We start from the raw sequence: 110,906 nt of genomic DNA on the forward strand, positions 1-110,906 counted from the left end.
CAGGCGAGCTCGGACCACACGGTCAGCGCCGTCAGCGAGCTCACCGTGATCGAGACGGCCGCGACCGATTTCATCGAAGCGATCAACGACCGGCCGGCGATCTTCAATGCGCTGGTCTGGGGCGCGGTGGTCGAGGAATCGATCCTGCGCGAGCACATCATCCAGATCGGCCGTCAGCCCGCGCTCAGCCGCATCGCCTTCCTGATCCTCGAACTCTACCGCCGCCAGCGCATGGTCGGCGTCGCGGAGGAGGGGCGGCTGGATTTCCCCGTGGGTCACGGCACGCTCGCCGACGCGGTCGGCCTGTCGCGCGTGCACGTGTCCCGCTCCTTGCGTGCGCTCAGGGATCGCGGCTGCGTGGCGGCCGACGATCGGCACCTTCGAATCCTTGATCTGGAGGCGTTGGAGGCCATCGCCGAGTACGACGACCGCTATCTGCACATCCAGCCGATCCCGGCGCGCGAGGGCCGGCTGTTTCCCGCTCCCGGACCCGGCCCGCTATCGAACGAGCAGTAGGATCGCGACGCCTGCGAGCACGCCGGCCGTGATCAGGTCCGCCCATCGCTTGACGCCCTTCGCCGCGAGCCAGTGCCGGGCGCGGTGGGCCAGGCCCACATGCACGCTCGCGGTGATCGCGTACATCGCCAGCATGATCGCGATCATCGCCGCATAGTTCGCCGCCGTGACCGCGCTGAGATCAAAGAAGGCCGGCAGCAGCGACAGATAGAATACGATGGGCTTGGGATTGGTCAGCGGCATGGCGACGCCCGCCGCATAGGTCGCTGCAAGCCCGCGCCTCGACAGGCGCGCGCGCTCCGCAACCACGCCAGCGCCCGGCCCTGGATGGCGGAAGCTCTGAAACGCGCCCCATGCGAACCAGAAAAGGATCGCCCCGCCGGCGAGCTTCACCACCCAGAACCAAGCGACGTAGTCCTGCGCGGCGTCGGCGGCTGCGGCGAGGCCGAACACCGCGACCGTCAGCCAGAAAATGTCACCGGTGATGATCCCCGCCCCGTAGACGAAGCCGTGCACCGGCCCCGCGTCGAGCGTACGCGCGACCATGGCCACGTTGCCGGGGCCGGGCGTGAAGAACAGGACGAAGATGGCGCCGGCGAAGGCGGCGAGCGAGGCGAGGGTCATGGGCTGCGACTTAGCCTGGCAGCTCGGCGCGGGGAAGCGGCGCAGTCAGGGCGGCGTTCGGGCGGCCTCAGTCTTCGCGCAGGCGCTCGTAGCCCACGCGCGGGCGGCCGTCCGGGCCGGGGCTTTCGCCGGTTTCGGTGAAGCCGGTCTTTTCCAGCACCCGGCGCGAGGCGGTCAGATGCGGCTCGGTCCAGGCGGTGACGCGCTTGACGTTCGCGTGGGAGAACGCCCAGTCCAGAAGCCCGCTCACCGCCTCTGTGGCGAGGCCCTGCTCGCGGAAGCTCGCCGCCATGGCGTAGCCGATCTCGATCGCGCCGGTCTCGTCGGGCGGGCCGAAAAACCCGCCCGTGCCCACCGCCCGGTCGAGCCCGCCCGGCGTCCAGCCCATCAGAAACACCCAGCCGCGCCAGCCGCGCTCATCGGGGTTCTTCTGGAGGATGTCCAGCTTCTCGGCGAGCCTGGGCGCGTCTTCGGGCACGGGCGGCCAGACCGCCTCGCTCTGCGCGCCGACAGCGTCGAAAAAGGCGTCGCGGTCCGCGATCTGAAGCCGGGCCAGCTCGGCGTCGATCGCGACGAGCCGCAGCCGTCCGGTGCGGACTTCCAACCGGTCGTCACTCACGCGCTCGTCCATGCCGTCCTCCTCGGCGCCCGTGCGCCGGTTAGCAGACATTTATGACGATTAACACGCGGACGGAACGATTTAGAACGATGTTCGGCGCCTCACATCTGCATCGTCCAGCCCTCCACGCCCATGGCGGCCTGGCGGATCGCCTCGCTGAGGGTGGGGTGGGCGTGGCAGGTGCGCGCGACGTCTTCGGACGAGGCGGAGAACTCCATGGCCAGCGCCAGCTCGGCGATCATCTCGCCGGCGTGCGGGGCCACCAGGTGCGCGCCCAGGATCTCGTCGGTCTTCGCATCGGCGAGGATTTTCGCAAACCCGTCGGTCTGGTGGTTCGTGCGCCCGCGCGAATTGGCCATGTAGGGGAATTTGCCGACCTTGTATTCGCGGCCGGCCTCTTTCAGCTGTTCTTCAGTGGCGCCGACCGAGGCGATCTCGGGGAAGGTGTAGACCACGTTCGGAATGGCGTCGTAGTTCACATGGCCATGCTTGCCGGCGATGCGTTCCGCGCAGGCCGCGCCCTCGTCCTCGGCCTTGTGGGCGAGCATGGCGCCGGTGGTGGCGTCGCCGATCACCCAGACCCCGTCCGCGCTAGTCTTCCAGTGATCGTTGGGGATGAAGCCGCGCTTGTCGGTCTCGATCCCGACGGTCTCCAGGCCCAGCCCCTCGGTGTAGGGCCGCCGGCCGATGCAGACGAGCACCACGTCGGCGTCCAGCGTCTCTTCCTCGCCGCCCGCGGCGGCTTCGGTCGTGACCTTGAGCTTGGATTTGAGCTTCTCGACGCCGGTCACCTTGCGGCCGAGCTTGAAGCTCATGCCCTGTTTTTCAAACAGCTTCTTGGCGGTCTTGGAGACCTCGCCGTCCATGGTGGGCAGCACCCGGTCGAGGTATTCGACCACGGTGACCTCCGAACCCAGACGGCGCCAGACCGAACCCAGCTCCAGCCCGATCACGCCCGCGCCGATCAGCACGAGCTTTTTCGGGACCTCTTTCAGCGCGATGGCGTGGTCGGAGGTGACGACGCGCTCGCCGTCGATCTCCACGCCCGGCAGCGGGGTGACTTCAGAGCCGGTGGCGATGACGATGTTTTTGGTCTTGAGCTCGGTGGTTTTCCCGTCAGAGCCTTCGACCGTCACCGCGCCCTCGCCAGTGATGCGCCCGAAGCCTTCGAAGACTTCGACCTTGTTCTTCTTCATCAGCCCGGCGACGCCGCGGGTCAGGCCTTTCACCGCGTCGTCCTTCTGCGCCATCATGGTGGGCAGGTCGAGTTCGAGCCCCTTCACCTTGATGCCCATCGAAGCGAAGTTCTTCTCCGCTTCCTCGTAAAGCTCGGACGCGTGCAGCAGCGCCTTTGAGGGGATGCAGCCCACGTTCAGGCAGGTGCCGCCCAGCGTGCCGCGCTTTTCGATGATCGCGGTCTTCAGGCCCAGCTGGCCCGCGCGGATCGCGCAGTTATATCCGCCGGGGCCCGCCCCGATGATCACGACGTCGAATTGGTCCGCCATTTCCGCTCACCGTTCAGAAGAAAGCCGGGCGCAGGACGCGCCCCGAGGAGGTTTGGCGCGCACCCTAAACCGGGCCGCGCTACGGTCAATGCGGCGAAGGCGGCGTCGGGCGCCTTACCGTCCTAATCCGCCTCGGCCAGCATGGCGGCGAAGCGGGCGAGCGCCCGGGCCTCGCCTTCGGGGTCGTAAGCCATGCGCGGGTCGAAGCGGTGGGTGTCGCTGTCGAAGGCGTGGGTGAGGCCCGGTTCTTCGACGATGTCGATCCGGCTGCCTTCCGCGCTGCGGCGCTCGGCCAGCTTGCGGCAGTCGCCCGGCGGGGCGATCACGTCCCGGCCTGCGAGCAGCATCGTCACCGGGAAGGGATCGCCGATCGGGTCGCGGTCGGCGGCGATGATGCCGCCGCAATAGGGGTAGAGGAGGAAGGCGGACTGAACGCCCGCAAACTCGCGCTCGGAACCAGGCTTCGCCGCTTCAGCCATCGCGTCGAGGATCGTCCAGCCGCCATGGCTCCAGCCGATCAGGACGACTTCGGTCTCATCTAGCCGGTCGTTGGCCGCGACGAGATCGAGCGCGGCGAACACGTCCGCGGCGCGCTCCTGACCGCGCAGGGACAGCCCCGTGCAGACAAAACTCAGCGCCCCGGCCCGGCCGATGCCGCGCGCGGCGTGGCTGTCCACGATCACCGCCGCCCAGCCGTTCTCGAGCGCGGTCTCCGCGTAGGTGTCCTGCACCGCCTGCACGCCGCCGCAGCCCGAGATCATCACCGCGGCGGGAACCGGGCCGTCCGCGCCCTCGGGCAGGCGGATCTCGGTATGCGCGGGTATGTCCTGCGCGCTGGCGCAGGCGGACAGGGCCGTCGCGGCCAGGGCGGCGAGGGCTGTGCGCATCAGTGCCTGAAATGGCGCATGCCGGTGAAGATCATGGCGATACCCGCCTCGTTCGCCGCCTCGATCACCTCGGTGTCGCGCACCGAGCCGCCGGGCTGGATGACGCAGCGCGCGCCCGCCGCGATGGCTTCCTTCAGCCCGTCGGCGAAGGGGAAGAAGGCGTCGGACGCCAGCGCCGCGCCCTTGGTGCGCGGAGCGTCCCAGCCGTTTTCCTGCGCGGCGTCCTCGGCCTTGCGGGCGGCCAGGCGCACCGCCTCGACCCGGCTGGTCTGGCCCATGCCGACCCCGGCGGTCGAGCCGCCCTTGGCGAAGACGATGGCGTTCGATTTCACATGCTTGACGATGCGCCAGGCGAAGAGGAGGTCGGCCATCTCGTCCTCGTCGGGCTGACGCTCGGTGACGACCTTGAGGTCCTGGCTGCGGACGTGGCCGGCGTCGCGCTCCTGCACAAGAAGCCCGCCGGAGACCGATTTCACAGTCCAGCCCGGCTGGCGGGGATCGGGCAGGCCGCCGGTCAGCAGCACGCGCACGTTCTTCTTCGCCGACAGTATGTCGAGCGCGGCCTGATCGGCCTCGGGCGCGACCACCACTTCTGTGAAGATCTTCGTGATCTGGTCGGCGGTCTCCGCGTCGATCTTGCGGTTGAACGCGGCGATGCCGCCGAACGCGCTCACCGGATCGCCGGAGAAGGCGCGCTCATAGGCCGTGGCGAGGTCGGCCGCGACCGCCGCGCCGCACGGATTGGCGTGCTTGATGATGGCGCAGGCCGCGCTCTCCTCGGAGTCGAACTCGCTGACCAGTTCGAACGCCGCGTCGGCGTCGGCGATATTGTTGAAGCTCAGCTCCTTGCCCTGCACCTGACGGGCCGAGGCGACGCCGGGGCGCGCTTCGGTGGTCTGATAGAGCGCGGCGTCCTGATGGGGGTTCTCGCCGTATCTCAGCTTCTGAAGGCGCGGGCCGCCCACGGCGAACCAGCTGCGCGCGGGCTTTTCCACTTCAGGGTCCAGCCGGGCGGCGATCGCCGCGTCATAGGCCGCGGTGCGCGCGAACGCCTTGGCGGCGAGATGGCGGCGGGTCTCCAGCGTGGTGCAGCCCTCATGGGCGTCGATGTTTTCCAGCACCTTGTCGAGATCGCGCATGTCGCAGCACACCGCCACGAAGCGGTGGTTCTTCGCCGCGGCGCGGATCATCGCCGGCCCGCCCACGTCGATCTTCTCGATGCAGGCCTCGATCCCCGCGCCCGAGCGCGAGGTCTCCTCGAACGGGTAGAGATTGACCATCAGCACGTCGATCTCGGGAATGCCGTGCTCGGCCATGGAGGCCAGATCGTCCTCGCGGTCGCGCCGGGCCAGCAGCCCGCCATGCACGCGCGGATGCAGCGTCTTCACCCGTCCGTCCATCATCTCGGGAAAGCCGGTGACTTCTGAGACGTCTTTCGCTTCCAGCCCGGCATCGCGCAGGGCCTGCAGCGTGCCGCCGGTGGACAGAAGCTCGACGCCGGCCGCGGCCAGCTTGCGGGCGCGTTCGGCCAGGCCCTGCTTGTCGGACACCGAAATCAGGGCGCGGCGGACCGGCGCGAGGTGAAGGTCTTCCATGAAACTGCAGGCCTTGGCTGAATAATCGAGGGGAGGCGCGCGCTTAGCACGGCCGCTGTGTCGGATGAAGCGCGCGGGCGCCGGACCGGTTCAGATTATCCCGCAGCGCCGACCCGGCCAAGCCGCTGGAAGGCCCAGCGCACGCGGTTGGGCGGTCGCTCGCCGCCGCCGAAGGGCTCGGCCTCGCCGACGATCACCAGCTGGGTGGAGCGCTTGGGCGGCGCGCCGGCGGCCAGATAGACGCTGCGTTCGAGCCTGACCGGCCCGCCGTCGGTCCTGAACCGCCAGCCGTCGCCGTTGGCCAGCACGAGAAGCGCGCTCATCGAATCGCGCGACAGCGAGGCGCGCACGTCAGGATGCAGGTGAAAGCGGATGGCGTAGCGCAGCCGCTTTTCAGGATCGTCCGGCGCGCCGTCCTCGACCGGGCGGAACAGCCCGTCCTCGCCCCTGAGATCGCCGCCGTCGACGGCCAGGAACAGCCGCCGCCTCAGGCTCAGCCCGTAAGGCTTGCGATAGCCGTCATGGCTGGCCTCCAGCCAGACGCCGAGATCTTCCTCGTTGCGGCGGACCTTCACCGGGTCGGGGCCGTGCGCCACGCGCGGGCCCAGAAGATCGCGCCGCCAGCCCGCGCCGATAAGGCGCGAGGCGCTGGTTTCTTCAAGCGTCAGCGCCGAGTGCGCCGCAGTCGCGCGGACCGCTTCGCGCCAGGGCGAGGGCTGATCGGCCGACCAGCCGCAATTGACCACGACCCGGCCGCCGGGCGCTGCGAATTCAAAGGCGAGCGCGCTGGCGTGATAATCCGCTGCGTGCATGCCGGGCGGCGGGCCGGCCGCGTCCAGAATCACGATCGCGCCGCCGGCCTCGGCCCGGTGATAGCCCGAGTGCGGCGCGACGTTGAAGCCGGCCTTGGCCTTCTTGGCGACGCCGAGATGGTCGAGCGCGGCTTCGACCGCGCGGATCGGGCCTTCCCCGCCGCCGTGAAAGCCTGCGAGCGCGCCGCCGGGCAGACGGGCGAAGCGCACGAAGCCGGCGATCCGGTCCATGGCGCGGCGCACGCTCTGGGGCAGTTCCAGACCCGCCGAAGCGGCGGTCCGGTCGAGCTCGGTCAGCGCGACGAGGATCTCTGCGGCGGCTTCGGGGTTGCGGCTGACATGGCCGCCGTCGGGCAGGATCTGCGCGTCCAGGGCCGCCGCGAGCTGCGCGCCCGCCTTCACCGCCGTGCGCGGGGGCAGCCCCAGGCACAGCACCGCCAGCGCCAGGCTGATCGCAGCGTCCAGCCGCGTGCGGTCGGGTTCGACCACGGGCAGGGCGCGCGCGAGCCGGCGCGACTGCCGGGCCAGGGCGCGCAGGCGCACCGGGCCGTCCTCGCCGGAAAACAGCGCCTCTCCGGCCAGCAGCCAGGCGCGGACCCGGCCTTCGAGCACGCGCGGCTCCCAGGAAAACCAGTTCCAGCCGCCGAACCGGTCGATCCAGTCGTCGACCAGCGCGCGGGCGCGCTCGGTCGCTTCGGGGTCGTCCAGCGCCAGAAGATCGGCGAGCCAGCCGAACCGGTGCAGCGTCTCGGCGAAGCGGCGCGAAGGGGCGGGCCGGTCCCAGACGCTTTCGCCGGGCTCGACCTGAAGGCTCTCTCCGCACAGTGCGAAGCGTCCGGCCAGGATCGCCGCGCCGCGCGCCTTGTCGCCCTTGATCAGAGGTTCGGGTGTGGCGGCCAGCGCGTCGGGGGCAGGGCCCGACAGGGCGGGCATGCGATAGACCGCCAGCGCGTTTGCGATGTCCGAGCTTTCACGGCGGATCCGCCGGGCCGCAGCCGCGGCCAGGTCCGCCGCCGTCACGTGCCGCCCCGCCGCCACCGGTCAGCCTCCTCGCAAGGAAGCGATATTGGCGGCGTAGGCGTCCGGCCCGCCCTTGAAGACCGCCGAGCCCGCGACCAGCGCGTCCGCGCCCGCCTCGCGGCAGGCTTTGGCGGTTTCGGGGTTCACCCCGCCGTCGACCTCGATCTTCGTGGCGAGGCCGCGGGAATCGATCATCTGGCGCAGCGCCTCGATCTTGCGAAGCTGGCCGGTGATGAAGCTCTGCCCGCCGAAGCCGGGATTGACGCTCATGATCAGCACCAGATCGAGCTCGTCGAGCACATGGTCGATGCTTTCAAGCCCGGTGCCGGGATTGAGCGCCGCGCCGGCCTTCGCCCCGTTCGCCTTGATGGTCTGGACTGTGCGGTGAAAATGCGGTCCCGCCTCGGGATGGGCGGTGATCAGATCGGCGCCAGCCTGGGCGAAATCGGCGATATAGGCGTCGACCGGGCTGATCATCAGGTGCACGTCGAAGGGCTTTTTCGACCAGGGCCGGATCGCTTTGACGACGTTCGGGCCGATGGTCAGGTTCGGCACGAAATGGCCGTCCATCACGTCGACATGGATCCAGTCCGCCCCCGCCTCGTCGACGGCTTTCACCTCCTCGCCCAGCCGCGCGAAGTCCGCAGACAGAATCGAAGGCGAGATGATCACCGGATCAGGCATGTCCAATCGGATACCAGCGGGTCCGGACCGGGGCAAGGACGCGCTGCGGCGTCAGGTGAACGCAAGGTTCATCACCGGGCCGGCTTGACGATCCGGGCGATGAAGAAGCCGTCGAGCCCGCCTTTGTCGGCCCACATGTCAGGACGGGTGCGCACTGCGCCCTCGGCGGTGATCGCCTCTTCCAGCTCCGGCATTTCTTCGGGGCGGACCGGGTCGAGCCGGGCCTCGGGGGTGCGTTTCAGGAAGGCGGCGATCTGGTCCTCGCCTTCTTCGGGTTCGAGCGAGCAGACGCAGTAGACGAGCCGCCCGCCGGTTTTCAGCATGGCGTAGGCCGCGTCCAGAAGCCTGGACTGGATGGGCCCCAGCGAGGCCACGTCGCCGGGCTGCTTGGCGTAGACCGCATCGGGGCGGCGGCGCAGCGTGCCCGTCGCCGTGCACGGCGCGTCCAGCAGCACCGCGTCCAGCGGCGCTTCGGGCGTCCACTCGGCTGCGTCGGCGGCGGCGATCTGGGCGCTCAGGCCCGCCCGCGCGAGATTGTCTTCCAGCCGTTTCAGGCGCTTGGGCGAGGCGTCGACCGCGATGGTCTGCGCGCCGCTCGCAGCGATCTGCATCGTCTTGCCGCCCGGCGCAGCGCAGAGATCGGCGATGGTTTCTCCGCGCCTGGGCGCGAGCAGGCGCGCGGGCAGGGCGGCGGCGGCGTCCTGCACCCACCAGTCCCCGGTGGCGTAGCCGGGCAGGTCCTCGACCGCGCCGATGGTCTGCCGCCTCACCGTGCCGCCGGGCAGCACCGCCCCGCCGATCGCGTCGGCGAGCTGGTTCGCATCCACGCCGGGCTTCAGCGTCAGATCGAGCGGGGGCGGGCCGGAGCGGGCCGCCGTCATCGCCCGCGCCGTGTCCTCGCCCCAGGCGTCGACCCAGCGTTCGGCCCACCATTGCGGCAGATCATCCAGCGGATCTGAGCCCTTGAACGCGCCCCGGCCCTTCTCGCCGACCCGGCGCAGCACCGCGTTCGCCAGGTTCTTGAACCTTCGGCTCTCCGGCGAGGCGTCCATCACCGAGACCCAGGCGTCGACCGCGGCGTGCGGCGGCGTATCGAGGATCAGCCGCTCGGCCGCGCCCAGAAGCAGGATCAGCCGGGCGCTGAACGCCTTTTCCGGAAGCGGCTTGTCTAAAAGCACGTCCAGGGCCGCCTGCAGCGCGCCCGCACGCCGGATCGCCGCGGTGGTCACGGCGCGGGCGAAGGCGCGGTCGCGGGCGTCGAGGCGCTTGAAGGAGGGCCGCCCCGAAAGCGCGGCCTCCAGCGTCTGGCCCTTGCCGACCACGCCGGCGAGCGCGGCCAGCGCGACCTGGCGGGCGGGATGAAGCGAGCGGTTGGCGTGAGGCCGGGTGTGTTCGGGCTTTGCAGACATGGTCGCCGCGTTAGCACGGCCCCGCCTGCCCGCGCCAGCGCTCAGAGCTTCGCCGCGGGAAGCGTCGCGGTGTCCACCAGCCCGTCGAGCGGGGCGGATTCGGCCTCTTCCTTGGGCCGCAACAAATAGAATTCCGCTGCGTACCAGCCGGACTCCTCAAGCGCGGTGGCGTCCCGGCCGATCTCGGCGAGCCGGCCGAGCGCGCCGTCGCGCTCCTTCGGGCCGGTGAAGCGGCGCTGCGGGAAGACCCGGCCTTCGAGCTTCTCGGCCACATAGCCGCGCGAGGTCATCGCCCGGGCGATCGGCGTGATGTCGAACTGGCGCAGACAGAAGCTCGCGATCCAGGGCCGCGCCTGCGCGGCGTCGGCCAGGGTCTGGAAGGTCTTCTCTGTCACATAGCCGATCGCGCCTGTGGAGATGACGAGGTCTGCGCCCCCGAGCCCGCTCCAGCCCTGCGGCAGCGGCTCGCCGGCTTCGAGATTGGTGCTGAGCCCGCAATCGAGCAGACCCGTGCGCACCGCGTAGTCGATCGCCGGAGCGGCGCTGTCGAGACCCGTGAAGACGAGATCGTTGATCACCGGCCGGCTCGCAAACCAGTTCCGGTCGCGCTCGAGGACCTCGTCCGAACTCAGCCCCTCGGCGGCGAAGGCGGCGTAGCGCGCTTCGAGCTCGCTGAGACTGAGCCCGTATTTTTGCAGCGCCGCATTGATGCCGTACGAGCATCCAACGTCGATCACACGCAGCCGGTGGGCGCCGCGCTGCTTGCGGTAGGCCTTGTAAATCGAGCTGAAGACCTGATACGCCGATTCCGGGATCACATAGCCGTGACGGCGCAATGTATTGAAGTATTTACGCGGGTCTGGCGCGCTATAAATCGCGTTAAAGTCAGACTTCCCGGTCTTGTCTAGAGTCTCGGGCGCGCTTCCGTCCGGCATGACACTTTCCTGACAATCGGCTGAGTTGACCTTCGGGTCCTAGCAGCCCCGATGCGGCGCCGCAAGGACTGATTAAGCATTTGCGAATACCGCACATTTTCCGGAGCGCTTGACGCAATTCGACCGTTTCTAAACTCCAGGACGCCGGCGAGGTTCCGCCGCGGTAACAAAAAAACCCCGCGGCTTACACCGCGGGGTTTTCCGTCCGGTCTGACGGCGGCGTCAGTCTTCGGCGATGTCCGGCACGGCGACGGCGTGGAAGCCCGCGTCCACGTGCAGCACTTCACCGGTGCACGACTTGCCCAGATCGCTGAGCAGGTAAAGCGCCGCGCCGGCGACGCCTTCCATCGTGGTGTCCTCTTTCAGCATCGACCAGTCCTTGCCGGTCTTCATCAGCGTGCGGCCGCCGGAAATGCCGGCCATGGCCAGGGTGCGCATCGGACCAGCCGAGATCGCGTTCACCCGGATCCCGGCCGGGCCGAGATCGCGCGCGACATAGCGGGTGGAGGCTTCCAGCGCGGCCTTGGCCACGCCCATCACGTTATAGTTCGGCACGACCCGCTCTGCGCCGAGATAGGTCATGCACACGATCGACCCGCCGCCCTCTTCACGGCTGGGCATCAGTTCGCTGGCCCGGCGCGAGGCGTCCACGAAGGAGAACGCGGAGATGTCCATCGCCCGCTTGAAGCCTTCGCGCGTCGTGTTGTGGGTGAAGCTGCCCTGCAGCTCTTCCTTGCCGGCGAACGCGATGGCGTGGACCAGGAAGTCGAGCTTGCCCCACTTGTCCTTGATGGTCTCAAAGCAGGCGTCCATCGAGGCGTCGTCGCTGACGTCGGCGGTCACCATGAAAGGCTCGCCGGGAAGGCTCTCCACCAGCGGACGGACCCGCTTCTCCAGCGCCTCGTCCTGATAGGAGAAGGCCAGCTCGGCGCCCTGGGCGGCCAGCTGCCGGGCGATGCCCCAGGCGATGGAGTTCTTGTTCGCGACGCCCATGACGAGGCCGCGCTTGCCCTTCATCAGTTCGCCGGCCGGAAACTCAGTGTCGGACAATGCCGCCTCCCTTCGATCACGATGGCGCCGCTTTTCGCGCCGATAACCCGTTACGCCCGCAATAGCCCACAGGCCGGGCCCCGTCGAGGCGCCCGGGCGCGCGCTGCGAACAGGTCTCAACTGCGGCGTCTGGTCGCCGCCCGGCGCGCATCCGACCGTGGCATGGTCGCGTTTACCTTTGAGGAAGGGGGACGCAGGAAACATCGCCCCCAACCACCGAGCGTTCGAGGACATCCATGAAATCTGCTCCGCTTCCGCGGTCCCTCGCGATCCCCAAAAGCTGGAAGAATCTCGACTGGTCGAGCGTGTTCGCCGCCATCATCTACCCCGCCCTGGGGGTGCTGGGCCTGATCGTCGCGTTCACGCTGGGCCTGGCGCTGGAAAGCCTGCAGCTTCACTGGTGGTACGCGCCGCTCGCTCTTGCGGTTGGCGCGGTCACGCTGGTGATCTGCAATATGGGCATCGGGGTGCTGCACCGGGTCTGGCACCACAAGGCCGGCGAGCTGCGCGGGCCAGCCCAGGTCATCACTGCGGTGAACTGCATCATCGCCATGCAGGGCAAGCTGAAGGACTGGGTGAACTACCACTCCCAGCACCATCGCCTGTCCGACAAGCCCGGCGACCCGCACAATCCCGGCGAGGGCAAGCTGTGGGCCTGGATGGGCTGGCTGTTATGGCGCGACCGCAACGACATGCAGCGCCCGCTGGCGATGTGGCTGCGCGACAATCCGGCGGTGCGCGCGATCGACGCCCATCACGGCAAGCTCGCCTTCCTGGTCCATCTGGTTATCCCGGCGGCGATTTACGCCGTGGTCGCCGCGACCGGCGGATCGATCCTCCTGACCTTCATCCTGCACGCGGCCGCAGTGACGGCGCGCGGGGTGCAGTTTCACGCCACCATCCTGGGCGTGAACGTGTTCGGCCATCTCAAGACCCCCGCCTGGGCGGACTATCTGCTGGCCGTGCTCACCGGCGGCGAGGCCTTCCACGACCACCATCACGACGAACCGGCCAGCGCCCTGCACCTGCCGCGCAAGGGGCTGCTGAACCGTCTGGTGGACTATAACGGCACCACGCTCCTGATCTTCGAGAAGCTGCGCTGGGCGCGCGATCTGAAGATCGCCGAGCGCTTCGCCACGCCGCAGCTCGCCGCCCCGCGTTAGGCTCGCGTTCACTGCCACGCTTAAAGGCGCGTCAACATACCGGCCCGCATGGTGACCCTTGCGCATTTCAGGGGTTCGCCATGCGGCGCCGCACGCTTTCAGTTCTCTTCGTCTGCACCGGAAACATCTGCCGCTCGCCCATGGCGGAGGCGGCCGCGCGCGCCATTGCGGCGGGCAAGGGCCGCGACATCCTTTTCGACAGCGCCGGCACCGGCGACTGGCACGCCGGGGAGAAGCCCGATCCGCGCGCGGTCGCGGCCGGCGCGCGCCGCGGCTATAACCTTTCGGGCATCACCGCGCGGGCGGTGACCGACGCGGACTTCACCGGCTACGACCACGTCGTCGCGCTCGATCAGAGCCATGTGAAATGGCTGATCGCGCGCCGGGCCGCGCTGCGCCTGCCCGAACGGCCGGTCTCGCGGTTGATGGACTGGTCGGTGGGGCTGGCGGGCCGGGACGTGCCCGATCCCTATTACGGCGCGCCGGAGGATTTCGAAATCGCGCTCGACCTCATCGAGAAGGGCTGCGAGGGCCTGGTCTCGCGGATATAGACCCGCGCGCCGGCCGTCCTGACGATCAGGTAGGACGGCTCGCGCCCCACCCCGCCGGTCAGCGATCCTGAAAAGAAGCCCGGCTCGAGCTCGACCGTACGGGCCTCGCGCGCCTGGCGGTCGCGGGCGTCACGCTCGCGCACCGGCTCGGCCGGTTCGGCGGCCGGCGTCGCGATCAGCAAAAGGGCGGTCAGAACGCTCACGCGTGCCAGAATAGCACGCTTTCGACGCGAAGCGAGCCGGGGCGGCGCGCAGTGCCGGCTCGGGTGGGGACGCGTCAGGGTCTGCGGATTTCGGCGCTCTACGATCCTCACCCAACCGCGGCCTGCGGTCGAACCCTCTCCATCAAGGGAAGGCGTTACTGCAGCGACTTCCCGAACCGCCGTCCGCCTAAAAATCGTAGGTGATGCCCTTCTTCTCCCAGTCGCCGTAGCGCGTGGGTTCGGGGCCTTTCGGGCCTCCGTGCTCTGTTTCGCGGGCGGCCTTTTCCGCTTCGGCCTTGCGGCGGCGCTCTTCGGCTTCTGCGAGGGCGCGTTTCGCCGCCTCGCTCAGCGGGCGGGGGCTGCCGCTTTCAGGGGTTTCCGGGCCGTCGCTCATCGCTTGCAGCTCCTCGGTCGCGCACCCAGATAACTAGGCGGGCCGCAGCGTGCGGCCAAGTGTTGAACCAGGGACTCGCGCACATGACCGGCAACGGCCTTCGCACCTTCATGCTTCTGGCGGCGCTGACCGCGCTGTTCATGGGGATCGGCTATCTGATCGGCGGGCCCGGCGGCGCCGGGCTGGCCTTCCTCGTGGCGGCGGCGATGAACGTTTTCGCCTACTGGAATTCCGACAAGATGGTGCTGCGCATGCACGGCGCGCGGGAGATCCTGCCCGACGAGCGCGATCCCAGGCTCTACCAGTTCGCGCGCGACACCGCCGACATGGCGCAGAACGCCGGCATGCCCGCGCCGCGCATCTATGTCATCGACAACCCCCAGCCCAACGCCTTCGCCACGGGCCGCAGCCCGAGCCACGCCGCGGTGGCGGCCACGACCGGCCTGCTCGCCCAGCTCAACCGGCAGGAGGTGATGGGGGTGATGGCCCACGAGCTCGCTCATGTGCGCTCGCGCGACACGCTGACCATGACGGTGACCGCGACCTTCGCCGGCGCGATCGGGTTTCTGGCGAACTTCGCGCTGTTCTTCGGCGCGCGGGAGCGGGGCGGGCTTCTGGCGGGCCTTCTGATCGCGATCTTCGCGCCGATGGCGGCCGCGCTCGTGCAGATGGCGATCTCGCGCTCGCGCGAGTACGAGGCCGACCGGATCGGGGCCGAGATCTGCGGCAATCCGCAATGGCTCGCCAGCGCGCTCGAGAAGATCGAACGCGGCGCGCGCCGGACGCTCAATGAAAGCGCCGAGCGCAATCCCGCCAGCGCGCACATGTTCATCATCAATCCGCTCAACGGCCAGCGCGGCGATAATTTCTTCTCCACCCATCCGAACACCGCGAACCGCATCGCCAAGCTGCGCGAGATGGCGGGGAACGCGCCCACCCCGCCCGCCGGCCCCTGGGGCCATCAGGGCCCGTGGGGCGGCGGCGTATCGGGAGAAGGCCCGGGCCGCGATTTCGGCGGACCCTGGGGGTGAGCTTCCGCTCAATCCCCTGGATACCCGGCGTTAACCGTCCGCCGATTACGAATAAGCTTGAACGTATTCGGTGAACGCGGGACCACCTATGGGCGGGGCGTTTCGATTGCTGGCGATGGTGACGCTCGTGGCGGGTCTGCCCGCCGCGGGCGCTGTCGCGACTGCGCCTGAGACCGGCCAGGCCGCCGTTCTTTTCAACCCCGCCCTCACCGATGCAGAGCTCGCCGCCGCAGCGGCGAGCAGCGGCGCGGCCATCGTGCGCTTCGGCGCATTGCCCGGCAGCCTCGTGGTGGATTTGCCTGACGCGCGCGCGAAAGAGCGTCTGCGCGCGGCGGGCGCATGGATGATCGCCGACCCGGTCGTGCTGGGCGGCTGTTCGGCTTCTCAAGATGGAGATCTCGGTCGATGAGCAGGCTTCAGGCTGTCAGGCGCGACGCGCAACGCATTCTCCTCGTCGGACTCGGTCTTTCGGTCCCGGTTTATCTCGCCGCCTCGCTGCTCGCCGCGCCAGGAACCGCGCTCGTAGGCACGGTTATTGTCGCGCTCGCCGCAGGCCTCGTCTTCTTCAGCTGGCGCGCCGCTCCGGACGCGGCCTCGACCCGCATGATCACAGGCGCGGCGATGATGGCGCTGCCTGCCGCGCTCACCTTCATGATGAGCGGCAAGGCCTGGCAGATCGACATGCACATGACCTTCTTCGCCGCGCTCGCGGCGGTGACGATCCTTTGCGACTGGCGGGCGCTTCTGGCCGCAGCCGGCGCCGCGGCGGTGCACCATCTCGTCCTGAATTTCGCCCTTCCCGCAGCCGTCTTTCCTGGCGGCGGGGATTTCTTCCGGGTGGTGTTCCACGCGGTCGTGGTGGTCGCCCAGACCGGGCTTCTTCTCTGGCTCGCGAGCGCGATCACCAAGGCGCTCGAAACCGCCGACAACGCGTTGGCCGAAGCCGATGAAAGCCGCAGGACAAGCGAAACCCTCGCCGAACAGGACCGGCGCAAGGAAGCGGACATGCGCCGGGCGCGCGCCGATATCGCCGCGCTCGCCGGCGCGTTCGAGAAGACGGTCGGGGAAGTGCTGTCCGAGCTTGAACGCGCCGCGGCCGAGCAGACAGATCTCGCCGGCCGGCTGAAGACCGATGCGGGCGGCACGCGCGAGCGCGCCGCAGCCGTGGCGAAAAACGCCGACGGTACGCGGGCCTGCGTCGAGGCGGTGGCCTCGGCGGCGGCCGAACTCGCCGCGTCGATCGAGGAAGTCTCACGCACGCTGGGCGCGGCGGACGAGGCCACGGGCCGGGCCGCCGACGAGGCGGGCAGGGCGGGCCAGTCCGTTCAGGCGCTCAACACCGCCGCGCGCGAGATCGAGACGATCGCCGACCTCGTCACCTCGATCGCCGAGCAGACGAACCTGCTGGCGCTCAACGCCACCATCGAGGCGGCGCGCGCCGGAGAGGCGGGCAAGGGGTTCGCGGTCGTGGCCAGCGAGGTGAAGGACCTCGCCGACCAGACCGGCCGGGCGACCAGCGACATCCGCACGCGCATCGACGCGATGCGCCGGGCCGCCGAAGAGGCCGCCCAGGGGCTGGGCCGCATCGGCGGCGTAATCAAGGAAGCGCGCGGGGCCTCGGCCGATGCGCGCGGCGCCTTCGGCCAGCAGGCCAGCGCGACAGACGAGATCGCGCGGCTCGCCTCTGAAGCCGCCCAGTCCACCGGGCAGATGGGCGAGCAGGCCGGCGAAGTCGACGGCGCGGCCGCGCGCACCGACGCGGCGGCCGAGCGGTTCGAAAGCTCCGCCCAGGGGCTCGCCGCGGCGGCGAGCCGGCTGTCCGCCGAGCTCGCAAAATTCCGCAGCGATCTCGACAAGGCGGCGTAAGGGGCGGGCTGAAAGCGGCCCCGCGTCAGTTCTGCGGGCCGGAGAGATTCATGTGCGATTTGCGCGGGGTCTCGCCGGCCTTCTCGACCAGCAGGTTCTGAACCCGCTTTTCGATCTCGTCGGCGGGCTCGTTGACCACGTCCTTGGGCTCTTCGATCAGAAGCCGCTTTTCAAGCCGGTCCGAATAGCGCTCGCGTGCTTCGCCGAGCGTCTTGTCCGCCGCGATGAGCACGAGCCGGTCGAAGCTCTGGCGCTCGGCTTCCTGGTTGAGCCGGTCGAGCAGACGGTCGGTGAAGCGGATCTTCTCAAGCTCGTGCCGGTCGGTCTGCTGAACGCCGGACCGGCCGTGAGCGGCCTGGGCGTCCACGCCCTTGCCCTTCGAGCCTGAGCCGGCGTCCTGGAAGCGGCCGGGACGGTCGGTGGTCTGCTCGCGGTCGGGCGGGTTGTCGTTGTCGAACCGGTTGAGCAGTTCCAGATTCACCGCGTCGTCGAAACCCTTGTTTTCAAAGACGAGCGCTTTGCCGCCGTCGAACACGGCGACCCAGGTGATCTGTTCTGTCTCGGGGCGCATGAGCTGCCTCCTCATCGGTGGGTGAACCATCGAGGAAACAACGCGCTCCGGCCGCGCCGCGTTGCGCGGCGCAGCCGTCAGTTCGCCGCGTTCAGCCGGTCAGCTCGCCGGCGCAGGCGGCGGCGCGAAGGTAGCGAGGCATGCGTCCGCCAGCGTCCACTGCCCGCCCTGGTTCACGAAGCGGCAGGCGGCGTGATCGACCGCGGCCATGCCCAGCTCCGCGCCGGGCAGGGCGTCGTTCTGCAGCCGCTCGAACCGGCCCGAGGGGAAGACATAGGCCAGCCGTTCGGTGTCGCTCTGGGGCGCGTCATAGACACACAGCGGGGGCTGCATCAGCACGGTGCGCACCGAGCGGTCGCCCATGCGCTGGCCGAACACCTGCGCGGCGACGGCCGGATCGAGATCGGCGATGCGCCGGGACAGCGCAGGATCGGTCGTCATCTGCGCCACCCGCGCCTCGTCATGGGCGACGATGGCGCCGAAGGCGGCGCGCTCGGCGGCGCTGGCGTCCCGGCAGGCGATCGGGGTTTCGGTGGTGGCGCAGGCGGCTGCGGCGAGACCGGCGAGGCCGGCGGCGAGATAACGGACGGACATGAGGCGCACTCTCCGTTGCGGGGCGAGGATCGGAAAGACGATGCCCCAGAGCCGTGACGGGGTGAAGACGGGGGCTGCGGTTTTGCTTAACCGCATCCTCCGCTCATCTGATCGATCCAGGCCGCGACCAGCGCCACACCCTCTTCATGGGCGACCGCGCGGCCGAGCTCGGGCATCATGATGTCGGCGCGGTCGCTGGCCATGCGGTGCGCGAAGATCGAGGCGTCCGCATCGCCCGGAACGATGCCGTAGAGCCGGTTGCCGGTGCCGCGCCCCGCTGCGATCGGCGGCTTGCACAGCCCGAAATTCGGACCTGCCGGCTCCCAGGGTTCGAGATAGAGCCCCGAAGTGTCCGCCTGTCCGGTGCGCGAATGGCAATGCGCGCAGTTGATGTCGATATAGCTGCGCGCCGCCGCCTCGAGTTCGAGATCGCTGATCGGCACGCCCGACGCCCAGGCCGCAGACGCCGGCGCGGAGCCCGGCTCGGGTGCGCCGCTCAGAAGCCCCGCCGCCGTCCAGCGGTCGAGCTGGTTCTCCACCCCGTCCGCATAGGCGAAATCGCCGTTCAGATGGCGCGCCTTCGGCCCGATCGGCCGCACGCCGCGCCCGTCGGTGGTGTCGGTGACGTGGCAATTGGCGCACTGATTGACGTTGGGCACCATGTAGTCGAGCCGCTGCGCGCCGGCCTCGCCGACCAGCACCAGATCAACGAAGGCGCCGGGGCGGGAAAGCCGGGCTTCGCTCTGGTCCTCGTCCCAGACGTAAGGCAGCGCCTCCCAGCCCGCCTCGCGGCGGACCAGAACCCGGGTCTCGATCAGCCGGACCTCGTCCATGTCGAGCGCCCGGCCGTCGAAATGAGCCATGGAGACGCCGTCACGGCTCACGCGCTCGAACCCGCCGCCTGCGCGCGGATAGTAGAAGGTCTTGGTGATGACCGTGCCGACGGGAAACTCGAACGCCTCGCGCGGATCATAGGCGGCCGGGCCTGCGCCTTCGGGCGTCCAGACCGTGCGCAGCTTCAGCGCGTAGTCCGAAAACAGCGCGGTGTTGAGATCATACGGCGTGACGTCCTCGCCCAGCACCAGCGATCCGCCGCCTGCGGCCAGCTGGCCCCAGTCCGACAATAGATCGGGCAGGCCGGCCTCGATATAGCGCGGCGCGGGCGGTTCGGGCGGCGGGCCGGAGGCGTCCGGGGCGGCGCTCTGCGGCGCTTCGGCCGCGCAGGCGGCGGCGAGCGCGGCGAGCGCCGAGGCGAGGAGGGCTTTGAGCGCCGGTCTCACAGGTCGAGCACCACCGGGTCGCGCGGGGTGAGCGTGCAGTCGAAGGCGGCTGCGTCCACAGTGGGCTCGGCGTCGCCGTCGGGATCGCGCACATACAGCACTTCGGCGTCGTTCACGCAGATGCGGCGGTCCTCCGGCCAGCCGGCCTCGGCGTAATCGGGCGCGACATAGCCGTCCCAGATCACCGCGGGCAGGCGGCCGGTCGGGCCGAACAGCGCGATGCGCGCGGCCTGCAGCATCATCTCGTCGGGATTGCCGCCGCCGCCCTCATAGGCGTTGTCGTACACCCAGATCGCCTCGGGATACTCCCCGAAGCCTTCAGGGGCGAGCTGGCGGGAGAAGTCCGCCGAGCGATAGCTCGAGATGATGACGTGAGCGGTGCGGTTGTCGCGCAGCCGGTTGTTGAAGATCTGCACGTCGTCGTTGGAGTTGATCAGGATTCCTGTGCCGGCAGGAACGCTGGCGACCGGCGTGCCCGCATGGCCGAAATTGGCGGTGTTGTTCTCGAACACGTCGTTGTCGAACACCCGCGTGCCCGCGCCGGGGCGCGGCAGATGGGGCATGTTGAAGACCAGTATCCCGCCGGTGTTGTTGGTCGCCACGTTGCCGTAGACGTCCGCGTCGTTGGAGTTCTCGATCTCGATGCCCGCGACGTTGAACTCCGCGCGGTTGTTCCTGACGATGATGGTCTCGGACTGGCCCACATAGATGCCGGCGTCCGACGCGCCGATCGCCACGGAATCCTCGATCAGCACGTTCTTCGACTGCACGGGATAGAGCCCGTAGGCGCCGTTCTCGGTAGAGGGCCCGTTCGTCCACTCCACCCGAACGCCGCGGATCACGATGTTCTCGCCGTCGGTGATCTTCAGCGCGTCGCCGAGCGTGTCCTCGATGGCGAGGTTTTCAATCGTGAAATCGTCCGCGCCGGAGACCAGGAGCCCTTCCGCGCCCTGGCGCTGCTCGGCGAAGCTCAGGATCGTACGGTCCATGCCCTGACCGCGAATGGTGACCCCGTCCACAGTCAGCGACAGGCCGCGCTCGATGAGGAAGTTTCCTTCCGGGATCTCGATGACGTCGCCGGGCTGGGCGTCCAGCAGGGCGTTCATCAGCTCGGCCTGGTAGTCCCGGTCGAACCCGCTGACGTCGCGGCCCGGCTCCTCGGCCGCACATGCGGCGAGCGCGAGCGCGGCCAGCGCCGGAACCATGAGCGTTCCGATCCTCATCGGCGTCTCCTCCCTGACTGGCGGGCGCTTGGGCGCCTCTTTCCATGCCGGGGAGGTTAAACGAACAGCGTTCGCTGGGAAAGCGCCTCAGTCCGCGCCCAGGCTCAGCAGAAGGTAGAACACCGCCGGGACCGCGAGCATGGCGGGGATCACCAGCACCGCGAAGCCGAACAGCGCCACCATCAGCACCGTCAGGAGCAGCAAGTTCAGCGCGAACAGCGGCCCGCCGCGATGGGGGTCGCGGCGCACCTCGTCGAGCATCCAGCCCAGGACCGGCGTGGCCATGACCAGCCGGCCGATCAGACCGGCGCTGCGCCGCGCGAGGCCTGCGGGGTGGACCAAAAGCGCGTCGATCGAGCGCTCGCGCCGGGCGCCAGCCATGATCAGCGCCATGACCAGGCCCGCACCGGCCACCGCCGAGGCGGCGGCCAGGCCTTCACCGGCCTGGCTGACCAGCACGAAGGCGGCGATCGACAGAACCACGGTCAGCGGCGCCATGGCGCGCTGCACCGCGCGGGCGGGCCGCCAGACGGGCAGCGCCTCGCCGGCGTGACCGGCCATGGAGTTCGCCACATAGGCCAGCCCCGCGATGTAGTGAAACACCACCAGCGGGATCGACACCGCGACCAGGCCGAACGCGGTCGGGCTGTCGAAGAAGCCCGGCTTGGGCCCGGGAAACGCGGCATAGAGCCCGGCCCACAGAACGAACGGCAGCAGCATGAAGCCGCCCACGGCGTAGGGTATGAAGCGCATGGGAATTCCTCACCGGGAAACTCAGGTATGCGCCTGATCTAGGCGCCCGGTGCGGCGGCGCAATACGCCCATGCTGCGGCGCAATAGCGCCCTTAAGAAGTGGGGTTATAAACCCTCACCCCAGCGCCGCTTTCCGCCCTTCGACAAGGTCGTCGACCACGCCGGGATCGGCCAGGGTGGAGGTGTCGCCGAGCTTGTCGTACTCGCCCTCGGCGATCTTTCTGAGGATGCGGCGCATGATCTTGCCCGAGCGGGTCTTGGGCAGGGCGGGCGTGAACTGGATCACGTCGGGGCTGGCGACCGGGCCGATCTCCTTGCGGACATGGTCTTTCAGCGCCTTCTCGGTGTCTGCGGTCGGCTCGATCCCCTCGATCAGGGTGACATAGCAATAGATGCCCTGGCCTTTGACGTCGTGGGGATAGCCCACCACCGCGCTTTCCGCGACGAGGTCGTGAAGCACCAGGGCGCTCTCGATCTCCGCCGTGCCCAGACGATGGCCGGAGACGTTGAGCACGTCGTCCACCCGGCCGGTGATCCACCAGTATCCGTCCGCGTCGCGCCGCGCGCCGTCGCCGGTGAAATACGTGCCGGGATAGGCGGAGAAATAGGTCTCGAAAAAGCGCCGGTGGTCGCCGTAAACCGTGCGCATCTGCCCCGGCCAGCTGCCCTCCAGCACCAGATTGCCTTCCGCCGCGCCCTCGTCGGGCAGGCGGTTTCCTTCCGCGTCCATGAGGGCCGGGCGGACGCCGAACATCGGAAAGCTCGCCGCGCCGGGTTTGAGCGCATGTGCGCCGGGTAGCGGCGTGATCAGATGCCCGCCGGTCTCGGTCTGCCACCAGGTGTCCACGATCGGGCAGCGCCCCTCGCCGACGCATTCGTGATACCAGCGCCAGGCCTCGGGATTGATCGGCTCGCCAACGCTGCCCAGAAGGCGCAGGGACGACCGGTCGTGCTTCTTCACCGGCTCGTCGCCGACGCGCATCAGCGACCGGATCGCGGTGGGCGCGGTGTAGATCACGGTGACGCGATGCTTGGCGACGATGCGCCAGGCGCGGTCGGCCCCCGGCCAGGTCGGCACGCCCTCGAACATCACGCTCGTCGCGCCGTTCGCCAGCGGGCCGTAGACGATATAGCTGTGCCCGGTCACCCAGCCGACGTCGGCGGTGCACCAGAACACGTCGTCCTCGCGATGGTCGAAGGTGTATTCATGGGTCATCGAGGCCCAGACCAGATACCCGCCGGTGGTGTGCAGCACCCCTTTGGGCTTACCGGTGGACCCCGAGGTGTAGAGGATGAAGAGCGGGTCTTCGGCCTTCATCGGCTCGGGCTCGCACTTTGAATCGACCTCCAGGCCCAGCTCGTGATGCCAGTGGTCGCGCCCCTCGACCCAGCCCACCGGCGCGCCGGTATGGCGCACGCACAGCACCGCCTTCACCCCGCCGCAGATGTCGATCGCCCTGTCGACGTTTTCCTTCAGCGGCACGCCCTTCCCGCCGCGCACGCCCTGATCGGCGGTGACGACGAATTCGGACTTGCAGTCCTCGATCCGGCCGGCCAGCGCCTCGGGGGAGAACCCGCCGAACACGACCGAGTGCACCGCCCCGATCCTGGCGCACGCCAGCATGGCGTAGGCGGCCTCGGGGATCATCGGCATGTACAGGGTGACCCGGTCGCCCTTGCCGACCCCGATCCTCTTCAGCTCGTTGGCGAAGCGGCAGACATGGTTGTGCAGCTGCGCATACGTGATCGCGTGATGGTAGGCGGGATTGTCGCCCTCCCAGATCAGCGCGACCTTGTTGGCGCGCTTGGGAAGATGCCGGTCCACACATTCGTAGCAGGCGTTCAGAACCCCGTCCTCGAACCAGCGGATATGAAGGTCGTCCTCGGCGAAGCTCACGTCGGAGATCGTCTCTGGCCGGGTGAACCAGTCCAGCCGCTTCACCTCGTCGCGCCAGAACGCCTCGGGCTCCTCGATCGAGCGGCGATACATCAGCGCATAGCGCTCGGGCCCGATGGCCGCGTCGGCGAAGCTGTCAGGAACCGGATAAAGATCCTCGGCCATGGCGCGTCTCCTCCCTGAAGGGCGTGTCTTCTCTCGTTGCGCCGAGCATCGCGCGGGGATGGGGGCGGGGGCAAGGCGGGGCGTGTGAACTCCCGCTTGCGCTTCGGCGCGCTCCGGTGTCCTCTCCGCGATCATTGTTTTCCGGGGAGCGCCCATGCTGCTGCACACCGCGTCCTGGCCCGAGGTCGAGGCCTATCTCAAGCGTTCGAAGGGGATCGTGATCCCGGTGGGCTCGACCGAGCAGCACGGCCCGAACGGGCTGGTGGGCACCGACGCGATCTGCCCCGAGGTGATCGCGCGCGAGGCCGGCGAAGAGGCCGGCTTTCTGGTCGGCCCGACCTTCAATGTCGGCGTGGCCCAGCACCATCTGGGCTTTCCCGGATCGATGACGCTGCGGCCCTCGACCATGATCGCGGCGATGAACGACTGGATGGATTCCCTGGTCCGCCACGGCTTCAAGCGCATCTACTGGCTCAACGGCCATGGCGGCAACATCGCCACCATCCAGGCCGCGTTCGCTGAAAGCTACGCCGCCTGGTCGATGGACGGGGAGGCCTGCCCCTACCGGCTCGCCTCGAAAAACTGGTGGGAGCTCGACGGCGTCGGCGCGCTGTGCAAATCGCTTTTTCCGGTGGGGGAGGGCAGCCACGCCACCGCCAGCGAGGTGTCGGTCACCTATTACGCCCATCCCGAGGCGGTCAAAACCGTCGAGATGAGCCCCAGGATCGCTCCTGAAGGCCGGTTCGCGGACGCGGCGGATTACCGGACCCGCTTCCCCGACGGCCGGATCGGTTCGGACCCGTCACAGGCCACGCCGGAGAAAGGCGCGGAGATCGTCAGGGCCGCCAAGGCCGCGCTGATCAGCGACGTGGCGGCCTTCTTCGAAGGCTGAGCGGAGCGGCCGCAGCGCCGGCTTTCGTGAAGCTTTTTTTGCGAATTCGCCGACCCTCTTTTCGCCGGCGGCCGGTGCGGGTATGAGGCCTCAATGGCCGTACGGCCCGCCTGGCGACGAGGGAGTTCGTGATGACCGTTCTGCGCTTCTCCACCCTGACCGCGTTCGCGCTTCTGCTCGCCGCCTGCGGCGAGACCGAAGGGCCGGACGCCTCGCCCTACGCCGCCGGCGAAACGGACGCCGAGCAGGTCAACACCGAGCCTGCGGCCGAGACCGTCGAGGACGGCGAGACCGGCGAGGCCGAAGCGCCCGCCGAAGACGGCGATCAGCTCTCCGAACTCGATCGGATCGCCCGCGAGGCCTGCGAAGTCGGCGATCAGGGCTTCGCCGAAAACCTGCCTGAAAACGCGGTCTTCGCTGCGCGCGGGCCGGATGCGCGGGTGCATGTCGGCTGGGTCCGGGACGGATCCCCCCGCGAGCTGATCTTCTACACCCCCGGGCTCGAGGACGCCGACCGTCAGGCGCTCGACATGGCCGTAGCCGACGTCCAGCGCCGTAATCTCGTGCCCGGCTTTGACCGCAGCGCGCTGACCGGCGTGCACCGCGGTCAGGACGGCCGGTTCTGCGTGGTCCAGAGCGAAGCCGAAGTCGTCGATCCGCTGGTTGAGATCGCAAGCCGGCTCGAGGCCGCCGCTCAGGCGCCTGCTGAATAGATCAGGCGGCGATCACCGCGCCGTCCTTCACCTCGATCGCGACGGGTTTGAGCCCGGCCTTGCCGGCCGGGCCGCCCACGCACGCGCCGGTCCCGATCTCGAAGCTCGCGCCGTGAAACGGGCAGACGACGAATTTGTCTTCGCTGACCAGCGTCTTGCCCGAGGGCAGGCAGAGCGGCCGGCCCTGATGGGGGCAGACATTCACATAGGCGCGCACCGTCTCGCCCGATCGCAGGATCAGGATCGGCAGCTTTTCGTAATCGGCCGGCGCGCCGCCAGGGTTCGGGACGGCGTCGAGCTGTTTGAGGACGGTGCCCGGCGCCGGGGTCGTCTCTGGCGCGCTCATCACAGCCCCTCCGGGGTTTTCAGCGTCCATTTGAACGGCATCCAGAACACGTCGGCGAACAGCTCCGCCTTGGCGTAAGGATCGCCGGACAGGATCTCGCGCAGGGCGGCTTCGTCCTCGGCCTCGACGATCAGAAGCGAGCCGGCGGGGTTTCCTTCCCGGTCCAGAAGCGGCCCGCCCATCTTCACCGGCGAGCCTTCCGCGCCCGCCCAATCCAGATGCGCCTGACGGTTCTCCATGCGCACGGGCAGGGCTCCGGCGCGATCGGTGCAGGTGACGGCGAAGAGCATGGGCGGGTCCTGTCAATCGGTCTCGGATTTGAAGGGGCGGGCGAGCAGGGCTTCGATGGCCGCGTCCACGCGCATCTCACCGGCCAGCACGGCGGCGACGGCTTCGCAGATCGGCATGTCCACGCCGTGCTTTTTCGCCAGGTCGACGACGGCGGGCGCTGTGGCGACGCCTTCGGTCACCGCCTTGCGCGCGCCCAGAATGTCGCTCAGCGCCTCGCCGCGCCCCAGCGCCAGCCCGCAGCTCATGTTTCGTGATTGCGGCGAGGAGCAGGTGAGGACCAGATCCCCCAGACCGCACAACCCGGCCAGCGTCTCGCGCCGTCCGCCCAGCGCTTCGCCCAGCCGGCTCATCTCGGCGAAGCCGCGTGCGATCAGGGCGGCATGGGCCGACCGGCCGAGCTCCCGGCCTTCCACGATGCCGGCGGCGATGGCGAGCACGTTCTTGACCGCGCCGCCCGCTTCGGCGCCGACCAGATCGTCGGTCCAGTACGGCCGGAAGCCCGGAGAGCCGATCGCCGCCATCAGGTCTTCGCCCAGCGCCTTGTCCGCGCAGGCGAGCGTAACGGCGGTGGGCAGGCCCTTGGCGACGTCGATCGCAAAGCTCGGCCCCGACAAGACGGCGGCGCGCGCTTGGGGCAGTTCTTCGGCCAGCACGTCGGTCATCAGGGCCAGCGTGGACTGCTCGAACCCCTTCGCGCAGAGCACGATGGGCAAGGTGTCACGCGCATGGGGTCTGAGCGCCTTCAGCGTCGCGCGCACATGCTGGGCCGGGGTGACCAGAAGCACCGCCTCGGCCTCGCCGGCTTGGGCGATGTCGGTGGTGGCGCGCACCCGGTCATGCAGCCGGACGCCGGGCAGGAAGACGGTGTTTTCCCGTGCGCCGTTCACGGCCTCGGCGACCTCGGCCTCGCGCGCCCACAGCGTGACGGCCCGGCCCGCGGCTGCGGCGGTCTGCGCAAGCGCCGTGCCCCAGGCGCCGGCGCCGATGACGGCGATGGACTGCATCGGCGTGTCCTTCCTTCTCAGGCCTTCGGCCCTTTGCGTCCCGCCCCGCTCGCCGGGCTGGCGGCGGCCGCTTCGGGATCGAGCGGCCAGCGCGCGCGGGCGGGCGCGTCCAGCCCGTCGGTCAGCCCCAGCGCCAGACGCTCCGCGCCGGCGAGCGCGATCATGGCGGCGTTATCGGTGCAGTATTTCAGCGGCGGCGCAACCAGATCGAAGCCGCGCTCCTCAGCCGCCGCTTTCAGGCGCGCGCGCACCTCCCCGTTCGCCGCCACCCCGCCCGCGACGACGATGCGGCGGGTCCGCCCCAGGCGCTCGGCGGCCTGATCCATCGCCCGGCCCGCCCGCTCGGCCAGATGGCGCGCAATGGCGGCCTGAACGGCGGCGGCGAGATCGTTGCGGTCGGCCTCGCCGGGCGCCTCGAGGCTCTCCCAGGCCCGCCGCGCGGCGGTCTTGAGGCCCGCAAAGGAAAAGTCGCAGGATTTATCCCGCGCCAGCATGCGCGGCAGCTCGAACCGGTCCGGATCGGCCGCCGATTTCGCCGCCCGCTCCACCGCCGGACCGCCGGGAAAGCCCAGCCCCATGATCTTGGCGGTCTTGTCGAAGGCTTCGCCCGCCGCGTCGTCGATCGTCGAGCCGAGCCGCTCGACCCGGCCCACGCCTTCGACCAGAGCCAGCTGGGTGTGACCTCCGCTCACCAGAAGCAGCAGATAGGGAAACTCGATCTGTTCGGTCAGGCGCGGCGACAGCGCGTGGCCTTCAAGGTGATTGACCGCGATCAGCGGCACGCCCGCGCCCAGCGCGATCCCCTTGGCGGTCATCAGCGCGGCCATCACCCCGCCGATCAGCCCCGGCCCGGCCGTCGCGGCGACCGCGTCGAGCTCCCCGGGCGACAGCCCGGCTTCGGCCAGCGTCTCGGCGGCCAGCGCGTCGATCCGCTCGGCGTGTGCGCGCGCGGCGATCTCGGGCACCACCCCGCCATAGGGGGCGTGCGCGGCGGTCTGTCCGGCGACGCGCTCGGACAGGATCGTCACCGACCCGTCTGGCGCCCGGCGCAGGATCGCCGCGGCGGTGTCGTCGCAGCTCGATTCAAGGCCGAGCACGACCAGCGCGCGGGCCTGCGGCGACGCGGCGGCTTGATGCGGGTCGGAGACATGGGGTAACGCCATGAACTTCCGTTAGCGCCCGCCCGGCGCGGTTACAACAGCGCGGTGAAGCGCGCCGAGCGAGGCCTTGATGACGAAACCCCTTCCGATCGCCACCAGAACCTCGCCTCTGGCGACGACCCAGACCAAGGACGTGCAGGCCAGGCTGGCGGCTGCGACGGGGCGGACGGCGGAAACGGATTTCCCGATTCTCGGCATGCAGACGACGGGTGACCGGATCACCGACCGGGCGCTTCTGGCCGCCGGCGGCAAGGGGCTTTTCACCAAGGAACTGGACGCGGCGCTTTTGTCGGGCGAAGCGCGCTTCGCCGTGCACTCCATGAAGGACGTGCCCACGAAGCTGCCTGAGGGGCTTGAAATCGCGGCGATTCTCGAACGCGAGGATCCGCGCGACGTGCTCATCACAAGCGGCGAGATCTACCGCGTCGACGATCTGCCGGAAGGCGCGGTGCTGGGCACCGCCTCGATCCGCCGTCAGGCCCAGGCGCTCAGGCGCCGGCCCGATCTCAGGATCGTTCTCCTGCGCGGAAACGTGGATACGAGGCTTGAAAAGATCCGCTCCGGCGAGATTGACGCGACCTTCCTCGCCCGCGCCGGTTTGCGGCGCCTGGGGCGCGCCGAAGCCGAGCGCGAACCGGTCAGCGACACCGAAATGATCCCCGCCCCGGCCCAGGGCTGCGTCGGCGTTGCGATTCGTTCGGACGACGACGAGGCCCGCGAGATCGCCGCGCTGATCAACCACGCCGAAAGCCATGTCCGGGCGCGGGCCGAACGCGGGTTCCTGGCGGCGCTGGACGGCTCCTGCCGCACGCCCATCGCGGCCCATGCCGCCTTCGGCGCGGACGGGAAAGTGCATCTGCGCGGCGAGGCGCTATCGACCGACGGCACAGCCTGCTGGGCGGATTCCGTCATTGCGGACATAGGCATGGACCCGCACGCCGCCGAAGATGTCGGCCGCACGCTCGGCGCTGCGGTGAAGAAAGCCGGCGGCGCCGATCTCGCCGCGATCGTCGAGCAGACCGGGTGAAAACGGTCCTGGTGACCCGCGCCCGCCCCGGCGCGGGCCGCACCATCGCCGCGCTCGAAAAAGCCGGCTACGCCGCGCTGGACGCGGCCACCGCCGAGGTGAAATTCCTCGACGCCTCCCCCGATCTCTCCAGCGCTGCGGCGCTGGCGCTGACCAGCCCCAACGGCGCGGCTGCGGCGTCCGCGCTGAAGCTCGGCGGTCATCTTCCGGTCTATGCAGTGGGCGACGCGACGGCGGAGGCCGCTCGAAAGGCCGGATTCGCGTCGGTCGCAAGCGCGGACGGCGACGGCGCGGCGCTGGCCCGGCTCATCGCGGCGAACCCGCCCGGCGGTCCGGTCGCCCATCTTCACGGGGTGCGCACGGGCTTTGACCTCGTCGCCGCGCTGGAGGGGGCGGGCGTGGCGGCGTTCGGCGCGGCGGTCTACGACACGGTTCAGACGCCGGCCTATGGCGATGAAATCATCAGCGCTCTGCCCGAAGCCTTAGTCCTGATCCACTCGCCCGCCGGGGCGGAGCGCTTCGCCGAAAAAATCGCCGGCAGGATCGATCCGGGAGCTCTGAGAGCCGCAGCGATTTCAGACGCCGCTGCTTCGCCTTTGCGGGCTGCGGGAACGCGCCGCATCGCGGTTGCGAGGGAACCGAACGAGCCTGCGCTCTTTGACGCGCTGGCGGCGCTGTTCGGCCCGGCGCCGTGACAGGCGCGCCGGTGGCCTATCGGCGCGACGCATCCTAGACTTCGCCGCGGCAATTCATGGACCGGCCCAGCATGAGCGAGAACACCGAGTCAAAGCCCGACGCCGAACCGGTCGACGCCGAGTTCGAACCCGCCCCGTCCGGCGAGGAGGCGCCGGCGTCAGACGACACGTCCAGAGCCGGCGGCGGCTCTGGCGGCGGCGCGCTGCGCGCCATCGGCCTGGTGATCGCGTCCGCTGCGATCGGCGGCCTGGTGGGCTACGCCGCCTCGCGCTACCTGCCCGGCGAACCGCTGCCCGGACCGTCCGTGCAGGGGCTGGAGGACCGCATCGCCGCGCTCGAATCCGATCAGGGCGAAGGCGCGGACATGAGCGCCCTCACCGGCCGGATCGATGCGCTGGAAGATCAGCTCGCCGCCCGCGCGGACCTTCCGGCGCGCGTGGACACGCTCGCCGCAGACCTCGCCGGCTTGCGAGAGCAGATCGCGGGGTTCGAATCCGCGCCCTCCGGCGAGGGGCAGGCGGATATCGGCGCGATCGCCGCGCTCGAAGACCGGCTCGCCCAGGCGTTCGGTCAGATCGAAGACCGGCTTACCGCGCTTGAGGAAGACGTCCAGACCGCCCGCAGCGAGGCGGAGACGGCGCGTTCCGCGGTCAGCAGCGTTCAGGCCGCCCTGGCCGACGCGCCCGCCGGCGAAGGCGGCGCCGATCCCGCCCGGCTGGCCGCGCTCGCGGGCACGGTCAACGATCTGCAAGGCCGCGTCGACGCGCTCGCCGAGGCGGTCTCCGCGCTCGAAGGCCTGCCTGCGCGCGTGCAGGCGCTGAGCGATCAGCCCGGCGCCGCGCCTGATCTCGATCCGCTCCGCGCCCGCATCGCCACGCTCGAAGAGCGCGTCGCGGCGCTCTTCGCGGCTTATGAGAGCCAGCCGCCGCGCCCGGCCCGGCCTGCGCCGCAGGGCGAACCGGCCGATCTCGCCAGCCGCGCGCTCGCCTTCGCCGCGCTCAGCGAGGCGGCTTCCGGGACCGAGCCCTTCGCCGTCGAGGTCGAGGCGATGCGCCGGGTCTGGCCGAACGCGCCGGGGCTCGACGCGCTGTCGCGTCACGCCCGTCAGGGCGCGCCGACGCTGGATCGGCTCGAAGAAAGCTTCCCCGCCCGGCCTCTGCGCGAGGCGACGGGCGAGACGCGCACCTTCTTCGGCGTGCTCAGCGTGGACAGGCAGGGCGAGGACGGCCCGGCCGCGCGCATCGCCGCGGCGCTAGACGCGGGCGATCTGTCCGCCGCCGCCGACATCGTTTCCGGCCTCGACGGCGATGCTGCGGACGCGGTCGCCGACTGGGCGGACGGCCTCACGGCCCGGCTCGCGGTGAAACAGGCGCTGGACGCGCAATCGGCCGCGCTCGCCGGTGAAGGAGGTTCTCGATGATCAGGCTCGTCCTCACCGTCGTCCTGTGCGTGATCACCGCCGCGATCGCGGTGTTCCTGACGCTCAATCCGGGCCTGGTCCGGATCGAGTTTCTCGGCGTCGTCGCCGAAGCCCCGTTCGCGCTGGCCGCGGGCGTTCTGATCGTCGCGACCTTCGTGCTGGTCTTCGCCTGGTGGCTGTTGGCCAAGGTCTGGGGCGCGCCCGACGCGTTTCGCAAGTTTCGCAAGAACCGCCGCCGCGAGCAGGGCTTCGACGCGCTCGAACGCGCGCTCATCGCTTCGGCTGCAGGGCAGGGCGCTCTGGCCGTGCGGCAGGCGAGCCGGGCCGAGGCGCTGCTCGATCGGCCTGCGCTGTCGCGGCTGCTCGCCGCCCGCGCCGCCGAAGCGGCCGGCGATCTTGAAAGCGCGGAGACCCATTACGAAGCGATGCTGGAGGACGGCAAGACGCGGCTGGTCGCACGCCGGGGCCTCACCGCGATCGCCGAGGCGCGCGGGGACGGCAAGCTCGCCATCACCCACGCCTCGGAAGCCTTCGAGCAGGCCGGCGGGGCGCGCTGGGCGTATGAATCGCTGATCGGCGCGCAGATCGCCGAAGCCCGCTGGGCGAACGCGGAAACCACGCTCACCGAAGGCGAGCGGCGCGGTCATGTCGATCGCGGCGTGGCGGCGCGGATACGCGCCGTGCTGCTGACCGCCGAAGCGCGGCGGCTGGAGGAGTCCGATCCTGAAACCGCTGCCAAGCTCGCCGACCGCGCGTCTGACGCCTCGCCTGCGTTCGCGCCCGCCGCCGAGCTCGCCGGCCGGCTGCTCGCCCGCCAGCGGCGACATCGCCGCGCGGCGGACATTCTGGAAGAAGCCTGGAAGCGCAATCCGCACCCGGCGCTCGCCCGCGCCTACGCCGATCTCAGGAAATCCGATACGAAGACCAAGCGCGCCGAGCGTTTGCGCCATCTCGCTTCGCTCAATCCCGATCATCGGGAGTCCCGCGTGCTTCTGGCCGAAACCGCGATCGAGCAGGAAAACCGCGACGCGGCGCGCGCGGCGCTGGCGCCGCTTCTGGCCCAGCCGCCGGTGTCCGCGCGCGTGTGCGTGCTCGCCGCCCGGCTCGACCAGCTCGAAGGCGAGGAGGCCGGCGCGCGGCGCTGGATGGCCCGCGCCGCGCATGCGCCGGGCGAGGCGGACTGGTCGGACATCGACGAGGCGGGTCAGGCCTTCAACTACACAGACGCGGACTGGCGGCGCATGGTCGAGGCCTGGGGCCGTGATCAGCGCCTGATCCACCCCCGGCACGAGCGTTTCGAAAGCCCGGCGGCCGCAGCGCCGGAAAGCGCTCTGCTGGAAGGGCCGCGGGCCGCGTCCGCCAGCCCCGCCGCCGCAGCGCCCCAGCCGTCATCGCAGACGAAAGCGCAGAGCGGGGGCGACAAGCCGGGGCCGAGCTTCTATGAACCCGGGCACGCGCCCGACGATCCGGGCGTGCCCGAGGATGACGACGACACGCGCCGCTAGAGCCCATGACCGATTTCAAACCGCGCCTTCTGATCGGCGTCACCGGCGGATCGGCGTCGGGCAAGACCGAGATCGCCCGCGCCGCAGCGCGTGCGGCCGCGCCGCTGAGCGCGCTGGTGCTGGCCGAGGACGATTACTACGGCGACCACGGCGCGAAGCCTGATTTCGACGCCTCGGCCTTCAATTTCGACCACCCCGCCTCTCGCGATCATCCGCGGCTGGCCCGCGATCTGGCGGCGCTGAAGGCGGGCGAGCCGGTCGACGCGCCGATCTATGATTTCACGATCCATCGCCGGCGCGCGGACACGCGCCGGATCGAGCCCGCCGACATTCTGGTGGTCGAGGGCATCCATCTGTTCTGCAGCGCGGACGTGCGCGCGCTGTTCGACATCAAGGTGTTCGTGGACGCGCCCGACGACATCCGCCTGGCGCGCCGCATCCTGCGCGACGTGAACGAGCGCGGACGCACCGCGCATTCGGTCGTCAGCCAGTATCTCAGGACCGTGCGGCCCATGCATCACGAATGGACCGCGCCGGGCCGCGAGCACGCCGATCTGGTGATCCGCAACGACGCGGCGGCGGCGCGGCCGGCCGACCATCTGTCGGCCTTCTTCACCGCGCTCGCCGAGCCGCTGGCCGGCCGCATCAAGGCCTTCAAGGCCTCGCGCGCGGCCTGACGGGTCAGCCCTTGCGGCTGGAGCCCTTGTTGCGAAGGCCGCGGTCCTCGTCGGGATTGCGCCGCTCGCCGGGCCGGTTCAGCTCGTTATCGGTCTTGGGAACGGTCTGCTCCTCGCTCTTGTGAACGCGGGTTTTCGAGCCTTCACGCTCGAACTGCTGCTCGATCTCGTCTTTCGAGCCGATATCGCGCGCGATCTCGCCGCCCGACCGTCCGGTCGTGGACTGATCGCCCGCAGGCACGTCGCCGCGCACCTCAGGGCTTTTCAGCTGCTCCTCGCGCGTGGTCGGCGCGGTGGCTTCGGCCGGGTCGGTCTCGCCGTAATTGGGATCGGGCTTCGGGTTCGGCTTGGGGCCGGACATGGGCGCCTCCGTTCGCGTTGCTGGTCAGACAGACAACGCGGGGGAGGGGCGGGGGTGTTCCGGGCAGGCGGGGCTTAGAATTTTGGTTTGCAACCAATTCTATCTTGCCACATGCCGATGCTTAGAACATTATGGGAACATAAAGCTGCGTGCTAGCGTTCGAGTATGTCAGTTGATTCGCTTGTCCCTCGCGACGTTCGCACCCGTTTTGATGTCCGCGAGTGGCGGAACGGATTGGCTGTGCTGCACACAGCCCACGCCGACTGTTGGCGGGAGATCATGACTGTGCTGCGCGAGTTTGAATTGACAGCAACAGACATTCTCAAGCCGGGCGGCGCGAAATCGCCGATCGCGCACCGGCTGGATGATCGGCTGTACGATCTTGGTTGGGCGGAAAAAACCTATTCGACTGCGATTATCGTCGATGATCAGCGGTTTGAGGCGCCGTCTCATAAGGTGGACTGCGTGAAAGGCCGAGTCGCTCTTGAGGTGGAGTGGAACAACAAAGACCCGTTCTTTGATCGCGATCTGAACAACTTTCGCCAGTTATTCGAGCTTCGCGCGATTGATGTCGGGGTGATCGTCACGAGAGCCACCGAACTCCAGGACATTTTCAAGGAACTTGGCCGCGGATCGAGCTTCGGTTCCTCCACGACTCATCTGAGCAAATTGCTTCCTCGTATCGAGGGCGGCGCAGGGGGCGGGTGCCCGCTGGTCGTGTTCGCCATCACCAAGGAGTGCTACGTCGATGACCGATAGCCCGCTTCTTCGTGAAGCTTCCGCGAGCCTCCTTGAGACTGCAGGGGACACGCGCTTCGGGACCATCCTGGCCGACCCGCCTTGGCGCTTCACCAACCGAACCGGCAAAATGGCGCCCGAACACCGTCGTTTGTCACGTTACGGCACCATGGACCTCGACGAAATTTGCGAACTCCCTGTTGCGGACATCGCAGCGGAGCCGGCGCACCTTTATCTCTGGGTCCCCAACGCATTGCTGCCTGAAGGCCTTCGGGTGATGAGCGCGTGGGGCTTCGAATACAAGTCGAACCTCGTCTGGCACAAAATCCGAAAGGACGGCGGGTCGGACGGACGTGGTGTCGGATTTTATTTCCGAAACGTGACCGAACTCATTCTCTTCGGCGTCAGAGGGAAGAAAGCACGGACGCTCGACGCCGGACGCAGACAGGTGAATTACCTCGCGACAAGGAAACGCGAACATTCGCGTAAGCCTGACGAGCAGTATGAGCTGATCGAGTCGTGCTCTTGGGGACCGAGGCTGGAAATGTTCTCCCGTGGTGTCCGGGACGGTTGGACGGTTTGGGGGGATCAGGCGGACGAGTCATATCGTCCGACTTGGGCCACTTACGCCCACAGCTCGGCAATCGCCGCAGAGTAACCGCCTACCCCTCGCGCTCCAGCCGCCGCTTTTCGCTCGCGCGCATCTTCACGCTTTCGCTTTTGAGCTGGCCGCAGGCGGCGAAGATGTCTCGGCCTCGGGGCGTGCGGATCGGGCTGGCGTAGCCGGCGCGGTTCACGATCTCGGCGAACTTCTCAATCGTCTCCCAGTCCGAGCACTCATACGGGCTGCCCGGCCAGGGGTTGAACGGGATGAGATTGATCTTCGCCGGCACGCCCTTGAGCAGGTTCACCAGCGCGCGCGCCTCGGCGGGGCTGTCGTTCACGCCTTTCAGCATGACGTATTCGAACGTCACCCGCTTGGCGTTGGACAGGTCGGGATAGGCGCGGATCGCGTCCATCAGCTCTGCAATCGGGTATTTCTTGTTCAGCGGCACCAGCTCGTCGCGGAGCGGATCGTTGGTGGCGTGAAGGCTGATCGCCAGCATGGCGCGGGTGCGCTCACCCAGCTCGGTCATTTTCGGCACGACGCCGGAGGTCGACACCGTGATGCGCCGCCGGCCGATCGCGATGCCGTCGCCGTCGGAGATCACGTCGATCGCGTCGCTGACATGGTCGAGATTATAGAGCGGCTCGCCCATGCCCATGAAGACGATGTTGGTGATCTTCCGGTCCTCGTTCGAGGTCGGCCATTCGCCCAGATCGTCGCGCGCGATCATCACCTGCTGGGCGATCTCCGCCCCAGTGAGATTGCGCACCAGCTTCTGCGTGCCGGTATGGCAGAAGGTGCAGTTGAGCGTGCAGCCCACCTGAGACGAGACGCACAGCGCGCCGGACTTGCCCACGTCGGGGATGAACACGGTCTCCGCTTCCACGCCCGGCGCGAAGCGGATGAGGTATTTGCGCGTGCCGTCGACGCTGACCAGCCGCTCGACCACTTCGGCGCGGGCCAGGGTGAACTTTTCCTCCAGCACCTTGCGCAGGTCCTTGGAGACGTTGGTCATCTCGTCAAACGACGTGACGCCGTAGTGATAGATCCAGCGCCAGAGCTGGTCGGCGCGCATCTTCGCCTTCTTCTCGTCCACGCCCGCATGCGCGATCAGCGCCTCGCGGATCTGCGCGCGGGTCATCCCGGCCAGCGGGATCGGACCGGCCGTGGCGGGCCGGTTTGCGAAGTCGAGATTGAGAGCGTGCGCGGTCATGGCGCGCTCATATAGTCCAATTGCGGCGAGATCGCGAGCCTCGGGTCACACGCGCGCTGACGCCTCGCGTCTCTCTGAGATCGACGAGCGCAGCGATCGATCGCTTGCGCTCCCCCCCCCCACCCCGGCCCTCCCCCGAGGGGGAGGGAGGGGCGCTATAGCGGCGCTCAAAGGTTTGGGCTTCCTGGCGCCATTCCACAAAAGCGCCGGTCCGGACCGCAACGCCCCTCCCTCCCCTTGAGGGGAGGGCTGGGGTGGGGTGAGCTCCTCGTGGGAGGGGCCGGCGCGATGGCGAATGCGCAAGCCTGGGCGCCGCGCCCCCTGCGCGCTCCGGCTTGAGCGCAACGCGCGAGCGGTTAGGCTCGCCGAGGTTCATTCATCACCGGTTTCCTCGCCCATGAAACTCACCCTGCATCCCCTCTCCGACAAGCCGATCCCCGTTCGTCCTGCCGAGAGCCGGCGGGGCTGGATGGACGACACGCCGGAAAGCTTCGCCTATCGCTGCCTGCCGCTGGCGGCGGCCAATCAGCACGGCTGGGAGGTGTTCACGCCCACCGGCGTCACGGCGCGCTGGAACGGCGGGGCGCGGGTGGAGGATGTCCAGGTCGCGCTCGACGACCCGATGGCGATGCACCGGCCGGGCTCGGCCATGGCGAATTTCGGCTCGGGCATCCTGACCTTCGAGATGGGCTTCCTGATGCGCACCCCGCCGGGCTGGAATCTCTGGGTCTCCGGGCCGGTGAACGGGGTCAAGGACGGGATCGTGGGCCTGAACGGCGTGATCGAGACCGACTGGAGCCCTTACTCCTTCACCATGAACTGGCGCTTCACCCGGCCCGGCGAGGTGCGCTTCGAGCCCGGCGAGGCGATCGCGCATTTCTTCCCGGTGCGCCGGGACCTGTTCGAGCGGGTCACCCCGGAAATCCGCTCGCTCTACGAAGACCCCAAGGCGCTCAAGCAGATGGAGGTCTGGCGCGAGAGCCGGTCGGACTTCGCTGGCCGCCTGAAGACCGGCGACAAGGCGGCGGCTGAAGAAAAATGGCAGAAGGGCTATTATCGCGGTCTCTATCCGGACGGGTCGAAAGGCCCGGCCGACCACAAGATCAAGATCCGCGTTCCTGAGTTCGCGCCGGGCAAACCCAAGCCGAAGAAGACCAGACGATGATCCGACGCCTCGTTCTATTTGCGCTCTGCGGCCTCGCCGCAACGGTCCTGTCCGCCTGCGGAATGTTCGGCGATTGCGAGAACGAGATCCTGGACACCGTCGCAGCGCCGGGAGAGGCGCATGAGGTGCGCGTGTGGCGGAGGAATTGCGGCGCGACCTCGGCCTATTCCTTCCATTTCGAACTCGCCGAGACCGGCGCCGAACCCGGCCCGGTCGCCCATCGCGAGCGGGTCTTCCTGATCGGCAAGGGCGCGCGGGAGGATTACGCGATCGCCTGGGTGCGGCCCCGCGCCCTGACGGTCGGGATCTCCGCGCCTGAGGACTTCGTCTACAACGCCGAGACCGAGATCAGCATCGGCGAGACGGTGTTCCAGATCTCCTACAGACGCCCCTGATTTGACAGACCGCGCCCGGACCCCGAGCCTTTGACGGTCGATCAAGGGGGGACTCCGCCATGCGGATCGTGTTCGCCGTCCTGGCCGCCGCGCTCGCGGCGGGCTGCGCCGGGTCAGGGATCAAGCGCGAGATCGGCCTGGTCGAGCCGCTGACCGCCCGTCAGTGCCCCGCCGAGGCCGCCGTGGCCTGGGACGCCTACGGATATTACGATTTCGAGGCGATCACCGCGGGCTTCGCCGAGGACGCCGCGGCGTGGGGCTGGACTGAAACCGCTCAGCCGCTCTCGGGCGACGACGTGATCGTGAACTTCCATATCGGCCCGAACATCCACGTGAACCGGACCGACTGGGTGCGCGCCGAACGGCGCGGCGGCGCGTGGACGGTGCGCACGTCCTCGCGCGCGGGCTCGTCCTACATCCCGCGTCCTCCGCCGCCCGGCGACACACCTGCGGACCATCCCGCGCTGCAGTGCCGGGCGCCCAGCGCGATCGCGGAAGGCGCGATCAGCGACCGGCTGGCCGGCGCCGTCGACGCGTTTCTCGCCGACGGGTGCCGCAGCCAGATCCCCATCCTGTCGCCTGCGCCGATATTCCTGAAGGATGCGAACGGGATCGGCTGCGAGGACGGCGCGTCGGCCTATCTGCAGATCGAAACCGCGGACGGGGTGGAGCGCTACATTCAGCGCTGCGCCATCCCCGGCTCGACCCTGGCCGATCTGGTCGCTGCGCTCACGGACGGCCGGCGTATCGAGGACGCGCGCCCGATCGGAAAGGGCGTCTTCGCGACCATTACGGTCGAGGAATTCTGGGAGCATGGGGGCGCCGCCCGGGCCTGCGAGGCGAGGGCCGAGGCCATGTTTCCCGATCTCGATTTCGACGATCCGTGGGCGTGGTGATCGGCGATCAGGCGCCCTCTGCCATCTTTACGCGCACGCTTGTGCGGGTGGACCGGCCCGCCGCGTCGACGACCGTGAGCGTGTAGAAGCCCGGACCTTGCGGCGCGAAGACCGGCGCGCCGCTGGCGTTCGTGCCGGCCGGTTTTCCGTCGACATACCAGCTCAGCGCGCCGTCCCCGCGCGCGCTCAGCACGAAGGGGCGGCCGGGCGCTTCGGCCCAGAGCTCGACGTTTTCGGGCGGGAAGAGAATGTCGGGCGGCGCGCCCTCGCGGGCGAAATCGGCCAAAGGCGCGGGCGCCGCGCTCGGCGCTTCGCTCGCCGGCCGGCGCAGCGCTGAGGGGTCGTGCCGCGCGACGATGTCGGCGAGGTCGAACAGGGCGGGCAGCGCCTCGCTGCGCCCGGTCGCGCCGGGGCGCGGCGCGCCGTCGGGCCGGCCGGTCCAGATCACCAGCGCATACCCGCCCGCGAGCCCCGCCGCCCAGGCGTCACGAAAACCGTAGGAGGTGCCGGTCTTGTAGGCGACCGCCGGCGCGCCGGTGGTCAGATGCGCCGGCATGCGGCCCGGCGGGGCGGGCGAGCCGTAAAGGATCTGCACGATCTCCGCGGCGCTTTCCGCACTGACGATCCGGGCGGGCGCGGCGGATCTGTTGGCTTGCGCTTCGGCCTCGGTGAAGGCGAGCGGCAGGGCCCGGCCGGAATCGCCCAGCCCCGCATAGAGCACGGCGAGGTCCTGCGCGCTCAGGCCCAGACCGCCCAGGGCAACCGCGAGCCCGGCTGCGCCGTCGAGCCGGCCGGGAATGTCCGGCGATGCGCCGGCGAAGCTCAGCGCCGAGGCGAAGCGGTTCGCGCCCACCCGGTCGAGCACGCGCACCGCCGGCACGTTCAGCGAGTGCTGCAGGGCGTCCGCGATCGTCACCTCGCCGCGATAGCCGCGGTCGAAATTCTCCGGCTGGTAGGTGGCGAAGCGGGCCGGCAGATCGTCGATCCGCGTGCCCGGCGCGGCCACCCCGTCGTCGAAGGCGAGCGCGTAGACGAAGGGTTTCAGCGTCGAGCCCGGCGAACGCCGCGCCTCGGTCAGATCGAGCCAGCCGCCCGCAAGATCGCGCCCCGCCGAGCCGACCGCGGCGCGCACCGCGCGGGTGTCGATCTCCACCACCAGTGCGCTCGCCTGGACGCCCGGACCTCCTGCTTCGGCCAGACGGCGGACCAGCGTCTCCACTTCGCGCTGCAGCGACAGATCGAGGGTCGAGCGCACCACGCCGGCGCCTGACGCCCGGTCGCGCACCGTCTCTGCGGCGTGCCAGGCCTCGGCGGGAAAGGCGTTGCGGCCCCGGGGCAGGGCTTCGTCGGCGGCGTCGGTCGCGCGTTCGGCGGAAATCCAGCCCGCCTCGGCCAGCCGGTCCAGGATCTGCGCGCGTGCGAGGCGTGCGCTTTCGGGGCGCAGATCGGGGCGGCGCACCTCCGGGCTCTGGGGCAGGGCGATCAGAAGCGCGATCTGGTCCGGGGTGAGGTCTTCAGGCTCACGGCCGAACCAGGCCCAGCTCGCCGCGCGCACGCCCTGAAGGTTGCCGCCATAGGGGGCGAGAGTGAGGTAAAGCTCCAGGATCTCGCGCTTGGAGAGCCGGGCTTCGAGCTGCAGGGCGCGGACGGACTCCACGATCTTCGAGCCGAGATTGCGAGGCCTCGGCTCGAGCAGGCGCGCGGTCTGCATGGTGATGGTCGAGGCGCCCGAAACGATCCTTCCCCGGCTCGCCGCCTGCCAGCCCGCCCGGATCACCGCGAACGGGTCGACGCCGGGATGACGGTTGAAGCGCGCGTCCTCGATGGTCAGAAGCGCGTCGATAAAGTCCGGATCGATGCGGTCGAGATCGGCGGCCAGCCGCCAGCGTCCGTCCTCGACGGGAAAGGCGCGCAAGGCGACCCCGCTCCGGTCCTCGGCCACCACCGACACCATGCGCCCCCGCTCGATCGGCGGCGGAAACAGCCGGTCGAGCCCGGCGATCAGGACCAGCGCGGCGAGCAGGCACGCGCCGTAGATCGCGGCGGGGCGGCGCAGGACCGTCACGGCGTTTTCCTCGCGGGAACGCGCGCTCTTCCCTCCCCTTGACGGGGAGGGTGTCCGCGAAGCGGACGGGTGGGGTGAGCGCCGGCGTGCCGTGTTTTGCAGGCCTCGCGCCGCACCCCCACCCGGCCCGGACCTGCGGTCCGGTCCACCCTCCCCGCAAGGGAGAGGGACGGTGTTGCCCCGGCTTGCGCGATCACCGCTCGATCCGGACGCGGCCGGCGCCGGTGCGGGCGTTGACCTGCGGGGCGTACATGTCCTCGGCGACCGCACCAGGCAGGGCGAACTCGCCCGGCGTCACCGCGCGGACCAGATAGGCGAGCCTGACCGGGTCGCCGTCCTCGCGCCGGCGCGCCTCGACCGCAGCGACGAAGCGGTCGTCGCGGGCTTCGGCGATCTGGGCGAAATCGAGCTGGCCCAGGAAGGCGTAGGCGCCCTGAGGTCCGGCGTCTGCGGGCTGAAGCACCGCCTCGATCTCCCAGCCGGCGGGCAGAAGATCGGCGATGACATAGCTCCGCATCGCCCGGCGTTCGGGCCGCAGGGTGAGCGCCACCACGAGCCGGTCGCCTTGAGCCAGCGTGGAATTGATCGACCGACCCGCCGTGTCGGTGACCTGCTTTTCAAGCCTGAGATCATTGCTCGCAGGCGCGGGCGGGCCGTCCGGCGCGCCGCGGCTGAAAACGCTCAGGAAGACCGGCTGCTGACCGGTGTTGGTGAAGGCGCCGGCGGCGTCGAGCGTGTCGGCGTCATACCGCACCGAGGCGGGGTTCGCCGCATCGCCGGAATAGCTCACCGGCAGGGTGTCGGCGTCTCCGGCCAGAGCGGCGGCGGCCATGACGAGCCAGGCTTTCTCCTGAGTGGTCAGCATGGACGGTTCGGGCTGATCGCGGCCGATCCGGCTGGCGAGGAACTCGACGACGTCGGTGCGCCCGGCCTCTGCGGCCAGCGCCAGCACGGCGGCGAAATCCCTAAGCGGCGTCTGGTACCAGTCGCCGTCATTGCGGTAGCCGAGCGCCTCGACCGCCGCTTCGAACGCGCTGACCGAGCGCGCCTCGTCGCCGACCGCAGCCAGCGCCGCGCCGATCTGGGCGCGGGCGAGCGGGCTTGCGATGGCCGACAGGCGCTCGTCATGCATGTAGCGCAGGCGCGAGCGGTCGGCCTGTCCGGCGCGGGCGAGCACGTAGAGGGCGTAGGCCGCGCTGCGGTCGATGATCGCCTCGCGGGTGTCGCTGGTCCAGCGCGGGTTGGGGTTCGGATCTTCATAGCCCGAACGCCAGATCTCGCCCTGGCTGACCGGCTGGAGCGCGGCCAGCGCGCGGTCCAGCGCCGCGGGCGGCACGGGGTGACCCGCCGCTGCGGCCCGCGCGACGAAGTCTGTCGTATAGGCGCCCAGCCAGGCCGAGGCGTCGCCGTCGCCCATGCGCCACATCCCGAACGCGCCGTCCGCGCCCTGCCGGCTCAGCACGGTTTCGAGCGTACGGCGCACTTCGAGGTTCGCATCCTCCGGCCCGTCGGTTCCAGCGAGCGCGCTCAGCCGGCCGGCGTAGACCAGCGGCATCGCCATGCTCGTGACCTGCTCGGTGCAGGCGTAGGGGTAGAGCCTGAGCGAGGCGTAGAGCGCGGCCGCGTCGATCGGGGTGGCGGAGGCGCTGACCTGCACCGAACCTGAGCCCGGCGTGAAGCCGTCCAGAAGCTGCGGCGCGGGCGAATAGCTTTCACCGGGCCCTAGGATGATCTGCTGCGAGCGGGTTTCGGGCAGCCAGGGCGAGCGGATCTGGATCGGATACGCGCTGGACGCGGCGAACCCGTCCGGCCCGGTGACCGACAGGGCCAGCCGGCCGATCCCTTCGCTGTCGCCGGCGATCGTCACCGGCGTGTCGACACGCTCGCCGCGCGGCAGCTGTCCTTCGGTCTCACCGTTCCGCACGGCGACGGCGCCCTCGGCGTCGATCGCCGCGGCGTAGACGCCCTCAGGCCCGTCCACGTTATCGAGCGTCAGCGTCGCCTCGGCCGTGTCGCCGGGCGCGAGGAAGCGCGGCAGGATCAGCTCGGCGGCTACGGGATCGCGTACCGTCATGGGCTGGCTCGCCGCGCCCAGACCCGAGCGCGACCAAGCGACGGCCATCAGCCTGAGTTCGCCGTTGAAGTCGGGCAGGTCGAGCCTGATCACGCCCTCGCCGTTGCGGCCGAGCGAAACCGGGCCTTCGAACAGGGCGATGGTCTCGGTCGGCACCACCGACAGGCCCGCCCCGCCGATCTGGTCGCCGCCAGAGCGCATCTGCGCCGCCGCGCCCTGATTGGGATCGAGCACGCGGCCGTAATCGTCCAGAAGATCGACGCCCAGCCGCTCCTTGCCGAAGATGAAATCGACCGGATCGGGGCTCTGGTGACGGGTCAGCAGCAGAACGCCCTCGTCCACGGCCGCCAGCGTCATGAAGACCGGTTCGTCCGGCCCGCCTGCGGCGCGCACGGGGATCTCGACAATGGTGTTGGGTTCGGCGAGCTGGGGCGCGCCGAGTTCGATCTCGAAGGTGCGCGCGTCGATGTCGACCGGGACGTAAGCCACCCCGACCGCGCGGCGCGGCAGAGGCTGGTCGACCGGATCGCGCGGGGTGTGCACGGTCACCATGACATAGGCGCCCTGGCCCCAGGCGGCGGTGACGGGCAGGCGCACTTCCGCGCCTTCCTCGCCCAGCTCCATCTGGCGCAGGCTGATGACCCGGTCGGTGGCCACCACGATGTCGGCGCGGCCGGCATAGGGCGCGCGCACGGTGACGACGGCTTCGCCGCCGACCGCGACCGGGGCTTCGGGACCGGCCACGCGGACCTGATCGGGCGCGGCCTCGCCGTCCTCGGTGCGGCCGCCCCAGCCGACCCAGAAGCTGCGGCTGGCGAGCTCCTGGCCGTTCGCGGAGACGGTGATCTCGTAATCGCCCCAGTCGAGCGGCGGGGTCTCGATGGTCGCCGCGCCCTGACCGCTGAGGCGCACCGCGCCGTCGCTGATCGGCACGACCGTCTCGGTGCGCCGCCAGCGCCATTCGCCGCCGCTGGTGCGGTACCAGTCGTAATCCACGTCGTTGCGCACCAGACGCCATTGAGCGTCAGCCGCGCGCGGCGCGCCGGCCGCGTCCAGCGCGACGAGAGAAAAGGCGGCGCTGGCGTTGCGCTCGGCCCGGCCGGAGAACTCAGGCTTCAGGCCCAGATAGAGGTCGCGCGGCCGGTAGGGGATGCGTACGTCGTCGGACACGGCCCGTCCGCCGGGCTCCTGCACGCGGATCACCGCGCGCACGCGCAAGGGGCGGGTGGCGTCCGCCCCGCGCCGGCCGATCTCGACGGGGATCGAGGCTTCGCCCGCCCCGTCCGCGGTCGTGCGGGGCAGGTCGAACATCTCCTCGCCGAAGGGCTCGTCATGAAGCCCGAAGCTGTATTCGCCATAGCCCTCGAACGGGCTTGGGTCGGTCTGCACCCGCGCCGTGCCCTCGATGGGCAGGCCGGCGCCCGGCGCGCCGTACAGGAAGCGCACGTCCGCCTCGATCGGGCGGGTCTCACCGGCGCGCATCGGGGTTTCGTCGTCGGCGGTCAGATCCAGCGCCACGCGCTGGGGCACGAAGTCTTCCACCTGGAAGCTTTGCTGGCCGACCGTACCCACGCCGTCCAGCGCAGCGGCCAGACGCCAGACGCCGCGTGCGGCGGCGGCGGGCAGGTCGAAATCGAACTGGATCCCGCCCGCGTCCGGCGCGCGCTCGAACCGGCGCACGGCGTATTCAAGGCCGTTGGGCTGATAGAGCGTCAGCGAACCCGCGCGGTCGGCGACCGCCTCGCCGGCGGGGCCGCGATAGAGCGCGGTGGCGCGTATGGTCTCGCCGGGCCGGTAGATGCCGCGGTCGAGATAGACATAGGCGTCCGCCACGCCAGAGGGCGCGCGGCCCGAAACCGGCGCGTCGGAGAGATCCACGGGCGCGCGCTGCAGATCGAGCACCGCGAAATCGCCAGACGGTCCGTAGGCGGTCAGAAGCCGCGGCCGGTCGCCGTCCTGACCGTTCACCAGCGCGGCGGGGAAGCTCGCACGCCCGTCAGCGCCGGTGACGCGGGTGGCGAGGATCTCGTTTGAAACCGCGATCAGCTGCACCTCGACGCCGGCCAGCGTGCGCGCGGTGTCGAGCGAGCGCACGATCGTCTCGAGCCCGGTCTCCCCGCGATAGGTGGTGAAGGCTAGATCGGTGACGATCAGCCAGCGTGCCGCCCGCGCGCCGGGCTCGCGATCCTCGCGCTCCAGCGCGGCGGCGTCGTAAAGCTCGACATAATAGGCGCCCGGCTCGAGCACGCCGATGGTTTCGGCGACGGGGATGACGGTGGTCTGCGGCGCGTTCGCGGGGCCGGCCGTGTCCACCCGGCCGCGATAGATCTCCACGCCCAGCTCGCCGGGCTCTTCGCGGCTGGAGGTCCAGCTCCACTCGCCTTCTGCCGCGGTGAACCCGTCGGTCAGCTCACGGAAGGCCAGCGCCCGGTCGTTCAGCCTGCGCACGGTGACCTCGACCGCGTCGACGTTCACCGTCTCGATCGCCAGGCCGTCGCTTTCGATCCGCGGCAGGATGATCCCGGAGCCGGAAAAGCCCACATAGGCCGGCCGGTCGTCGAAGCTCAGAACCGTCTCGACATCGCTTTCGAGCGCGCGCCCGTCCGCGCTGGGCAGGCCCTCGCGCAGGGTGATCGTCCGGGTCTGGCCGAAATTGAGCCCGCCCACGCAGAGCCGCGAGCCCTGAACGCCCAGCGAGACCGGTTCGTCCACGGCCACATAGGCCGAATAATCCGTGTCCGGATCGAGCGCGGCGGAGAAGGTCAGGCACAGCTCCGGCGCGGTGCTGTCCTCGTTGATCGCATAGCGCAGATAGGCGAAATCCTGATCGGCCTCCGGCGCGGCGCGCGGCGCGTCGGCGGGCCGTGACTGAAGCGCCGGGCCCTCCCGCGTTTCAGCCTCGGGCGCGGGACCTTCCCCGCACGCGCCGAGCCAGAGCGCCATCGCGCCCGCGATCACAAGTCCGGTCTTTAGGATACGCATAGCCTGCCTCCGTCGTCCCCGGCCCGATCATGAACGGAAATCCGGCGAAGGGAAGGCGTCGTGGCGATTCCATGCTTGCGCGGGGTGTAAGTTTACCCTCTAATTGTGGCGTTGGAACGCTCATGGGACCCCTCGCCATGTTTGGACGTTCGACCGATACGATTCTGCTCGATACGCTCATGGATTCCGCGATCGGCGTCAGCCTGATCGACCGTGACCATCGCGTCGTGCGCACCAATGCGGCGATGGATGAAGTCAACGGCTTTGCGTGCGGCCCGAACGGGTTTGATCCGGCGCGTGAGATGCCGGACGTGTTCGCTGTCTGCCATGAGCATGTCGAGGCGGTGCTCCAGGTCGGCGAGCCCGTGCTCTGCGCGGAGATCACTCGATCTGCGCCGGACGGCGGCGAGGAAACCTGGGTCTGCGACTTTCTGCCCGTGATGAAAGGCGATCAGGTCGAACACGTCATGGCGCTGGTCCGCCGCGGCCGCGCTGCGCGCCGCAAGTTCGACACCGGCGCGATCGACCCCGGCGTCATCCGCCGCGGCGACAGACTGGACGAAGCGCGGACGGCGACGCCTTAATCCAGCGCCTTCACCACCTGTTCGGTCATCTTCTTGGCGTCGCCGAGCAGCATCATCGTGTTGTCGCGGAAGAAGAGCGGGTTCTCGATGCCGGCGTAGCCCGAGCCCAGCGAGCGCTTGATGAAGAAGACGGTCTTGGCCTTCCACACCTGCAGCACCGGCATGCCGTAGATCGGGCTGGACGGATCGTCCTCGGCGGCGGGGTTGGTCACGTCGTTGGCGCCGATTACGAAGGCGACGTCAGCGGTGGAGAATTCGCTGTTGATGTCCTCGAGCTCGAACACCTCGTCATAGGGGACGTTGGCTTCGGCCAGCAGCACGTTCATGTGCCCGGGCATGCGGCCGGCGACGGGGTGGATGGCGTAGCTCACGTCCACGCCTTCCTCCTTCAGCATGTCGGCCATTTCCTTGAGCGCATGCTGGGCCTGGGCGACGGCCATGCCGTAGCCGGGCACGATGATGACCTTGCCGGCGTTCTTCATGATGAAGGCCGCGTCGTCCGCCGAGCCCTGCTTGACCGTGCGGTCGATGTCCGCAGCGCCCGAGGCGGCGGAGCTTTCCGCGCCGAACCCGCCCAGGATCACCGAGATGAAGGAGCGGTTCATCCCCTTGCACATGATGTAGCTGAGGATCGCGCCCGAGCTGCCCACCAGCGCGCCGGTGATCAGAAGCGCGGTGTTCTCCAGCGTGAAGCCCAGAGCGGCGGCGGCCCAGCCCGAATACGAGTTCAGCATGGAGACCACGACCGGCATGTCCGCCCCGCCGATCGGGATGATCAGCAGCACGCCCAGGATCAGCGCGACGATGGTGATGATCCAGAACGCGGTCTTGTTGTCCCCGCCCGAGGCGGTCAGGAAGGCGATGAACACGAAGATCGTCACGCCGAGCGCGAGATTGAGCCAGTGCTGGCCCTTGAACACGATCGGCGCGCCGCTCATCAGCCCCTGAAGCTTCATGAAGGCGATGACCGAGCCCGAGAACGTGATCGCGCCGATGGCAACGCCCAGCGCCAGTTCGACAAGGCTCAGCGCCTTCAGCCCGCCCAGCGGCGCGGCGATGCCGAACGCCTCAGGTTCGTAAAGCGCTGCAGCGGCGACCAGCACCGCGCAGAGACCCACCAGCGAGTGGAAGGCGGCGACGAGCTGGGGCATCGCGGTCATGGCGATGCGCTTGGCGATGATCGCGCCGATCCCGCCCCCGATCGCGACCGCGCCGGCGATCAGAAGCAGGCCCGCCCCGTCCAGCTCGACCACCAGAAGCGTCGTCAGGACGGCGAGGGCCATCCCGGCCATGCCGAAATAATTGCCCTGGCGCGCGGTTTCAGGGCTGGAAAGCCCGCGCAGCGCCATGATGAACAGGATCCCGGAACCGAGATAGAGAAGGGCGGCGATATCGGCGGACATGGGCGTTCGGCCTCGCGCGTGAAATTATCGGGCGGACGGCGGGGTTTCCGCCACCGGTTCGGGACAGCCGGGCGCCGGCGGCTCGCCGGGCTCTGGCGGCGTGCATAGCGGATCGGGCTCGATCTCGGGGCGGATCATGCGGGAATCGGCCGCGCACTCGGCGAAGCCGACCGCCGCGACCGCGCCTGCGGTCAGGATCGGCGGAACCAGGCGGATCAAGATTTCGCCTCCCCGGCGGGTTTCGCCGGTTTTTCCTTCTTCTTGTACATCGCCAGCATGCGCTGGGTGACCATGAAGCCGCCGAAGATGTTCACGCTGGCCAGAAGCACGGCCATCGCGCCCAAGCCTTTGCCGAACAGCGCCCCGTCGGTGCCTGCAGACGCGCCCGCGGCGATCAGCGCGCCGACGATGATCACCGAGGAGACCGCGTTGGTCACGCTCATCAGCGGGGTGTGGAGGGCCGGGGTGACCGACCAGACCACGTAATAGCCCACGAAGACCGCGAGCACGAAAATGGCCACGCGGAAGATGAACGGATCGACGGTCGAAACTGCGTCCATGTCGGGCTCCTTTACGCCTCGCCGGTCAGCGAGGGATGGACCACGGCGCCGTCCTTGGTCAGCGCCATGCCCTTGATGATGTCGTCGTCCCAGTGCGGGGCGAGCGCGCCGTCCTCGCCCTTGATGAGCGGGAAGAGATTGACGAGGTTTTTCGCCAGAAGCTGGCTGGAATCCGCCGGCAGACGGCCCGGCAGGTTGGTGAAGCCGGCCACCGTCACGCCCTTGTGGACGACGACCTTGTCGGGCTCTGTCAGCTCGCAATTGCCGCCGTTGGCTGCGGCGATGTCGATGATCACGCTGCCCGGCTTCATCGCCTCGACCATGGTCTTGTCGATCAGGCGCGGGGCGGGGCGGCCGGGGATCAGGGCGGTGGTGATCACCACGTCCTGCTTTGCGATATGGCTGGCGACGAGCTCGGCCTGCTTTTTCTTGTACTCGTCGCTCATTTCCTTGGCGTAGCCGCCCGCGGTCTCGGCGGCCTTGAACTCCTCGTCCTCGACCGCGACGAATTTCGCGCCCAGGCTCGCCACCTGTTCCTTCGCGGCGGGGCGCACGTCGGTCGCGCTGACCACCGCACCGAGGCGCCGCGCCGTGGCGATCGCCTGAAGGCCCGCCACCCCTGCGCCCATCACGAAGGCCTTGGCCGCCGCGATGGTGCCCGCGGCGGTCATCATCATCGGGAAGGCCCGGCCGTAAAGCTCGGCGGCCTCGATGACGGCGCGATAGCCTGCAAGGTTGGACTGGCTAGACAGCGCGTCCATGGACTGCGCCCGTGTGATGCGGGGGGTGAACTCCATCGCCAGCGCGTTGACCTTGGCGTCCGCGCAGACCTTGGCGAAGTCCTTGTCGCCGTGGGGTTCGAGAAGACCGATGACGACCGCGCCGTCCTTGAGCTTTTCCAAAGTGGCGGCGTCAGGTCGGCGCACGCAGAACAGCGCGTCCGCGCCCTTCAGCGTCGCGGCTTTCGTGCCGACCGCGGCTCCGGCGCTTTCATAGTCGGCGTCGGAAAAGCTCGCCTTGGCGCCGGCGCCTTTTTCGACAGCGACCTCAGCGCCGGCCTTGATCAGCGCACGGACGCTGTCGGGGGTGGCCGCGACGCGGGCTTCGCCCTGGCGCGTTTCGGCGAGTACGGCGACTTTCATGAACCCCGGCCCTCGAACACGGTTAATCCTTCGGCCGCGAGCATGGCCGAATCGGTCGCATTCGGAAAGGGGGGTAAAAGGACGGGCTTAAATCAGCCCGCGAACGCGCTCACGATTACGCCCGAGATCAGGGTGATCACGGTCAGAACGCCCAGCGTGGTCCAGTACAGCGTGCCGCGCTTGGTGAAGAAGCCGGCGACCGCGCCGACCACCAGCGAGATGAACAGCGAGACCAGCCAGTCGCCGGAATTGGCGAAGACCAGGGTGAGATAGATCACCACCACGCCGGTCACGAGCGCGGCGTAGGTCGACACGTTCATCACGCCGTCGAACGTGCGCTTGTGCTCTGAAACGTCCATCTGACCGCGGATGTAATCGTCAGCCATGTCGCCCTCTGTTCGGTGGTCTCTTCTGCCCGGGGCCGCGATCTATCACGCAGCTTTCCCCCGGCCAAGGCTTTTAGGCGGCGCTAGCGCGCCCAGCCCTCGATCAGCGCGTCCAGCGCCGCGACGGTGGCCAGCGGATCGTCCAGCACCAGGTGATGGCGGGTCTGCGGCACGGTGACGAAGGGCGAAGCTGTGAAGACCGATTTCATGTAGTCCCAGGTCTCCGCGCCCATGAGCGAGGACTGCGCCCCGCGCACGAAGGCGAGGGGGCGTCTGAGGTCTTTTGCGGCCTTCTCCGGATCGCGCCGCTCATAGGAGAGCTTGGCCCAGATGCCGGGATCGAACCACCAGGTCCAGCCGCCCTCGGCGGCCTTAAGGCTGCCGCGCGCCACATGGTCGACGAGCCAGAGATTGTCGCAGGGCTGTTCGGGCAGCAGCCGGAAGCGCGACAGGGCGGTGGCCAGATCGGGATAGATCTTGCCGCCGCGCTTGGGCGGGGCGCCCTCGCGCTGCTTTTCCGGTTTGCGGATCGGGCTGTCCAGGATGATCGCCGCCTTCAGCCGCTCGCCCGGCGCGGTGGTCGCCGCCTTCAGCGTGACGAACCCGCCGAAGCTGTGGCCGGCCATGATCGGGGCTCCCGCCATAAACCCGCCTGCGTCCTCTGCGGCGGCCATGACCGCTGCGGCGTGGTCGTCCAGCGTATACTGATCGGCCCAGCGCGACTGGCCCATGCCGGGCAGGTCCGGCGCGATCACCCGGCGGCCCTGCCGCGCCAGGAAGGGACCCAGCGCGTCCCACCAGCCCTTGTGCGCGGTGCCGCCATGCACCAGCACCAGCGCCGGCGCGCCGCGCTCGCCCCAGGCCTTCCAGACGATCTCGCCGCCGCCCTGGGACGCCGCGCCCTCCTCGACGGGATCGTCCAGCGCCTCGGCGAACCAGGCGGGCGGATCGAGCGGCGCGCCGCCGAATTCGGCGAGCGGCGGGGCGGGGCGGTCGGAACTGGCCATGAGGGACACCGATCAGAAAAAATTAATCGCGCTTCTGGTTAGAAGCGGAGGGGACAGGCGTCAAACCGGCGGCTCACCGCCTTGATTCGCTTACGCTAACCCTCTCTTTACCCTAACGATTTCTGACCAGCCTCTACACGCCGTTTTTACCGGCGCTGTCCCATAACGGGCCGCGTGGATGAAACGGGACGGCCGCTTCGGTCACGGGGAACACCCCGGGCCGCAGCAGAAAGAGCCGGACCCGGTAGCGACCGAAAAGGCGTGGGTGAGATGGCGAAGACCGTACTGATCGTCGACGACGATCCGACCCAGCGCCGCCTGCTTCAGGCGGTTCTGGAAAAGCAGGGGCATCATACGCAGACCGCCGAGGACGGCGAGGCCGGCCTGGCCGCGGTCAAGCGCGGCGGCGTGGACGTCGTCATGCTCGACATGGTGATGCCCGGCATGGACGGCATCGAGACGCTTGAGGCGATCAAGGCGCGCGAGCCCGATCTGCCGGTCATCGTGCTGACCGCGCATGGCGGCATCGAGACCGTGGTCAAGGCCATGCGCGCGGGCGCGGTGGACTTCTTCGTCAAGCCCGCCAGCCCCGAGCGCATCGCGGTGTCGATCCGCAACGCGCTGAAGGTGAAAGACCTCTCGGGCGAGGTGACGCGCCTTAAAAAGACCAAGTCCGGCCAGCTCGGCTTCTCCGACATGATCGCCGGCGCGCCGGCCATGCGTCAGGTCGTCCGGCTGGGCGAGCGGGCGGCGAAATCCAACATTCCGATCCTGATCCAGGGCGAAAGCGGGGTGGGCAAGGAACTCGTCGCGCGGTCGATCGCTGCGGCGTCCGATCGCGCGGGCCGGCCCTTCGTGGCCGTGAACTGCGGCGCGATCCCGGAAAACCTGGTCGAGAGCACGCTGTTCGGTCACGAGAAGGGCGCGTTCACCGGCGCGGTCGCCAAGCATCTGGGCAAGTTCCAGGAAGCCGACGGCGGCACGCTCTTCCTCGACGAGATCGGCGAACTGCCGCTCGAGATGCAGGTCAAGCTGCTGCGCGCCCTGCAGGAAGGCGAAGTCGATCCCGTGGGCGGCAAGAAGCCGGTCAAGGTCGACGTGCGCATCGTCTCGGCCACCAACCGCGATCTCGCCGAGCAGGTGAAGTCCGGCCAGTTCCGCGAGGATCTGTTCTACCGGCTCAACGTCTTCCCGATCGAGGTGCCGTCCCTGAAGGAGCGCCGCGAGGACATTCCCGCGCTGGTGCGCCACTTCATCGCGCGCTTCAACGCCCAGGAAGGCAAGGCGGTCATCGACGCCTCGGGCGAGACCATGTCGCTTCTCGAAGGCCATGACTGGAAGGGCAATGTCCGCCAGCTCGAAAACGCGGTCTTCCGCGCGGTCGTGCTGTGCGACGGCGACTATCTGACGCCCGAGGACTTCCCGCAAATCTCCGGGCTCGCCCCGACCTTGCGCGAGGAAGCCGCGCCCGCCGCGCCCTCGCCCGACGCCGCGCCGCCGGCCGAACCCGCCGGGTTCGAAACGGTCGCGAGCGAGGCCGGCGAGGAGGACTTCCCCGTCGACATTCTCGACGCCGGGGGGCATCTGCGCTCGCTAGAGAGCATCGAACGCGACCTCATCGCCTTCGCCATCGAGACCTATTCAGGCCGCATGGCCGAGGTCGCCCGGCGCCTCGGCGTGGGCCGCTCGACGCTCTACCGCAAAGTCCGCGAATACGAGCTCGACGTGGACAATTTCCGCGAAGCGGGCTGATCGCCACCCCTCGCTTCCCGTGCGGACCCCGGACTTGATCCGGGGGAGACACGGGATCTGCCGCATGCGCTCAGCCAGGTGGCTGAGTGTTTCCGGTGGATCCCGGCTCGGCGCGCTGACGGGCTTGGCCGGGAAGCGAGGGGTGGGAATCGAGGAGCGGGCGTCTCCAATTCGTCATCCCCGCAAAAGCGGGGGTGAGCGCTGGTCCGCGTAGCGGATCAAAGGGTCTGGGAGACCCTTTGAAAGCAGCGAACGGGTCGGCAGACCCAGTCCGGCTTACCCGCTGCTCTGCGATCACCTGGGTTCCCGCTTTCCCCGCCTTCGCGAGGACATGCCGCAGGAATGACGAGGTGGGGCTGGTTTCCAAAACCCGAGGCGTCGGTGCGTGCGCGCCCGATCCTGCGCAAGGTCCCGGCTCTTCCCCCGGATCAGGTCCGGGGGTTCGGCCGGGAATTCAGGGAAGGTGGGCGCGCGTTATCCCCGGCCTTGTCCGCCTCTTTCCTGGCGCGCCTATACTTATTCGCCTCTCACCCGGTTAAGGCGGCGGTCGCGACGCGTCACGGTCGGGGTGAGGGCGGTGTCCGGCGGGGCGGCCGCTTCAGCCTGGGGAAATCCCCGGGCTGGATGCGAGGCGGCGGTCTTTCCGGGGTGACCGAGGTCGAAATCCCGGCGAAGCGCGCCCAAACCCCGCAATGGCCCACCCCGGCGTGACCGGGGCCGGCTGAGCGGGGCGAAGCAAGCCGTACCCGCCGGGCTATACAGCAACCGTAAGGTATCGGCCCGTACTCACAGCACCGGGCGCGGGCGTTTCGTCCGGCTCTTGAACCTTCGCAATTGCGTTCGGCCGAACGGCCGCCCGCGCCGACCGTCTTCTCTCATCGCCTCGCGCAAGCTTTGCGGCGAGGGTTTCGGCGCAGGGGGCGTCTCAATTGCGCGCCGGCGTCCAGACCATCTCGAAACGCTCATAGACCACGTCGAGATCGTCGGAATACGTGAACCCTTCGCGCTCGGCCTCGCGGCGGTAGAAGGCGCGGTGGTCGGCCAGCCAGCGTTCGCGGGTGGCCTCGTACTCGCCTTCCTCGTAGGCGAACTCTTCGGTCACGGCGTGAACCGGCGCGATCTCCACCGACCGCGTGCGGATCACGCAGGCCGGCGCGCCCGAGCCGTCCAGGATCAGCGTCAGATCGCCGGGTCTCGGCCCGGTCGCATCGTCATACCAGCGCGCAAGGCTCGGCGTGGCGCGTTTGCGGCCAGCCAGCACGAAGCCCAGAAGCTCGTCCTGCAGCGCCGGGGAATCGCCGAAGGCGTCGACAAAGCGCGGGCAATCGGCCGTCTCGCCGGTCTCCGCCTGGAAGCGGGCCTAGAAGGCGGACTGTTCAGCGGTGAGGGCGGGCGCGACCTGCAGCACGCTCACGGCTCCTTGCCCCCGTCGATAATGCGCAGCTTCGGCGCGCCGCCTTCTTTGGGCCCGTCTTCGGCCCGGTCGCCGTCGACGATCTGAAGGCCGCGGCGGATCTTGCCGCTTTCTTCAAGCTCGCCCAGCGGATCGGTGGGTTCGGGCGTGTCTTCGGCGGGCAGATCGGCGTTGATGTCGCGGGTGTTCGCGCGCGGGGGCGGACCCTTGCGCTTGAAGCCCGAGCCCTTGGACTTGAACGAGGAGGCGCGGGAGAAGCCTTGCGGGGCCTTGCCCTTCGCCTTCTTCTCGATCTCCTTGAGCTTGGCGATCTGCAGCCGGGACAGCGCTTCGCCGTCATCGCCCAGCGTGGGGTCGGCGAAGGCCGACCCATAGGTGGACAGGCGCTGCTCGACCGAGGTCATGAACTCGGTCTCCCAGTCGGAAAGCTCGACGCGCGCGGCCTCGGCGGCGTCGGGATCGTCGGACTCGGCCCTGGCGATGGCGCGTTCGACCGCGGCCTTGGCCCGGCGGATGCGGGACATGGCCTTGCGGGTGGCTTTGTCGTCGACCTCGCGCGCCATCGCTCGGGGCGGCTTACTCGCCGACCGCGCCGAGATAGAGCTCGAGCAGGGCTTCCTGCTCCTCGCGCTCATGGCGGTCCTGCTTGCGGATGGAGATCACCTTGCGCAGCACCTTGGTGTCGTAGCCGAAGGATTTGGCCTCCGCGTAGACCTCCTTGATGTCCGCGGCGAGGCCCGCCTTTTCCTCTTCGAGGCGTTCGATGCGGGCGACGAACTGCTTGAGCTGTTCGCGGGCGGCCGCGCCGATGGCGTCGGATTCGTCTTTCTCGGGCGTCGCGGCGGCGGCGAAATCGGCCATGGAGGGGTCCTCTGTCCGGGGATTGGATGTCGGCCCCGATTATGCGGTCCGCGCGGTCCGGGGCAAGCGGGCGCGGCCGCGCCGGCGGGCGGTTTTTCACATGCCGGAGCTGCGTGCGATCACGTCGGCGACGGCCTCGGCGACCGCATCGCCGTGCCGGTAGTGCAGGTTATGACCCGCGCCCTCGATCAGCCTGAGCTCGCCTCGGGGCAAGGTCTCCGCGACAGGCCTGGCGTGACGGTCGGCGTAGACCACCGTGTCTTCGGGGCCGGCCAGCAGGATCACCGGCTGGTCGATCTCGCCGTAGCGGTCTTCCTGCTCTTCAAGGCTCTCGTTCACCCGCGCCATGTCGGCGGCGTTGTGCCGCCAGGGGCCGGGCCTGAGGATCAGCGGCAGATGGCTGCGCTCGATATAGTTTTCCGGCACGGGCTCGGGCTCGAACGCGCTTTCCGCGCCGTCCTGCAGGCGCTCGGGCCCGATCGCGGGCACAACGGCGCGGGTCATGATCGTGCCGATCACCGGCCAGGTGGAAAGCTCGTTATAGAAGGCCGGATCGCCCACGTTCGCCCGGACCGCAGGCGCGAGCAGCACCGCGCCCTGCGTCCGGTTCGGATGATCCATCATCAGGCGCAAGGTGATCGCTGCGCCCCAGCTGTGGCCCACCACCGTCGCGCGCTCGATCCCGATCTCAGTCAGGAAGGCGGCGATGAGATCGGCCTCGCGCTCGGGCGTCCAGTCCCCGCCGCCTTCGGGCCGTTCGCTCCAGCCGAGGCCCGGACGGTCGAGCCAGATCACGCGATAATCGGCGAGATCGTCGGCGAGCGCAGCCTGCGGGTCGTTGAGATTGGACGAGGCGCCGTGCAGAACCAGCACTTCGGGCGCGCCTTCGGGGCCGGTGATCTTGTGATGGAGCCGCACGCCCTGCACCGTGACGAAATCGCCCTCCGGCGGGAAGCGCTCGGCGATCTCCTCGACAGTTTCGCGGCCCGTGGCGCAGGCGCCGAGCAGCAGCAGAACCGGCGCGAGCAGCGCGATCAGGACGATCCAGCCCATTCTGCGGGTCACAACGCGCGGCCCGCGAGCTCGCGTTCGAGCCGGGCCGCGGCGGGCCGGGCGACCGGGTGGAAGGGATGGCGGGCGAGCGCTTCCTCATAGGCCTCGAGCGCAGCCTGCCGCGCGCTGGCGTTCTCGAGCGCCCGGCCCAGCAGCGCCCAGGCGTCGAACCGGTCGGGATCGAGGCTGACCGCCGTGTTCAGCGCTTCCAGCGCGAACTCCCAGTCGGCCTGGGCGGCGGCGAGCTCCGCGCTCTGCACCCAGCCTTCGGCGTAATCGGGTTCGAGCAGCCGCAGGTGCGCATAGGCGCGCGAGGCGGTGGCGCGGTCGCCGGCCTCGATCGCGGTCTCGGCGCGCTGCAGCAGAAGATCGGCCGTCGGACCGGCCTGCTGACGCCAGAGCGAGCGGACCTCGCTGGCGATCGCGTCGGCGCGCGCCTCGCTGGGCGCAGCGGCGAGATCTTCCAGCCGGAGGGCGAGCCGCGCTTGCGGGCTCACATAGTCGGTCGCGCCGGGCTCACTCCCCGCCCCGAGGGGCGGATCGAGCACGATCGGCGGCGTCGCGGCCAGAAGAAGCGCGGTGAGGATCATGAAGGGCAGGATAGGGCGCGGCCGTTAATGAGCAAGCGCGGCGTCTGCACGCCCCGCCTCAGACCGGCAGGCCGACGCCGCGCAGGACGGCGCGGGTCGTCTCCGCATCCTTGAACACCACGCCCAGAAAGCCTTCCCGGCGCGCCGCCTCGATGTTCTCCGCCCGGTCGTCCACGAAGACCGTCTCGCCCGGCGCTGTCGAGATGCGCTCGGCCGTGATCTGATAGATGCGCGGATCGGGCTTGATGAGCTTTTCGCGGCCCGAGACGACGGCGGTCTGAAACCGGGCGATCGCGGGGTAGGTGGCCTGGATGTGCGGCCATTTCTCTGCGGGCAGGTTGGTCAGCGCGAATTGCGGTACGCCGGCGCTTTCGAGGTCCTCGACCAGCGCCTCCATCCCGTCCACCCAGCCGTCGAACATGTCCGGCCAGCGCTCGTCCCAGGCGCGGATCAGATCGGCCTTGTCGGGATGGGCGGCGATCAGCGGTTTGCGGTTTTCCGCCATCGGCACGCCGGCGTCATGGCGGGAATGCCACGCCATAGTACAAACGCCGCCGAGGAAAGCCTCGACGGCGTCGTCGTCCGGTAGAAGCTCGCGATAGACGCGAGCCGGGTTCCAGTCCACCAGCGTGTGGCCGAGATCCCAGAGGACCGCGCGGGCCTGCGACGCCAAGGCTGGATTAGCCGGCGCGGGCCTTGAAGCGCGGGTCTTTCTTGTTGATCACGTAGACCCGGCCGCGGCGGCGCACGACCTGGCAGTCGCGGTGACGGTTCTTGAGAGACCGGATGGAGCTGCGCACTTTCATCGTCGTCGCCCTGCGATTTAAAAAGCCCCGTGCCGCAGCCCGGGGCGGAATTTCCAAGAGCGGGCGATCTACCGGGCCCGGCGGGCGCTGTCAACAAAGCCTAGCTGACATCGGACCGAAAAAATCCCGTCAAATCGCACTCCCTCACCGCTCCGGCGCGCGTTAGACTCCGCCGCGGGGCGGACAACCGAACGAGGCGGTGCATGATTTCGAGCTTTCTCAAGACGGCCGGACTTCTCGGCGCGATGACGCTGGCGGCGGGCTGTGCGAGCGCAGGTTTCCCGCCGGCGGCCGAGGCCGGAACCGGCGCCGGTTCCGCAGCCGAGACCGGCGCGACCCAGACCGATCCCGGGTTCGAACGCTGGCGGACGAATTTCCGGCAGGAGCTTCTGGACTCCGGAGCCGACCCCGAGATCGTCCGCTCCATGCTCGACGGGCTCACCCCCGATCCGGTGGTGCTCGAACGCGACGCCTACCAGCCCGAATTCGTCCGCCCCGTCTGGGAGTATCTGCAAGGCGCGGTCAGCGACGCCCGGGTCAGCAACGGCCGGCGCGCGCAATCGTCGGTGTCGGCTGAACTCGGCCGGATCGAAGAGCGCTACGGCGTGGACAAGGACATCCTGACCGGGATCTGGGGGCTGGAGAGCGCCTATGGCGAGATCATGGGCAATTTCGACATCGTCCGCTCGCTCGCCACGCTCGCCTGGGACGGACGGCGGCGGAACTTCGCCGAAAGCCAGCTCAAGGCGATCGCGACCATGATCGAGCGCGGCTACGCCACGCGCGACCAGCTCAAGGGCAGCTGGGCGGGCGCGATGGGCCAGACCCAGTTCATCCCCACCACCTATATCGAGCGCGCGGTCGATTTCGACGGCGACGGACGGCGCAATATCTGGGACAGCGAAGCCGACGCCCTGGCCTCGGCGGCGAATCTTCTCGCCGAAGCCGGCTGGGAGCGCGGCCAGCCCGTGGTCGAGGAAGTCCGCCTGCCGGAGAATTTCGACTACGAGGCCTGGTCCGAACGCACCCGCCGCAGCGTGTCGGACTGGTCGGACCGCGGGATCGAGGCCGCCGACGGTTCGTTCGACGGCGCGGAGGGCATCGAGGCGCGGATCCTGATGCCTGCAGGCGGCGCCGGGCCGGCCTTCATCGCCTATCCCAACTTCGACAAGATCCTCCGGTACAACAACTCCACCAGCTACGCGCTGGGCGTGAGCTATCTGGCCAAGGCGCTGGAAGGCTCCGGCGATCTGCCCGGCGGCTGGCCTGAAGCCAATCCCCCGCTCGGCCGGCTTCACGCCCGCGACCTTCAGGCCGCGCTGACCGCTCTGGGCTACGACACTCAGGGCATTGACGGCGTGGTGGGTCCCAACACCCGCGCCGCCCTGCAGCGCTTCCAGCAGGACAAGGGGCTCGAGGCCGACGGCTACGCCGGCGCTGAAGCCTACGAACAGGTGATCGGCGTGCCTCCGGCAGAGGAGGACTAAACCGGCCCTGGCGCCTCGTCGTCGCGGTCGAGCGCTCTGGCTGCGGCGGCGCGGATCCTGGGGTGGAATATCGCGAGGGCGAGGCCGGCCAGAGCGAGCGCCGCGTTCAGCGCGAAGGGCGCTGCCGGGGTGAGGGTCTGGTAGAGCCAGAGCCCGGTCACAGGTGCGATGAGGAAGCCCAGCCCCGCCGTTGCGGTGGTGATGCCCGCAGCCCGGCCCTGCTCGGCGGGCCCCACGGCCAGCGAAGCCCCGGCCGTGAATCCCGAGCGCGACAGACCAAACCCGAAACAGTTCACGATATAGCCGAACACGATCGTGCCGTAGCTGTCGGCGAAGACCATCTCGGCGTTGCCGAAGGCGACCATCAGCGCGCCGAACACCATCAGTACGCGCGGGCTGGTCTTCAGCGCCGGGATCACCACCAGCTGGGCGAAGATCAGCGCCGCCGCACCCGCGGTCAGCGCCACGCCTGCGAGCTGCAGGCCCTCGTCCGGGGTGAGGGCGAGCCGGTCCATGACGTAAAAGCTCAGCGCCTGAAGGCTGGCGGCCTGGCTCAGCCACATCACGCAGCCGAACACCACGAAGGCGGTCAGGCGCGGATCGAGCGCGAAGCGAAACTGGATGAAGGGATTGATCGGCCGGCCCTGCTGCTTGGGCGGGGTGTTCTCGGGCAGCAGCACGCGCACCGCGACCGCCCCGGCCGCGACCAGCGCGGCCACAGCCGCCATGAAGCCGGCGATGCCGATCCGCTCTGCGAAGGCGGCGGCGAGCGCGGGGCCGATCGTCGCGCCCAGCCCGAAGGCTGCGGTCAGCGCGGCCAGCGCCTGGGTGCGCTCTGACGGCGCGGTGCGGTCTGCGACATAGGCCTGGGCGGCGGGGTTCGTCGCGCTGCCCAGCCCGCCGAACAGGCATCGGGCCGCGGCCATGGCGAAGATCGCCGCCATGGGCGGCAGCCATCCCGCCTGCCCCGCCCAGGCGCCGGCGGCGAACATCAGGCAGGAGAAGGCGAAAGAGGCGAGCCCCAGCACGATCATCGGCCGGCGTCCGTAGCGGTCCGACAGCGCCCCCCAGACCGGGCTCATCAGAAGGAACATCAGGGCGGACAGCGTGTAGATCGCGCCGACCCAGACCTCGGCCACGTCAAGCTCTCGCGCCAGCGGCGGCAGGATCGCGAACAGCATGGAATTGCCGATCGAGGTCGCCATCAGGCACACGAACAGCAGCCGGAACGCCTGCCGGCGCTGCTGCGGTGTGGAGGGCGAGGACGGGTCGTAGGGCGGGGTCACGCCCCCAGACTTACGCCCGCCCGGCGGGTGCGTCCATGCGCAGGCGCGCAGGACGGATCTGCGCGCGGCGGCGCCGTCCTAGGCGAGCTCGATCTGGAGTTCGCGGCCGAGCGCCCGGGCTGCACGCCCCAGCGTGGCCAGTTCAACCTTGTCGTTGTCGGGATCGAGCAGCCGGTCGAGCTGGCTCCGGCTGGTCTCCATCCGGCGCGCCATCTCGACCTTGGTGACGCCCTGGCGCTTCATCTCTTCGGCGAGCTGCCAGGCCACGACGCGCTTGATCGCCGCCGCGCGGACCCCTTCATAAAGCCCTTCTTCGCGCAGGAAGGCGTCGAACCCCGACCCGATCGAGCCATCCTCGTCGCGGTCCTGATCGTCACTGCTCATCGCTTCAGATCCTTCATCCGGTTCCGGGCCTTTTCGATCTCCGCCTGCGGCGTCTTGCGGCTCTTCTTCACGAACGCGCTCAGAAGAACCATGCGGTCCCCGGCGACGCAGAACAGAACACGCGCGGTCCGGCCGCCTGAAAGCGAAGACCGAACCTCGCGGAGCCCCTCGCCGAGCGGTCGGCAGACCGGCATGCCGACCGGCCAGCCGAATTCGACCGTGGCGATGTCGATCCCGACCGTCCGCCTTTCTTCCTGATCGAGCTCGGTCTTCAACCATTCACGGACCGGCTCGGCGCCCGCAGCCGTCCTGTAGAACACCGCCTTGATCTGCTTGCGGGACGTCGCCAAGCCGCACCTCTAACTCGACGCCGAATGTACCGCAAAAGGTTCACGCGTTCAATCCGGCCGGGCCTTTCGTCGGGGCGCGGCGGCGCTCCGTTTCTTTCCGCGCTCCTAACGCGGCGCAAACCGGGCCTTAAGCATCCCGGGCCTATAACCGTCCCGAAATCGGACGGGCGAGGCGGCCCAGACGCGGGAGAAACCCGCGCGCGCCTCACCGGAACGTCCGCTCAGAACGGGTGTGGTGGGATGTTTCAGATTATCGGCCTGCTGGTGGTGTTCGGCATGGTGTTCGGCGGGTTCACGCTCGCCGGGGGCAAGTTCGACATCATCGTCGAGGCGCTGCCCTTCGAGCTGATGATGATCGGCGGGGCGGCGACGGGCGCGTTCCTGATCGGCAACGCCTTCGGCACGGTGATGCAGACGCTGAAGGATTTCGGCAAGCTGATCAGCGGCTCGAAGTGGAAGCAGCAGGATTATGTCGACCTGCTCACGCTGCTGTTCCAGCTGACCAAGACGATGAAGACCAAGGGCGTCATCGCGCTGGAAAGCCATATCGAGAAGCCGCACGAAAGCGCGATCTTCAACGCCTATCCGAAGATCATGAAGGACCATTTCGCGGTCGACTTCATCTGCGACACGCTGCGGATGATGACGATGAACCTGGAAGACCCTCACCAGGTCGAGGACGCGATGGAAAAGCAGCTCGAAAAGCACCATCACGAGGCGGCCCAGCCCGCCCATGCGCTTCAGACCATGGCTGACGGCCTGCCCGCGCTCGGGATCGTGGCCGCGGTGCTGGGGATCATCAAGACGATGGGCGCGATCGACGCCCCGCCGACTGTGCTGGGCAAGAAGATCGGCGGCGCGCTGGTCGGCACCTTCCTGGGCGTGTTCCTCGCCTACGGCATGGTCGGCCCGATCGCCGCGCGCCTCAACCAGATCTACGAAGAGGAAGCGATCTTCTACAAGATCATCCAGGCGGTGCTGGTCAGCCACCTGCACGGCAACGCCGCCCAGATCAGCGTGGAGATCGGCCGCGGCAGCGTGCCCTCGACCTTCCAGCCCAGCTTTGCCGAGCTCGAAGAAGCGGTCTCCAACGCGCCGGCCGCCGCCTAGACTGGACCTCGACCGAAACAGCCCCGGCGCCTCACGCGTTTGTTTATTCAAGCAACCGTGAGGCGCCTGTGTCTGTCCGCCTTCACATATCGAGCCTTCTCGCCGTCTCCGCCCTGGCGCTCGCCGCTTGCGGAGAGGCTGGCGACGACGACGCCGCCCGCGCCGCGCGTGAAGCCGGCGACGCCGCCCAGAGCGCAGGCGAAGCCATGCGCGAGGGCTGGGAGAGCGGCGACGACGAACGCGACGAGATCGCCGAGGAGACCGCCGAGGCGATGGACGCGGTCGCCGCTCAGGTGCGCTCTGAATGGGTCGAGCACCGCCATGACCGGCTCGACGCGCTGGAATCGGCCGGCGATCATGTCGGCGCGGCCGGCGCAGCGCTCGGCTCCGGCCTTGAAGCCGCGGCCGACGCCTATGCCCGCGCGGTGAGCGATGACGACGATCCGGCCGATTTCCGAGGCCGGGAACCCGATCTCGACGCCTTCGAACGCGACGTGCAGGTCAACGACCAGCCGCTCGACGGCTCGATCGAGGTGGAAGGCGAAACCGAGCTCGAAGGCGCGGGCGAGCCGATCGACCGCGACGACGGCGACCGGGAGTACGTGCCCAGCTTCGAGCTCGATATCGACGTCCACCCGTGCGCCGAGCACGATCACGACACCTGCGATCACACCGACGCCGAACACGCCCGCTGCACGCCTGAACGCGGCTGAGGCTTTACAGCGCGCCTCAGGCGGGCTCACTGAGCCGCCATGAGCGCGCCGACCCTCAAACGCCCCCATCCCGAGCTCGACTGGTCGGGTCCCGGCCCGGTCGCACGGGAGGCGGGCGATGTATATTTCTCCAACGATGACGGGCTCGAAGAAAGCCGCTCGGTGTTTCTCGCCGGGGCGGGTTTTCCTGCGCGTTTCAATGAAACGCCGACCGTCGTCGGCGAGCTGGGGTTCGGCACGGGACTCAATTTCCTCGCGCTCTGGGATCTGTTCCGGCGCACCGCCAGACCCGGCGCGAGGCTGCACTTCGTCTCCGTCGAAGGTTTTCCGCTGCGCCGTGAAGATGCCGCCAGGGCGCTCTCGGCGTTTCCCGAAATCGCGCCGCTGGCCGACGCGCTGATCGCAGCCTGGCCGAGCCCGCATCTGGGTCCGCACCGCCGCGTCTTCGAACACGGCCGGGTCACGCTCACGGTGTTTCACGACACGGTGGCGGCAGCGCTGGCGCAGATGGATTTCGCGGCGGACGCCTGGTTCCTGGACGGGTTCGCTCCAGCCAAAAACCCCGCCATGTGGTCGCCGGCCCTGTTCGCGGAAATCGCCCGATTATCAAGACCCGGCGCGCCGGCGGCGACCTTCACCGTAGCTGGCGCGGTCAGGCGCGGCCTCGCCGAGGCGGGGTTCGCCGTCGAGAAAAAGCCCGGCTTCGGACGCAAGCGCGAACGCCTCGAAGCGGTCTATCAAGGCGCGGCGGCGCCGCCACGCGTCACGCCCTTCCCACGCCCGCGCTCTGTATCAGGTCCGGTCGCCGTCATCGGCGGCGGCGTCGCTGCGGCGAGCCTCGTCGAAGCCTTCGCACGGCGCGGCGTGGTTCCTGACGTGTTCGCCGAAGGCGGCTGGGCGGCGGGCGCTTCGGGCGCGCCGCTGGGCCTGCTGACGCCGAGGCTCGAAGCCGCCGACCGGCCGCACAACCGCGCCCTGCTCGCTGCGTTCGACTTCGCGCGGACGCTGTATGATGGCCGGCCGGGCTTCACCGGCGGCGGCGTCTTGCGACTGAGCGAGGACAGGCCCGAGCGGCTGGCGCGGCTCGCCGAGGCGCTCGACGACCGGTTCAGCTGGACCGATCACGATGACGCAGAAACGGGAGCCGGGCCGGGCCTGTTCATGCAGGCGGCCGGACGTTTCGAACCCGCGCGGCTGATCGCCGATCTCGCCGGGCAGGTTCAGCCGCTCGATGCGCGCGTGTTCGCGCTCGACCCGGCTGGCGATGAAATCGTGCTGCGCGGGGCCGAAGGCCGGGCGCTCGGCGCCTATGCGGCCGTGCTGCTCGCAGGCGGCTGGCAGGGGGCAGCCCTCGCCAACGACCTGCCGATCGAAGCGACCGCGGGCCGGGTCGGCGTGTTCGAAGCTGCCGGCGCTCCACGGATACCGGTCGCCTGGGGCGGATACGCGGCGCCGCTGAGGCCTGGGCGCGCGCTGATCGGCGCGACCCATCGGCGTAGAGCCGATCCCGGGGCGCCCGACGCTGCCGAAGCGGCTTTGCGCAAACTCGCTGCGGCGCTGCCCGGCCTGAAGCTGGGTGTGATGGTCGACGGCTGGGGCGGGGTGAGGGCTGCAGCGCCTGACCGGTTGCCGATCGCAGGCCCCTTGCCGGGCGATCGCTTTTCTGAGGACTGGGCCGATCACGCCCGGGGCGGGCCGGCGCCGGAAGACGCGGAAGGGCCGAGCCGCGTGCTCGCCCTATCGGCCTTCGGGGCGCGCGGCTTCGCCCATGCGCCGCTGCTGGCCGAGGATGTGGTCTCCGCCCTCTTCGGCGAGCCCGCTGCGCTCGAGCGTTCCGGCGCCGAGGCGCTGCACCCGGCCCGCTTCGCCTTCCGCGCGCTGCGCCGAGGCTGAGCCCCGCCCGATCCGCAGAGCGAGCGCCGGACAGCCCGGCGCGCAGGTTTCCGCGACCAACCGGACCGGCGCGCCGGGCGCACCCGCCGCGATCGTCACCGGGCCTGTCTGAAGTTCCATCACCGCGCCGTCACGCGCCGGCCGCGCGTCCATGAGCAGCAAGGCGGCGGCGAGACAGAGCGTGAGCGTGGCGGCGATCAGGCCGGCGGAGTTCATCATTCAGGTCCGGGTCTCGGGGTTCGCCATCTAGATGCCGCACGGCGCCCGGTCGGATGCGGCCCGCGATTTGCGCCTTCAGTCCTGAAAGCGGCGCGACGTGGAGCGAAACGGGACAGATGGTGCTGGGCGAGGGCAGCGTGACGCATCAGACCGGCTGGTCGGGACCCGACCGCCGCAAGCGCTCGCGCCATGTCTGGTTCCTGAATTCCGCCTTCGACCGGATCGGTTTCGACACCGCGCTCGAACGCATCGCCTATCGTGACCCGAAAGCGCCCTTCGCCTTCGTGGTCACGCCGAATGTCGACCATCTCGTGCGGTTGCGCCGCGACAGCGTGCTCGCCCCGCTCTACGCCCAGGCCTGGCTGACCGTGTGCGACAGCCGGGTGCTGGAACTTCTGGCCTGGCTGTCGGGTGAGAGCGTCGACGTCACGCCGGGCTCGGACCTCACCGAAACGCTGTTCGAGACCGCCATCGACCGCGACGAGCCGGTCACCGTGATCGGCGCGGACGCGGCCGTGATCGAGGCGCTGAAGACCCGCTATCATCTGACGAACGTGCGCTGGCACGCGCCGCCCATGGGCCTGCGCAACAATCCCGAGGCGATCGCCGAATGCGCGGCCTTCGTGGCGGACAATCCGGCCCGTTTCGTCTTTCTGTGCGTGGGCTCGCCTCAGCAGGAGATGATCGCCGAGGCGTGCCTTGTTCGCGGCGACTGCACCGGGGTGGGACTGTGCGTCGGCGCGTCGCTCGATTTTCTCTCAGGCAAGGCCCGGCGGGCGCCGGTCTGGATGCGCCGGGCGCGGCTGGAATGGCTGCACCGGCTGGCCGAGGAGCCGCGGCGCATGTGGCGGCGTTATCTCGTCGAAGGTCCGAAGATCGGTCTACTCTGGCTGGAATGGCGCAAAGCGCGTGCCAAGCTCCGCCGCTTCGAACGCCAAATCGCGCGAGGGCTCTAATCGAACGGCGCTGCGCGGCAGCAGGCCGGCTCGCTTAATCGGTCGGATAAGAGAATGGTGGGCGCGACAAGATTCGAACTTGTGACCCCTACGATGTCAAGAAAGATGGGCAGAGCAAGTCGATGGAAACATCGACAATATATCAATTGGTTGGCTCTGCAACGAGTTGCAATGCGGCTTCTTTTGTGGGTGACTTAGCCCACAAATCGGGCGAGCTTTGGCAACGGCTGGCAATGGATTAGAGGTTCGCCGGCCTCGGCGGAAAGCGGACGAAGCGATTGCGGCAGGTCACCCTATTCCCACCCTATAAGCAGCCGGAGAATCTGGTAACGAATGCCGTGCTGGTGCTCCTGTCTCAGGTGTATCGCTTGGCTCCGGAGCTTTTCGCGGCTGTTCTCACCTCGCTAACGGAGACAGAGAGCCAAGTCGGCCCGCAATTCAATAATCAAATAAGGGTTTCAGGTGGTACGGGCATTCCAGACGCCCTAATCCATCAACCGCCATTCAAGTTGTACGTTGAAACCAAGCTGAATGACTACATCACCGAGGATCAAATACGAGCCCACGTCTCCTCGATCCGGCAGCATGAGCCACTGGTGCCGAGCACGGCGCTTCTCGGGCTGACGAAAGACGCCTTGGATGCAGAGCACGCTCAGCGACTATCAGCGATCTGTGAGAGCGGGGGAGTGCGGTTCGTTCAGAGCACTTTCGCAGAACTCGCCGAGCTGATCCGGAATAATTCGGCGGAGTTTCGAACGCAAATCAACGATATCGTTGACGAGTTTCACACGTTCCTCGTCGAGGCCGATCTTATTCCTATCTCAGAGAACCGACTTCTGGTGAATCCCTGCGGCACATCTTTCGAGCAGAATGAGCGTTGGAACATTTATCACGATCAGCCGGGGCGTTCGAAAAGCTTCTGCAAATACATCGGTATCTACAAGAACAAGTCAGTCAGATTGGTTGGACGAGTCCGCGGTGTAGTCGTCGTTGAATTTGAAGGTGACGATATTCGCATCCTTGAAAATTTTAGGCTTCCTTGGGAGCCCTTAAGCCCGGTGAACATCACCGCGGAATTTAAGGCCAGGATGTTCGGGATCGCAGATAGCTCCCCATTTTACAGCCTTCGAGACGAGGAGGTTCGCTTCTATCTCGTTGATAGGCTGGTGCCGACTGACTTTCGAAAGGTCTCCCCTCAAGGAATTATGGGGCACCGGTATTTTGTGCTTGATAGCAAAGACCCCAAGGAGCCGGCGGCGGTCCCTGAGCTATTTCTCAATGGCGAGCCAAGCATCGAGACGTTAGCGGACGCGCTAAGACAAAAAACGTGGACGTGACCTGTGAAGCCACCCTGTCTCGTCCGCTCCAGGAAGCGGGCTCCGGATCATTCCGCTCATTAGAACGTTGACAGAACGGTATCATATGATTTATATAATCGCCTCATATGGAGGGGAAGATGGTAGCCGTCGAAATCAACGAAGCGATTGTGAATCCCGTTACCGACCGGGACGAGGTTGCCACAATTGTGAAAGCTGTCGCACGCGTCATGGATGCATGGAAGCTTTCCAACGATGAAGCCGCTCAGCTATTTGATGTCGCGCCTGCTACGTGGGGGCGAATGAAGTCTGGAACGTTCAACGGTAATCTTGATCGTGACAAAGTTACTCGGGCTAGCCTCATCATAGGGACGTACAAGGCGCTGAGGCTTTTATTCAACGGCCCGCTTACATTCGGCTGGCCTACGCTGGCCAACCGCGGCGAACCGTACCAGGGCCGCAGGCCTGTCGATTACATGATCGAGGGCGGCATACCGGCAATGGCGAACGTCCGTCAGCATATCGATGCGCTCCGGGGTGGGGTTTAGTTTGCCTGAGTTGGCAATTCAAAATCCGCCCCGCGGGCTTCCGGAGCGTACGTTTACGGAAGAGTCGACCGTGAGGCTGATTTCAACAGCTCACATCGATGAGCCGGCGATGAGGCCCCTTGTTGACGACGAGGCGGAGCTCGAGATTTTGGAGCGGCTAGAGGGCCTCACCTCTCGTCGCCAAGACAGGGATATGCCTCTCCCCGCGGGGCTCCGGCGCTCAGAGCTTCTTACACCAGCTCACGGTTACGGCTCCACCTATGTGAACGCGGCCTTCTGCTACACTCGCCCAACCGGTAACCGCTTCAATGGGTCTGATCGTGGAGCATGGTATGCGGCGTGGGGCGTGGAAATGCAGGAAACCGCTCAGGCTGAAGTTAGCTGGCACCTAACCCGTGAGCTGGAAAACACAGGGGTTTTCGAGAACGTTACCGACTATCGGGAGCTAATCGCTGGTTTTACGAGTCGAATGATCGACCTAATGGGAGAGCGCGACTCAGCGGCACTGAGCCCAGACACCAATGCTGGCTACCTTGCAGGTCAGGAGCTCGCGGGAGAAGTGCTCCGCGCAGGCTATCCCGGGATATTGTACCCATCGGTGCGCCATCCTGAGGGACAGTGTTTAGTCGCCCTCAGGCCTCACATCGTTCAGAATATCCGGCAGGGTCATACGTTCAGGTTCACCTGGAGTGGAGGCCCGACACCTGAAATTGTTCGAGTTTAAATCGGCCTTCAGAGCTTATTCGTCTCGAAGCGATGATCTGCCACCGGGAATGTGCCGATAAAGCGTTGCTGGCGAGACGCCCAGCCGCGCGGCGACCTGAGCTACACTTATTGTCTCATTCGCGAGAAGTGTAGTTGCGATGGACAGGTCATCCTGGCCCAACGCCCTTGGTCGACCGCCGATGCGTCCATTTGCTCGCGCGGCTGATAGCCCGGCCATGGTTCGCTCCCGGATCATCGACCGCTCGAACTCGGCCAGAGCGCCGAAGATGTGAAATATAAGGCGTCCGCCGGGCGTGGTCGTGTCGATGCTCTCGGTGATGCTCTTGAATCCGACACCTACCTCGTCCAGACGCTCGACCGTTTCGATGAGCTGCTTGAGCGAACGGGCAAGGCGGTCGAGCTTCCACACCACGAGCGTGTCACCCTTGCGCATATATTCGAGGGCAGCGGCGAGCTGAGGTCGATCCCGTTGCGCGCCGGAAGCCGTCTCCTCGAATATCCGCTCGCAGCCGGCCTCTTTCAGTGCAACCCGTTGCAACTCGGCGTCCTGCTCCTGAGTGGAGACCCGCGCGTAACCAACCAGCATCATCCTGCCCCTTTCTCTCAAAAACGCTGCTCGCAGTATAAACGAGAGGTATCGTTACGAGAAAGGGTTTTGAGAGAAATATTTCGAGACTTTCGGATCACCGCGGCCAAGCGTGGCGATCTCGCAAAAACGAACGTTTTTAGGATAATCCTCCGACTGGCTATTCCGATGAGGTCAGCCCACATCGGAAGCGCAGAAAGCCGGAGACGATATTTTATGGCTGGAAACTATAAGACGGGACGGGGGTGTAAGGTGCTAGTAATTTTAGCGTACGCGGGAGATCGAGTAGCTTTTCTGCAAAGCTAAAATCGTAATGGGGATCGCATGAGGCGCAGAAGCCCGCTCCACCTTTCTCCAGTTGGTTTCGTTGTCGTAATTTTCTGGATGATGGTCCTCTTTTAGCGACCTGAGCCAGACCGCGACATTTATGGCCGGAAGATTTTATTTCGAGCGCCGCCTCAGCGCTGTTAAATTTCGGTCCGTTAGATCGATTCTGCAGTAAGGCGTTGATCTTTCGTCTTTTTCGACCGTGGCCGCGTAAACGCTTCGATAAGGTGGTGCCGATACCTGTTGTGCGGCCTATGACAATTCCTGCCCATGCGCGCTTCTCGATATAAACAAGTTTAACAAGGGTTAAAAATGAACCGGGTTCTCCATATTCACGGCGACAATATTGTAGAGTGCGAGCGGACCCTTTCTCTTATTGAAATGGCGCTTGCGCGCGATTTTGTTTCTACAAATGGCCCGTTCGGCTCCATCACCTGTCCGATGTTTGAAATAGAAACAACCCGGGAGAGGATGCAGCTGGTGATGTTCCCGGGTTTTGGCCGTTGGGACCACAACATATTGGATTCGATTATAGAGCGTGGTGGCCTGTTGCGAGAAGCCGCGGATGTAATTGTTACAGCAGTGGAAGATGGTGAGGAGCATTTACTCTTTGCCATCGAATTCTGTGGGGCTCTTCCCGCAGGAAACCAGGCCTGGCAGCGCAGTGGGAGGGCCTATTCATTCGCCGCAGCGGCCATTCCCTACCTCTATATTTCTGAGTTGGGTGGATATGAACTCGATAGGAATCGAACTCGTAAGGCTCCGCGGATGCCCAATCCGGCGGTGCCCTTCAGCTACCTTTCCTATTCGATCAAAGCTGGTACGCCCGTCTTCCCTATTTTTGTTACCGCGCCCGGTGCGGATTCGAATTCCCGGGAGATTTTCGAGACTGCGTTTGCTGATCAGGAGCTGCTTGATTTTACAAGGCAATTGGTTCGCGGCGAAGACGCCCAGGAGACCTATGAGGTGCTGAAGAAGCGGGTGGCTTCTTTCGTTAGTATCCGGTCCAAATCGGCGAGGCGGGGCGAAACTCTTACAGCGGAGCAATGGGAAGAGCTTTTCCGGCACGTCAACGACGGGGGTTCACTGACCGACTACATTATCGAGAAGGCCCCCCTTCCATGGTCGAAGACCGCCTATATCGAAGCTCTCACCAACAGAGCAAAAGAAGTGATGGACCTGGGGAAGGAATATGGAATCGGCCTGACGTCCAAAAATCTCCCGATGTGTCTGATCCCCGCCAAAGATCGCGCGCGCTTTGCCGCCGCTATTAGTGAAAAATATAAGGGATTATCACAGGATTTTCGTGATTGGCTCTCCAATGAGTCGACCCTCGCCATATGCTGGATCATGGGATTCAAGCCGCGTGGAGATGATGCTCGACCTGATCGCGGGCTTCCGCCGCTCACGAGAATGTTAGTGGGAGAGGATGTGGACCTCCTGTCGTTCGTCTACGGGCCAGCGCCGAAAAGTACCTGGAAGGACTTGGAGGAAAAGCCTGGTGATCTGGCCGAGAGGAACGGGCTGTGGGAAGCGATTTTAGACGCTAGCTCTGGCTTGCTGGTCGATTCGGCAACTGACAGCGCTGAAACGCGTGCCTATTTGCGGTCTCATTGGGAGAAGCAAATTGCGACGGTAACCATCAACAGCTTTTGTGTGACGCCTGAGCCCCGAAGAGTTGGTGAGAACGACGTAGACACCGCCCTGCACCTTGCGCTCTCTCGTCTCGCCGGCCCTGATGTTTTCGAAGGGATGTGCAACCCACCTGGCGGCGATTGGAGTGGCGTTTCCATCCTGGGCGGAGATCGATCAGTCGAATATCGTTGGCTATCTCTTCCTCGCGTTAGCGGGGCTAACATGAAGCGCCCTGATCATGTGTTCCAAATTTTTGGAGTTGAGAGTAGGCCGATAATTCTCTCAATTGAATCAAAAGAATCTCAATCCGGAGTTGAAGAAAATATCGGGCCCAGGTTAATTGCGTATATAAAATATCTGATGGCTTCTCCACCAAGTATCAGTCGTGAGGGTGCGGCGGGTTGGCAGCACACCAATAAAAGCATAAACCCGTCGGAGTATACATTTGCCTCAGCGGATGCCTTCATCTCGCGAGACGATATCTATAAGCCGGTTATTGAAAAATCGACCAAAACAGACTTAACGTTTCTAGTGTGCTTCGCGGAGCGCGATTCCTGCATCATTAGCATCGAGCATCACTCAAAATTGGGTGAGCGTATCGCGAATCACATATCGAAGAACTTTAAGGCCAATAAAATCCTTTCGATCAGAGTAATGAGTGGTAATTGATGTAAAGCGCCTCTTCGACCCGCTCGATCGGGCCGCTCAAGACTTTTCTGACAGCAGAATTTCCACTGCCGAGATAAAGCCTCTCCTTAAAAATCTCGGAGGGAACATTGTACGTGAAATCTGCTTCGCCGCGCTTTCCATCAAAAGAAAGTGCCCATTTTACGCCCAGCGTGTTAAGGCGGTCCAGTTCGGCAAATAGGTCGTCGAGGTTAAGCGTCTCCGAGTACCTTTGTTTAGTTCCGGCATAGGGTGGGTCTAGATATACAAAGTCTCCTGCTGTCGCGGCATCGAGAAGCGCTCGATAGTCACAATTCTCGAATTCGACACCACTTAAATAGGGCCTCCAGCGGCGGATGATCGAGTCGAACTTCTCGGGGATCATACCTCTTCGTGAGAGGTGAAAGGAGTTGTTAAACTCGCCGCTATCATTAAATCGGACTATTCCGTTGACACAGGTTCTCATTAAGAAATTGAGGTCGAACGGGTTGGGGTCTTTATTGAATCTACGGCGAACCTCGTAAAAAGTAACCGGTATTCCATTCCCGCGCGTCATCGTAGAAAGATCGATACCATCGAGCTCTTTGCTTAGCGCCATCCAATGAGATCGGTAGTGGGAGGATAGCTCCTGCGGGTTGTCTCGGATCAGCCGCCAAAGTTCTACGAGTGGCCGGTATACATCGCCCCCCACAGCACCGGGATGCCCTGCGAGAAACATCAGCGCCCCGCCTCCCAGGAAGGGCTCAAAATACCGGTTATATGGGGGAATAATGCGAGCGATTTGTGTTGCTTGAGACCGCTTGCTCCCAGTCCATTTAATCAAAGATGGAACTGAGCGATCCGTCCTGGCTGTAAACACTAATGGGCCCCCTACACCAACCTAGCTTCTGCGCCTTCTAGGCGCCGATTCGCCAGTTCGAAATATTCTTCATCAGTTTCAAAGCCAAGAAAGTCGCAACCATGATCTTTCGCCGCAATGCACTCTGTCCCCGAACCGCAAAACGGCACGAGAACGGATGAGCCTTGAGGCGCTGAGATCATTAGCATCCTCCCGATGAGGGCAAGAGGCTTCTGTGTGGGGTGCTTTCCTAGCGCTATCTCGGACCGAAGCTTGTTGTTGGGAACATCCCAAACCGTTCGCATTTGCTTGCCAGCTTCTTTCATGAGGTCATTCTTAGCAGAAAAGCTTTTCGAGCCTTCGTAATCAAAGTAGTACTTTCTGTTCTTTGCGCCACCAGTGTGAGCCCAGAGGATAGTTTCATGGCTTGCTGTCAGTCGTCGGCCAGACAAGTTGGGAAAGCTATTTCGTTTATACCAAACGACCTCGTTAATAATTTCGACTTCAATCATCTGAAGTGCGAAATTGATGACGCCGATATTGTGATAAGTGCCGTGTATCCATATTGAGCCGGTCGGTTTAGTGAGGCGCTTTACCTCAGTGAGCCAAGCAATCGAAAATTCGAGATATTCTCCCAGAGACATACTGTCCCATTCAGCCATGACCTTCGACCACGCACCGCCAAAGCCCGGTAATTTTGCCGATTGATCCCACGACCAATTTCCGCCCTTGCTCAAGTTGTAAGGGGGGTCGGCAATCGTAAGGTCAAAAGAATCGTCAGGGATTTTTCTCATATGCTCGATGCAATCGCCGAGTATGATCCGATTCAGCTCAACAGTCATTTTGGATTATTCTTCCTCTGCCTGACGCTCTTCAACAAGCGACTAAGTCCTGGGCTAGGTGGGCGCCAGGAGCGAAAAAGTCACGCTAAGTTCATTCGCGTAAATATCGAGAATCACCCTGATAGGCGACCCAGTGTGGAGCATGATCCTCTGCGCGGCACCGATACAATGCGGTACCCGCAAGAGGAATATTCGATTGGCTGCACGCTTTCCGTAGCCACGATGCAAAGTCAGGCTCTGAAGTTGATTGCGCTGGAAGCGGTAGCTGCCATGAGCTTCGATCGGCGAGTGTCAGTGAGCCGGCCCGTTCAACCTGCTGATGATGCCGTCGGTGAATTGCCATGTGGCACGTAAAACAGACTGCCAAGAGCGAAAAAGGGCGTAATAGTTTTCGCTATGAAAGCCAATCCGCTTTACCGCTTCGCGCACGTCGCATCGGGTCGGGGTGGGAATGACGCCTTCCTTGCGTAACAGGCGGACCACACGGCTCTTTAGCTCACGCTCAGCCGGTGTGAACCCGTTGTAAGGCCGTGACGCTAAATATCGCGCCTTCGGCAGGCGGAAGCCGACAAGGGAGGAAAGATCAAATCCCGAGGGCCTAAGGCGCGCGCTCCAGCGATTGCAAATTTCAAAGAGCCGAGCGCAATCCCGGCTCGCGTCGGTATCTGGTAGCTTCGCGTTCACTCGAAATCCTCTCACTATTCTCACTCCCGAGGGTCCGGTTGCAACGGGTTGCAACGGAAGAAGCGGGCTTTCTGGCTCTGTGTTGGGCGCGTGCCTCGTTGCAACCGGTTGCAACTCGGGTTAGTCCCTTCTGGTGCGCTGCCGCTTCCTCACCTTCAAAGGACGGTCGTTCGGGGCCTCGATTTTTGGCTTTGGCTTGAGCGAAAAACCCTCCATGGCGGCACGAACGTGGGCATCCTGAGCCAGTGTGTAGAATTTCGCCGTCACCCGGCTTCCAGGGCTATGACCAAGAATCTTCTGGAGTACGAACGGCGGGATGCCTGCCGCGGCACGCCAGGTGGCGAAGCTACGCCGAAGGACCTGGGCGGTGATGACGAACGGCTCGCCATTTCGCGAGAGCTTCTGCCTGGCTGATGCGCGTGCAAGGGTCTTCTTGAGCGCCGTGTAGGGCTCTCCCGTCTTGGGGCTCGGAAAGACCCACTCATGCGTCTTCGGGAGCTTGCGCAGCGTCGCGAGCGTCTCGGTGGGCAGGGGGATCGCGCGCTTGCTCTGAGCGGTCTTCAGCTTGCGCTTTTGATGCGGAGTCACGAGCGCAATCCCTTTGATCTCGTCGACGTCGATCCAGCGTAGCTGTGCAGCCTCGCTCCAGCGGCAGCCCGTGGTTGCGATGAAGAGCGCGAGGGAGCGGGCTGGCTCGCGCAGACTATCGAGCACCGCCACGACTTCCTCAGGCGTCGCCACGACCTTCTCCTCGCTGTCGGCGGGCACGCTGTCGCACGTCGGCGGCGGTCCGATGAGCCCGCGTTCATGTCCCCATCGCAGGGCCTGGCCCAGGGTTGCGATTTCGCTGTTGATTGAACGCGCCTTGCGGCCCTGCCGTAGCCGGTGGGACTGATACTCTTCGAGGTCCCAGGGTTTCAGCGTCTTCGCCGCCCTTGCCCCCAGGAAAGCGAGCACGGGCTTGAGCTGATAGATGTTGGTGACGACTGTGGATCGACGCTTCTTTCCAAGCTCCACCCGGCTCTCCTGATAATCGAGCCAATCAGCGACCAGCTCGCTCAGCGTCAGGTCGACATATTCTGGCGTCAGCTCGCCGAAGCCGCCCCGGGCCTGTATTTCTCTGAGGATCACGCGGGCTCGGGCCTCGGCGTCCTTGCGGCTATCGGCGAGCACGCGCTTACGCTTCCCGCTCCGAGTGAGGAGAGGCGGGATGTCGATGTGCCACTGGCCGGTCGCTTTGCCCGACTTCCTGTAGGGGCGCACCGTCAGCGGGCCGAGCTTGAACGTCTCTGCCTGCGTCATTGGCTCGCGAGCAATCTCGACAGTCTGGAATCAAGGTCTGTCTCGCCCCGGGATGGCTCTCGAGACTGCGGCGGTGAGCTAGAGGGCGTCGCCGGTCCGTTTGCATTAGCCGGCGGGGGCGGGGAGCCGGACCGCTTGCGCTTGATGTAGGCGAGAGCGTCTTCTCGAAGGAAGAGCAACTTTTTGCCCACTCGCGAGGCGGGCAGCTCTCGCCGCGGTATCCGGCGAGCGTGATCCACGCTGCATCGCAGGAGCGCGGCGAGCTGCTCAATGTCTAGAACATCCATATTTGCGGTAGAAGCAATCTGACTCTTCGCGGCGGCCTTCATGATACTCGTGGCTATCGGCATGCCTAATCGTCCCGCCGAAGTGAGAGGTGCTCTTCAGGGTGCTGAACGTGCGCCTGAAGTTCCCAGAGGACATCGCTTGGCGACCTATGCGGCTGGGCTGCGGGCGAGCCTGCGTGATGTTCGTCACGGATTCGTTGGACCGTTCTCAGCGAGACGTCGTGTCGCTTTGCAATCGCCCGCAGAGACTCACGGCCATGATTCAGCGCCTCGCGGATTCCATCGCGCGTTGCGTCAGGCAAGTGCACGCGCGCGGATGGCTTGCCCTCAAGCTTCGCCGCATCCTCCGCGGCCTTGATCCGCTCTCGGCGAATGGACCGATAGAGCGCCGCGACATTTTCAAAATCGCGCGAGAGGAAGCGCCCGCCATTGCTGCCTGCTATGAGGGGGCGGGCGCCAGGCTCTCCCCCGAAAAGCTCACTCCCTTCCCGGACAATCTCAATCGATAGGCCGTGCACCAGAATTTGAGATACGCGTTCCGCGAAGGCTTCGAGCGAGGTCCCGAGCTCATAGGCAGAATAGGCGAGAATGCGACCGCTTTCATGCCTGTAGGCGAGAGTCTCGACAGCTTCGCTCACGAAGCCATCCCATCGCGAATCGTTGGGCTTTTCTTCCTCCACAAGAAAGAAATCCGGCGGCGCGGAAGCGCCCGCGGCACGAAACAATGCGTCGTGTTTCTGCTGTTGCTCAGACTGGGTTTTCGACCAGCGGGCTAATCCCACGGTGATCATAGCTGCTCCTCAGGCTTGAAATAAGTGACTCCTGATAATACCAATCGTCACCCAGAACGCAAGACAGCGCATCATATAAGGATAGATAAAGATGAGCACTTTTCGGCCATGGCCTACGACCTTTGAACGGATTTCCCACCCCGCATCCGAGCGCGAAGCTCAGCGGGAAGTCCGGGTAGCGGAGGTCAAGCGCGCGCACATGCTAGAAGCCCTCGCCTCCTTCTCGCTTTGGAAGAGCGAGCGACAGGAGCGCGCCGCGATTCGACACTACGTGATGTCCGCCAGCGTGAAGTTGGCGCACGTCTCGCGGCTGTGGAATAAGGAGCTAGGCGAGGGGGCTCTTAACGCTTTGCAACTGGTTGCAATGTCGAAGCGAATAAGGATGAACGAGCCAACTCTGGAGCCGTCGTTCATCGCGAGAAAGGAAAAGCCGCGGGGCGGATATCGCCGAGTGTGCGACTTCTCGCGCGAGGCTCGGGTGAAGCAGCGGGTGGCTCAGGATGTACTCTTCGCTTCGCGGCGGTGGCGCGATCATCAATACGCACTGAACGGCGGTCCAATTGCGGCTCGAAAGGACCTTCGTCGCGCAATGGCCCGTCCGGACCTCAAGTACGCCATAGTCGCGGACATTCAGGATTTCTATGGCAGCGTAAACCAGGGCGCTGCCATGGAGATGTCCCTGCTCCCTGAGCAGGTGGCAAAAACGGTGCTGCTACCGCGCAGCTATCGTTTCGTGGGAGAGGAAGCCCACCGGAGCGACTCGCTCTCTACCTCCTCTCTCGGTCAACTCGGCCTACTTGCCTCAGGCGATTGGACCGGTCTTCTGCAAGGCTCGGCTATTTCCCCGTACCTCGCTGAGGTCGTCATCTCCGACCTCCGTGACCTGGTTGAGCGCGTAGCGGGAAATGTACCGTTCTTCTGCTCCTATTCTGACGATCACCTGATGCTGTCAGAAAGTGAGGACAGGGCGGTTAGCCTGTTGAGAGCCCTTGAGGATGTGCTCGCTTCACATCCTGCCGGACCTTTCCGCCTGAGGGGTAGGCCTCGCATAGTTAGCCTCGAAGAGGGCTTCGAATTCCTGGGATGCCATTTCAGCCGTAGAGGCGCCCATGTCTCCGTCGAGCGGCTGGAGGATCAGGAGGACTGGTTCTTTTGCCGGCTGCTAAGCGAGGCAGACGAGGCTTTCGATGGAGAAGTTACGCATGGGACGAAGGTGCCGAACATGCTCGCCGGAGCTGAGGGTGCTTTCCCGGATGCTCCCAGATTCCTTGCGCGCCTGGCTGAGATGCGGCGCATCCTGAACGTCCCCAGGTGATCCGATTCACGAGCAGCGATGGCAACGCTTGGCAACGTTCACATGCGTTCCAAGCTGCCGTCGCTGCGGCGCTTCAAGGAAAGCTATCTATTTCAATGGGGTATGATGGTGGGCGCGACAAGATTCGAACTTGTGACCCCTACGATGTCAACGTAGTGCTCTGACCAACTGAGCTACGCGCCCGTCCCGAGGGGAGGCGGCGATATACCGCCGCCGGCCTGACCGCGCAAGAGCGCAGGTGCAGGCGACGCGATTACTCGACCCGACGCGCCCGGCGGGCGGCCCCGCGGCCGTCGACCTGCAGCATGTAACTGCCCAGCGCGGCGCGCCGGATGATCACCGTGCTGTCGTCGCGCACGAACAGGCGGTTACGGTCCACGCCTTCGAGCAGCTCCCAGACCTGACCGTTGGCCAGGTAGAAGCGCTGGGTGTCGTAGCCCACAGTCCGCACACGGTCGACTGCGACCTCGACCGCGTCGACCTGTCCGTCCCCGCCGCGTTCGAGAACCGTCACACCGCCGGCGTCCGCGCTCCCGGTTTCCCCGGCGGACAGCCCTGCGTGATCGGCGCCGTCCCGGCTGAACAGGGAGGACAGCGCGCCGACGCTGGGCAGGGAGAAGCCGAAACTGTCGCGCTCGACCGCCTCGATCTCGGCGCGGTCGACGACCACCAGGCTCTCGCGCCTCTGATCGAGCGCGGCGACCGCCTGGTCGAAGCAGGCGAGCCGCGCGTCCGGTGCGGCGATGTCGCGGCACGCGAACAGCGGATCGAGCCCGGCCGCGCCCGGCGGTTCGGCCTGCGCCGACGCCGGTCCGGCCGCCGCGGCGGCCATGAGTGCGACGAAGGTCGTAAAAGCGGCCGGTGAACGTCCATCACGCATGTTGTCTCTCCCCTTGCAGGGCTCACTATGAGCCCGCGCAGGAGGAAGAGGCAAGCGGGCCGGTCAGGCTGCGGCGGTCACCCGCGCCACCTCGTCGACGAGGTCGCGCAGATGAAAGGGCTTGGACAGCACCTTGGCGTCCTTGGGCGCGCCGCTGCCCGCGTTCAGCGCGACGGCGGCGAAGCCGGTGATGAACATGATCTTCAGGGCCGGATCCACCTCGGCGGCGCGGCGCGCCAGCTCGATGCCGTCCACGCCCGGCATGACGATGTCGGTCAAAAGCAGGTCGTAGCCGCCGGGCGTGTCGCCCAGCCGGTCCAGGCCGTCTTCGCCGTCGGCCACGGAGATCACGTCGTGCCCGGCGCGCGACAGCGCCTTGGCGAGAAAGTCGCGCATCGAGTCGTCGTCTTCTGCGAGAAGAATGCGGGCCATGCCGGCCTCCCCCTTTTTCGTTCCACCACGATGGGACCATGACACAGGACGGTAAAGGTCCGCTGAACGCTCCGCGCGGCGAAGCGTTCATCTGCACCCTGTCGCAGCGAGACGAGTCGTCGCGTCCGCGCCGGCCCTGTTGACCCCCGTTCTTTCAGCGAGAAGATAAGCGCCATGGACCCACTTACGCGCCTTGAAGATCCTGAAGCCGAGCCGCCCGTCGCGGTGGACGCGCCGGCGGTGCGCACGACGCCGTTCGTCTTCGCCTCGCCCCATTCGGGACGCGCGTACACCGAAGAGCTCACCCGCCAGACGCCGGTCCGCCTGCCGATCCTGCGGCGATCCGAGGACGCTTATGTCGATCGACTGTTCGCGTCCGCGCCGCGGCACGGCGCGCCTTTCGTCAGGGCGAATTTTCCGCGCGTTTTCGTCGATCCCAACCGCGGCCCGGAAGAGCTCGACCCCGACATGTTCGAGCCGCGCGCGCGTCTCTCCGGCGAGGCGAGTTCGCGCGCGGCGGCGGGGCTCGGCGTCGTGCCCCGCCTGGCCGCCGACGGGCGCGCGCTTTATCCCGGACGGATCGCGCTTGAAGAGGCGCGCCGCCGCATTGAGCGATATTACGCGCCGTATCACGCCGCGCTGCGACGTGAGATCGATCGGGCCGCGACGCTGTTCGGCGAGGCGGTCGTGATCGACTGCCATTCCATGCCCTCGGCCAGCGCGCGCGGCGCTGACGTGGTGCTGGGCGACCGTTACGGCGCATCATGCTCGCGGGCCCTGGTGGCTCGGGCGGAGGCGGCGTTCCGCGACATCGGCTTTGCGGTCGTGCGTAATCGTCCGTATGCGGGCGGCTATACGACCGAGCATTACGGCCGGCCCTCGCGCGGGGTCCAGGCTTTACAGATTGAAATAAACCGTGGATTGTATATGGACGAACTCGCCGTCAGTCCGAGCCGCGGTCTTGCGTCGCTCTCCGCCGCCCTCGACGTCTGGATGGGCCGGATGGTTTTGGAGTCGCCTGCGAGCCGAATCGCGGCTGAATAGCAGTATTCCTGCCTGGTGCAATCTCAGGCGTGTTTTCGCGCTGTGCAAATGTCTGTACAAACCAAACCGGACAGGGTTGTCATCAATTCTTCGCAATGCCGTCCGGGGGCGACTTGCGGGGCGAGGGTTTAGACATGACGAATGAAATTGATCATCACGTGGGAAAGCGGATCCGCCGGCGGCGGCGCTTGCTGGGCCTCACCCAGCAGCAGCTGGCTGAAGCCGTCGGCATTCGTTTCCAACAAGTTCAGAAGTATGAAAGCGGCGCGAACAGGGTGAGCGCCAGCCGCCTGTTCGAGATCGCCGAGGCGCTCGACGTGCCGGTGCAATATTTCTACGAGGGTCTTCAGGGCACCGGCGAGCCGGTCGTCCCTCAAAGCGAGCAGATCGCTGCGGACATTCTTTCGCAGAAAGAAACGCTCGACCTGGTACGCGCCTATTACAAGCTCAACGAACGGCCGCGCCGCCGCCTGCTCGAGCTTGCGCGCGCGCTCGACCCTGCGCCGCGTGACGACGACGCGGCGTGACGCCGGACGCTCGTACGCACACTGACGATGAAGCCGATCTGACGTTCGCGCGGCGTCTCGCCGACGCCGCGCGGCCGATCGCGCTCGCGCACTTCCGATCCGCATCGACCGCCGTCGACGCCAAGCCCGGCGCGGATTTCGATCCCGTGACCGAGGCTGATCGCGGCGTCGAAGCGGCGCTGAGAGACCTCATCGCGCGGGAGCGTCCCGGCGACGCCGTACTCGGCGAGGAGGCCGGCGCCACCGCCGGGCGGTCGGGCCGGACCTGGGTGCTCGACCCGATCGACGGCACGCGCGCCTTCATCGCCGGCCTTCCCACCTGGACCGTGCTCATCGCCCTCAGCGACCAGGGCGGCCCGCGCCTGTCGGTGATCGACCAGCCCTTCACCGGCGAGCGCTTCACCGGGTTGACCGCAGGCGGCGCCTGGCTTGAGACCGGCGAAGGCCGCCGCAAGCTGGCGACGCGCGGATGCACTGCGCTTTCGGGCGCGATCATCAGCACGACCGACCCGTATCTTTTCACCGGCGCCGAGGCGGATGCGTTCGAGACGATCCGCAAGCGGAGCAAGCTCGCCCGCTACGGGCTCGACGCCTACGCTTACGCCGCTTTGGCGATGGGCGGGGTCGATCTGGTGGTCGAAAGCGGGCTCAAATCCTGGGACGTCGCCGCGCTCATGCCGGTGGTCCACGGCGCGGGCGGCGTGGTCACAGGCTGGCGGGGCGAGCCGTGCCATGAGGGCGGACGGGTCGTCGCGGCGGCGACCGAAGCGCTGCACGCTGAAGCGCTGGAAATCCTCGCGGCGGTCTAGCGCGAAACTTCCAGCAGGGCGGCGACGGGCGGCCGGCCGAACCGGACCGCGACCGCGCCGCGATAGATGCGGTCTCCGGGACGGACCATCACGCTTTCGCCGTATACGGACTCGATCGGCGCTTCGGCGCCGTCTTCACCGATCAGCACCGCATCCGGCGCCGGACCGTCGAAGTCGAACCGCACCGCGTCCATGCGCGGCATGACCAGCGCGCGCAATCCCATCAGAGACCGCATCGCCCGGCGCGACTGTTCGAGCGCCGCCTCGATCTCGGCGAGCGTGTACTCGGTCTTCGCCGCGCCGGGCAGAGTGAGGGTCATCGACACGGCCACCCCGCCCTGAGGCGCGTCGGTGATGAGGACCGCGCCGCGCTCGAACGCCTCGCGGTCCGGCGGCGTCATCAGGCCGCCCTGGTCCGGGGTGACCGGCTGCGGCCCGTCGCCGGCGTCGACCCAGTACGACCAGGATCCCCGGTCTTCGGGCTGGGTCCGGGTTGTGATGCTGTAGCCCAGCTCGAACGCGTCACGCTCGTCCTCGGGCAGGTCGAGATAGTCCGTCCAGAACGGAAACACCGTCTCGAGCGGGACCGACCGGGCTTCGGGCGGCGGACCTGCCGATTGCAGGGCGAGGGCGAGTGCGAGCGCGGCGATCATCGGTCTTCGCCGTCTTCTTCGATCACGCTTTCCGCGCCCGGCGCGGCCTCGGCGCTTTCAGGTTTGATGAAGCGCAGGGTCATCCGGTCGCTTTCGCCGATCGCGTCATAGGGCGCGCGATCGAAATCGGGATCGGCCGGCGCGCCGAAATCGGACGTCCGGCTGACCGGCGGCAGCGTCCACACGCCGAAGGGGTGGTCGGCGGTGTCGGCCGGGTTGGCGTTGATTTCAGAACTCGCGCCGAATTCGAACCCGGCCTCTTCGGCGAGGGCGACGACATAGTCCTGCTGGACATAGCCCGAGGCTGCGCGCGGGTCCTGCACCCGGCTCGACGGCAGGCGGTGTTCGACAACGCACAGCACGCCGCCTGGCTTCAGCGCGGCGTAGAAATCGGCGAAGGCCTTCTCCGCAAAGCCGGCGGCCATCCAGTTGTGCACATTGCGGAAGGTGAGGATCGCGTCGGCGGGCTGCTCGTTCATCATCGGCCCGGTCTCGGGGCCGAATTCGATCAGGGTCGCCGCGCCATAAAGATCGGTCTCGAAGCGCTCCAGGAAGCGGCTCTGAAACGCGGCGGCGCGTTCATTGGCCGGATCGACGGGCGGCCAGGCGGCCACATAGGTCCCGCCGCGGGTCTCGATCCAGGGCGCGATGATGTCGGTGTACCAGCCGCCGCCGGGCCAGATCTCGACCACCGTCCCGGCCGGATCCACGCCGCAGAACTCGATCGTTTCGGCCGGATTGCGCCAGCCGTCCCGAGCCCGGGCGGCTTCGCTGCGCCAGGCGCCGGCGACGGCCTCTTCGAGCGTCTGGGGCGGGGCGACGGCGAGCCCGGCCTGCGCGCCGTCGGCCTCGCTTTGCGCTTCTTCGGTCTCGCGATCAGTGTCTTCAGAGGCGGTTTCGCCCGAACAGGCGGCGAGGGCGAGGAGGGCGGCTGTGAGGGCGAAACGGCGGATCATCAAGAGCTCCAGCGATACTGCTCGGCCGCGATCAAACCCGCGAAGCGCCCTGCGGGCAAGGGGTTCGCGCTTTTCGGCCCGGAAGGTCTTGCAGGGAGCGGAGCGGCTCCCCAACTCAAGTCACGAGGCCGCCGAACGGGGCCTCGTCAGACCTGCGCCGCCGGGGCCGAACGGGCCGGAGGGGCGGGACCGAAACCAGACCGCCGGGCGGCGCCCGGCTCATGATCGCTTCTGAGGAGGATCACATGCGTACCATCGACTTCACGCCGCTTTACCGCACCATTGTCGGCTTCGACCGGCTCGCGGACATGATCGACACCGCGGCCAAGCAAGAGCCCGGCGCGGGCTATCCCCCCTACAATATCGAGCAGCTCGGCGAGCACGAATACCGCATCGAACTGGCGGTCGCGGGCTTCTCCGAGGACGATCTGGACATCCAGGTCCAGGAGAACGTGCTGACCGTTTCGGGCAAGCGCGCGGCGGCCGACGAGGCCGAGCAGCGCAGCTTCCTGCATCGCGGCATTGCAGAGCGCTCCTTCGAGCGCCGCTTCCACCTCGCCGACAACGTGCATGTGCGCGACGCGGCGCTGGAGAACGGCCTTCTGTCCATCCGTCTCGAGCGGGAAATCCCCGAGGCGAAGAAGCCGCGCCAGATCGCCATCAACGGCAAGTCCGGCGCAAAGCTGATCGAGACCGGCAAGGCCGACGCGGCCTGACCGGCCCTTGAACGCAACCGTCCGGGCGCGGGTGCTTCCCCGGCCCGCCGCCCGGCGGTGAGCGTTCACACGACTTTCCCCCCGAAACTCGCGGCGCGCCCACCGGCGCGCCGCTTTTTATTTCAGCCCCAGCTCGGCCTTCATCGCGGCGATCTCGTTGCGCCAGACGGTCGCGGGGCTGTCTGACGGCATGCGCCAGTCGCCCCGCGGGCTCAGCGCGCCGGCGCTGGTGAGCTTCGGCCCGTTGGGCATTGCCGAGCGCTTGAACTGGGAGAAGCCGTAAAAGCGCGCCGCGAAGACGTCGAGCCAGCGGACGATCTCGGCCATGGAATAATCCCGGCGGTCTGACTCGGAGACATGAGGCGGCCAGGTTCCGCGGGTGACGTCGCCCCAGGCTTCGTGCTGCAGGAAGGCGATCTTGGCCGGACCGAAGCCGAAGCGGGCGGCGTAGTGCAGGGTGAAATCCTGCAGCGCATAGGGCCCGATCACGCTCTCAGTGGACTGAATGTCGGTCTCGTCTTCGGCGGGGACGAGCTCGGGCGAGATCTCGGTGTCGAGGATCGCCTCGAGCAGCCGCGAGACGTCCGCACCGTAGGCGCCGCGCCGCGCCGTCCAGGCGATCAGGTGCTGGATCAGCGTCTTGGCCACGCCGGAATTGACGTTGTAGTGGGCCATCTGGTCGCCCACCCCGTAGGTGCACCAGCCCAGCGCCAGCTCGGACAGATCACCGGTGCCGACGACCAGCCCGTTCTCCTGATTGGCCAGCCTGAAGAGGTAATCGGTCCTCAGGCCCGCCTGGACGTTCTCAAACGTCGTGTCGTAGCGCTTCTCGCCCTCCGCATACGGATGGCCGAGATCTTCGAGCATGCGCTCGGCGGCCGGGCGGATGTCGATTTCGAGATGTTCCGCGCCCAGCCCCTTGATGAGCGCGATGGCGTTGTCGCGGGTTTTGTCCGAGGTGGCGAAGCCGGGCAGGGTCACCGCCAGGATGCCCGAACGGTCCATCCCTAGCCGGTCGAAGGCGCGGGCGCAGACGATCAGCGCCTGGGTGGAATCCAGCCCGCCCGAAACCCCGATCACCACGCGGGTCATCTTCGTCATCTTCAGGCGCTGGACCAGGCCCTGCACCTGGATGTTCCAGGCCTCGTAGCAATCCTCGTCCAGCCGCTCTGAATCGTTGGGCACGAAGGGGAAGCGATCGAGCGGCCGGCGGAGCCCCAGCGCGCGATCGCGCGGCGGGTTCAGTTCAAAGCCGATCCGGCGGAAGGCCTTCACCCGGTCCGCCTCGCGCGCGATCGCATCCCGCCAGGTCGACAGCCGCAGCCGGTCCGCGCGAATGCGTTCGAGATCGATGTCGGCGTAAACTTCCGCGTGGCCGTTCTTGAAACGCTCGCCGCTGGCCAGGCACGCGCCCTGCTCATAGACCAGGATCTGGCCGTCCCAGGCGAGATCGGTCGTGCTTTCCCCCGGCCCGGCGGCAGCGAAGACATAGGCGCCCATGGTGCGCCGCGATTGCGCATCGCACAGGGCGGCGCGTTCGCGCGCCTTGCCGATGGTCGCGTTCGACGCGGACAGATTGAGCATCACCGTCGCGCCGGCCAGCGCGCCGTGAAGGCTGGGCGGGATCGGCGCCCAGAAATCCTCGCAGATCTCGACATGCAGGACGAGCCCGGCGACGTCTTTCGCCTCGAAGACCAGATCGGTCCCGAACGGCGCTGCCATGCCGTCGATCTCGATGGTGTCCGAGACGACGCCCGAGGCGTCGGAGAACCAGCGCTTTTCGTAGAATTCGCGGTAATTGGGCAGGAAGCTTTTCGGCACGACGCCCAGGATCGCTCCGCGATGGGCCAGGATCGCGCAGTTGAAGAGCTGGTCGCCATGCCGCAGCGCCGCGCCGAAAACGATCACGGGCGCGAGGTCTGCGCTCGCCTCGACGATGCGGCGGACGGCTTTCTCGGTCGCTGCGATCAGCGCGCCCTGCTGATGCAAGTCGTCCACGGAGTATCCGGTCAGCGTCAGCTCGGGAAAAAGCGCGAAGGCTGCGCCTTCGGCGTCGGCGCGCCCGGCGAGTTCGAGCACGATTTCAGCGTTGACGTCGGGTTCGGCCAGAGCGACTTCGGGCGCGAACACGGCCGCGCGCGCCATGCCGTGGCGGTACAGATTGTGAAATTCGGCCATTCAGGCTCCGCTCGGCGGGCTGCTCGGACTTATGCTCGCGCGGAGTATATATCCGGGCCCGCCGGGCCCGGCAATCATTGCGCGATCAGGCAGCCGGAACGTCCACCGCGCCGGAAAGGTCCTCGGCGGTGGAGGCGAAATCGACCGGCAGACGGGCGCCGGTGAAGCAGGCGCCTGAGAAGCTGGCTCGCCTGACGTCCACGCCGTGAAGCCGTGCGAAGGAGAAGTCCGTCCCCGTCGCTTTCACATGGCGCAGATCCGCGCCGGACAGGTCGGCGTAGCGCAGGATGGCGGCGGCCAGCGATGCGGCGAGCAGACGGTCTCCGGGCAGGATGAGCGGGCCGAGCTTGGCTTCCCTGAGATCGGCGTTGTTCAGCCGCGCGCCGTCGAGATCGGCCCCGCGCAGATCCGCCCCGCGCAGGCACGCCATGCGAAGATCGGCGTTCGCAAGCTTCGCGCCCTGAAGCTCCGCGCCCTCCATGTCGAGCCCGTAAAGCACGGCGCCGCGCGCCTGAAGAGCGGTGAGGTTGCGGCGCGCGAGGGTTTTCAGGCCCCGCAAGTCCTTGCCGTTGAAGGTGGAGGGCTCGCCCTCCGCGCCGCCGGTTTCGCACCAGCGCGCATGACGGTCGAGGGCTTTCGCGGTCTCCCCGCCGGGGTCGGCGATCGCGGCGGGCGGGGCGTCCCGCAGCGCGCCGGTCATGTCCGCGCCGTGGGTTTTCGCCATGTCCATGCGCGCGCCGATCAGCACGGTGTCGCGCAAATCCGCGTCGGTGAGGTCCGCGCCCTGCAGGTCCGCGCCTTCGAGATTGGCGCCGGGAAAGCGGGAGTTCCTGAGATTGGCGCGCGTCAGGCGGGCGCCGATCAGCACCGCGTCGGAGAAGTCGGCGGACTGCGCCACGGCGCCGGCCATCTTGGTCTGGCTGAGATTGGCGCGCGCGAAGATCGCGTCTGACGCCTCGCCGGGGCGTTGTTCATGGGTGATGACCGCGAGGCCCTTCTCCCGATCGACCTGGGCGATCGCGCCTTCCCTGAGGTCGGCCTGGGACAGGTCCGCGCCGGTCAGGTCCGCGCCTCTGAGGACCGCGCCGCGCATGTCGGCGCGATGCAGCACCGCGCCGGCGAGGTTGCTGCGCCTGAGATCGGCGGCGAACAGCGTCGCCCGGGTGAGGTTCGCGCCCGATAGGTTCGCGCCCTCCAGAACCGCGCCGGACAGGTCCGCGTCTGCGAGATTGCGGCCTGACAGGTCGAGCCCGCGCAGGATCCGATAGGAAAAGTTCGCGCGCGCGCCGCCCATCCGGCCCGACATCAGGAAGTCGTGCTTGCGGCAGGCCGTGTCGACCTCGGCCTGGCTCATCGGCTTGAATTCAATCGGTTTGCCGATCATCACGCGATCTCGAACCGCTCCGGAAGGGTGCGGGGCCGCGTTCATCGCGCCCGCTCGAACCTTCACTATGGCTCAAGGCGCCTTAACGCTGCGTTGCGGGGCTCAAGGCTTGCGCAGCCGGGTCAGCCCCGCCGCGCCGGCGCGGGCCAGCGCCTCGTCTTCGCTCTCGCCAGGCGCAAGACTCAGCTCGGCGTCGAAGAGCGCGGGCCGGGGATCGGCGGCGAGCAGCGGCCGCCCGGTTTCCAGCCGGGAGAAAAACCCGGCGTTCAGCGCGCAGGCCTCGCGCTCCCTTACGCCCTCGATGACGGTGATCCCCGCCGCTTTCAGGATTTCGATCCCTCGTCCGGCCACCTGCTCGAACGGATCGCGGCAAGCCACGATCACCTCGGCCGGTTCGGCCCGCACCAGCGCTTCGGCGCAGGGCGGGGTCTTCCCGGTGTGTGCGCAAGGCTCCAGCGTGACGTAGACGCTGGCGCCGCGTGCCGCGTCTCCGGCGGCGTCGAGCGCGATGGTTTCGGCGTGAGGGCGGCCACCAGGCGCGGTCTCGCCGGTCCCAACGATCCGACCGCCGCGGACGATCACGCAGCCCACCGCCGGGTTCGGCGCGGTCGAGCCCAGGACGGCGAAAGCCAGCGCCAGCGCCGCGTCCATGTATCTGAAATCGTCCGGCGTGACCGGCCGCGCGCTCATGGGCAGGGCGGCAGGGGCTTGGCGCGGTCTTCGTCGAGATAGCGCGCGGCGGTCGGTCTCGTGCCGGTCGTCTCGATCAGCAGCGGATTACCCGTGGGCATCTCGAAGCCCATGATGTCGTCGGGCGACACGCCGAAGAGCCGCATCAGCAGCGCGCGCAGGGAGTTGCCGTGCGCTGAGATGATGACGTCCGCGCCGCTGTCGAGCTTGGGCGCGATCGCGTCGTCGAAATAGGGCGCGACGCGTTCAAGCGTCAGCTTCAGGCTCTCGGTCGCCGGCAGGGCGTCAGGGTCGAGCGCGGCGTAGCGCGCGTCGAAGCGGGGATGGCGCTCGTCCTCGAGCGTCAGCGGCGGAGGCGGGGTGTCGTAGGAGCGCCGCCAGATCTGCACCTGGTCCGCGCCGTGCTCGCTCGCCGTCTCGTCCTTGTTCAGCCCGGTCAGCGCGCCGTAATGGCGCTCGTTCAGCCGCCAGGTTTTCTCCACCGGGATCCAGACCCGGTCCACGCCTTCCAGCGTGATCCAGAGCGTGCGGATCGCGCGCTTGAGCACCGAGGTGAACGCGAAGTCCGGCTCGAAACCCTCGGCCTTGAGAAGCTCGCCGCCGCGCCGGGCCTCGGCCTCGCCCTGCTCGGTGAGGTCGACATCGACCCAGCCGGTGAAGCGGTTCTCCAGATTCCACTGACTCTGGCCGTGACGGGTGAGCACCAGGCGGGTCATCGGTCGTTCCTCCTTGCCGGTTCGGGCGGGCGGCAGGGGTTTAACCCTCCCGCGCGCAGGCGTCGAGCCGGGCCGTGCAAACGGTTGCGCGAAAGGCGGGAACCGGCGCGCGTTGTGAAGAGTTCGAAATCTTGTGCCTGCCCGCCGCCACGGAATGTCTTGCATGCCGCCCAAGACGGTCTCAAAGTTTCGTGGCGACGAGGAGCCGGCGAGGTATCGGAGCCCGCGCAAGGTGGGTGGAACGCCGGGGGGCGAGCCGTGAAACGCATCGTGGTCACGCTGACCGACGAGACCGAGGCCCAGGCGCTCGATCGTCTGGTCGCACGCTTCGCCGAGGATCTCGCCGAGCGCTCTGAAGATTGCGTGTTCTACCTCACCCAGCCCGGCGTGGGGCTGACCGCCCGCATCGTCGAGACCGAGCAGGCCGAGACCCTGCAGCAATTCCTCGCCTTCGTGACCCCGCACATGGCGCTCAATTACGCCTGACAGGCGGGCCGGGTGGACGGCTGCGCCGCGGTCGTCTATGCCCGCGCGACTGTGCATTGAAAGGCGCTCGATGGACGCATTTCCCGCCCTTGGTGACGACGCGCGCCTGACCGCGGCGATGACCCGCACGCTCGAGCTCGAGATCGCGGGGCTCGAGGCGCTGAAAGCCGGGATCGGCGCGGACGCGCTCGCCGCGGTGCGCCTGATCGCGGGCCTGAAGGGGCGGCTGGTGCTCGCCGGGGTCGGCAAGTCCGGCCATGTCGCGCGCAAGATCGCCGCGACCTTCGCCTCGACCGGCACGCCGGCCCAGTATGTCCACCCGTCTGAAGCCAGCCATGGCGATCTGGGCATGATCACGCCCGACGACGCGGTGCTGGCGCTGTCCAATTCCGGAGAGACGCGCGAGCTCGGCGATCTCATCGCCTATTGCCGCCGCTTCGGCGTGCCGCTCCTGGCGATGACGTCGGGCGCGGAGTCGACGCTCGCCCGCGGCGCCGATCAGGTTCTGCTGGTGCCCAAGGCGGCCGAGGCTTGCGGAGAGACCCGGGCGCCGACGACCTCGACCACGATGATGCTCGCTTTCGGCGACGCTCTGGCGGTCGCGCTGATCGAAGCGCGCGGGTTCACCGCCTCCGATTTCGCCCGCTTTCATCCCGGCGGCGCGCTCGGCTCCGCGCTCGCGCGCGCCGAAGACCTGATGCACGCCGGCGAGGACATGCCTCTGGTGCGCACCGGAACCGGCATGGGCGCCGCGCTCATCGAGATGAGCGGCAAGGGGTTCGGTTGCGTCGGCGTGGTCGGCGAGGACGGAACGCTGGCGGGCATGATCACCGACGGCGATCTGAGACGGCGCATGGCGCCCGACCTCGTCGAGACCGCGGTCGAGCATGTGATGACGGCCGGACCGGCGACGATCACGCCCGACACTCTCGCCTCGGACGCCTTGCGGCGGATGACCGTCGGGGAACGGAAAATCACCCAGTTGTTCGTATGTGACCCAGGCGGCCGTCCGGTCGGCCTGCTGCATATTCACGATCTTCTGCGCGCAGGCGTAAGCTGACGCGCAGCGGGAAACGGAGACGTCATGAGGTCGGATCTCAAGCCGAACACGTTCGAATTCGAGACCGAGGCGCAGGTCGCGCCGACCGGTTTTCGCGAGTACGACGCGCGCTGGTGGTTCGGCCATCCGGGTTCTGACAAGCCGCCGCAGATCAATCTTTACGGCGTGCAGGCGCTGGGCCTGGGGCTCGGCACGTTGCTGCACGAGCTCGGCAAGGCGCCGAAAATCGTCACCGGCCATGATTTCCGCGGCTATTCGCTCGGCGTGAAGCAGGCGCTGCAGGTCGGTCTGATGCAGGCCGGGATCGAGGTGCACGATATCGGTCTGGCGCTTTCTCCCACGGCCTATTTCGCCCAGTTCCACCTTGGTGTGGAAAGCGTGGCCATGGTCACCGCCAGCCACAACAATAACGGCTGGACCGGGGTGAAGATGGGGGTGGAGCGCCCGCTGACTTTCGGGCCCGACGAGATGAGCCGGCTGAAAGACATCGTGCTCAACGATCTCGGCGTCGCCCGCTCCGGCGGCGGCTATGTCCGCCAGCCTGGCGTCACCGAAGCCTACAAGGCCGACGTCGCCGAGGGCGCCTCGATCAAGCGCAAGCTCAAGGTGGTCTGCGCCTGCGGCAACGGCACGGCGGGGGCCTTCGCGCCGGACGTGCTGCGCGCCATGGGCGTCGAAGTGGTCGAGATGGATTGCGAACTCGACCACACCTTCCCCCGCTATAATCCGAACCCGGAAGACATGAAGATGCTGCACGCGGTCGCCGAGACCGTGCGCGAGACCGGCGCGGATTGCGGCCTCGCCTTCGACGGGGACGGCGATCGCTGCGGCGTGGTCGACGAGACCGGCGCGGAAATTTTCGCCGACAAGGTCGGTCTGATGCTGGCGCGCGATCTGTCCGGCGAGCATCCGGGCGTGAAATTCGTCGTCGACGTGAAATCCACGGGGTTGTTCAAGACCGATCCGGTGCTGGCGCAGAACGGGGCGAGCACGGAGTACTGGAAGACCGGCCACTCCTACATCAAGCGGCGCTCCAACGAGATCGGCGCGCTGGCCGGGTTCGAGAAGTCGGGCCATTTCTTCATGCAGCCGCCGATCGGGCGCGGCTATGACGACGCGCTGGTCAGCGCGCGGGCGATCCTCGAGATGCTCGACCGCAACCCGGACAAATCCCTGTCGGACCTGCGCGCGGCCCTGCCGGTCAGCTACGGCTCGCCGACCATGTCGCCGAGCTGCGCGGACGAGGTGAAGTACGAGGTGGTCGACCGGATCAAAGCGCGCTTCGAAGCGATGCGTGACGCCGGTGAGACGGTCGCAGGCCGCAAAATCGTCGATCTGATCACCGTGAACGGCGTGCGCTTCGTGCTCGACGACGGGGCCTGGGGGCTGGTGCGCGCCTCCTCGAACTCGCCCAACCTCGTGATCGTGGTCGAAAGCCTGACAAGCGATGAGGACATGCGCACAATTTTCAGTGTCATTCGAGGCGAACTCGCGCGACACGAGGAAATCGGCGAATTCGATCAATCTCTCTGAGGTTTACAATCCCTGTCACGGGCGGTAGGTTTTTTCTGAATTCGCAGGCCTTTAGCGATTTGGTTGACGGCGACCCGGCTGGGGGAGGTCGCCCCGACGACGGCGGCACAGGAGCACCCAGCGTGCCACGGAAATCGAAAGCGGCGAGGCGCACGGCCTTCGTCAGCATCCGGCGGGCCATGTCCGGGCTCGTGGCGCTCCCCGGCTTGCCTAAGCGTCTGCTGAAGGTCGGCTACGACCTGGCTGCGATCCTCGTGTGCTTCACGGCGGCGCACTACCTCACCACGCCGTTCGCGCCCTTCCTCGCCGGCTACCAGCCTCTCATTCTCGGTGCGGCGGCGGCGCTCGTCGTAGCGGCGCATGTCGGCGGCCATCTCTATGGTCCGATCGCGCATGCCCGCGACGTCGACATCCTGCGCGCCAGCTTCGCCGCAGCTGGTCTCGGCGGCTTGCTGATCATCGCGTCCGCATTCATCGACCTGACGCGCCAGCCGCCTGGGGCGGGGGTCATTTTCGGCGCGTTTCTGGTGTTTCTGACCGGTGGCGGGCGCATCGGTTTGCGGGCGTTCCTGACTGAACGGCGTGCCCGGCAGCGCGAGCGTGTGCTGATCTACGGCGCGGGAGCGGCGGGTCGGCAGTTGCTCGCTGCGCTGCGCGAGCGCGGCCGCCACCATGTCACCAGTTTCGTCGATGATAATCCCGCCGTACACGGACTGCGTGTCGGCGGGGTTCGGGTCTATGACGCGGCCGACGTGCTCGACGTCGTCCGCCGCACCCGCGCGGACGTGATCATGCTCGCCATGCCCAGCATCAGCGCGGCGCGGCGGCGCGAAATCTTGCATCGGCTCGAACCGCTCGAACAGCCGGTGCGCACCGTGCCCGACCTGCAGGACATTCTCGCGGGCAAGGCGCCGCTCAGTCAGGTCCGCGCGATCACGCCCGAAGACCTGCTCGGCCGCGATCCCGTCCCGCCGCGGCGCGAGCTGATCGAGCCGATGATCCGTGACCGGTCGATCCTGGTCACCGGGGCGGGCGGATCGATCGGTTCCGAGCTGTGCGTCCAGATCCTCAGGCAGAAGCCGCGCAGGCTGGTCCTGGTCGAGCAGTCCGAATACGCTCTCTACGCGATCCTGAGGCGGCTGCGCGCCGTCAATGAGACGCTCGCCGACCGGGTCGCCGGTCATCTCGGGACCGTCGAGGACGAGACCCGGATGGAGCAGATCCTGCGCGAGCACGAGGTCGACGCGGTTTTCCACACCGCCGCCTACAAGCACGTGCCCCTGGTCGAATCCAACATGATCGACGCGGTGCGCAACAATGCGCTGGGCACTGCGCGCATGGCTCGCGCCGCGATCCGGGCGGGCGTGGAGACCTTCGTTCTCGTCTCCACCGACAAGGCCGTGCGGCCGGCCAACATCATGGGCGCGAGCAAGCGCCTGGCCGAGCTCGTCTGCCACAGCTTCTCCAACAACCAGTCCGGCACGAAATTCGCCGTGGTCCGCTTCGGCAACGTGCTCGACTCCTCGGGGTCTGTCGCGCCGCTCTTCCGTGAGCAGATCGAACGGGGCGGGCCGGTCACGGTCACCCACCGCGAAGCCACGCGCTATTTCATGACGCTGAGCGAAGCCGCCCAGCTGGTGGTCCAGGCCGGCCGTTTGAGCGAGGGGGGCGAGACCTTCGTTCTGGGCATGGGCGAGCCGGTCCGCATCATCGATCTGGCGTGCCGGATGATCCGACTGGCCGGCTACACCCCGCGCTTCGCCGAGGACGGCCCGGCGCGATCCGGCGAGATCCTGGTCACGTTCACCGGCCTCAGGCCCGGCGAGAAGCTCGCCGAAGAGCTGTTCGTCTCAAAGCAGGCGGACGGCACCGAACATCCGCTCATCCTCAGCGAAAAGCAGGAGGAGCTGGAGGCGTCGGTGCTCAACGGTCTCGTCGCCCGGCTGGAGGCGGCCTGCAAGGCCCGCGACGGCGCCATGATCCGGGAAGTTCTGGCGCACCGCTACGTGCATTACCGCCCGGTCGTATTCGACAGCCCGCCCGAGCCCGAAAGCGAGCGCAGCGCGCTCTAGTTCCGGCCCATCGCCTCGCGGACCCGCACCGCCGTGGCGGGATGGTCGGTGAACACCGCGTCCACGCCGAGCGCGTAGAGCGCGCGTAACTCGTCCTCGACCGTTTCTCCGGTGACCGGGGCGCGGTCATCCCGCACCGTCCAGGCGTGAACCTCCAGGCCGAGCGCATGGGCGGCTTCAAGATATCCGGTGCTGGTCCCGTCGGTGTTCAGAAGCACGCCCTTGAACGCCCCGACCCCGTCGGCGAACTCCGCGATCTCGGCCAGGGTGAGGCCGCCGGCGTTGAAACCGTCCTCCGCCGGGCCGGCGTAAAGCATGGCGAGCGGCAGATCGGTCTGCGGCGCCAGGGCCTGAAGGAAGGCCGGATCGAAGGACTGGATCACCACGGCCCCGTCCCCTTCGGCGCGTCCGCGCTCTGACAGCGCCCCTAGCAGCGCTGCGGCGGGATCGAGCCCGGCGCCGGCGTAGAGCGCGGGCAGTTTCATCTCCGGCTCGATCGGGATGCGGCAATCGCACAGGATCTCGCGCTCGGACACGAAGTCGAGGAAGTCGCCGAAGGTGAGCACGGCGAACTGGTCGTCGAAAGACCGGTCGCGATCGTCGAACACCTGCCGGGCCTTCAGCGTGCGCAGCTCTGCGGCGGTGAAGTCGATCACCCACCAGTCCTCCCGGCCGTTGCGCACCGCCCTGCGGTCGACGAACTCCGGCCGCTCGGCGATGTCGGTCGAGGTCGACAAATACGGGTCGTGGCGGACGATCAGCACGCCGTCAGCGCTCATCTGAAGATCGGGTTCGAGCACGTCCGCGCCCTGTTCGAGCGCCAGCGCATAGGCCGCTTCGGTGTGCTCGGGCCGCTCGCCGGAGGCGCCGCGATGAGCGATCACCAGCGGCGGAACGCCGGTCAGCGTGGACCAGTCGTAGACCGCTCCGGCTGCAGGGGCGTCGGGCGTCTCCGCCGCGCAGGCGGCGGCGAGGAGGCTGAAAGCGAGAATGCTGGCGGCGCGCATGTCACAGACCCTGAAAGAAACACCGCCCACATCATAGTGCGGCCGGCGTCCCGGTGGGTGACGATTGCGTGACGGCTAGCGGAAGAACAGGCCGAAGGCGAGTTCGCGAATGCTCTCGAAGGTCCACAGCCCCGCGATCGCGCCGACGACGAGGACCAGCAGCGCCAGTAAGCGATGGCGGCGGATCCAGCCCAGCGCGGCGCGCACCGAGCCCCAGACCACGCGCCAGCCGAACAGGCGCAAGGGCACGCCGAGCGCCAGGCTCCCCGCGGCGGCCAGTCCGGCCAGGATCGCGAGGTCGGCGCCCATCGCCCCCTACACCCCTTCGAGTATGTTTTCGGCCGGCCGGCCGATCGCCGCCTTCGGTCCGTTGATCAGCACCGGGCGCTCGATGAGCCTGGGCTCCTCGGCGAGCGCGTCGATCAGCGCGGCTTCGTCCTCGACCTCGGCCAGGCCGCGCTCCTTGTAGACGGCTTCCTTGGTGCGCATGAGATCACGCGCGCTGCTCAGCGAGAGCTTGCGCACCACCGCTTCGATCTCGTCCCGGCTCGGCGGGGTTTTCAGATACTCGCGCACTTCGGGCTCGATCCCCTTGCTGCGAAGAAGCGCCAGGGCTTCGCGCGATTTCGCGCATCGGGGATTATGCCAGAATTCCATCGTTCAGTCCTTCAGTTTCGATGCTTCGAGCAACGCGCGGGCGGCTTTGAGGTGCATCGCCTCGACCATGCGCCCGTCCACCGGGACCGCGCCCTTGCCCGCGTTCGCGGGATCCTGGAACGCCGCGACGATGCGCTCCGCCCAGGCGATCTCCCCGACGGTCGGCGCGAAGGCGGCGTTGGCCGGGCCGACCTGGGCGGGGTGGATCAGGCTCTTGCCGTCAAACCCCATGGTGCGGCCCGCCTCGGCTTCCGCGATGAACCCGGCTGCGTCCTGATAGGCGTTGTACACCCCGTCCAGCACTGTAAGCCCCGCAGCCCGCGCCGCCAGAACCAGGCGCGCCAGATGCGGCTCCAGCGCGCTGCGGCGCTGCGGGCCGTCGGGCAGGCGCAGCAGCTCGGCGAGGTCGTTCGTACCCGCGATCACAGCCTGCAGCCCCAGCCCCTCGGCGCGCCAGCTCGAGTGTTCGAGCGCCAGAAGCCCCGCCGGGCTTTCGATCATCGCCCAGAGCGGCCCCGCCCAGCCCGCCTCGGCGAGCGCGCCGCGCACCGCGCCCAGCGCCTCGGCGCTGTCGACCTTGGCGATCAGCACGGCGTCGGGACCGGCTGCGGCGGCGGCGCTGACGTCGGCCGCCAGATCAGGAGAGTCCGGCGCGGCGATCCTGAGCACGGACAGCGCTCCGGCTTCCCTGAACCGTGCGATCGCGGCGGGCGCAGCCTTCCGCGCCTCGGCTTTCCTTTCAGGCGCGACGGCGTCTTCGAGATCGAGCATAAGCGCGTCCGCGCCCAATGACGGCGCCTTGTCGATCGCGCGCGGCTTGTCGCCGGGCACGAACAGGGCCGAGCGCAGGAGCCGGGGCGGAGCGGTCTCGTCAGTCATGGGCCGAAGGCTTACAAGACCGCCATGAGCTTGACCAGAAAGGACCGGCCGCGCGTCGTCGTGATCTCATCGCTCGTCTCGGGAAGCCGGGTCGGCGGGGGGCTCGGCGCGGCCGTGCTCGAAACGCGCGGAATCCGCGCCGATCTGGTCCCCACCGTGGTGATGGGCCGCCATCCGGGCCAGGGCGCGCCCGGCGGCGGGGACGTCTCTGCAGACATGATCGCCACAACGCTCGCCGCCATGGAAGATCAGGGCGTGATCGATGAGGCCGACGCGATCCTGACGGGCTATTTCCGCACGCCCGAACAGGTCGAGGCGGCCGCCGGCTTTATCGAACGGGCCAGGGCGAAGCGGCGCGATCTGATCGTCATGGTGGATCCGATCATCGGCGACGCGTCGCCCGCGGGACCGGGCCGGCTCTACGTGCCCGAGGCGGCCGCGCGGGCGCAGCGTGAACGTCTGGTCCCGCTCGCCGACATCATCACGCCGAACCGGTTCGAGCTCGCCTGGCTCACGGGCCATCCGCACGCCGATCCTTACGACGACATGGTGGTGGAGTGCGCCCGCAAGCTCGCCCCCGCCGCGATCGTCACCTCGACGAGCGCGGCGCCGGGCGAGGTCGGCTTCATCGTGGTGAATGCGACCGGGGCTTGGGCCGGGGCCCTGCCGCGCGTGCCGGACGCGCCCAACGGCACGGGGGACCTCTTCGCCGCCTGGGCCCTCGCCGAGCGGCTGAAGGGCGGGCGCGACTGGCGCGAGGCGGCGGCGATCGCGGCCACGGCGACGTTCGATCTGCTCGATCTTGCGCGCAGGCTCGGCCTGCCCGAGCTACCAGCCCCGCCGATCCAGCCCCTGCCGATGACGACGCGGCCGCATATGCGCCGGGTGGGCGCGTCGCGTCCGGTGACCGCGCTGGGCGTGGACGGGGCGAAGGGCGGCTGGGCGGCGATCGAGATCGACCTCAACGGTCTGGCCCTGCCCAGAGCGCGCTTTTTCACCCATTTCGAGGACGTGCTCGACACCGAGGCGCAGATCATCGCGGTCGACATGCCGATCGGGTTCGAGAGCCGGCCCGCTGCGCCGGGCGGGCGCGCCTGCGAACGGCTCGCCCGGGCGAGGCTCGGCGAGCGGCGCTCTTCGGTTTTCTCCGCCCCGCTGCGCGAAACGCTGAGGGCGCAAAGCTATGAAGAAGCGCTGGAGATCAACCGCGCCGAAGGCGGGCCGGGGATCTCGAAACAATGCTGGCATCTGTTCCCGAAGCTGCGCGAGGTGGACGCTCTGATGGGGCCGGGGCTCGAAGGCGCGGTGTTCGAGGTGCATCCCGAGCTCGTCTTCACTGCGATCGCCGGCCGGCCTGCGGCCCATCCCAAGCGTCTGGCCGAGGGCCGCGAGGAGCGCCTGAACCTTCTTGAAGCCGAGCGCCTACCGCGCGCGATCTTCGAGCCCCACCCGTTCAAGCGCGCGCTGTGCGCACCCGATGATCTCATCGACGCCGGGCTGGGCGCGCTCGCCGCCCGGCGGATCGCGGAGGGGGTGAACATCCAGCTGCCGGAGGATCCGCCAAGGGACGCCCGAGGCCTGAGGATGGCGATCTTCGCGTGAACTTGCGCGCGGGCCGGGGAGGGTCTACCTCGCGCCCATGACCTCCCACGCTCCCGTACTCGGCCATGTCGCGCCCGGCTTCGAGCCGGTCCGCGAGGCCTTCGAAGACAATTTCGCCTCCCGCGGAGAGATCGGCGCGGCCTTCGCGCTGGTCCAGGACGGGCGGACGCTCGTCGACCTGCATGGCGGGTTCGCCGACCGCAGGAAATCGCGCGCCTGGGGCGCGGACACGATCGCGCCGGTCTTCTCCACCGGCAAGGCGATCACCGCGCTGGTCGTCGCCCGGCTGGTTGATCAGGGGCGGCTCGATTACGACGCCCCGATCGCGGAGGTCTGGCCCGAATTCGCCGCCGAGAGCAAAGGCGCGGTCACCCTGGCACAGGCGCTGTCGCACCAGGCGGGCCTGCCGGGAATCCCCTTCGAGATGGAAGCCTCTGACTGGTTCGACCGGGAACTCATGGAAGACCGGCTGGCTTCGATGGCGCCGCTCTGGGCGCCCGGCGAAGGGTCTGGCTACCACCCCATCACCTATGGCGTGATCGCCGATGCAGTCGTGCGCCGGGCCCATCCCGACGGCCTGACCGTGGGCGGGATTTTGCGCGAGGAGATCTGCGGGCCGCGGGGGATCGATTTTCATATCGGGGTGGCCGACGAGGATCAGCCTCGCGCCGCAGAGCACGTTCTGCCGCCGCGCGCGCCGAACCTCGGTAAGATGAGCGAAATCAAGGAGATCGCTTTCCTCAAGCCCTGGTCCTCCCCCGGACGGCGCGGCGCTGCGGCCTGGCGTTCGGCGGAGCTTCCGGCCGCGAACGGGCACGGTACGGCGCTGGCGATCGCCCGGCTGATGGGGGTGTTCGCCACCGGCGGAAAGCTCGGCGGCGAAGCGTTCATCTCGCCTGAAACCGTCTCTAAATCGCTGAAATCCCGGGCGTCGGGCGAGGACCGGGTGCTGCCCTTCGATCTCAGCTTCGCCGCGGGGCCGATGATCAACAGAGACAGCGGCGCGTTCGGGCCCGAACCCGAGGCGGTCGGTCATTACGGCTTCGGCGGTTCGTGCGGTTTCGCCGACCCGGTGCGGGGGCTTTCGGGCGCCTATGTGATGAACCGGCAGATGGACGTTCTGGTCGGCGACGAGCGGGCCAAGGCCCTGATCGAAGCGGCGTACGGCTGTCTTTAGACCATGAGTGAAACCGTCGACGACGTGGTGATCGGCGCCGGGGCGGCGGGGTTGTTCTACGCCGGTCTCGCAGGCGCGCGGGGCCGCCGCGTGCTCGTGCTCGACCATGCGAGAAAGCCCGCCGAGAAGGTGCGGATTTCCGGCGGCGGGCGGTGCAATTTCACCAATGTCGAGACCGAGGCCTCGCGCTTCATCTCGAACAATCCCCATTTCGCGAAGTCCGCGCTAAAGCGTTACACACCTTGGGATTTCTGCGATCTGATGACCCGTCATGGGCTGAGCTGGCACGAAAAGACGCTGGGCCAGCTGTTCTGCGACCAGCGCTCTGGCGCGATCATCGACATCCTGCTGGCCGAGATGACCGCCGGAGGCGGAACGCTGCGGCTGGAAACCCAGGTGGGCGCGGTCGAGCCTGAAGGCGAGGGCTGGCGCGTTCAGACCTCCGTCGGAGTCATCATCTGCGAGCGCGTGATCATCGCCACGGGCGGGCTCTCCATCCCCAAGATGGGCGCGACCGGTTTCGCCTATGATCTCGCCCGGCGGTTCGGCCACGAGATCGTCGAGCCGGCGCCCGCGCTGGTCCCCTTCACCTTCGAGGGCGCCCTGAAAGAGGCGTTCGCCGGCGTCTCCGGTCTCGCCGCCCCGGTCCGGGCGAGCGCGGGCGGAGCGTCCTTCGATGAAGCCATGCTGTTCACCCATCGCGGCCTGTCCGGGCCGGCCATGCTGCAGGTCAGCTCGTACTGGAGCCCTGGCGAGGCGGTGGCGATCGACCTGTTCGCGGGCGGCGACGGCGCAGGGGTGCTCCGTACACTGAAGGCTGAGCACCCGATGAAGTCGCTGAGCTCCGCGCTCGAGACCGTGATGCCCCGCCGGCTGGTCGAGCTTCTGACCGAAAGGAAGCTGCTGCCGCAGATCGGCCGGCTCGCCGAAGCCGGCCATGCGGCGCTGGACGAGGCGGCCTCGGCGCTGTCGGCCTGGACGGTGAAACCGGCGGGCACCGAAGGCTGGCGCACGGCGGAAGTCACCCGCGGCGGGATCGACACCGGCGGGCTGAGTTCGAAGACGATGCAGAGCCGTCATGCGCCGGGGCTCTATTTCATCGGCGAGTGCGTCGACGTCACCGGCTGGCTCGGCGGGTATAACTTCCAGTGGGCCTGGGCGAGCGCGCACGCCGCAGCCACCGCCGATTGATCAGCCGGCCTTCCAAACCGGCCCGGTCCGGCTAGTTTGATCGCTGACGCGAGAACGGACCGGCCATGCTTTTGAGGGCGACAGACTTGAGCAAGAGCTTCGGCGCGGGCGAGACCCGGGTCGAGGTGCTGCGCGGCGTGTCGCTTCAGATCGAGGCGGGCGAGACCGTCGCGATCACCGGCGAGTCCGGCTCGGGCAAGAGCACGCTGCTGCATCTGATCGGCCTTCTGGACGCGCCGGACTTTGGGAAGATCGAGATCGGCGGCGAGGACGTCTCCAGGCTGAACGACACCGGCCGGGCGCGGGTCAGGCGCGAGCGGATCGGGCTGGTCTTCCAGCAGTTCAATCTCGTCCCGTCCCTGAGCGTGCGCGCGAACATCGCGCTTCAGGCGAGGCTGTCGGAGCGCTTCGATCCGGGCTGGGCGGACCGTCTCATGGACCGGCTCGGGCTTGATGAGATGGCAGATCGCTTCCCCGAACAGCTTTCGGGCGGCCAGCAGCAGCGCGTCGCCATCGGCCGGGCGCTGGCGGCGAAACCCGATCTCCTGCTCGCCGACGAACCCACAGGCAATCTCGACGAGGCCACCAGCGACAGCGTCACTGATCTCATGATCGAGCTCGCCGCTGAGACCGGCGCGGCGCTGGTCACCGTAACCCACTCGGAGCGTCTCGCCTCGCGCATGGGCCGCAGGCTGCATCTCGCGCGCGGCGTTTTGGCGTGACCGGCCGGGTTCTTCTCACCCTCTTAAGCCACTGGCGGCGCGCGCCGGGCCAGCTCGCGGACCTGCTGGCAGGGCTGGCGCTGGCGACCGGGCTCTGGACGGCGGTGCAGGCGATCAACGCCGAGGCGCGCGCGAGCTATGACGCCGCGAACGCGGCGCTCGGCGGTGCGGTCGAGCGCTGGGAGAGCGGGTCAGGAGCGGTCGGCATCGAAAGCTGGGCGGCGCTCAGGCGCGCAGGCTGGGATGCGAGCCCGATCCTTGAAGGGCGGCTGGAGATCGGCGGGACGGTCTACAGCCTGACCGGGATCGAGCCGCTGACCGCGCCGGCCTCCGGCGGTGCGGGCGCAGGATCGGCCGACGCAGACGCGCTCAGCCTCGATTTTCTTCTGCCGCCGGGCCTCCTGCTCGCCGCGCCCCAGGCGGTGGACGCGATTTCATCCGCATCCGGATTGCCCCCGGTCGAGGCTGCGGCGGGGATCGAGCCGGGCGCGATCCTCACCGATATCGGAACCGCCCAGCGCCTGCTCGGCCGGCCCGGAGAGGCGAGCGCGATCCTGATCGATCCTTCGCGCCAGGGCCTCACGCCGATCGCGGAGATCGCGCCGGAGCTGTCGCGCGCCGAGGGCGGAGGCGGGGAGGCGGCCCGGCTGACGGGCAGCTTTCATCTCAATCTCACCGCCTTCGGCTTCCTGTCCTTCGCAGTGGGCCTGTTCATCGTCTACGCCGCGATCGGGCTCGCCTTCGAACAGCGCCGGGCGAGCCTGCGCACCCTGCGCGCGATCGGCGCGCCGCTCAGCGCGGTGATCGCAGCGCTGCTGCTCGAGGCGGTCGCGCTCTCGTTGCTCGCCGGCGGGGCGGGCGTTGTGTTGGGCGGGCTCGTGGCGAGCGCGCTTCTGCCCGACGTCGCGGCCACCCTGCGCGGGCTTTACGGCGCGGAGGTCGGCGGCGCGCTGTCCATCCGGCCCGGCTGGGTGATCTCGGGGCTCGCGATCGCGGTGACCGGCGCGCTGCTCGCCACGGCCCAATCGGTCAGGCGCGCGGCGCAAACCGGTCTGCTGGCTTCGGCCCGGCCGCGAGCCTGGGCGCGGGCGAGTTCGGCACGGCTCGGCGTCCAGGCGCTCGTCGCGGCGGGCTTCGTGCTCACCGGTTTCGCCGTACCGCAGTTGGCTGACGGCATGATCGCCGGCTTCGCCATGCTCGGCGGGCTTCTGATCGGCGCGGCGCTGGCTCTGCCGCCCGTCGCCGCCGCCGTGCTCGCCGGGCTCGAACGGCTCGCCAGCGGTCCGCGCACGGAATGGTTTCTCGCCGACACCCGCCAGCAGCTGCCTGCTTTGTCGCTCGCGCTGATGGCGCTGATGCTGGCGCTCGCGGCCAATATCGGGGTGGGCACGATGGTGGGCAGCTTCCGGGCGACCTTCACCGGCTGGCTCGACCAGCGCCTGGCCGCCGAAGTCTATGTCACGGCCCGCAGCGAGGATCAGGCCGAACAGATCCGCGACTTTCTGCTCCCGCGCACCGACGCGGTTCTGCCGATCTGGGAGACCCGCGCCACGCTGGCCGGACGGCCCGGCGAGGTCTATGCGGTCGCCGACCATCCAACCTATCGCGACAACTGGCCGCTTCTGACCGCGCGCGAAAACGTCTGGGAGGCCGTCGCGGCTGGCGAGGCGCTTCTGGTCAACGAGCAGTACTGGCGCGGCGAGGGGCTCGATCTCGGTGACGGCGTCGACCTGCCCGGCGGCGCGCTGCCCGTGGCCGGGGTTTATTCCGACTACGGAAACCCCCGCTATCAGGTGCTGATCGCGCCTGATCAGCTCACCGAGCGCTTCGAGGGCGTCTCGCGCACGCGCTGGGCCGTGCGGGTCGATCCTGCGCGCACCGAAGCGCTGATCGCCGCGCTTCAGGCGGAGTTCGACCTGCCGCGCAACGGCGCGGTCGATCAGGCCGCGGTGAAGGCGTTCTCCCTGCGGGTGTTCGAACGCACCTTCACGGTCACGGCCGCGCTCAACGTACTGACGCTTTCAGTGGCCGCCTTCGCCATGTTCGCAAGCCTCGTCACCCTGGCGCAGATGCGCCTGCCGCAGCTCGCCCCGGTCTGGGCGCTGGGGATGACGCGCAAATCGCTCGCCCGGCTGGAGCTTTTACGCGCCGCCGCGCTGGCGGCGCTGACCTTCGCGCTGGCCCTGCCCGCCGGGCTCGCGCTCGCCTGGGCGCTGCTGGCGGTGGTCAATGTCGAGGCCTTCGGCTGGCGGCTGCCGATGTTTTTCTTCCCCGGCGACATGGCGCGGCTCTTCGTGCTGGCGCTGATCGCCGCGCTGCTGGCCGCAGCCCTACCTGCGCGCCGGCTCGCCGCGCGTCCGCCGCGCGATTTCCTCGCCGTCTTCGCACAGGAGCGCTGAGATGCGGATGCTGATCGCTCTCCTCGTCTGGCTCGCCGGCGCGCCGGCGCTGGCGCAGGGTTTCGCCGGGCTGGGGACCGAGGCCGAAGGCTTCGCCGTGCCCCAGCGCGGTTATGAGTTCGACTTTCCCAAAGATCACGGTCCGCATCCGGACTACCGGATCGAGTGGTGGTATCTCACCGCCGTCCTTCAGGGCGAGGACGGGCGGGAGTACGGCGCGCAGTGGACGCTGTTTCGCAGCGCGCTCGCCCCGGAAGACGGCGAGGGGTTCGCGAGCCCGCAGCTCTACATGGGCCATGCCGGGCTCACCACGCCGGAAGCGCATTTTCACGCCGAGCGGCTGGCCCGCGGCGGGGTGGGGCAGGCGGGGGTGGAGACCGGACCTTTTCGCGCCTTCATCGACGAATGGGAGATGGTCTCCACCGCCGAAACCGGCGACGCGCTCGACGATCTCACCGTGTTCGCCCGCGGCCCGGACTTCGCCTACCGGCTCGATCTCATTGCCGAAGGCCCGATCGTCTTTCACGGTGAGGACGGCTACTCGGTGAAATCCGCCGCGGGCCAGGCGAGCTATTATTTCTCCCAGCCCTTCTTCACCGTCGAAGGCGTGATCAGCCTGCCTGGCGGGGAAGAGGTCGACGTCACCGGACAGGCCTGGCTCGATCGGGAGTGGTCCTCACAGCCTTTGTCGGAGGACCAGCGCGGCTGGGACTGGGTGTCGCTTCACTTCGGGGACGGCTCGAAGCTGATGGGCTTTCAGCTCAGGCAGACCGGCGGGACGGTCTACACCTCGGCGAGCTTCATCACGCCCGAGGGCGATCTCACCGCCTATGAGGACGGGGCGCTGGCCCTGACCCCGCTCAGGACCGCCGAGGTCGCCGGGCGCACGGTTCCGGTGACATGGCGCGTCGAACTGCCCGCGCGCGGGATCGACGTGGAGATCGACGCGCTGAACGATCAGAGCTGGATGGCGACGCGGTTTTCCTACTGGGAGGGGCCGGTCTCGATCAGCGGCAGTCATGACGGGCGGGGCTATCTCGAAATGACCGGCTACGAACCGGACGGCGCCGGCGAATAACGGAACCACGCCTGGCGGGTCCGCATTTGCGCGGGGGAGCCGCAGCGGACCGTCTTCATGGAAAGCACCGACCTCATGGCGCTGGCCGCAGCTTTGGTCTTCGCCGGCGTGCATCTGGTCAGCCCGTGGCTGATGTTCCTCGACGTCACCCCGCGCAGCGCCTGGCTGTCGATCTCGGGCGGCGTCGCGACGGCTTATGTCTTTTTGCACCTGCTGCCCGAACTCGCCGGCGCGCAGGCCGATCATCTGGGCGGCGCGGCCGGTCTTCCCGGCGCGCGCGACGTCTGGCTGATGGCGATGGCGGGGCTGTCGCTGTCCTACGCGTTCGAGCGCATGGCGCGGGTCAATCCGACCGGACGCGGCGCGCCCTGGTCGATCTACGGCCTGCATCTGGGGTCTTTCGCGGTCTACAACGCGCTCATCGGCTACGTAATCGACGAGCAGGCGCGCAGAGGCCTCGTGTCCCTCGCGCTCTACACGTTCGCGCTCGGCCTTCATTACGTGGTCAACGACCGGGCCCTGGTGCGCAAGCACGGCGACCGGTATCGGCGTTCAGGCCGCTTCATCCTCGCCGCCGCCCCCATCGCGGGCTGGGCGCTGGGCGCGTTCGTCTTCGTCGAACACCGGTATGTCGCCCTTCTGACCGCGCTTCTGGCCGGCGGGATCATCCTGAACACCGTCAAGGAAGAGCTGCCCAAGGAGCGCGAAAGCAATGTCTGGGCGTTCCTCGGCGGGGTGGCCGCCTATGGCGCGTTGCTACTGGTGGTGTAGGCGGCGGCGGGTTTTCAGAGGACGGCGCTCTACGATCTTCACCCACCCCCGGCCTTCGGCCGGACCCTCCCCGTCAAGGGGAGGGAGTGGCGGTTCAGCTTTACGTTCCGACGTATCAAATTGTGCAGCGTCTTACTCCCTCCCCCTCGTGGGGAGGGTGGGCCGAGGCGAAGCCTCGGGTCGGGTGGGGCGAGCGCCAGGGTTTGCGGGCTCCAGCGCCCTACGATCTTCACCCCACCCCCGCCCTTCGGGCGGACCCTCCCCGTCAAGGGGAGGGAAGGAGGTTTCGTGCTCTCGGGAGCGTGCAAGTCGGTCGCCGACAGAAAATTCCCTCCCCCTCTGCGGGGAGGGTGGGCCGGCGCATAGCGCCGGGTCGGGTGGGGGAGCGCCAGGGTCTGCAAGTTCTCGGCGCTCGACGATCCCGTCCGGGGCCTGCCGGCCCGTTCGCCGCCTTCAATCGATCCCCCGGATCGATTGATGCGCTCCGCGCACCGGCGCTCACCCCCACCCCCGCCCTTCGGGCGGACCCTCCCCATCAAGGGGAGGGAGTTGCGCTGAAGCGCTTCAGCGCTGTTCAAGGCAAGGGCGTGAGGCCCTACAAAAACGCCCCCGCCAGGCGGCGGGGGCGCTCTGGTTCAGGCTCTGGACAGACCTAGAAGCGGTAGCCGAGCGTGACCGTGAACTGGTCGGTGTCGGCTTCCTCGAACGAGTAGTAGGTGTAGTCCAGCCGCGCCTTCCAGCTTTCGGTGAGCTGGACCTCGCCGCCCGCGCCGAAGGCCGGGCCGTCCGCGCTTTCCTCGACATTGAACTCCTGGCCCGCGGCCGAGGCGATCGTGGCGTCGAGATCGACATAGGCGTAGCCCGCCCGGCCGTAGATATCGATGTTCTCGGTGACGGGCAGATCGACCTTGCCGTAGCCGCCGACCAGATAGTTCAGGCCGATATCGCCGGCGACGGCCACCACGTCGGCCAGATCGCCGTCGTTATTGCCGTCGAAATTGAACTCGTCCTCGTCCACGTTGAAGTCGAAATCGCCGTCTTCCAGACCGGTCGACACGTCCGCCTCGATCGAGAACATCTCGGAAAAGGCGTAGCCGCCGCGCAGGACGATCCCGCTGGCGTCCAGCCCGTCCTCGGTGTTTTCCGGCTCGGTGTTGAAATAGGCGTAGCCGCCTTCGAGGTAGAGCCCGGCCTCGTCGTAATCCATCCACTGGGCCTGCGCGCCCGCACCTGCGGCGGCGGTCAGAACCAGGGCGGAGGCGGCGGTCTTGAGCATGTGTGCCATGAGGGGCGTCTTTCCTGTCGCTTCGATCCCCGAACCCCGCTGGCGTATCGAGATGAAGCGCGCTTGCGTTCCCGGCCGCGTGCAGCGATCGCCGCGCCGGCCTCAGCCCCTGTCGCAGCGGTGCAACACCCTCGCCGTGGAACCGCGCGGCCGCGCGCCCTATTCTTCGGATGCATGGAACGCCGCGCGCAATACGAGACCTGGCCCGCCGACCCGGCCGCCCCGCCCTTGCCCGCGGACGCGCCGCTTTATTTCGACGCGTCGATCCGGCCCAACCGGTCGCTGCCGAACCCGGGCTTTTACGTGCTGATGGGCGTGCTGGTGATCGTCAGCTTCTGCGCCGGGATCGCGTTCGTGTCGATCGGCGCCTGGCCGGTGATCGGGTTTTTCGGGCTGGACGTGCTGCTGGTCTGGCTGGCCTTCCGCATGTCCTATCGCGACGGGCGGCGGCTGGAGACCGTGCAGGTCACCGCCGAGGAGATCCGGGTCGCCCGGCGCACGCCCTTCGGACATGTCACCGCCTATCGCGTGCCGCTGGCCTGGACGCGGGTGGAGCTCGCCGGCCGGGGCGAGCCAGACGTGCAGGCGCGGCTGAGCCATAAGGGGCGCAGCCTGATCATCGGCGCGATGCTGAGCCCCAAGGAGCGCGAGTCCCTGGCTGAAGCCGTGCGTGGCGCGATCGAGAAGGCCCGCCGCGGCGCCCCCTTCGAGCCGCCGCAAGAACCGGGTGGCGCGGCGGTCTGAACCCGGCCAGTCTGCGCGCATGACCACGCTCGCACCGCTCCCCGATCCGCTCGACGAAAGCCGCGACTACGACCGCATGGCCGCCGCCATCGCCTGGCTGGGCGAGCACTGGCGCGAACAGCCCGACCTCGCCGAAGCCGCCCGCGCCGCCGGGCTCGGCCCGCATCATTTCCAGCGCGTCTTCACCCGCTGGACCGGGGCGAGCCCCAAGCGGATGATCCAGGCGCTGACCTGGGCGAGCGCGCGGCGCATGCTGGTCGAGGGCGCGAGCGTTCTGGACGCCGCCTACGAGACGGGGCTGAGCTCGCCCTCGCGCCTGCATGACGTCTTCATCGCCGAAGAGGCCGCGAGCCCCGGCGAGGTGAAGTCAGGCGGACAGACGCTGACCTTCCGCACCGGATTCGCGCCCACCCCGTTCGGGATCGGCGTGTTCCTGATCGCTCCGCGCGGGCTCTCCGCGCTCGCCTTCGCCGACCCCGGCGAAGAGGAGGCCGCGCTGGCCGATCTCACCGGACGCTATCCCGAAGCGCGCTTCGTCCGTGACGATGTTGTCGCCAAGGACTGGGCGGCGCGCATCTTCGAGGCCGCGCCGGGCGAGGCTTCGATCCCGCTCGCGCTTTACGGCACGCCTTGGCGGCGGCAGGTCTGGCGCGCGCTTCTGCGCATCCCGGCAGGACGGATCGTCAGCTACCGCACGATCGCCGAGACGGTCTGCACCGCGAAGGCCAGCCGGGCGGTCGGCGCGGCGGTGGGCGCGAACCCGGTGAGCTTCCTCATCCCGTGCCATCGCGTGCTCTCCAGCGACGGCCGGCTGACCGGCTATCACTGGGGGCTGAATCGCAAGCGCGCCATGCTCGCCTACGAGGCGGCGAGGCGTTAGAACAGCGCCCATGTTCTTCGCATCGCTCTACCTGCTCGGCGGGCTCGTCCTCCTGTTCATCGTAACAAGCCTCGCGCGCTGGGCGCTCGCCGTGCGCGCGCTGAAAGGCGATGCGCGCGACGAGTACGCGCTTCGAACCCGCGAGAAGCCCGGCACGGTGAAGGATGTCGGCGAGGACGAATTCGTCCGGCTCTATGTCGACAGCCACCAGCCGCGCTGGGCGCTCTATGCGGCCGGCGGCGCGGCGGCGGCGCTTCTGGTCAGCCCGGTGTCTCTGCTCGTGGTGCCCTGGCTCTACGACGTGGTCTGGCGGGCGGGCGGCGCGCCGGACTGGGGCGGGCGCACCGGTTATGTCTTCATGTTCGTACTGTTCTTCTCACTGTGCTTCATCTGGGCCTCGGTCGCGGCGATCTTCGCCCGGCTGGCGCACGCCAACAGCCCCGAGCCGTTCCACCACGCGCTCGCACGGGCGCGCGGCGAGCCCATCCCCGAAGACACCGGCTGGCGGCCCCGGCCGAAATGGGCGCGCCGGGTGCGTCCCGATCCGCGGACGGGGAGCGAAACCGAAGACGCCGCAGATCGCGCGCCGAACGACTGACGCTTCGGCTGCGTTCAATTCATTCAAACCGTTACGGAGTCTTGCATGGAATTCCTGCACGCCATGGTGCGCGTCACCGACATCGACGCCTCGCTGCGCTTTTTCTGCGAAGGGCTGGGCTTTGAAGAGGTGCGCCGCAGCGAGAACGAGAAGGGCCGGTTCACGCTGATCTTCCTGGCCGCCGCCGACGACCTCAAGCGCGCAGGGTTCGAGCCGCCGCTGACCCGCCCGATCGAAGGGACCCTGCCGGCGGGCCTGCCCATGGTCGAGCTCACCTATAACTGGGATCCCGAAGAGTACGGCTCGGGCCGCAATTTCGGCCATCTGGCCTATCGGGTGGCGGACATCTACGCGCTCTGCGCCCGGCTGCAGGGCATGGGCTACACGATCAACCGCCCGCCGCGCGACGGTCGCATGGCGTTCGTGAAGACCCCCGACGGGATCTCCATCGAGCTTCTGCAGGCCGGCGAGGCGCAAGAGCCCGCCGAGCCCTGGAAGAGCATGGAGAACGAGGGCAGCTGGTAAAAGCAGCGCCGATCGGCTGGCAAATGTCGCGGCGCTTCAACCAGCGGAGCGCCCCCCTGCGACACAGACAAGAAAAAAGGCCGCCCCTTCCGGAGCGGCCTTTCCCTTAAGCGATCGTCATCGCGCCTAGTGCTTGGCGCCGTGCGGTTCGTCGGCGGCGATGGCGCGGAGCATCCAGGCGTTCTGCTCGTGCTGCTGCATCCGGTCGATGAGCATGTCCTCGGTGACCTTGTCGCCGAGCTCCTCGGCGATGTCGCTGGCCGCCTTCATGCGCCGGGCGACGAGCTCGTTGTCATGGGCCAGCGCCTCGACCATCTGCTTGGCGGTCTTCGGGCTGCCGTCGTCCTCCTCGATCGCGGAGATCTCGGCGAACTGGCGGTAGCTGCCGGGGCTGGGCTCGCCCAGCGCGCGGATGCGCTCGGCCAGATCGTCGGCGGCCTCGAACAGGTCCTGGTACTGCTCTTCGGTCAGCTCGTGGATCGACACGAAGAGCGGGCCCGCCACGTTCCAGTGATAGCCCTGGGTCTTGGCGAGCAGCAGATAGGTGTCCGCCGTCGCCGAGGCCAGGCGCGCGGCGAGGCGCTTTCGGGCCTCTTCGCCGGCCACCGAGATGTGCGGGCTTTCTTCGTTGCGAAGGTCGGAATCGAGCGCGTCGCTCATGAAACAATCCTCTTATGGCGTGTCAGGGTCCGGTTCGGGGGCGCGCTGATGCGCTGCGCCGTCAGCCGCCGAACGGGCGGAGCAGGATCGCTGCGGCGGTCACTGCGCCCAGCGAGAGAAATCCGATGATCAGCGACCAGATGAAGACTTTCTCCTGGTCGCCGCGGCGTTCGCCCTGTCGGGCCTCGGTCTTGCGAACCTTCACGGTCATGGCTGACCTCCTTTCGCGTCGCACCGCCGCGCGGGAGCCTCTCGCCGGCTCCGCCTCTCGCGGCGTGTCGGGGTTCGACCTAGGGCCGATCCTTGATGAGACAACCGGCCCGGCGTGGAGCGCGTTCCCGCCCGAAGGGCGAATTTCGACAAAAATCTCCGGAACAAGAAGCGCAGCGGAACCGGCGGGGCGGCGGCGCGGTTGTTTTCATGCCTGAACGCCCGCCTGCGTACAGCCGGTTCGGCTTTGCGCGGCGGCGGCGGCGCGCTATATGCGGTGCGCGTTTCGTTTACACCGAAGAAGGACACCGCTCATGGCCGCCATCATCGCTCTCGGGCTCGCCTTCGGCGTTTTCGCCATCCTCAACCTCATCGACAACAAGCGCCTGGACTAGATCCGTCACGCCGCCCTTTCCCTGACGACGCTGACAGGACGCCCCCATGCCCGAACCGATCCTTCTGCTGATCCTGATCGTGGCGGGCATCGCCGTGTTGCTGTTCGGCGGCGAGGTTCTGGTGCGCGGGGCGACCTCGCTCGCCCGCCGGCTGGGCGTGCCCGCGCTGATCGTGGGTCTGACGATCGTCGCCTTCGGCACCAGTGCGCCGGAGATGGTCGTCAGCGCCGCGGCCGCCATCGAGGGCGCGCCGGGCCTGGCCATCGGAAACATCGTCGGATCGAACATCGCCAACATCCTGCTGGTGCTGGGCCTGCCTGCGATCATCGCGCCGCTGGCCACCAAGGCGCCGGGCGTCAGGCGCAACGCCTTCATCGCGCTGGCGCTTACGGGGTTGTTCATCTGGTTCGGCATGGACGGGGCGCTGGGCCTGAATGAAGGCTGGGCGCTGGCCGGGCTGATCGTGGCGTATGTGGCCTATCTCGCCATCGGCGCGCGCTCGGCCAAGGACGATCCGGTGATCGCCGAGCTGACCGAGGTCGACGACATGGACGGCCTGCCGCAGACCTGGCTGATGACGGGCGTGTACGTCCTTCT

The 110,906-nt window shown here is 67.8% G+C and carries 112 protein-coding genes and 1 tRNA gene (2 of these 113 running past the window's edge); 50 read left to right on the forward strand and 63 right to left on the reverse strand.

The genetic code is table 11. The features are described 5' to 3' along the window. Positions 1-516: the 3' portion of a Crp/Fnr family transcriptional regulator gene (locus ABL308_06445; GenBank protein ID XBQ17516.1), read on the forward strand. The gene continues 222 nt to the left of window position 1, outside the view; 516 of the gene's 738 nt are visible here — the last part of the coding sequence; the start codon falls outside the window, past its left edge; the stop codon is at positions 514-516. On the opposite strand, the gene ABL308_06450 is transcribed toward ABL308_06445, so the two are convergent. The 10 genes from ABL308_06450 to ABL308_06495 form a co-directional block, all read right to left on the reverse strand. Further along, positions 499-1,140 carry a LysE family translocator gene (locus ABL308_06450; protein XBQ17517.1) on the reverse strand — a complete coding sequence of 214 codons (642 nt, stop codon included), beginning with the start codon at positions 1,138-1,140 and terminating at the stop codon, positions 499-501. The genes ABL308_06445 and ABL308_06450 overlap by 18 nt on opposite strands. Positions 1,141-1,207: 67 nt before the next feature. Further along, complete coding sequence (locus tag ABL308_06455) at positions 1,208-1,771, reverse strand: GNAT family N-acetyltransferase (GenBank protein ID XBQ17518.1); 564 nt, start codon at positions 1,769-1,771, stop codon at positions 1,208-1,210. 89 nt (positions 1,772-1,860) lie between these two features. Continuing rightward, positions 1,861-3,264 (reverse strand): dihydrolipoyl dehydrogenase, encoded by a 1,404-nt coding sequence (gene lpdA, locus ABL308_06460; protein ID XBQ17519.1) that lies wholly within the window; start codon positions 3,262-3,264, stop codon positions 1,861-1,863. Between the two features lie 122 nt (positions 3,265-3,386). After that, on the reverse strand, positions 3,387-4,151 hold the full coding sequence (locus ABL308_06465; protein XBQ17520.1) for a dienelactone hydrolase family protein: 765 nt from the start codon (positions 4,149-4,151) through the stop codon (positions 3,387-3,389). After that, positions 4,151-5,746: a bifunctional phosphoribosylaminoimidazolecarboxamide formyltransferase/IMP cyclohydrolase gene (gene purH / locus ABL308_06470; protein XBQ17521.1), complete on the reverse strand. Its 1,596-nt coding sequence runs from the start codon at positions 5,744-5,746 to the stop codon at positions 4,151-4,153. Before purH ends, ABL308_06465 begins: the two co-directional genes overlap by 1 nt. A 95-nt stretch (positions 5,747-5,841) precedes the next feature. Further along, the gene (locus ABL308_06475; protein ID XBQ17522.1) at positions 5,842-7,578 is read right to left on the reverse strand and encodes a heparinase II/III family protein; all 1,737 of its coding nucleotides are present in this window, start codon (positions 7,576-7,578) and stop codon (positions 5,842-5,844) included. A gap of 21 nt (positions 7,579-7,599) precedes the next feature. Beyond that, a complete protein-coding gene (rpe, locus tag ABL308_06480) occupies positions 7,600-8,262 on the reverse strand; it encodes a ribulose-phosphate 3-epimerase (protein XBQ17523.1) in 663 nt (220 codons plus the stop codon). 71 nt (positions 8,263-8,333) lie between these two features. Beyond that, positions 8,334-9,671: a transcription antitermination factor NusB gene (locus ABL308_06485; protein XBQ17524.1), complete on the reverse strand. Its 1,338-nt coding sequence runs from the start codon at positions 9,669-9,671 to the stop codon at positions 8,334-8,336. 41 nt (positions 9,672-9,712) lie between these two features. Continuing rightward, positions 9,713-10,606, reverse strand: a complete 894-nt coding sequence (locus tag ABL308_06490) for a class I SAM-dependent methyltransferase (GenBank protein ID XBQ17525.1) — start codon at positions 10,604-10,606, stop codon at positions 9,713-9,715. 222 nt (positions 10,607-10,828) lie between these two features. Further along, the gene (locus ABL308_06495) at positions 10,829-11,656 is read right to left on the reverse strand and encodes an enoyl-ACP reductase (protein XBQ17526.1); all 828 of its coding nucleotides are present in this window, start codon (positions 11,654-11,656) and stop codon (positions 10,829-10,831) included. A 236-nt stretch (positions 11,657-11,892) separates the two neighbouring features. Between ABL308_06495 and ABL308_06500 the strand changes: the two genes are divergently transcribed. Both ABL308_06500 and ABL308_06505 read left to right on the forward strand, forming a co-directional pair. Then, positions 11,893-12,819, forward strand: a complete 927-nt coding sequence (locus ABL308_06500) for an acyl-CoA desaturase (protein ID XBQ17527.1) — start codon at positions 11,893-11,895, stop codon at positions 12,817-12,819. Positions 12,820-12,899: 80 nt separating this feature from the next. Then, positions 12,900-13,370: a low molecular weight protein-tyrosine-phosphatase gene (locus ABL308_06505; protein XBQ17528.1), complete on the forward strand. Its 471-nt coding sequence runs from the start codon at positions 12,900-12,902 to the stop codon at positions 13,368-13,370. Here the strand turns inward: ABL308_06505 and ABL308_06510 are convergent. After that, positions 13,292-13,573, reverse strand: coding sequence for a hypothetical protein (locus ABL308_06510; GenBank protein ID XBQ17529.1), 282 nt, complete (start codon positions 13,571-13,573; stop codon positions 13,292-13,294). The genes ABL308_06505 and ABL308_06510 overlap by 79 nt on opposite strands. Positions 13,574-13,760: 187 nt before the next feature. Next, positions 13,761-13,967, reverse strand: coding sequence for a DUF1674 domain-containing protein (locus ABL308_06515; protein ID XBQ17530.1), 207 nt, complete (start codon positions 13,965-13,967; stop codon positions 13,761-13,763). Between the two features lie 83 nt (positions 13,968-14,050). Here ABL308_06515 and htpX point away from each other — a divergent pair, with 83 nt between their 5' ends. The 3 genes from htpX (at position 14,051) to ABL308_06530 (ending at position 16,864) form a co-directional block, all read left to right on the forward strand. Then, positions 14,051-14,998: a zinc metalloprotease HtpX gene (gene htpX / locus ABL308_06520; protein ID XBQ17531.1), complete on the forward strand. Its 948-nt coding sequence runs from the start codon at positions 14,051-14,053 to the stop codon at positions 14,996-14,998. A 106-nt stretch (positions 14,999-15,104) separates the two neighbouring features. Then, positions 15,105-15,407: a hypothetical protein gene (locus tag ABL308_06525; GenBank protein ID XBQ17532.1), complete on the forward strand. Its 303-nt coding sequence runs from the start codon at positions 15,105-15,107 to the stop codon at positions 15,405-15,407. Next, on the forward strand, positions 15,404-16,864 hold the full coding sequence (locus tag ABL308_06530) for a methyl-accepting chemotaxis protein (protein ID XBQ17533.1): 1,461 nt from the start codon (positions 15,404-15,406) through the stop codon (positions 16,862-16,864). Before ABL308_06525 ends, ABL308_06530 begins: the two co-directional genes overlap by 4 nt. Before the next feature lie 25 nt (positions 16,865-16,889). Here the strand turns inward: ABL308_06530 and ABL308_06535 are convergent, their stop codons facing one another. From ABL308_06535 to acs, 6 genes are all read right to left on the reverse strand, one after another. Continuing rightward, entirely contained in the window at positions 16,890-17,435 is a 546-nt protein-coding gene (locus ABL308_06535; protein ID XBQ17534.1) for a host attachment family protein, read from the reverse strand. A gap of 99 nt (positions 17,436-17,534) precedes the next feature. Next, on the reverse strand, positions 17,535-18,029 hold the full coding sequence (locus tag ABL308_06540) for a hypothetical protein (protein ID XBQ17535.1): 495 nt from the start codon (positions 18,027-18,029) through the stop codon (positions 17,535-17,537). Between the two features lie 86 nt (positions 18,030-18,115). Further along, a complete protein-coding gene (locus ABL308_06545; protein XBQ17536.1) occupies positions 18,116-19,309 on the reverse strand; it encodes an SO2930 family diheme c-type cytochrome in 1,194 nt (397 codons plus the stop codon). Then, positions 19,306-20,532, reverse strand: a complete 1,227-nt coding sequence (locus ABL308_06550) for a parallel beta-helix domain-containing protein (protein XBQ17537.1) — start codon at positions 20,530-20,532, stop codon at positions 19,306-19,308. Before ABL308_06550 ends, ABL308_06545 begins: the two co-directional genes overlap by 4 nt. Positions 20,533-20,619: 87 nt before the next feature. Continuing rightward, positions 20,620-21,285, reverse strand: coding sequence for a hypothetical protein (locus ABL308_06555; GenBank protein XBQ17538.1), 666 nt, complete (start codon positions 21,283-21,285; stop codon positions 20,620-20,622). 115 nt (positions 21,286-21,400) lie between these two features. Then, positions 21,401-23,347 (reverse strand): acetate--CoA ligase, encoded by a 1,947-nt coding sequence (gene acs, locus ABL308_06560; GenBank protein XBQ17539.1) that lies wholly within the window; start codon positions 23,345-23,347, stop codon positions 21,401-21,403. 154 nt (positions 23,348-23,501) lie between these two features. On the opposite strand from acs, the gene ABL308_06565 reads away from it, so the two are divergent. Together ABL308_06565 and ABL308_06570 are read left to right on the forward strand one after the other, a co-directional pair. Then, the gene (locus ABL308_06565) at positions 23,502-24,239 is read left to right on the forward strand and encodes a creatininase family protein (GenBank protein ID XBQ17540.1); all 738 of its coding nucleotides are present in this window, start codon (positions 23,502-23,504) and stop codon (positions 24,237-24,239) included. Positions 24,240-24,370: 131 nt separating this feature from the next. After that, complete coding sequence (locus ABL308_06570; protein XBQ17541.1) at positions 24,371-24,952, forward strand: hypothetical protein; 582 nt, start codon at positions 24,371-24,373, stop codon at positions 24,950-24,952. A gap of 1 nt (position 24,953) precedes the next feature. On the opposite strand, the gene ABL308_06575 is transcribed toward ABL308_06570, so the two are convergent. From ABL308_06575 to tsaD, 4 genes are read right to left on the reverse strand one after another with little or no spacing between them, the layout of a single operon-like run. After that, positions 24,954-25,298 (reverse strand): Rieske (2Fe-2S) protein, encoded by a 345-nt coding sequence (locus ABL308_06575; protein XBQ17542.1) that lies wholly within the window; start codon positions 25,296-25,298, stop codon positions 24,954-24,956. Then, on the reverse strand, positions 25,298-25,588 hold the full coding sequence (locus ABL308_06580; GenBank protein ID XBQ17543.1) for a YciI family protein: 291 nt from the start codon (positions 25,586-25,588) through the stop codon (positions 25,298-25,300). Before ABL308_06580 ends, ABL308_06575 begins: the two co-directional genes overlap by 1 nt. 12 nt (positions 25,589-25,600) lie before the next feature. Beyond that, positions 25,601-26,593 (reverse strand): NAD(P)H-dependent glycerol-3-phosphate dehydrogenase, encoded by a 993-nt coding sequence (locus tag ABL308_06585; GenBank protein XBQ17544.1) that lies wholly within the window; start codon positions 26,591-26,593, stop codon positions 25,601-25,603. Positions 26,594-26,610: 17 nt separating this feature from the next. After that, a complete protein-coding gene (tsaD, locus tag ABL308_06590) occupies positions 26,611-27,756 on the reverse strand; it encodes a tRNA (adenosine(37)-N6)-threonylcarbamoyltransferase complex transferase subunit TsaD (GenBank protein ID XBQ17545.1) in 1,146 nt (381 codons plus the stop codon). Between the two features lie 67 nt (positions 27,757-27,823). Here tsaD and hemC point away from each other — a divergent pair, with 67 nt between their 5' ends. The 5 genes from hemC (at position 27,824) to udk (ending at position 33,078) form a co-directional block, all read left to right on the forward strand. Then, complete coding sequence (hemC, locus tag ABL308_06595; protein XBQ17546.1) at positions 27,824-28,780, forward strand: hydroxymethylbilane synthase; 957 nt, start codon at positions 27,824-27,826, stop codon at positions 28,778-28,780. Then, positions 28,777-29,475, forward strand: coding sequence for a uroporphyrinogen-III synthase (locus ABL308_06600; protein ID XBQ17547.1), 699 nt, complete (start codon positions 28,777-28,779; stop codon positions 29,473-29,475). The genes hemC and ABL308_06600 overlap by 4 nt, the downstream gene beginning before the upstream one ends. Positions 29,476-29,546: 71 nt before the next feature. Next, complete coding sequence (locus ABL308_06605) at positions 29,547-30,896, forward strand: hypothetical protein (GenBank protein ID XBQ17548.1); 1,350 nt, start codon at positions 29,547-29,549, stop codon at positions 30,894-30,896. Beyond that, positions 30,893-32,401: a heme biosynthesis HemY N-terminal domain-containing protein gene (locus ABL308_06610; protein XBQ17549.1), complete on the forward strand. Its 1,509-nt coding sequence runs from the start codon at positions 30,893-30,895 to the stop codon at positions 32,399-32,401. Before ABL308_06605 ends, ABL308_06610 begins: the two co-directional genes overlap by 4 nt. A gap of 5 nt (positions 32,402-32,406) precedes the next feature. Further along, the gene (gene udk, locus ABL308_06615; protein XBQ17550.1) at positions 32,407-33,078 is read left to right on the forward strand and encodes a uridine kinase; all 672 of its coding nucleotides are present in this window, start codon (positions 32,407-32,409) and stop codon (positions 33,076-33,078) included. Between the two features lie 4 nt (positions 33,079-33,082). Here udk and ABL308_06620 read toward each other — a convergent pair whose 3' ends face one another. Further along, entirely contained in the window at positions 33,083-33,439 is a 357-nt protein-coding gene (locus ABL308_06620) for a hypothetical protein (GenBank protein ID XBQ17551.1), read from the reverse strand. A 165-nt stretch (positions 33,440-33,604) separates the two neighbouring features. On the opposite strand from ABL308_06620, the gene ABL308_06625 reads away from it, so the two are divergent. Further along, on the forward strand, positions 33,605-34,198 hold the full coding sequence (locus ABL308_06625; GenBank protein XBQ17552.1) for a BglII/BstYI family type II restriction endonuclease: 594 nt from the start codon (positions 33,605-33,607) through the stop codon (positions 34,196-34,198). Continuing rightward, the gene (locus tag ABL308_06630; protein XBQ17553.1) at positions 34,188-34,835 is read left to right on the forward strand and encodes an MT-A70 family methyltransferase; all 648 of its coding nucleotides are present in this window, start codon (positions 34,188-34,190) and stop codon (positions 34,833-34,835) included. The genes ABL308_06625 and ABL308_06630 overlap by 11 nt, the downstream gene beginning before the upstream one ends. 4 nt (positions 34,836-34,839) lie before the next feature. Here ABL308_06630 and rlmN read toward each other — a convergent pair whose 3' ends face one another. Then, on the reverse strand, positions 34,840-35,997 hold the full coding sequence (gene rlmN, locus ABL308_06635; protein XBQ17554.1) for a 23S rRNA (adenine(2503)-C(2))-methyltransferase RlmN: 1,158 nt from the start codon (positions 35,995-35,997) through the stop codon (positions 34,840-34,842). Between the two features lie 397 nt (positions 35,998-36,394). On the opposite strand from rlmN, the gene ABL308_06640 reads away from it, so the two are divergent. Genes ABL308_06640 through ABL308_06650 form a run of 3 tightly spaced genes read left to right on the forward strand, consistent with a single transcriptional unit; the run spans position 36,395 to position 38,453 of the window. Then, positions 36,395-37,162, forward strand: a complete 768-nt coding sequence (locus ABL308_06640) for a DUF6065 family protein (GenBank protein ID XBQ17555.1) — start codon at positions 36,395-36,397, stop codon at positions 37,160-37,162. Next, positions 37,159-37,557, forward strand: coding sequence for a hypothetical protein (locus ABL308_06645; GenBank protein ID XBQ17556.1), 399 nt, complete (start codon positions 37,159-37,161; stop codon positions 37,555-37,557). Before ABL308_06640 ends, ABL308_06645 begins: the two co-directional genes overlap by 4 nt. A 59-nt stretch (positions 37,558-37,616) precedes the next feature. Then, positions 37,617-38,453 carry a hypothetical protein gene (locus tag ABL308_06650; GenBank protein XBQ17557.1) on the forward strand — a complete coding sequence of 279 codons (837 nt, stop codon included), beginning with the start codon at positions 37,617-37,619 and terminating at the stop codon, positions 38,451-38,453. 7 nt (positions 38,454-38,460) lie between these two features. Here ABL308_06650 and pbpC read toward each other — a convergent pair whose 3' ends face one another. Together pbpC and ABL308_06660 are read right to left on the reverse strand one after the other, a co-directional pair. Beyond that, positions 38,461-40,518 (reverse strand): penicillin-binding protein 1C, encoded by a 2,058-nt coding sequence (gene pbpC / locus ABL308_06655; GenBank protein XBQ17558.1) that lies wholly within the window; start codon positions 40,516-40,518, stop codon positions 38,461-38,463. 193 nt (positions 40,519-40,711) lie between these two features. Next, positions 40,712-45,574, reverse strand: coding sequence for an alpha-2-macroglobulin (locus tag ABL308_06660; GenBank protein ID XBQ17559.1), 4,863 nt, complete (start codon positions 45,572-45,574; stop codon positions 40,712-40,714). Between the two features lie 137 nt (positions 45,575-45,711). Between ABL308_06660 and ABL308_06665 the strand changes: the two genes are divergently transcribed. Continuing rightward, positions 45,712-46,158 carry a hypothetical protein gene (locus ABL308_06665; protein XBQ17560.1) on the forward strand — a complete coding sequence of 149 codons (447 nt, stop codon included), beginning with the start codon at positions 45,712-45,714 and terminating at the stop codon, positions 46,156-46,158. Here the strand turns inward: ABL308_06665 and ABL308_06670 are convergent. From ABL308_06670 to ABL308_06695, 6 genes are all read right to left on the reverse strand, one after another. After that, positions 46,155-47,561, reverse strand: a complete 1,407-nt coding sequence (locus ABL308_06670) for an NAD(P)(+) transhydrogenase (Re/Si-specific) subunit beta (protein ID XBQ17561.1) — start codon at positions 47,559-47,561, stop codon at positions 46,155-46,157. The two genes, ABL308_06665 and ABL308_06670, sit on opposite strands and share 4 nt — an antisense overlap. Positions 47,562-47,585: 24 nt before the next feature. Next, positions 47,586-47,780, reverse strand: coding sequence for a hypothetical protein (locus ABL308_06675; GenBank protein XBQ17562.1), 195 nt, complete (start codon positions 47,778-47,780; stop codon positions 47,586-47,588). Further along, entirely contained in the window at positions 47,777-48,121 is a 345-nt protein-coding gene (locus tag ABL308_06680; GenBank protein XBQ17563.1) for a proton-translocating transhydrogenase family protein, read from the reverse strand. The genes ABL308_06675 and ABL308_06680 overlap by 4 nt, the downstream gene beginning before the upstream one ends. Before the next feature lie 11 nt (positions 48,122-48,132). Next, on the reverse strand, positions 48,133-49,263 hold the full coding sequence (locus tag ABL308_06685; protein XBQ17564.1) for a Re/Si-specific NAD(P)(+) transhydrogenase subunit alpha: 1,131 nt from the start codon (positions 49,261-49,263) through the stop codon (positions 48,133-48,135). A 92-nt stretch (positions 49,264-49,355) separates the two neighbouring features. After that, positions 49,356-49,649, reverse strand: coding sequence for an aa3-type cytochrome c oxidase subunit IV (locus ABL308_06690; GenBank protein XBQ17565.1), 294 nt, complete (start codon positions 49,647-49,649; stop codon positions 49,356-49,358). Between the two features lie 83 nt (positions 49,650-49,732). Then, complete coding sequence (locus ABL308_06695; GenBank protein ID XBQ17566.1) at positions 49,733-50,656, reverse strand: alpha/beta fold hydrolase; 924 nt, start codon at positions 50,654-50,656, stop codon at positions 49,733-49,735. 270 nt (positions 50,657-50,926) lie between these two features. On the opposite strand from ABL308_06695, the gene ABL308_06700 reads away from it, so the two are divergent. Next, positions 50,927-52,408: a sigma-54 dependent transcriptional regulator gene (locus ABL308_06700; GenBank protein ID XBQ17567.1), complete on the forward strand. Its 1,482-nt coding sequence runs from the start codon at positions 50,927-50,929 to the stop codon at positions 52,406-52,408. A gap of 925 nt (positions 52,409-53,333) precedes the next feature. Here ABL308_06700 and ABL308_06705 read toward each other — a convergent pair. The 7 genes from ABL308_06705 to ykgO form a co-directional block, all read right to left on the reverse strand. Continuing rightward, positions 53,334-53,693 (reverse strand): ASCH domain-containing protein, encoded by a 360-nt coding sequence (locus tag ABL308_06705; protein ID XBQ17719.1) that lies wholly within the window; start codon positions 53,691-53,693, stop codon positions 53,334-53,336. A gap of 125 nt (positions 53,694-53,818) precedes the next feature. Then, a complete protein-coding gene (locus ABL308_06710) occupies positions 53,819-54,385 on the reverse strand; it encodes a hypothetical protein (protein XBQ17568.1) in 567 nt (188 codons plus the stop codon). 13 nt (positions 54,386-54,398) lie between these two features. After that, entirely contained in the window at positions 54,399-54,683 is a 285-nt protein-coding gene (locus tag ABL308_06715) for a DUF2312 domain-containing protein (GenBank protein XBQ17569.1), read from the reverse strand. Positions 54,684-54,779: 96 nt separating this feature from the next. Then, positions 54,780-55,736 carry an alpha/beta hydrolase gene (locus ABL308_06720; GenBank protein XBQ17570.1) on the reverse strand — a complete coding sequence of 319 codons (957 nt, stop codon included), beginning with the start codon at positions 55,734-55,736 and terminating at the stop codon, positions 54,780-54,782. A gap of 8 nt (positions 55,737-55,744) precedes the next feature. Next, a complete protein-coding gene (locus ABL308_06725) occupies positions 55,745-56,326 on the reverse strand; it encodes a hypothetical protein (GenBank protein XBQ17571.1) in 582 nt (193 codons plus the stop codon). A 58-nt stretch (positions 56,327-56,384) separates the two neighbouring features. Beyond that, positions 56,385-56,999, reverse strand: a complete 615-nt coding sequence (locus ABL308_06730) for an HAD family phosphatase (GenBank protein XBQ17572.1) — start codon at positions 56,997-56,999, stop codon at positions 56,385-56,387. A gap of 7 nt (positions 57,000-57,006) precedes the next feature. Next, entirely contained in the window at positions 57,007-57,132 is a 126-nt protein-coding gene (gene ykgO / locus ABL308_06735) for a type B 50S ribosomal protein L36 (protein XBQ17573.1), read from the reverse strand. Between the two features lie 203 nt (positions 57,133-57,335). On the opposite strand from ykgO, the gene ABL308_06740 reads away from it, so the two are divergent. After that, positions 57,336-58,619, forward strand: a complete 1,284-nt coding sequence (locus tag ABL308_06740; protein ID XBQ17574.1) for a lytic murein transglycosylase — start codon at positions 57,336-57,338, stop codon at positions 58,617-58,619. Here ABL308_06740 and ABL308_06745 read toward each other — a convergent pair. The 3 genes from ABL308_06745 to ABL308_06755 form a co-directional block, all read right to left on the reverse strand. After that, a complete protein-coding gene (locus ABL308_06745; protein XBQ17575.1) occupies positions 58,616-59,905 on the reverse strand; it encodes an MFS transporter in 1,290 nt (429 codons plus the stop codon). The two genes, ABL308_06740 and ABL308_06745, sit on opposite strands and share 4 nt — an antisense overlap. 78 nt (positions 59,906-59,983) lie before the next feature. Next, complete coding sequence (locus tag ABL308_06750) at positions 59,984-60,289, reverse strand: Fis family transcriptional regulator (GenBank protein ID XBQ17576.1); 306 nt, start codon at positions 60,287-60,289, stop codon at positions 59,984-59,986. Beyond that, the gene (locus ABL308_06755; protein ID XBQ17577.1) at positions 60,286-60,639 is read right to left on the reverse strand and encodes a type II toxin-antitoxin system RelE/ParE family toxin; all 354 of its coding nucleotides are present in this window, start codon (positions 60,637-60,639) and stop codon (positions 60,286-60,288) included. Before ABL308_06755 ends, ABL308_06750 begins: the two co-directional genes overlap by 4 nt. A gap of 240 nt (positions 60,640-60,879) precedes the next feature. Here ABL308_06755 and motA point away from each other — a divergent pair, with 240 nt between their 5' ends. From motA to ABL308_06790, 7 genes are all read left to right on the forward strand, one after another. After that, complete coding sequence (gene motA / locus ABL308_06760) at positions 60,880-61,749, forward strand: flagellar motor stator protein MotA (protein XBQ17578.1); 870 nt, start codon at positions 60,880-60,882, stop codon at positions 61,747-61,749. Positions 61,750-61,817: 68 nt separating this feature from the next. Then, positions 61,818-62,462 carry a hypothetical protein gene (locus ABL308_06765; protein ID XBQ17579.1) on the forward strand — a complete coding sequence of 215 codons (645 nt, stop codon included), beginning with the start codon at positions 61,818-61,820 and terminating at the stop codon, positions 62,460-62,462. Between the two features lie 39 nt (positions 62,463-62,501). Continuing rightward, a complete protein-coding gene (gene mnmD / locus ABL308_06770) occupies positions 62,502-64,355 on the forward strand; it encodes a tRNA (5-methylaminomethyl-2-thiouridine)(34)-methyltransferase MnmD (protein XBQ17580.1) in 1,854 nt (617 codons plus the stop codon). A gap of 272 nt (positions 64,356-64,627) precedes the next feature. Then, entirely contained in the window at positions 64,628-65,530 is a 903-nt protein-coding gene (locus tag ABL308_06775; protein XBQ17581.1) for a WecB/TagA/CpsF family glycosyltransferase, read from the forward strand. Between the two features lie 278 nt (positions 65,531-65,808). After that, entirely contained in the window at positions 65,809-66,867 is a 1,059-nt protein-coding gene (locus ABL308_06780; protein XBQ17582.1) for a hypothetical protein, read from the forward strand. Positions 66,868-66,986: 119 nt separating this feature from the next. Next, positions 66,987-67,394 carry an antitoxin Xre-like helix-turn-helix domain-containing protein gene (locus ABL308_06785; protein XBQ17583.1) on the forward strand — a complete coding sequence of 136 codons (408 nt, stop codon included), beginning with the start codon at positions 66,987-66,989 and terminating at the stop codon, positions 67,392-67,394. Positions 67,395-67,587: 193 nt separating this feature from the next. Then, positions 67,588-68,118 (forward strand): RES family NAD+ phosphorylase, encoded by a 531-nt coding sequence (locus ABL308_06790; protein ID XBQ17720.1) that lies wholly within the window; start codon positions 67,588-67,590, stop codon positions 68,116-68,118. Positions 68,119-68,133: 15 nt separating this feature from the next. Here ABL308_06790 and ABL308_06795 read toward each other — a convergent pair whose 3' ends face one another. Then, entirely contained in the window at positions 68,134-68,706 is a 573-nt protein-coding gene (locus ABL308_06795; protein ID XBQ17721.1) for a recombinase family protein, read from the reverse strand. Positions 68,707-69,345: 639 nt separating this feature from the next. On the opposite strand from ABL308_06795, the gene ABL308_06800 reads away from it, so the two are divergent. Further along, a complete protein-coding gene (locus ABL308_06800; protein ID XBQ17584.1) occupies positions 69,346-71,337 on the forward strand; it encodes a hypothetical protein in 1,992 nt (663 codons plus the stop codon). On the opposite strand, the gene ABL308_06805 is transcribed toward ABL308_06800, so the two are convergent. The 4 genes from ABL308_06805 to ABL308_06820 form a co-directional block, all read right to left on the reverse strand. Further along, complete coding sequence (locus tag ABL308_06805; GenBank protein ID XBQ17585.1) at positions 71,315-72,193, reverse strand: Dam family site-specific DNA-(adenine-N6)-methyltransferase; 879 nt, start codon at positions 72,191-72,193, stop codon at positions 71,315-71,317. The genes ABL308_06800 and ABL308_06805 overlap by 23 nt on opposite strands. 11 nt (positions 72,194-72,204) lie before the next feature. Next, positions 72,205-73,014 carry a DNA methyltransferase gene (locus tag ABL308_06810; protein XBQ17586.1) on the reverse strand — a complete coding sequence of 270 codons (810 nt, stop codon included), beginning with the start codon at positions 73,012-73,014 and terminating at the stop codon, positions 72,205-72,207. An 804-nt stretch (positions 73,015-73,818) separates the two neighbouring features. After that, positions 73,819-75,000: a tyrosine-type recombinase/integrase gene (locus ABL308_06815; protein ID XBQ17587.1), complete on the reverse strand. Its 1,182-nt coding sequence runs from the start codon at positions 74,998-75,000 to the stop codon at positions 73,819-73,821. A gap of 352 nt (positions 75,001-75,352) precedes the next feature. Then, complete coding sequence (locus ABL308_06820) at positions 75,353-76,078, reverse strand: hypothetical protein (GenBank protein XBQ17588.1); 726 nt, start codon at positions 76,076-76,078, stop codon at positions 75,353-75,355. 199 nt (positions 76,079-76,277) lie between these two features. Here ABL308_06820 and ABL308_06825 point away from each other — a divergent pair, with 199 nt between their 5' ends. Then, positions 76,278-77,393, forward strand: a complete 1,116-nt coding sequence (locus ABL308_06825) for a reverse transcriptase domain-containing protein (GenBank protein ID XBQ17589.1) — start codon at positions 76,278-76,280, stop codon at positions 77,391-77,393. Positions 77,394-77,499: 106 nt separating this feature from the next. On the opposite strand, the gene ABL308_06830 is transcribed toward ABL308_06825, so the two are convergent. The 3 genes from ABL308_06830 to ABL308_06840 form a co-directional block, all read right to left on the reverse strand. After that, positions 77,500-77,576, reverse strand: a tRNA-Val gene (locus tag ABL308_06830). A gap of 70 nt (positions 77,577-77,646) precedes the next feature. After that, positions 77,647-78,273, reverse strand: a complete 627-nt coding sequence (locus tag ABL308_06835; GenBank protein ID XBQ17590.1) for a hypothetical protein — start codon at positions 78,271-78,273, stop codon at positions 77,647-77,649. A 63-nt stretch (positions 78,274-78,336) separates the two neighbouring features. Next, positions 78,337-78,705: a response regulator gene (locus ABL308_06840; protein XBQ17591.1), complete on the reverse strand. Its 369-nt coding sequence runs from the start codon at positions 78,703-78,705 to the stop codon at positions 78,337-78,339. A 174-nt stretch (positions 78,706-78,879) separates the two neighbouring features. Here ABL308_06840 and ABL308_06845 point away from each other — a divergent pair, with 174 nt between their 5' ends. The 3 genes from ABL308_06845 to hisN all read left to right on the forward strand — a co-directional run bounded on the left by ABL308_06845 (position 78,880) and on the right by hisN (position 81,085). Continuing rightward, on the forward strand, positions 78,880-79,749 hold the full coding sequence (locus ABL308_06845; protein XBQ17592.1) for an N-formylglutamate amidohydrolase: 870 nt from the start codon (positions 78,880-78,882) through the stop codon (positions 79,747-79,749). Between the two features lie 134 nt (positions 79,750-79,883). After that, a complete protein-coding gene (locus ABL308_06850; GenBank protein ID XBQ17593.1) occupies positions 79,884-80,276 on the forward strand; it encodes a helix-turn-helix transcriptional regulator in 393 nt (130 codons plus the stop codon). Then, entirely contained in the window at positions 80,273-81,085 is an 813-nt protein-coding gene (gene hisN / locus ABL308_06855) for a histidinol-phosphatase (GenBank protein ID XBQ17594.1), read from the forward strand. Before ABL308_06850 ends, hisN begins: the two co-directional genes overlap by 4 nt. Here the strand turns inward: hisN and ABL308_06860 are convergent. Continuing rightward, positions 81,082-81,738 (reverse strand): hypothetical protein, encoded by a 657-nt coding sequence (locus tag ABL308_06860; protein XBQ17595.1) that lies wholly within the window; start codon positions 81,736-81,738, stop codon positions 81,082-81,084. The two genes, hisN and ABL308_06860, sit on opposite strands and share 4 nt — an antisense overlap. Beyond that, a complete protein-coding gene (locus tag ABL308_06865) occupies positions 81,735-82,694 on the reverse strand; it encodes a methyltransferase (protein XBQ17596.1) in 960 nt (319 codons plus the stop codon). The genes ABL308_06860 and ABL308_06865 overlap by 4 nt, the downstream gene beginning before the upstream one ends. A gap of 245 nt (positions 82,695-82,939) precedes the next feature. Between ABL308_06865 and ABL308_06870 the strand changes: the two genes are divergently transcribed. Continuing rightward, on the forward strand, positions 82,940-83,410 hold the full coding sequence (locus ABL308_06870; protein XBQ17597.1) for an Hsp20 family protein: 471 nt from the start codon (positions 82,940-82,942) through the stop codon (positions 83,408-83,410). Positions 83,411-83,527: 117 nt separating this feature from the next. Here ABL308_06870 and ABL308_06875 read toward each other — a convergent pair whose 3' ends face one another. The 4 genes from ABL308_06875 to gpmA form a co-directional block, all read right to left on the reverse strand. Then, positions 83,528-85,588, reverse strand: a complete 2,061-nt coding sequence (locus tag ABL308_06875) for an NAD(+) synthase (GenBank protein ID XBQ17598.1) — start codon at positions 85,586-85,588, stop codon at positions 83,528-83,530. An 85-nt stretch (positions 85,589-85,673) separates the two neighbouring features. Next, positions 85,674-86,972: a pentapeptide repeat-containing protein gene (locus ABL308_06880; protein XBQ17599.1), complete on the reverse strand. Its 1,299-nt coding sequence runs from the start codon at positions 86,970-86,972 to the stop codon at positions 85,674-85,676. Between the two features lie 102 nt (positions 86,973-87,074). Further along, the gene (gene ribD / locus ABL308_06885; GenBank protein ID XBQ17600.1) at positions 87,075-87,662 is read right to left on the reverse strand and encodes a bifunctional diaminohydroxyphosphoribosylaminopyrimidine deaminase/5-amino-6-(5-phosphoribosylamino)uracil reductase RibD; all 588 of its coding nucleotides are present in this window, start codon (positions 87,660-87,662) and stop codon (positions 87,075-87,077) included. Further along, positions 87,659-88,378, reverse strand: coding sequence for a 2,3-diphosphoglycerate-dependent phosphoglycerate mutase (gene gpmA / locus ABL308_06890; GenBank protein XBQ17601.1), 720 nt, complete (start codon positions 88,376-88,378; stop codon positions 87,659-87,661). Before gpmA ends, ribD begins: the two co-directional genes overlap by 4 nt. A 258-nt stretch (positions 88,379-88,636) precedes the next feature. Here gpmA and ABL308_06895 point away from each other — a divergent pair, with 258 nt between their 5' ends. The 4 genes from ABL308_06895 (at position 88,637) to ABL308_06910 (ending at position 93,529) form a co-directional block, all read left to right on the forward strand. Then, positions 88,637-88,864, forward strand: coding sequence for a hypothetical protein (locus ABL308_06895; GenBank protein XBQ17602.1), 228 nt, complete (start codon positions 88,637-88,639; stop codon positions 88,862-88,864). 70 nt (positions 88,865-88,934) lie between these two features. Continuing rightward, positions 88,935-89,924 (forward strand): KpsF/GutQ family sugar-phosphate isomerase, encoded by a 990-nt coding sequence (locus ABL308_06900; GenBank protein XBQ17603.1) that lies wholly within the window; start codon positions 88,935-88,937, stop codon positions 89,922-89,924. Positions 89,925-89,948: 24 nt separating this feature from the next. Next, the gene (locus tag ABL308_06905; GenBank protein ID XBQ17604.1) at positions 89,949-91,457 is read left to right on the forward strand and encodes a phosphomannomutase/phosphoglucomutase; all 1,509 of its coding nucleotides are present in this window, start codon (positions 89,949-89,951) and stop codon (positions 91,455-91,457) included. Positions 91,458-91,663: 206 nt separating this feature from the next. Continuing rightward, positions 91,664-93,529 (forward strand): nucleoside-diphosphate sugar epimerase/dehydratase, encoded by a 1,866-nt coding sequence (locus ABL308_06910; protein ID XBQ17605.1) that lies wholly within the window; start codon positions 91,664-91,666, stop codon positions 93,527-93,529. Here ABL308_06910 and ABL308_06915 read toward each other — a convergent pair. From ABL308_06915 to ABL308_06930, 4 genes are all read right to left on the reverse strand, one after another. Beyond that, complete coding sequence (locus ABL308_06915) at positions 93,526-94,536, reverse strand: glycerophosphodiester phosphodiesterase family protein (protein XBQ17606.1); 1,011 nt, start codon at positions 94,534-94,536, stop codon at positions 93,526-93,528. The two genes, ABL308_06910 and ABL308_06915, sit on opposite strands and share 4 nt — an antisense overlap. A gap of 75 nt (positions 94,537-94,611) precedes the next feature. Then, complete coding sequence (locus ABL308_06920; GenBank protein XBQ17607.1) at positions 94,612-94,845, reverse strand: hypothetical protein; 234 nt, start codon at positions 94,843-94,845, stop codon at positions 94,612-94,614. Positions 94,846-94,851: 6 nt separating this feature from the next. Continuing rightward, positions 94,852-95,193, reverse strand: a complete 342-nt coding sequence (gene arsC, locus ABL308_06925) for an arsenate reductase (glutaredoxin) (protein XBQ17608.1) — start codon at positions 95,191-95,193, stop codon at positions 94,852-94,854. Between the two features lie 3 nt (positions 95,194-95,196). Next, positions 95,197-96,072 carry a CoA ester lyase gene (locus ABL308_06930; GenBank protein ID XBQ17609.1) on the reverse strand — a complete coding sequence of 292 codons (876 nt, stop codon included), beginning with the start codon at positions 96,070-96,072 and terminating at the stop codon, positions 95,197-95,199. Positions 96,073-96,096: 24 nt separating this feature from the next. On the opposite strand from ABL308_06930, the gene ABL308_06935 reads away from it, so the two are divergent. From ABL308_06935 to ABL308_06965, 7 genes are all read left to right on the forward strand, one after another. Further along, positions 96,097-97,674 (forward strand): PfkB family carbohydrate kinase, encoded by a 1,578-nt coding sequence (locus tag ABL308_06935; protein XBQ17610.1) that lies wholly within the window; start codon positions 96,097-96,099, stop codon positions 97,672-97,674. 37 nt (positions 97,675-97,711) lie between these two features. After that, positions 97,712-98,851: a serine hydrolase domain-containing protein gene (locus ABL308_06940; protein XBQ17611.1), complete on the forward strand. Its 1,140-nt coding sequence runs from the start codon at positions 97,712-97,714 to the stop codon at positions 98,849-98,851. Between the two features lie 3 nt (positions 98,852-98,854). Further along, the gene (locus tag ABL308_06945; protein ID XBQ17612.1) at positions 98,855-100,042 is read left to right on the forward strand and encodes an NAD(P)/FAD-dependent oxidoreductase; all 1,188 of its coding nucleotides are present in this window, start codon (positions 98,855-98,857) and stop codon (positions 100,040-100,042) included. Between the two features lie 65 nt (positions 100,043-100,107). Continuing rightward, positions 100,108-100,764 (forward strand): ABC transporter ATP-binding protein, encoded by a 657-nt coding sequence (locus ABL308_06950; protein XBQ17613.1) that lies wholly within the window; start codon positions 100,108-100,110, stop codon positions 100,762-100,764. Then, positions 100,761-103,163, forward strand: coding sequence for an FtsX-like permease family protein (locus ABL308_06955; GenBank protein ID XBQ17614.1), 2,403 nt, complete (start codon positions 100,761-100,763; stop codon positions 103,161-103,163). Before ABL308_06950 ends, ABL308_06955 begins: the two co-directional genes overlap by 4 nt. Before the next feature lie 7 nt (positions 103,164-103,170). Continuing rightward, positions 103,171-104,241: a lipocalin-like domain-containing protein gene (locus ABL308_06960; protein ID XBQ17615.1), complete on the forward strand. Its 1,071-nt coding sequence runs from the start codon at positions 103,171-103,173 to the stop codon at positions 104,239-104,241. A gap of 57 nt (positions 104,242-104,298) precedes the next feature. Then, positions 104,299-105,012, forward strand: a complete 714-nt coding sequence (locus tag ABL308_06965) for a hypothetical protein (GenBank protein XBQ17616.1) — start codon at positions 104,299-104,301, stop codon at positions 105,010-105,012. Between the two features lie 652 nt (positions 105,013-105,664). Here the strand turns inward: ABL308_06965 and ABL308_06970 are convergent. Beyond that, positions 105,665-106,297 carry a porin family protein gene (locus ABL308_06970; protein ID XBQ17617.1) on the reverse strand — a complete coding sequence of 211 codons (633 nt, stop codon included), beginning with the start codon at positions 106,295-106,297 and terminating at the stop codon, positions 105,665-105,667. 174 nt (positions 106,298-106,471) lie between these two features. On the opposite strand from ABL308_06970, the gene ABL308_06975 reads away from it, so the two are divergent. From ABL308_06975 to ABL308_06990, 4 genes are read left to right on the forward strand one after another with little or no spacing between them, the layout of a single operon-like run. Continuing rightward, complete coding sequence (locus ABL308_06975) at positions 106,472-107,041, forward strand: DUF2244 domain-containing protein (GenBank protein ID XBQ17618.1); 570 nt, start codon at positions 106,472-106,474, stop codon at positions 107,039-107,041. 19 nt (positions 107,042-107,060) lie between these two features. Then, on the forward strand, positions 107,061-107,921 hold the full coding sequence (locus ABL308_06980) for a bifunctional helix-turn-helix domain-containing protein/methylated-DNA--[protein]-cysteine S-methyltransferase (GenBank protein ID XBQ17619.1): 861 nt from the start codon (positions 107,061-107,063) through the stop codon (positions 107,919-107,921). Between the two features lie 10 nt (positions 107,922-107,931). Then, on the forward strand, positions 107,932-108,519 hold the full coding sequence (locus ABL308_06985; protein XBQ17620.1) for a hypothetical protein: 588 nt from the start codon (positions 107,932-107,934) through the stop codon (positions 108,517-108,519). A 45-nt stretch (positions 108,520-108,564) separates the two neighbouring features. Beyond that, positions 108,565-109,044, forward strand: a complete 480-nt coding sequence (locus ABL308_06990; GenBank protein ID XBQ17621.1) for a VOC family protein — start codon at positions 108,565-108,567, stop codon at positions 109,042-109,044. A 126-nt stretch (positions 109,045-109,170) separates the two neighbouring features. On the opposite strand, the gene ABL308_06995 is transcribed toward ABL308_06990, so the two are convergent. Continuing rightward, complete coding sequence (locus tag ABL308_06995) at positions 109,171-109,704, reverse strand: DNA starvation/stationary phase protection protein (GenBank protein XBQ17622.1); 534 nt, start codon at positions 109,702-109,704, stop codon at positions 109,171-109,173. Positions 109,705-109,765: 61 nt separating this feature from the next. After that, positions 109,766-109,915: a hypothetical protein gene (locus tag ABL308_07000; protein ID XBQ17623.1), complete on the reverse strand. Its 150-nt coding sequence runs from the start codon at positions 109,913-109,915 to the stop codon at positions 109,766-109,768. A 440-nt stretch (positions 109,916-110,355) separates the two neighbouring features. Here ABL308_07000 and ABL308_07005 point away from each other — a divergent pair, with 440 nt between their 5' ends. Further along, positions 110,356-110,906, forward strand: the 5' portion of a protein-coding gene (locus ABL308_07005) for a calcium/sodium antiporter (GenBank protein ID XBQ17624.1). It continues 451 nt past the right edge of the window; only the first 551 of its 1,002 coding nucleotides appear in the window; the start codon lies at positions 110,356-110,358; its stop codon lies off the right edge, out of view.

The sequence above is a fragment of the Oceanicaulis sp. genome (genome assembly GCA_040112665.1).
GTDB lineage: Bacteria > Pseudomonadota > Alphaproteobacteria > Caulobacterales > Maricaulaceae > Oceanicaulis.

Excerpts from the sequence above, each read along its gene's own strand:
- ABL308_06450 (XBQ17517.1), bottom strand. The coding sequence starts at position 1,140 with ATGACCCTCGCCTCGCTCGCCGCCTTCGCCGGCGCCATCTTCGTCCTG.
- ABL308_06455 (XBQ17518.1), bottom strand. The coding sequence starts at position 1,771 with ATGGACGAGCGCGTGAGTGACGACCGGTTGGAAGTCCGCACCGGACGG.
- lpdA (XBQ17519.1), bottom strand. The coding sequence starts at position 3,264 with ATGGCGGACCAATTCGACGTCGTGATCATCGGGGCGGGCCCCGGCGGA.
- ABL308_06465 (XBQ17520.1), bottom strand. The coding sequence starts at position 4,151 with ATGCGCACAGCCCTCGCCGCCCTGGCCGCGACGGCCCTGTCCGCCTGC.
- purH (XBQ17521.1), bottom strand. The coding sequence starts at position 5,746 with ATGGAAGACCTTCACCTCGCGCCGGTCCGCCGCGCCCTGATTTCGGTG.
- rpe (XBQ17523.1), bottom strand. The coding sequence starts at position 8,262 with ATGCCTGATCCGGTGATCATCTCGCCTTCGATTCTGTCTGCGGACTTC.
- ABL308_06485 (XBQ17524.1), bottom strand. The coding sequence starts at position 9,671 with ATGTCTGCAAAGCCCGAACACACCCGGCCTCACGCCAACCGCTCGCTT.
- ABL308_06490 (XBQ17525.1), bottom strand. The coding sequence starts at position 10,606 with ATGCCGGACGGAAGCGCGCCCGAGACTCTAGACAAGACCGGGAAGTCT.
- ABL308_06500 (XBQ17527.1), top strand. The coding sequence starts at position 11,893 with ATGAAATCTGCTCCGCTTCCGCGGTCCCTCGCGATCCCCAAAAGCTGG.
- ABL308_06505 (XBQ17528.1), top strand. The coding sequence starts at position 12,900 with ATGCGGCGCCGCACGCTTTCAGTTCTCTTCGTCTGCACCGGAAACATC.
- ABL308_06515 (XBQ17530.1), bottom strand. The coding sequence starts at position 13,967 with ATGAGCGACGGCCCGGAAACCCCTGAAAGCGGCAGCCCCCGCCCGCTG.
- htpX (XBQ17531.1), top strand. The coding sequence starts at position 14,051 with ATGACCGGCAACGGCCTTCGCACCTTCATGCTTCTGGCGGCGCTGACC.
- ABL308_06530 (XBQ17533.1), top strand. The coding sequence starts at position 15,404 with ATGAGCAGGCTTCAGGCTGTCAGGCGCGACGCGCAACGCATTCTCCTC.
- ABL308_06535 (XBQ17534.1), bottom strand. The coding sequence starts at position 17,435 with ATGCGCCCCGAGACAGAACAGATCACCTGGGTCGCCGTGTTCGACGGC.
- ABL308_06540 (XBQ17535.1), bottom strand. The coding sequence starts at position 18,029 with ATGTCCGTCCGTTATCTCGCCGCCGGCCTCGCCGGTCTCGCCGCAGCC.
- ABL308_06550 (XBQ17537.1), bottom strand. The coding sequence starts at position 20,532 with ATGAGGATCGGAACGCTCATGGTTCCGGCGCTGGCCGCGCTCGCGCTC.
- ABL308_06555 (XBQ17538.1), bottom strand. The coding sequence starts at position 21,285 with ATGCGCTTCATACCCTACGCCGTGGGCGGCTTCATGCTGCTGCCGTTC.
- acs (XBQ17539.1), bottom strand. The coding sequence starts at position 23,347 with ATGGCCGAGGATCTTTATCCGGTTCCTGACAGCTTCGCCGACGCGGCC.
- ABL308_06565 (XBQ17540.1), top strand. The coding sequence starts at position 23,502 with ATGCTGCTGCACACCGCGTCCTGGCCCGAGGTCGAGGCCTATCTCAAG.
- ABL308_06570 (XBQ17541.1), top strand. The coding sequence starts at position 24,371 with ATGACCGTTCTGCGCTTCTCCACCCTGACCGCGTTCGCGCTTCTGCTC.
- ABL308_06575 (XBQ17542.1), bottom strand. The coding sequence starts at position 25,298 with ATGAGCGCGCCAGAGACGACCCCGGCGCCGGGCACCGTCCTCAAACAG.
- ABL308_06580 (XBQ17543.1), bottom strand. The coding sequence starts at position 25,588 with ATGCTCTTCGCCGTCACCTGCACCGATCGCGCCGGAGCCCTGCCCGTG.
- ABL308_06585 (XBQ17544.1), bottom strand. The coding sequence starts at position 26,593 with ATGCAGTCCATCGCCGTCATCGGCGCCGGCGCCTGGGGCACGGCGCTT.
- tsaD (XBQ17545.1), bottom strand. The coding sequence starts at position 27,756 with ATGGCGTTACCCCATGTCTCCGACCCGCATCAAGCCGCCGCGTCGCCG.
- hemC (XBQ17546.1), top strand. The coding sequence starts at position 27,824 with ATGACGAAACCCCTTCCGATCGCCACCAGAACCTCGCCTCTGGCGACG.
- ABL308_06605 (XBQ17548.1), top strand. The coding sequence starts at position 29,547 with ATGAGCGAGAACACCGAGTCAAAGCCCGACGCCGAACCGGTCGACGCC.
- ABL308_06610 (XBQ17549.1), top strand. The coding sequence starts at position 30,893 with ATGATCAGGCTCGTCCTCACCGTCGTCCTGTGCGTGATCACCGCCGCG.
- udk (XBQ17550.1), top strand. The coding sequence starts at position 32,407 with ATGACCGATTTCAAACCGCGCCTTCTGATCGGCGTCACCGGCGGATCG.
- ABL308_06620 (XBQ17551.1), bottom strand. The coding sequence starts at position 33,439 with ATGTCCGGCCCCAAGCCGAACCCGAAGCCCGATCCCAATTACGGCGAG.
- ABL308_06625 (XBQ17552.1), top strand. The coding sequence starts at position 33,605 with ATGTCAGTTGATTCGCTTGTCCCTCGCGACGTTCGCACCCGTTTTGAT.
- ABL308_06630 (XBQ17553.1), top strand. The coding sequence starts at position 34,188 with ATGACCGATAGCCCGCTTCTTCGTGAAGCTTCCGCGAGCCTCCTTGAG.
- rlmN (XBQ17554.1), bottom strand. The coding sequence starts at position 35,997 with ATGACCGCGCACGCTCTCAATCTCGACTTCGCAAACCGGCCCGCCACG.
- ABL308_06640 (XBQ17555.1), top strand. The coding sequence starts at position 36,395 with ATGAAACTCACCCTGCATCCCCTCTCCGACAAGCCGATCCCCGTTCGT.
- ABL308_06645 (XBQ17556.1), top strand. The coding sequence starts at position 37,159 with ATGATCCGACGCCTCGTTCTATTTGCGCTCTGCGGCCTCGCCGCAACG.
- ABL308_06650 (XBQ17557.1), top strand. The coding sequence starts at position 37,617 with ATGCGGATCGTGTTCGCCGTCCTGGCCGCCGCGCTCGCGGCGGGCTGC.
- ABL308_06660 (XBQ17559.1), bottom strand. The coding sequence starts at position 45,574 with ATGCGTATCCTAAAGACCGGACTTGTGATCGCGGGCGCGATGGCGCTC.
- ABL308_06665 (XBQ17560.1), top strand. The coding sequence starts at position 45,712 with ATGTTTGGACGTTCGACCGATACGATTCTGCTCGATACGCTCATGGAT.
- ABL308_06670 (XBQ17561.1), bottom strand. The coding sequence starts at position 47,561 with ATGTCCGCCGATATCGCCGCCCTTCTCTATCTCGGTTCCGGGATCCTG.
- ABL308_06680 (XBQ17563.1), bottom strand. The coding sequence starts at position 48,121 with ATGGACGCAGTTTCGACCGTCGATCCGTTCATCTTCCGCGTGGCCATT.
- ABL308_06685 (XBQ17564.1), bottom strand. The coding sequence starts at position 49,263 with ATGAAAGTCGCCGTACTCGCCGAAACGCGCCAGGGCGAAGCCCGCGTC.
- ABL308_06690 (XBQ17565.1), bottom strand. The coding sequence starts at position 49,649 with ATGGCTGACGATTACATCCGCGGTCAGATGGACGTTTCAGAGCACAAG.
- ABL308_06695 (XBQ17566.1), bottom strand. The coding sequence starts at position 50,656 with ATGGCCAGTTCCGACCGCCCCGCCCCGCCGCTCGCCGAATTCGGCGGC.
- ABL308_06700 (XBQ17567.1), top strand. The coding sequence starts at position 50,927 with ATGGCGAAGACCGTACTGATCGTCGACGACGATCCGACCCAGCGCCGC.
- ABL308_06710 (XBQ17568.1), bottom strand. The coding sequence starts at position 54,385 with ATGGCGCGCGAGGTCGACGACAAAGCCACCCGCAAGGCCATGTCCCGC.
- ABL308_06715 (XBQ17569.1), bottom strand. The coding sequence starts at position 54,683 with ATGGCCGATTTCGCCGCCGCCGCGACGCCCGAGAAAGACGAATCCGAC.
- ABL308_06720 (XBQ17570.1), bottom strand. The coding sequence starts at position 55,736 with ATGGGCTGGATCGTCCTGATCGCGCTGCTCGCGCCGGTTCTGCTGCTG.
- ABL308_06725 (XBQ17571.1), bottom strand. The coding sequence starts at position 56,326 with ATGATCCTCACCGCGCTTCTTCTGGCCGCGACGCCGCCGATCGTGCTC.
- ykgO (XBQ17573.1), bottom strand. The coding sequence starts at position 57,132 with ATGAAAGTGCGCAGCTCCATCCGGTCTCTCAAGAACCGTCACCGCGAC.
- ABL308_06740 (XBQ17574.1), top strand. The coding sequence starts at position 57,336 with ATGATTTCGAGCTTTCTCAAGACGGCCGGACTTCTCGGCGCGATGACG.
- ABL308_06750 (XBQ17576.1), bottom strand. The coding sequence starts at position 60,289 with ATGAGCAGTGACGATCAGGACCGCGACGAGGATGGCTCGATCGGGTCG.
- motA (XBQ17578.1), top strand. The coding sequence starts at position 60,880 with ATGTTTCAGATTATCGGCCTGCTGGTGGTGTTCGGCATGGTGTTCGGC.
- mnmD (XBQ17580.1), top strand. The coding sequence starts at position 62,502 with ATGAGCGCGCCGACCCTCAAACGCCCCCATCCCGAGCTCGACTGGTCG.
- ABL308_06775 (XBQ17581.1), top strand. The coding sequence starts at position 64,628 with ATGCGGCCCGCGATTTGCGCCTTCAGTCCTGAAAGCGGCGCGACGTGG.
- ABL308_06785 (XBQ17583.1), top strand. The coding sequence starts at position 66,987 with ATGGTAGCCGTCGAAATCAACGAAGCGATTGTGAATCCCGTTACCGAC.
- ABL308_06790 (XBQ17720.1), top strand. The coding sequence starts at position 67,588 with ATGCCTCTCCCCGCGGGGCTCCGGCGCTCAGAGCTTCTTACACCAGCT.
- ABL308_06795 (XBQ17721.1), bottom strand. The coding sequence starts at position 68,706 with ATGCTGGTTGGTTACGCGCGGGTCTCCACTCAGGAGCAGGACGCCGAG.
- ABL308_06800 (XBQ17584.1), top strand. The coding sequence starts at position 69,346 with ATGAACCGGGTTCTCCATATTCACGGCGACAATATTGTAGAGTGCGAG.
- ABL308_06810 (XBQ17586.1), bottom strand. The coding sequence starts at position 73,014 with ATGACTGTTGAGCTGAATCGGATCATACTCGGCGATTGCATCGAGCAT.
- ABL308_06815 (XBQ17587.1), bottom strand. The coding sequence starts at position 75,000 with ATGACGCAGGCAGAGACGTTCAAGCTCGGCCCGCTGACGGTGCGCCCC.
- ABL308_06820 (XBQ17588.1), bottom strand. The coding sequence starts at position 76,078 with ATGATCACCGTGGGATTAGCCCGCTGGTCGAAAACCCAGTCTGAGCAA.
- ABL308_06825 (XBQ17589.1), top strand. The coding sequence starts at position 76,278 with ATGCTAGAAGCCCTCGCCTCCTTCTCGCTTTGGAAGAGCGAGCGACAG.
- ABL308_06835 (XBQ17590.1), bottom strand. The coding sequence starts at position 78,273 with ATGCGTGATGGACGTTCACCGGCCGCTTTTACGACCTTCGTCGCACTC.
- ABL308_06840 (XBQ17591.1), bottom strand. The coding sequence starts at position 78,705 with ATGGCCCGCATTCTTCTCGCAGAAGACGACGACTCGATGCGCGACTTT.
- ABL308_06845 (XBQ17592.1), top strand. The coding sequence starts at position 78,880 with ATGGACCCACTTACGCGCCTTGAAGATCCTGAAGCCGAGCCGCCCGTC.
- ABL308_06850 (XBQ17593.1), top strand. The coding sequence starts at position 79,884 with ATGACGAATGAAATTGATCATCACGTGGGAAAGCGGATCCGCCGGCGG.
- ABL308_06860 (XBQ17595.1), bottom strand. The coding sequence starts at position 81,738 with ATGATCGCCGCGCTCGCACTCGCCCTCGCCCTGCAATCGGCAGGTCCG.
- ABL308_06865 (XBQ17596.1), bottom strand. The coding sequence starts at position 82,694 with ATGATCCGCCGTTTCGCCCTCACAGCCGCCCTCCTCGCCCTCGCCGCC.
- ABL308_06870 (XBQ17597.1), top strand. The coding sequence starts at position 82,940 with ATGCGTACCATCGACTTCACGCCGCTTTACCGCACCATTGTCGGCTTC.
- ABL308_06875 (XBQ17598.1), bottom strand. The coding sequence starts at position 85,588 with ATGGCCGAATTTCACAATCTGTACCGCCACGGCATGGCGCGCGCGGCC.
- ABL308_06880 (XBQ17599.1), bottom strand. The coding sequence starts at position 86,972 with ATGATCGGCAAACCGATTGAATTCAAGCCGATGAGCCAGGCCGAGGTC.
- ribD (XBQ17600.1), bottom strand. The coding sequence starts at position 87,662 with ATGAGCGCGCGGCCGGTCACGCCGGACGATTTCAGATACATGGACGCG.
- gpmA (XBQ17601.1), bottom strand. The coding sequence starts at position 88,378 with ATGACCCGCCTGGTGCTCACCCGTCACGGCCAGAGTCAGTGGAATCTG.
- ABL308_06900 (XBQ17603.1), top strand. The coding sequence starts at position 88,935 with ATGGACGCATTTCCCGCCCTTGGTGACGACGCGCGCCTGACCGCGGCG.
- ABL308_06905 (XBQ17604.1), top strand. The coding sequence starts at position 89,949 with ATGAGGTCGGATCTCAAGCCGAACACGTTCGAATTCGAGACCGAGGCG.
- ABL308_06915 (XBQ17606.1), bottom strand. The coding sequence starts at position 94,536 with ATGCGCGCCGCCAGCATTCTCGCTTTCAGCCTCCTCGCCGCCGCCTGC.
- ABL308_06920 (XBQ17607.1), bottom strand. The coding sequence starts at position 94,845 with ATGGGCGCCGACCTCGCGATCCTGGCCGGACTGGCCGCCGCGGGGAGC.
- arsC (XBQ17608.1), bottom strand. The coding sequence starts at position 95,193 with ATGGAATTCTGGCATAATCCCCGATGCGCGAAATCGCGCGAAGCCCTG.
- ABL308_06930 (XBQ17609.1), bottom strand. The coding sequence starts at position 96,072 with ATGACTGACGAGACCGCTCCGCCCCGGCTCCTGCGCTCGGCCCTGTTC.
- ABL308_06935 (XBQ17610.1), top strand. The coding sequence starts at position 96,097 with ATGAGCTTGACCAGAAAGGACCGGCCGCGCGTCGTCGTGATCTCATCG.
- ABL308_06940 (XBQ17611.1), top strand. The coding sequence starts at position 97,712 with ATGACCTCCCACGCTCCCGTACTCGGCCATGTCGCGCCCGGCTTCGAG.
- ABL308_06945 (XBQ17612.1), top strand. The coding sequence starts at position 98,855 with ATGAGTGAAACCGTCGACGACGTGGTGATCGGCGCCGGGGCGGCGGGG.
- ABL308_06950 (XBQ17613.1), top strand. The coding sequence starts at position 100,108 with ATGCTTTTGAGGGCGACAGACTTGAGCAAGAGCTTCGGCGCGGGCGAG.
- ABL308_06960 (XBQ17615.1), top strand. The coding sequence starts at position 103,171 with ATGCTGATCGCTCTCCTCGTCTGGCTCGCCGGCGCGCCGGCGCTGGCG.
- ABL308_06965 (XBQ17616.1), top strand. The coding sequence starts at position 104,299 with ATGGAAAGCACCGACCTCATGGCGCTGGCCGCAGCTTTGGTCTTCGCC.
- ABL308_06970 (XBQ17617.1), bottom strand. The coding sequence starts at position 106,297 with ATGGCACACATGCTCAAGACCGCCGCCTCCGCCCTGGTTCTGACCGCC.
- ABL308_06975 (XBQ17618.1), top strand. The coding sequence starts at position 106,472 with ATGGAACGCCGCGCGCAATACGAGACCTGGCCCGCCGACCCGGCCGCC.
- ABL308_06980 (XBQ17619.1), top strand. The coding sequence starts at position 107,061 with ATGACCACGCTCGCACCGCTCCCCGATCCGCTCGACGAAAGCCGCGAC.
- ABL308_06985 (XBQ17620.1), top strand. The coding sequence starts at position 107,932 with ATGTTCTTCGCATCGCTCTACCTGCTCGGCGGGCTCGTCCTCCTGTTC.
- ABL308_06990 (XBQ17621.1), top strand. The coding sequence starts at position 108,565 with ATGGAATTCCTGCACGCCATGGTGCGCGTCACCGACATCGACGCCTCG.
- ABL308_06995 (XBQ17622.1), bottom strand. The coding sequence starts at position 109,704 with ATGAGCGACGCGCTCGATTCCGACCTTCGCAACGAAGAAAGCCCGCAC.
- ABL308_07000 (XBQ17623.1), bottom strand. The coding sequence starts at position 109,915 with ATGACCGTGAAGGTTCGCAAGACCGAGGCCCGACAGGGCGAACGCCGC.